Raw genomic sequence first — 87,803 nt, 5'->3', positions numbered from 1 at the left:
GACAAATTGGCTTTTCTCAAGACACTCCCACTGAGATCAACCCCACTGAAGTCTCTTTCTCCAGCAGCATAGCGCTCCAACAATTCCTCAGCAGTCATTACTACAACTCCCAAAACACAACCATTCCCACCTGGCTCCAATTCCTCCAGGACTCCACTCCATTTAACCTCAACATCGAAATCACCGATCTCCCCACCGGCCAACTCGCCGAAGCCACCCTCACCCAATTCACCAACGGCCTCCCCTCCGCTGGCACCCTCACCATCGACGACGACGCCAACGGTCGCGGCTGGTTTATCGACACCACCCCCTGGGAAAACTCAGAATTCGCAATTCAGAATTCAGAATACTCCGCCATCGCCACCCCCGACTCCGCAGCCTACGGTCGCTACGACCTCCTCACCACCATCCTCCATGAACTCGGCCACCTCCAGGGCATCATCTCCGGTAACCACAACTTCGATCAATTTGTTCAACCCATAGGCAATACTAGCTATTTCATTGCCCCAGGCATTACCGCTCAACTCACCCCCGACGGCAGCCACCTCGATTCATCCGCCCATCCCGATGACCTGATGAATCCCACCCTCCGCCCCGGTGTGCGGAAACTGCCTTCCGCCCTCAATCTAGCCATCCTGGATGCCATTTGGAATAGCTCCAACTCCAACCTCCAACTGCCAACCTCCGATCTCACCTCTCCTCTCACCGCCGGAGCCTTGTTCGGCGTCCTTAACGGTGACTTCGAAACCGACACCGACTGGCTCCGCCGTGGCGATAGCCAAATCCTCAACGGCCAAGCCGTCCTCAGCGAAGACTCCCCCTTCCTCAGCAACTTCACCCAAACCTTTATCGTCCCCGAAGGAGCCCAAACCCTCCAGTTCACCCTCGTTAATACCCAACTGGGCACCAGCGACCTCGCGCCTCCCGACGCCTTCGAAGTGGCATTACTAGACGCCAACACCCTTAACCCCGTGGGTGGCATCGCCGCTGGCCTCACCCAAACCGATGCCCTCCTGAATCTGCAAGCCAACGGTCAAGCCTACTTTGGCTCCCAAGTCCAGCTTCAAGGCACCCCCCAATCCGGTGATACCCTCGACCTCAATGCACCCCGCACCGTCCAAATTGACCTCAGTGGCGTCGAGGCAGGTACCGCCGTCACCCTCTTCCTCGATCTCCTCGGCTTTGGTGAACAAGACAGCACCATCACCATCGATGATGTCCGTCTCTTAACCGCCCAAATGACACCCCCCACTGCCAGCGATGATACCGCTGAAACCTTAGTGAACACGGCCACCACCCTCGACGTTCTCGCCAACGACAGCGACCCCGACGGTACCCTCGACCCCAACACCCTGCAAGTGACCACCGGGCCAAACCATGGCACCCTCACCGTCAATGCCGACGGCACCCTCAACTACACCCCCGAATCTGACTTCCTCGGTGCAGATGGATTTACCTATGTGGTTCAAGACAATGACGGCCTCTACTCCAATAGTGCCAAAGTCAATGTCGTCGTCTTTAACCCCGCCCCCGTCATCGACGACCTCAGCCTCGATGCCATCGTCCAAGAAGGCACACCTGCCCGTTTCAGCGCCACCGCCACTACCGCCAGCGGCGATCTGACCTACACCTGGGATTTAGGGGATGGGAGCGACCCCATAGAGGGCCAAACCATCAACCCCAGCTACGCTAACAACGGTGAATACACCGTCACCCTCACCGTTACCAACGACAATGGCGTCTCAGCAACCGAAACGGCGACCGTCACCGTCGATAACGTTGCCCCCACCATCAACCTCGCACCCGATTTCACCGCCGATGAAGGCCAACCCATTAGCTTCGCGGCCAGCTTTACCGATCCAGGCCTCCTCGACACCCACACCATCACCTGGGACTTCGGCGATGGCACCACCGTCTCCGATACGTTGACCCCAGAACATATCTACACTGATAACGGTGAATACACCGTGGCTCTCACCATTACCGATAACGACGGTGGGACGACCACCGAGACCCGCACTGTCACGGTCAACAACGTGGCCCCCGCCATCACTCATCTCACCGGCGACACCTTAATTAACGAAGGCGACTCTGCCACCTTTAGCGTCACCGTTACCGACTCCGACAGCGATACCCTCACCACCACCTGGGACTTTGGTGATGGCAGTGCGACAGTGACGGGTACCACCGTCAACCATACCTATGCCGATAACGGCACCTATACCGTCACCGTCACGGCCTCCGATGAAGATGGCGGTTCCACCAGCCAGACCCTAGACATTCAAGTCAATAACGTGGCCCCCAACGTCGATGCTGGAGTGGATCAAACCATTGATGAAGGCACGGCCCTCAACTTCAACGGCATCATCACTGACCCTGGCCTCCTCGACACCCAAACCGTTGAATGGGCGTTTGGCGATGGGGCCACCAGTGGCAGTCTCACCCCCACCCATATCTTCAATGACGACGGTATCTATACCGTCAGCTTGACCGCCACGGACAATGACGGAGCCACCACCACCGATACCCTTACCGTCACCGTCCGTAATATTGCCCCCACCATTACCCATCTCACGGGTGATACCTCTATTAATGAAGGTGACACTGCCACCTTCACCGCCTTCGCCACGGACCCTGGTGACGATACCCTCACCTACACTTGGGACTTCGGCGACGGCAGCCCAGTCCGAACGGGAGACTCCGTAGATCATACTTTCACCAACAACGGCGAATATACCGTCACCCTCACGGTCTCCGACGAAGACGGCGGCTCCTCCTCTGAGACCCTCACCGTCACCGTTGCCAATATCGCCCCAACTGTAACCCTTGGCCCCGATCAAACCATCAACGAAGGGGAAACTCTTGCCCTAAGCGGTGCCTATACCGATCCTGGTAGCCTTGACACCCACACCGTCGAATGGACCCTCGGTGACGGCACTACGATCACCGATACCCTGACTCCCACCCATATCTATCAAGCAGATGGGATCTATAGCGTCACGCTCACCGTCACCGATAGTGATGGTGCTGCAGCCAGTGCATCCATAATGGTCACGGTTCGCAATGTCGCTCCCACCATTACAGACCTCACCGGTCCCCTCAACCTGAGTGAGGGAGAGACGGCCACCTTTACCGCCACTGCCACTGATCCGGGCCACGATCCACTCACCTACACTTGGGACTTTAGCGATGGTAGTCCCAGCCAGACTGGATCCACCGTCGAGCATACCTTTACCGATGACGGCCTCTACACCATTTCTCTTACCGTCACCGATGGAGAAGGCGGTTCTACCACTGAAACTGTCACCGTGAAAGTTGCGAACGTGGCTCCCACGATTACCAATCTCACTGGAGAGACCACCCGCAACGAAGGTGATCTCACTCCCTTTACCGCGACGGCCACCGATCCAGGTGCAGATACCCTCACCTATGTTTGGACCTTTGGCGATGGCAGCCCTGCCCTCCAAAGCGATACCGTCAGCCACACCTATGCGGATAATGGCATCTACACCGCCACCCTTACCGTCAGTGACGAAGATGGGGGGTCCACCAGCCAGACGCTGACGATTGAAGTCAAGAATGTCGCCCCCGTTGTCACGATTGGCGACATCCCCACGGTTGATGAAGGTCAACCCGTTGCCTTCACCGCCAGCTTTACCGATCCTGGCCTCCTCGATACCCACACGATTCTCTGGGACTTCGGCGATGGCACCACCAGCGACAGCCTCACTCCGACACATATCTATGCAGACAGCGGTCTGTATACGGCGACCCTCACCATTACCGACCAGGATGGAGCAGCAACCTCTGCAACCGTTACTGTTACGATCAACAACCTAGCGCCGACCATTACCAGTCTGGTCGGAGATATCAACCTCAACGAAGGCGACACAGGTACGTTCACGGCAACGGCCACCGATCCAGGGAACGATACTCTGACGTACCATTGGGATTTCGGTGATGGTAGTTCTCCTGTCCAAGGCCCGGAAGTTCATCATACTTTTGCTGACAATGGTCTATATACAGTTACCCTCGCCGTCACCGATGAAGAGGGAGCCTCGACGACCCAGACACTGATGGTGACCGTCAGCAATGTTGCACCGACCATTACTCAACTTAATATCGATGGGCGCTTGATCTCGGGGGGGAACAACACCTTCAGTGCCGTTGCCACCGACCCTGGCGATGACGCCCTCACCTATTCTTGGGATTTCGGCGACGGCAGTGCCCCAGTCACTGGCCCCACCGTTAGCCATATCTATGAAACCACAGGCTTATACACTGTTACCCTCACCGTCACTGATGAAGATGGAGGCATTACCCAACAAACCCAAGAGGTCACAATTGCGCCCTCTGGAATCTTTGAAGTGGGAGAGAGTGGCTATGTCAGCTTCGATTTCCTCTATGACGGGAGTTACCAACACCATGGAGAACTAGCTATCTTCAGCTTGGAGGGGATGGAAACCTATACCCCTGGCTCCCATGCTTATATCCGAGAAGCTGCCCGCCGAGCCCTCAGTCAGTCATCCCAAGGCCATGTCATCTTCCGTGACTCCAGGGAAGGAGCCTTGTTCCGAGGTCGCATGGCCCATGAAGCCCGTGACTGGAACTGGGGGCGCTATCGTGGTCCCAACGTTGTGTGGATGGAACCCGGTACCCAATTTGCGATCATGGTGGTGCCTAATCGGTCTGTTTGGCATGCCTATAAGCATCCCTACGGTTATGGCCACCATCACCATCATCACCACGGCGATATTCGTCCCCTCTTCTCCATCGACGCAGCCAACCCCAATGCTCCCGCTCGGCAAATCGCCGATCTCACAGGAGAAGGCCATACCTTTGCCTTTGAGAGTTGGCAGTTGAGTCGCAGCAATTTTGACTACAATGACTGGGTCTTCCAGATCCAAGGGGCTACAGGCGCTGCAGCCAACTTTGATCGACTCGTGGATCCCAACCTGAACTGGCGTCACTCCCCTATTGGTCAACAAATTATTGACTACGTCAATTATGAGCCCCCCGAGATTACCATTAGCGATACCACCGTTATTGAAGGCACGGGCCGAGGCACCTATGCCGAATTCACCCTTCATCTCTCTGCTGCTAGCACCCGCCCAGTGACTGTTGCTTATACCACTGAGAATGGCAGTGCGGTGGCCGGTCGAGACTTCCAGTACACCCATGGACACGTGACCTTTGCCCCCGGCGAAACCACCCAAACTGTCAGGGTAAGGATTTTTGCAGATCGGTGGCAGGAAACGGATGAGTCTTTTTTCCTCAATCTTACCTATCCGGGCAATGCCATCTTAGGGGATGGCCAAGGCCAAGGCACCATTACCAATGATGATTTTGGCAACAGGCCCCAACGAAGACGCACTTGGCATTGTTAAGCCAGAAGATTGTGCCTCACCAAAGTGTGGGATAGGTAGCTAAGTCTCACCATTCCCAGGAATGCTCCGTCAGTTCAGCTCTTTGGGCAATGGATCACCTCATCAGCTCATTGTCGTGAGTACCCTTCCCAGCCATCGGTTTGCCAATGGTGATAGGCGGTTTTGCCTGCAGTATTGTGAGTCGTCAGAATCTCGATATGGCCGATCGATCGGCTGCGTCACTCCCGAGGGTGAGTCCGCACGTGGCCTATCGTATCCTGTAACGATACTGCTTTGCTGAGAATACTAGGGGCAAAAGCCCAGATCTCTAAGAGGCTTTAGCCATCATTTGGTTAAAGCGTGCGATCGCATCCTGTGGCGGCACTTCTTTGATTTGAGTCGCTAGGGTCCAAGCATATCCAAAAGGGTCCATGACCGTTGCTGTCCGATCACCCCAAAACATATCTTCTGGCTCACTTACACAAGTCATTCCGGCTCCCATAGCTTGCCGATAGCTCGCATCTACATCAGGCAAGTAGAGGTAAAAGGCTACCGGTGACTTTGGATCAGGCGCCTGTCGCGGCGATCCTTCAAATTCGTCACTCATAAAGAACTGGGAATCACCAATGGTTGCGGAAACGTGCATCACCGTGCCGCCTGGGATTTCGAGTAACATATCCACAGTTAACCCAAGGGCACGTTTATACAGCTCAATCGCTGCTTTGGTATCTCGATACGTTGCATTAGGTGTCACTGTGCGAAAACCAGCAGGTTTGTAATCCATGGGACATCACTCCAGAAACGAGATATTTTATAGTACAAATATACTATCACTTCTCTAGCGAAATGCATGTCGTCTAGACAACAATCCCAAACCCATTCCAGGGCCAACGCTTTAGCGTGACCCAGTATCCTGTTGAGGCCAGATGGTGAAGATTGAGTCCTGGAGGATAGCAAGGTTTCGTCAGCCCATAGACGATCTGGGTGACCGTACCCTAACAACCACATCACCTCAGCGAAAACGGTCCCAGTCCTTTACATCCCTTTAGGACTGGGTTGGACCAATCCGTCATCGCTGCAAGAACCCGTTTTGAATGCGCTGGGATAGTGAGGAACATCTACCGTTGTGGGAATGATAGCAGTGATCACGATCGCTGTTTGGGACTCGATTGCGACACCCTAATCGGATCGGCTTCTTCCTAAAATTAAGATCATCATTCTTCGAATTCCTATCATGTCCTCACTCAAAATGCTGGTCCTTACCAGTACCCTTGCGCTTTCCTACCTGATGCCCGCTGTCGCCGGAACTACCCCTTCCCCAGATATCGTCAAACGCGAACCTGCTAAAGCCCTCGAGGGTACTGTACAACCCTCCATTGCTGTCTTCTCCCAATCCGGCAATCCAATCCTAGATCAATCTGCAGATTTGAATCTGCAAGTCTCTGGTCAGCCACGTTTGTCAACCACGGCGAATCCAGATATTTGGGAATCTGAGCTGCTCGATGAACAACGACGCGCAGATCCTGGTTTTTTCACCATTACGGCTGACTAATCTGGGTGGACCGATTAGTCCTGTCTCTTGAAAAGTCAGTTAACAACGGGTCAACACAGTTGTGCATTCCGATTGGGCGAACAGCCGATTTATCGACTCCCCCTGAAACTCTTCCTCATCGTATAGGGTGAGCACTTCAGGCTGGCAACGCGTGATTTTGACGACAATCTCTAGCGCCTGTTCACGGAGCAGATCTTCGACATATCCTTGCTGATGAGCCTCGGCGTCTTCAATACTCGAGAAGGGGCCAAAATAGTATTGGCAAGCTGGAATCGTAGTTTGTATTTTTACCCACCATGGAATGGTGTCTTGGCACAATAATCGAGACATCTTAAACCTCATTGATGTTTCGTTTTTAACGACGAACGATGAAAGATTAAAATTCATCAAAACTAAGGGATGTTTCAACCCACTGAAAGACGGCATTCAGTTGTTCCATCGTAATTAACCCGTACTGCCAGAGAACAACGGGCAGCGGCCCCTGCTGTTGTTGGCAAGATTTGAGCGCAATATTGATCGACTCAGCGGGTACCCCTAAATCTTGTGTCAAAAACTCAATTAATTTCTGGTAGTGTTTTATCGTCATTTCATCGCCAGCTTTAATAAGAGCAGACTACTGCCCAAACATGGGGAAACTGTGAGGATTATTGTATTGGTAGAGGAAACCCCTTAGTCGAGGAGCATGACTGTGTCTGCAGCAGGCTGTTCGTTATTCTCTGCTAGACGCTTGGGCTGTAAATATAGGTTGTCAATGAGGACGCCGCCTGCAGCAATCCAAGGAGGGGCAATTAAAGCACCGATAATACCCAGGACTTGAGTCCCCCCCAACACGGCCAGGAGTTGGTACAGCGGGGGAACATTGACCGATGGACTGACTAATAGGGGATCCAAAACATAGGTTTCTAAATTTTGGATGATGATAAAGAGCAGGAAAACCCACACCACCGTCCAGCCCCCTTGAGCAACGGCGACTAATAAGGCGGGAATGGCTCCCAGAACAGGTCCAAAGAAGGGAATAAGGTTGGTTAGACCTGCGATCGCACCCAGTCCCAACGCCACTTCGGTAATGCCAATCAGCTTTAACCCAATACTGACCGTTGTGCCTAAAATCAGAGACACCAATAATCGCCCCTGAATATAGGCCCCCATGCGTCTACTGACGGGATGGACTTGTTCTTTCAGGCGGTGTTCCCACGGTTGAGGGAAAAGGGACGCTAATCCCTGCAGCAACCGCTCTGAATCAGACAGCATATAGGCCGAGAGCACTAGGGCCAAGAGGACATTAAACACCCCACCCAAGAAACCTTTGGTTATATCGACCGATTGCAAGATCAGCTTTTGGCCAGACCGAAATGTCCAGGCCGTTACAGCCTGTAAATCTAGGATTTGATTGACCATTCCCAGATCGTCTGACTCCGTAATCCCCAGTTGGATCACGGTTTGTTCCAACACCCGCGTCAAGGCATCAAGATAACCGGGCAAAGCCGTTAAAATCCGCTGAATCTGATCCGTAATCGTCGGTCCAATCACCACTGTCGCTGTCACCGCAGCACCGATCAGACTGAAATAAACGGCAAGCACCGCCAGCCAGCGAGGCAGATGCAGCGATTCGACATTCTGAATAATCGGTGCCAGCGTTGCGGCAAGGACAATGGAAATCATCACCACCACAACCAAGTTTTGCAATTGCCACAGCAGCAAGAGACCCAGGCCGAGGATGCCGACTTTGACTAAACTGGGCAGAGAAATTGTAATAGAGGGCGCAGATGACTTCATTTTGGCGGAGCAATCACACAGTTGAAGTTACAACTGCCAGCCTAATACATCTGCAATTTGGGTGGGGAGCTGCAACGGGTCAAAGGGTTTAGCAATCGTGGCCTGCACCCCCAAGGTTTGGTAACGCTGTTGATCGACCGTTTGAACTTTGGCCGTCAGCAGCAGAACCGGAATGGCCTGCGTGCAGGGATTCGCTTGGAGTTTCTGGAAGGTGGTAGCACCGTCCATATCCGGCATCATCATATCTAAAAGAATGACATCGGGTTGTTCTTTCGCTGCCTTGAGTAACCCTTCTGCCCCCGAACTGGCGGTGACAACCCGCCAGTTTTTGATCGTTTCTAAGGCAATCTGAACCACTTCTTGAATATAGAGTTCGTTATCAATAACGAGGATACATTTTGCGGTCATGTAGCCATTTCACCTTTCTATGCGGTTTCATTCTGCTGAACGGGTAATGTGAAAGAAAAAGTACTGCCTTTTCCCAATTGGCTTTCCACCCAGATTTGACCGCCATGTTGATGAACAATACTTTGACAAATCGCCAGGCCTAGTCCAGTGCCTTCATGATTACGGGCATCCGAAGAATCCGCTTGTTGAAAGCGTTCAAAAATGGTGTCAATTTTATCGGGCGGTATCCCCCGGCCTTGGTCACGGACCTGAATACAGACTTGAGGTGAGTCTGAAGAAGGAAAGGGAGTGCTCACTGCAGTAGGGGAGACGAGGGAACAGCTCGGCGGTGTTTGGGGGATAAGTTGGGCTGTGAGCTCGACCCGCCCTCCCGGGTAAGAGAACTTGATGGCATTGCTAAGCAAATTGGTGAGGGTTTGGACAATGCGATCGCCATCCACATCCGTTAGCCATGAGAGGGGGATAACGGTCAGATGAACCTGCATTTGAGTCGCCATCCCCTGCATCGCATTCGTAGATTGAGTCATTAAATCAGCCATATTACAAGGGTGTTTGGTCATGGTGACCTGCCCTGACTCAATTCGTTCCACATCGAGAATATCGTTGATCAACCGCACTAAACGATCGGTACTATCGACCGCGATTTCCAGTAGACGATGACTTTTATCCGGGTGCGCCGCTAACAGGCCACTGGTCAACATCCGTAAAGAGCCGTGTATGGACGTCAGTGGTGTCCGCAGTTCATGACTGACAACAGAAATAAATTCGTCCTTCATCCGCTCAATGACTTGGCGATCGCTAATGTCTTTGAAAGTGATCACCGCACCGGTAATCACTTCATTTTCACGGATCGGCGTACTCACATATTCCACCGGAATCAGCGTACCATCCCGTCGCTGGAACTCATCCGTGATAAAGCGGTGAGTCGCCCCCGAGGTTAAAGAGTCCACAAAGGGATAGGGGGCATCTGGATCTGAGCTGAGGGGTTGGGGATGGGGGCTCAAAATGGTCTCCACCGACTGGCCAATCAGATCTGGGATGGCATAGTCCAGCATCTCGACTGCCGCCAGATTGACAAAGGTAATGTGATGGTTGAGATCGAGGCCACAGAGTCCTTCCCCCATGGAGTTGAGAATCAGTTCGTTTTGACGGGTCAGCTTGGCAAGGGAAGCTTGGGCTTCAATGCGCTCCGTAATATCTCGAAGAATGGCCGTAAAAACCTGTTCGTTCCCCAGTTGCAGTTTAGAGATCGAGGCTTCAGCCATAAAGTAAGTCCCATCTGAACGACGAGCAGTAATGGGTCGCCGTCGCTCTCCCATTTGTCGGGTCGGGGTCTTGGACTGGCCAAATGATTCAATTTGGGTGTGATGAGCCTCCACCAATTCGTCCGGCAAAAGCATATCCAGTGGGTGGCCCAGGATCTCTTGCCGACTGTAGCCAAACATCTTTTCCGCCCCTTGATTGAACAAGGTGATCGTTTGGGAGGCATCCACGGAAATAATTGCATCCTCAGCAATTTCCAAAATGCCAGAAATACGCTGTTGCGATCGCTGTAAGGCAGCTTCTGCCTGCTGGCGGATTTGGAGTTCAGACCGTAACTGTTGATTCACCTCTCGCAGCGTGGCTGTTCGCTCTGCCACTCGCTGCTCGAGGTTCAATTTCGCTTCTTGCAGAACGACTTCGACTTGCTCCCGTTCCGCCAGTTCAGCTTGCAGTTGACAATACAGTTCGGACTGTTGAATCGCGATGGCCAATTGAGTCGCTAGCCGACTGAGCAATTGAATTTCCAGGGACTGCCAAGGACGAGGACTCCGGCAGTGGTGGGCCATCAGCAACCCCCACACTCGATTATCCAGCCGGATGGGAACCACTAAATTGGCTTGGATCTGGAATTGACGCAATAAATCCCGATGACAGGGGGTGAGATGGGCCGTATCGATATTATCGATGGCAGTGGCATGAATCTGCCCTGGGGAGCCGCCATAGATGTCGGGAAAGCAAGGATCATGAATTTTGGTCCCGAGAATTGAGGCCCACTGGTCTGTATCTACAGATTCAACCAGCACCATGCCCGTCCAATTTTTGTCTAGCCGAAAAATAAGCACCCGATCGGTCTGCAATAACTGACGAACCTCGGCAACGGTCGTATTGAGAATGGTGTGGAGATCGAGGGATTGGCGAATCCGAGCGGCGATCGTGCTCAAGAGCTGCTCATGCTCTATTTGCTGTTGCAAAGACAAGGCCGATTGTTGCTGTTCGGTAATGTCAATTCCGGTGCCAATTACAACGGGAGTCGATTCTCCTGGAGGAGCGTCTCCCTGGTCAATGACCGCATAAGACCAAACCACCAACCGCTGTTCCCCTGTTTTGGTTACCCAGTAGTTTGGGGATGGGCTGGCCGTCTTCTGAGTCAGTAATTGCCGAAAAACCGCCTGAAAGTCCTCTTTCTCAACTGGGAGCAGTAAATCTTGCCAAAGATAACGTCCCTCCACCTCTGCGAAGGCATAACCAGACAATTGTTCACAAGCTGGATTAAACCCAACGACCCGGCCCCGAGCATCGAGAACGACAACGAGAGCGGACAACGCATCCATAAGGAAGGGCATGGCGCTGGGCAGTGGGGGAGAGGCAAACTGGGGCTGGGGGGTCATGGGTCTGCCTCAGGTTGCGAGCTGATCTCCAGCGGGGTTGCCTGTTGAATGGCCCGTTTATAAAGGGCAGATAGTGTAGTGCCGGCCCCAGGATATTGAGCATGGCCTAACGCTAACTGCATCGGGACCCGATCGCCCGCTTTTGGAGGGTGCTGGAGACAGGTTTCACAAAGCTGCTGAATATGATGGACCGCTTCAGGCGATGGCACACCGTACAACCCAATCAAAAACTCATTACTGCTCCAGCGAGCGACCACATCCTCATCACTACAGCCCAGGCATAATTCATGGCCGATATACCGAAGCATGGCATCCCCAGTTGCCAAATCGTAATCATCGTTAATTTGACGCAAGTTCGTGAGTTTAACCAACACCAGACTTAAAGGCTGATCTAAATCCTGAGACCGTTGCATCTGTTGTTCAAGCATCAGGACAGCAGGCTGGCGCTGATAGGCTTTGGTGAGGGCATCCATTTGCCATAACTGCTGAGACAACTGCATACGCTCCAACCGATTTACCAACCGAACAACCAGCTCAGGCCCCACAACGGGTTTACTGACAAAGTCATCGGCACCCAGGCCAAAAATTTGGTTCACAGTCTCGGCCTCAGTATGGGCTGTGAGAAAAATAATTGGTAGATTATGCCAATAGGCATCGTTACGGACCACTTGACAGAGCTCCATCCCGCTCACATGGGGCATCTCAATATCTAAAATCAGGAGATCTGGGGCAGATGAAAGCAGGGTTTGCCAAAATAACCGAGCATCCGCTAGCGTCACGACTTGAAACCCCCAAGGTTCCAGCAAGGGCGGCAATAAATGCAGAATATTGGGGTCATCATCCACAATCAACACTTTGGCGGTGATCGCTTGGGATTGTTGAAAGATACGATCGACCTCACGGAACACTTGGATGGGCGTAATCGGTTTTTCTAAGTAGGCTTTACCGCCCAGTCGGGCCACTTCTAGCCGCGAATGCAACCCATCTGGGGCGCCATAGAATAATACGGGGATGGCGGGGATTTGTTGGGTCAGATCCGTCAGGAAATCCAGCATTTGAGTTTTGTCTGGGGCAACGCTGGGATCCATCAAGATCACCTGAGGCAACTGTTGGGTCAGTCGCGTTTGGGCCGTTTCTAGATCCGTCACTGTTTCTAGGTGCCAATCCCAATGCAGGGCCTGTTCCGTCAAGTCAGCCATCCATACCCCATCTGGATCAATTACCATTAACGTTGGTAACGGCGGCAGCGCTGAGTGGGGATCGCTACTCGTAAAGTGACCATATTGCTCCACCGTCTGCCGGAGCGCCTCCACTTGTTGGTGAAATTGGTCAACCTGCTCCAGGGCCAAAGGTTGAGCCATGGCCAAAATATGTTCAATCCGGCGGGCAGATTCCGTCCCATCATGCATGCCAAACATGCCCAGTGCTCCCGCTAGGGTGTGGGCTTCTTGTTGAGCATGGGACTGTCGATCGAGGTCTAATTTTCCTTGATGCGATCGCAAAGTGGCACTCGCATCCTCCAGCACATGCACCTGGTCACTAATACGGGACTGATACCGCTGCCAAATACTGGCGATCGCCGCTTGCGTCTCCGGGGGGGTGCACGGTTCATCGGGTTCTAACTCTGCCAGGGGCTTAAGCCGATAACCAATGCCATATACCGTTTCGATCAAATCTGGGGGAGCCTGGGCATCTCTCAACTTATGGCGCAGACCCTTGATATGGGTCCTGACCGCCTCTTCCCCAGGCATATCGGCATAGGCCCAGAGATGCTCCAACAGCATGCCACAGCTAAATACACGGTGAGGATTGCGCATTAACAGTTCTAACAGAGCATATTCTTTGGGCGTCAGGGAGAGCGGCTGCTGCTGATAGTTGACCTGGGTCGAACTGGGGTCCAGATGAATCCCTGCCCATTCCAGAATCGGGGTCGAGTGGAGTTGACCGCGGCGCAGCAATGCTCGAATTCGAGCCTCTAATTCTTCTGGATCAAAGGGTTTAACCACATAGTCATCGGCACCAGCATCCAACCCCACGGCTTTGTCATGACTATTACTCTTACCCGTGAGGAGCAAAATGGGCATAGTATGGCCCTGATTGCGCAGTTGGCGACAGAGGGTAATGCCATCGAGCTGCGGCAACATCACATCCAACATCAACAAATCATACTCAAAGGCCTCCACCATATTGGCAGCACTTTCTCCCTCCGTCGCCGTTTCCACGGCATAACCACAACGGGTTAAGAGGGTGGTTAAGGCACTGGCTGTGAGCTGATCATCCTCAACAATGAGAATTTTCATGACCGGGCTCCTGACATCAGGTCCGATGGACACTCTCAGGGGATTGCTACTCCAATTATCGGTAAAAATTTGCGATCGCACCATAGAGATTTTTAACGTCCGGTCGTCAATACCAGTCTTGGCAGTCAGCTGATCTCAAGGCTGGTTAAGGATTCAGCGCTTCAGTCAAACCATTTTAAAGACGATACCTTGCAATGTTGAGGAACTTGTGAGTCCAAATGCTCACGTCCGATGACCTCTAAGACAAGATGATGGGGGTATTGCGGGGAAAAGAGCGGATCAACCATCGGCAGATACCGCAGTTATGGGCCTTAGACGGCGGATCGATAAGGGGTGTAAGTAAAGTATTTGGGATAATCATCCAGGCGAATATGCAGCCAGTAAACCCCTAACCCGGAGGTACTCACCCATAAGGGGGACGTCCTGGATGAGAGATGGTTGATGGTGTTGTCAAGCGACGCTCCCAACACTTGCCAGAGGGCATCAATTTGCTCAGTGGGAGCCTGGCGCACAAAATTGGCGAAATGAGTATAGGCTGGCCAGGCCCCCAAGGCAGAGGGCACAATCAGCATGGCATCCCCGCCCAAATTTGGAAAGACGACAATGGGGGAATGGTTTTTCTGAAGATAGGTTGCAAAAGGCTGAGGATTCGGCACAACCTTTGACAACAAGGGGGCGTCGACTAACGCAAACTCCCAAGGGTGATGCAAACTATTGAGGGTCAAAGGAGGAGTTTCCCAAAAGAAGGCGCTGTAAGCACTGTCCTTCAGGATCTGAGTGATAAACCTTCGGAAGTCTGCCTCCTGTTGCCAACGCTCAATCACTTGATGCCATGTGAGGGGGGCATTCTCTGAGCAGATGAACACTTTTTGCGTTTTACCGTGATTGAGAGACTGGCCATAGGCTATCCAGCGTTTTTGGGGAGATTGGGCAATGGGGATGGGGGCAGTAGACATTAGCAAAGCCAGCCAGAGCAATAACCATCAATCAATTTCAGTACGCCACCCTTGATGCAGGCAGATGTTCAGGCTATCACCCCGCTTATGGGGATGGCATAGAAAGGACTGAAAGCGAACTGTGTCGGTGATGACTCACCATTCTTGCAGGGCGATCGCAACCCCGTCTCGTACCCCTTGCTCTACATTGAGGTCTGTAGTTAAAGCCTGGAGCTTCGCATAGGCCTCTTCAGCGGCGATTTGTTTGAGGGCTGCGATCGCATGCAGTCTCACCCCCATATCCGGTATCCCCAACAGCTGAATTAGCTCCGGTATCGCTTGCGGATCACCGGATTGCCCTAGAGCATTGGCAATGTTTTTTTGCAAAGCTGGATCAGCCATGGGCTGATGATGGAGACAATAAATTAATGCCTGGGTTGATCGGTCTGCTGGTCGGCTAAGCGCTAGGGCTTTAACAATGGCGTTTGCAAGGGTTTGATCCTGATCATCCACCATCTGCAGTGAAGATATTGCCTGGGGCCATAGCTTTTGTAACACCTGCACAGATTGGTGATTACTCATCTGTCCCAGGGCCTGCACGATGGTCAGTTTTAAGGGCATGGGAATAGGGCCAGTGCTGGCAGCGCGTAATGCCTCAGCCGCTGCATTCGTTCCTAAACGTCCCAGGGCCAAAGCTGCCGTTTGGCAGACTGGCAGATCCAAATCTTTGAGGAAGGGCTCAATCAGCGCGACCAGATCATAGTGATGCTCTTGGAAAAGATGGGCACGATAACTGATCCCTGCGATCGCAGCTTGGCGCACCTTCGCACTTAAATCAGCCAACCCTTGGAGGAGGACCGGAATAATCGTCGGATCGTGAAATCGGCTGAGGGTCTCGATCACCTTCCAGCGAACCGATGCATCTTCATCCGCCACAACCTGGATCAAGAGGGGCACAATCACGGGGTCTTGCATTTGGGCTAACGCCGAGACTACCAGCGCTCGGGAGGGAGAGGAATCGAGTAATGCGGCCAATGCATCCACAGACTGCGGCCCAATTTGGGCCAACATTTGAGCGGCGATTTCAGCCACATCATCCTCTGCTGCATCTTGCATCAGTTGTGCCAAGGCCATCACCGCATCTGCATGATTGAACTCACCTAAGGCCCGAGCCACAAACCATTGCAGTTCTGGATCATCCACATTTTGATTGAGCAGATCGATCAAAGATGCGATCGCGGGTTCGCCAAAGTTCGGAATTTGCTTAGCCGTTTCCCAGCGAGATTGAAAATCGCCTGCTTTCAGCTCAGATAAAACGGATACCAGTTCACTCACAACGATTAGCAGTTAGATGCCACTGCTATTCTCACCAAACTATTCCTAAATTCTGCAGGCTTTTATGCAGCTTCAGCATAAGCAAATTGCAGAAACTACATTTAGCCTATCACTTTGTAACGGCTGATACGAACGGTCCCATTTGGAGTCGCTAAGTTAGTATCCCAATCCCGGAAATTGACTTCGGTCAACTCTCTGGGGGTCAGACGCAAGCTCAAGAGGATGAAACGTGACTAACACCGCCCCAGCTGCGCCCAAAATGAATAAATTTGAGCGCTATAAAGCGGAAAAAGATGGTTTGGCTATTTTACCCGAGCTTTCCCACTTCGCTCAAATTGGGTGGGAAGCCATGGACGAAACCGATCTCACCCAGCGCCTCAAATGGGTCGGTTTATTCTTCCGGCCCGTTACACCCGGAAAATTTATGCTGCGGATGCGCACCCCTAACGGCATTCTAAGCAGTGGACAAATGCGAGTGCTCGCTGACGTGATCCAGCGGTATGGCGAAGATGGCTATGCCGATATCACCACGCGCCAAAATATTCAGTTGCGCGGTATTCACATCGAAGATATTCCCGATATTTTTAATCGGTTTCAGCAAGCCGGATTGACCAGTGTGCAATCTGGCATGGACAACGTCCGCAATATCACCGGATCGCCCGTAGCGGGTTTGGATGCCGATGAGCTGATTGATACCCGAGGGCTGGTGCGCAAAGTCCAGGACATGATCACCAATAACAGTCAGGGCAACCCGGCGTTTACCAATCTGCCGCGGAAATTTAATATCGCGATCGCAGGCGGTCGCGATAACTCCGTCCATGCCGAAATTAACGATATTGCCTTTGTCCCCGCTTATAAAGAGGGCAAGCTTGGTTTTAATGTTCTGATTGGCGGTTTCTTTTCAGCCAAACGCTGTGCCCCCGCCATTTCTATGAATGTGTGGGTTGACCACACCCAAGTCGTCGATATTAGTGAAGCCATTCTGATTGTCTACCGCGACAACGGTTCTCGGGCCAATCGCCACCAGGCACGGATGATGTGGCTGATCGAGGAATGGGGCGTCGAACGCTTTCGAGCAGCCGTCGAAGCACAGATGGGCGTTACCTTACAAACGGCTGCGGGGAAAGACGAATTTGACTGGGATAAGCGGGACCACCTCGGTGTCTCGGCTCAAAAACAGCCGGGTCTGAATTTTGTGGGGCTACACGTTCCTGTGGGTCGTCTGTATGCCAATGACATGTTCGAACTCGCGCGCATGGCAGAAGTATATGGCAGCGGTGAAGTTCGACTCACAGTCGAGCAAAATGTCATTATCCCTAATATTCCTGATTCTCGTTTGGACGCCTTCCTAGAAGAACCACTCCTAGATGTGTTTTCCATCAATCCTGATCCCTTGGCGCGGGCCTTGGTTTCATGTACAGGCAACCAGTTCTGTAAATTTGCCCTGATTGAAACCAAAAACCGAGCGGTGGCTCTGATCGATGAGTTGGAAGATGAACTGGAGATGCCCAAACCCGTTCGCTTTCACTGGACCGGATGTCCAAATTCCTGCGGTCAACCCCAAGTCGCCGATATTGGCTTGATGGGGACCAAAACCCGTAAAGAAGGTAAGACCGTCGAAGCTGTGGACTTATTTATGGGTGGCAAAGTCGGGAAAGATGCCGTTTTAGGCGAGAAGGTCCAAAAGGCCATCCCCTGTGATGAACTCAAAGATGTCTTAAAAGAGATTCTGATTCAGCAGTTTGACGCTCAACCTCGATCCACGCCGCGTCCATCCTGTGGAACGGCCAGACTGGCGCGCCAACGTAGTCTACAAGGCACAACAATGAGCCAGAACGGTTTTGCCTCCCCTGCCCCAGCTATGCCCGCAGCACCGCCGACGCCAACTCCCGTCGTTCCCACCCCGGCAGCCCAACCTGCCGTAGTTCAATTTGCCGCCTCCGGCAAGGAAGTGAACTGTGACGATAGCCAGTCTTTGCTGGAAATTGCGGAGGCTGCAGGCGTTGAGATTGAAAGCAGTTGCCAATCGGGGACCTGTGGCACCTGTGTAGCCAAGCTGATTGAGGGTGAATTCCGATATGAAGCCGATCCAGATGGCTTAGAGGCGGAAGATGCCGCGTCCGGGCATATCTTGACCTGCATTGCCCATCCGGTGGGCAAAGTGGTGCTGGATGCCTAGTTAGTTTTTATTTGGCTCATCAAACTTTGGCTTATCGCGTTGTTTTTGGCTGATTCAGTTTTTTTATTCCTGTTTTGGAGAAGAATGCATGTTAACGGAAATGTGGTCGTTTAAGGGCCGCTACAAAATTCTACACATGACTTGGTTTGCATTTTTCTTGACCTTTGTGGTCTGGTTTAACTTTCCACCATTTGCCACCACCATTGGTCAAGAATTCGGACTTTCCAAGCCACAATTGGGGACCATTGGTCTCTGTAACGTTGCCCTCACGGTCCCTGCTCGCATCCTGATTGGTATGGCTTTGGATCGCTACGGACCACGAAAGACCTACTCGCTGCTCTTGATGTATGCAGCGATTCCCTGTCTGATTTTTGCCACTGCTGGTGGCTTTACCCAACTGGTCATTGGCCGTTTGCTCATGGGTCTTGTTGGGGCAGGGTTTGTCATTGGTATTCGGATGACTGCTGAGTGGTTTCCCCCAAAAGAGGTGGGAACAGCAGAAGGAATCTACGGGGGATGGGGTAACTTCGGTTCTGCCTTTTCCGCCTTCACGATGGTTCTATTTGCTTCAGCCTTGAGTTTTCTGCCTGGATATTTTGACTTTGGCGAAGCCCAAAACTTTACCGTCTTAGGATTAACGTTTTCTAGCTCTGTGCTCAACTGGAGAGCGGCCATTGCTGGTTCGGGTATTATTGCAGCGATTTATGGCTTCATATATTACGCCAATGTCAGTGATACCCCCCCTGGGAAAGTGTATCAACGGCCAAAAAGCGCTCGGGGTTTAGAAGTCACCTCCATTCGGGATTTCTACTTCCTCATGGTGATGAATATTCCACTAACTGCAATCTTGATGGTTCTAGCTTGGCGCTTAAATAAGGTTGATTTCCTAACGCCAACTGCCATGTATATTACTTGGCTCGGTCTCTTGGGCCTATACGCTTTCCAGTCTTACAATTGCTGGAGTGCCAACAAAGACCTCCTTGCTGGCCGGAAGCGGTATGCTCCAGAAGATCGCTACAAGTTCAAGCAAGTTGCCATTTTGGAATTAACCTACATCGTCAATTTTGGCTCTGAGTTAGCAGTGGTAACCATCCTTCCCTCCTTTTTTGAAGGAACCTTTGGACTCGATAAGGCCATGGCAGGCATTATTGCCTCTAGCTACGCTTTCATGAATTTAATGTCTCGTCCAGGAGGCGGTCTTATTTCTGACAAAATGGGGAGTCGAAAATGGACAATGGTGGTTCTCACGGCAGGGATGGGAATTGGCTACTTACTCATGAGTCAAGTCACTAGTAATTGGTGGTTGCCTGGCGCAGTCTTACTGACCATGGCCTGCTCATTTTTTGTTCAGGCTGGGGAAGGATCCACATTCGCCATTGTGCCTCTCGTAAAACGCAGGGTAACAGGGCAAATTGCAGGAAATGTGGGTGCTTACGGTAATGTCGGTGCCGTTGCTTACCTAACCACTCGTCTTCTATTTGTGGATGGAGCAGGTGAAAATCCCAATATGGCTGCTGTAAACTCTAGCTTTTTCCAAGTCCTTGGCGTTACCGGTTTGATAGTGGCCTTTCTGTGCATCTTCTTTTTAGAAGAGCCTAAGGGCTCCTTTGCAGAGCACCATGAAGGAGAAGAAGCCTCAAACACCCATCCCATAGGTGCTAAGTATCCTTCAGCCCTATAGGAAGAGAACCATTATATTCGGCTTTCCAAACTAGGTTTATCCTTCATAGAAGCTAGGGATTCATTTATTGTATGAATCCCTAGTTTTTTTGTGAATAGTCATTATCTTTGATTGAGCTATCCCATCGTCAAGGGTTAGCCATGCAAAGCAAATCTTGAAGATACATTTTGTCGCAAATAAAGGATTTTATGCTTACTTCAAGATTTCTAAAATTCGCAACAGTTCAATGCAATTATTCGATATAATTCATGCTAATTTTCTATCTCTCGATCCTAATTGTGCGAAGAGATACAAATCTGCTTAGAGGCATTCACTAAACTAAGCGGGCATTGAACTTAAGTTGCTTTTTAAGTTCAGCCTTTTTGTCGGTGTGAGGTTACCAAAACAATATGTCAAAACAATTATCCTGGTACCGGCTGCTGTGCAGTACCAGTATTTTAGGGATAGCAATGGTCAGTTGCATCCCTGCTCAAGCAGCACCTGAAACATCAAGCGTTGATCTTTCATCTGAACAGCTTGATATCGTACCTAGTGGCGAAGGGGTTCCAACCCCTGGTTTATCAGCAACGCAGGCTGACTTGGAACTAGCCCAGGCGGTGGAAACACCCATGTTGGCAACGCCTCCCACATCCATGTCCCAGATAGCGGGAACTCAAGGGGATGCTGATTTCCCCGCAGATCCCAGTTTGCATACGCCTGATGCCTCTCTGGGTCAGGTGACTTCTGTCTCTCAACTGTCCGATGTTCAGCCTGATGACTGGGCCTTTCAAGCGATTCAGTCATTAGTTGAGCGCTATGGATGTGTTGCGGGTTATCCCGACGGCACCTTCCGTCCCAGCCGTGCCATGTCACGTCGTGAAGCTGCAGCTTTAGTCAATGCTTGCTTAGATAACCTGAGCAACCGTTTTGCCACTAAAGAGGACTTGGATGCCCTGAAAGCCCTCCAGGATGAATTTGCGGCCGAGCTTGCCACGCTCCGAGGCCGAGTTGATGGCTTGGAAGCTAGAGTCGCAACGGTAGAAGCCCAACAGTTTTCCACCACCACGAAATTAAACGGGGAAGCTATTTTTGCGTTTAGCGGTGTTGCGGGTGATAACCCCACTAACGGTGCTGATATTAGTGGACGAGTCTCCCTAAACCAGAGAACCCGCCTCAATTTCATTACCAGCTTTACCGGTAAGGATCGGTTATACACACGATTACAATCCTCCAATCGCCCTGTCAACTTTGATGACCCTGGCATCCCTGGGATTATTGATAATACAGGGACCCTACAAACTCGAGTCGCGTTTGATACGGGTAATTTTAACAACGAAGTTCGATTAGATCGCTTGGACTACAGATTCCCAATTGGCGACAAGTTAGACGTCACAATCTTCGCCAACGCAGCTTTTCACCATTACTATGCCACTACCATCAACCCTTACTTTGAAGGATTCGGTGGCGGTAAAGGTGCGCTTTCCTTCTTTGGTGAGCGCAACCCCATTTACCGAATTGGTACAGTGGGCATCCCTGGAGTTGCCGGTGTCGGTACCTCCTATATGTTCAATGAAGAGAATGACTTGCGTCTTGATCTCGGTTACCTAGCCGGTCGTGCTAATCAAGCAACAGCAACGATTTTGGCAAATGGCGAGGACGAAGGCGGATTAATTGGAGGCACCTACAGTGCCCTAGCCCAACTCAGCATTAAACCCACTGAAAATTCGCAGATAGGCCTGACCTATATGCGGAACGAAGCCCCTGACGGCTTAATGCGATTTGGCACCGGAACAGCGTTTTCTAATAACCCGTTTGATGGAAGTGCCCTCAGTGGTAATTCCTTCGGCTTTGAAGGAACCGTCAAATTAGCGGATTGGCTAGCAGTTGGTGGCTGGTTTGGCTATACAATTGCCGATGAAGACAATACCAATAACAAAGCCAATATCATCAATGGCGCCATTAATTTTGCCTTCCCTGATCTTGGAATTGAAGGGGCGACAGGTGGATTAATCTTTGGTGTTCCTCCCACGGTGATTGATAACGATATTGCCCTTCGCGAGGACCCCGATCAAACCTTCCATTTGGAAGCTTTATATTCCTTCCCTGTTAATGATTTCATCACCATTACTCCAGGTGTGATTTACCTTATCAATCCTGAAGGCAACTCGGCGAATAGCGACATCTTAGTAGGGGTGATTCGAACAACCTTCAAGTTCTAATTATTTCTCCTAAAGCCACTAAAGATAGAAGTTCATCCACTAGGGAACAAATCATGATTGTTCCCTAGTTTTTTCTATACCAATCTTATTTAGTGCATCCCTACACCTATCGTCACAACACACGACTTAGAAGGTTATTTTGAAAACCTTTCCATACAAAGGTTTCAGGACAGAAGTGTTTTTACAGTTTCAACGAAGATGCTAGGCTTCAGCCCTATCATTAAGTGCTAACCTTCCAAGTCGTGACAACATCAACGTTGGGCGATTTTTTGGCCTTCTATTCAAAATGTTTTGAACCGAAGTATACCGAAGTATATCAATCAGGGAATGATGAAAGTGCATAAAAACGATGATTAGATTGCATTACCGCAATTAATTTCGTAGCCAATCTTACAATTTTTGATTCAGTTTTTGCTGATTATAAAATTGGCTATTTATTTCGATTTTCCTGCTAATCTACTTGGTAATTCAGTACGTTTATGACCAACCCAGTCAAAACCCTGTGCCCCTATTGTGGTGTGGGCTGTGGATTAGAAGTTTTACCCCCGGCTTTACCCGGTAAACCTGTCAATCGAGATAGTGCTGGAACACCCATATGGCGCGTTCGAGGTGATCAGGCCCACCCGTCTAGCAAAGGACAGGTTTGTGTCAAAGGTGCAACGGTTACTGGAGCCTTAGACAAAGATCGCTTGCGCTTTCCCATGATACGAAATGCGCTGGACCAACCCTTTCGCCAGGTCACGTGGGAAGAGGCTTTACAGCGGGTGGTGAAAGAACTCAAAACGGTTCATGCCCACCAAGGGCCGGAAGCAATTTGCATGTACGGGTCAGGGCAGTTTCAAACCGAAGATTATTACCTTGCTCAAAAATTACTCAAAGGCTGTCTAGGAACTAATAATTTTGATGCCAATTCTCGCCTGTGTATGTCCTCAGCGGTGGCAGGGTATATCCAAAGTTTTGGGTCAGATGGTCCGCCTGCCTGTTATGACGACTTAGAGCTGACGGATTGTGCCTTTTTGATCGGCACAAATACGGCAGAGTGTCATCCGATTGTCTTTAATCGATTGCTCAAGCATCATAAGAAAAACCGCCACGTCAAAATGATTGTGGTTGACCCCAGGCGCACTAAGACAGCGGAGAAGGCCGATCTCCATCTGGCGATTAAACCTGGAACAGATATTCATCTGTTGAATGGCATTGCCCACTTGCTGATGCGGTGGGGCAAATTTGACTCTTTATTTATCGATGAGTGTACGTCGGGTTTCGCCAGTTTTGCCAGTGTTATCAGCCAATATCCACCGGAATTAGTCGCCAGGGCTTGTGGCATTCGAGTCGATGAACTGGAAAAAGCGGCTCGATACTGGAGCGACTCGCAGCGGGTCCTGTCACTATGGTCGATGGGCGTAAATCAGTCTTCAGAAGGAACTGCAAAGTGCCGCACCATCATTAATTTACACTTGATGACTGGCACGATTGGTAAACCTGGGTCAGGACCATTTTCCCTCACTGGACAACCGAATGCCATGGGAGGGCGAGAAGCGGGCGGGTTATCCCACATCTTGCCAGGGTACCGGGTGGTGAAGAATCCCCAACATCGTCAGGAGGTAGAAAAAGCTTGGCAACGACCCGCAGGCAGTATCTCTCCCCAGCCCGGTTTAGCGGCTTGGGATATGATTCTAGGCTTAGAAAATCAAAGTGTGGGGTTCTTCTGGGTGGCTGCCACCAACCCAGCAGTCAGTATGCCGGATATTAAGCGGACCAAAGCCGCTTTACTCAAATCTCGGTTTACAGTCTATCAGGACGCTTACTATCCCACAGAAATGGCCGATTATGCCCATGTGCTTCTACCTGCAGCGCAGTGGGGTGAGAAAACAGGCATTATGACCAATTCCGAACGCGTGGTCACCTACTGCCCAGCGTTTCGAGATCCAGTAGGAGAAGCTCGAGCGGACTGGGAAATTTTCGCTGAAGTCGGGCAGCGCTTGGGATTTGAAAAAGAATTTGCCTTTGCCAATTCGGCAGACGTGTATGCCGAGTTTGTGGAGCTGACCCGCGATCGCATCTGCGATATGAGTGGGCTCAGCCATCAGCGTCTGCAAAACGGCCCCATTCAATGGCCCTTCCCTGACTGTGCGGTGGGTGATACTGGAGATGCCACCGCCACTGGCAAACGTCTTTATACGGATCATCGGTTTCCAACGGAAGATGGTCGGGCTAAGTTCTCGGCGTTCCATGCGAAAGGGTTGGCAGAACCCCCTGACCCCAACTATCCCTTTGTGCTGACAACCGGGCGACTTTACGGTCATTGGCATACCCAAAGCCGTACCGGACGGATTGAGAAGGTTGCCAATATGTACCCCAATCCCTTTATCGAGATTCATCCCCGGGATGCGGCCCGAATCGGTATTCAGGAGGGTGAGGTATTGGAAGTGCGATCTCGCCGGGGGTTTGCCCGCATTCCCGCCAAAATTACGAAGGCGATTGCTCCAGGCACTGTCTTTATGCCTATGCATTGGGGAGCCTTATGGGCTAAACATGCTGAGGTCAATGCGTTAACCCATCCAGAAGTCTGCCCCATCTCCCTAGAGCCGGAGCTGAAAGCCTGTGCCGTCCAGCTTGCCCCAGCTACAGCCTTACCGACAGATACTGACGAAGACGCTTGCTCACAATCAACGTCATCCCTAGTGACGTCTGCACGGGCATAACGGAAATCGCGCCCGCCAACCTTCTCCATCCTGACACCCCATCATCCGCGCAGCGAGCACATACTCCATCACGGAGTCCAAACCTTGACTGGCTAGAGGCGTACCCGCCTCTTCTCGTGATGCCAGTGGAAAAAGCATGTGTTCTTGCGGAAGCAGGTTGTTATGATCAGGACTACAGCTTGGTTGCTAGGCGGATCGTTCCCTACAGTCAAGCGTCCAAAGGTTAACGATACCAATTGAAGGATATGGGTTGAGGATGAAGATTCAGGCAATTGATACATTGGCTGCCGACTGGTCAGGAGAGTACCTCGGAATCGGTCTATTCGAAGAGGCTGCTGCCATCGACGCATATTTGCAACAACTGGACCCCAATCTACGGGACGTCCTCCAAGACCTGATCCGTGAAACAGAATTTCAAGGAAAATCTGGAGAACAACCTTGGACCCGAATAGCCGGGCAAGGCACTATCCGCAAAGTTATGCTCATGGGTCTAGGGGCCCAAGAAGCCTTCACCTTAGAGAGTCTTCGCCAAGCTGCTGCCGCTTTTGCCAAAGCAACCCGAAAGCAAAAAGCGGCGGCGGCAGGTCTGCAGCTACCCCTGTGGAATGATGATGTATCAGCCTCGACCCAGGCCATGGCGGAAGGGGTTGAACTGGCACTGCATCAAGATAACCGCTTCAAATCAGATCCAGAAGCCCAAAAGTCTGGTGAGTATCCTCAGGCTATTCATCTGCTGGGCATGGCCAATCAAGATGACGCAATTGAAACCGCGCAACAAATTTGTGCAGGCGTTATTCTCACCCGTGAATTAGTAGCGGCCCCAGCGAATGTAGCGACACCCAGTATGTTGGCAGAAACTGCGGCCGATATTGCAGCGGATCATGGCCTGACGCTAGAAGTGTTAGAGCGAGAAGACTGCGAAGCTCAAGGTATGGGGGCTTTTCTCGGGGTCGCGCTGGCCTCCGACTTACCTCCCAAATTTATTCACCTGACCTATAAGCCGAGTGGTACCCCTCGTCGCAAGCTAGCCATCGTTGGCAAAGGCGTCACGTTCGACTCGGGTGGTCTCAATCTCAAAGTCAGTGGCAGCGGCATTGAAACGATGAAAATGGATATGGCGGGTTCCGGGGCAACGTTAGGCGCTGCCAAAGCGATTGGTCAACTCAAACCGGATGTCGAAGTCCATTTTATTGTGGCAGCAGCCGAGAATATGATTAGTGGTCATGCCCTCCATCCGGGTGATATCCTCACCGCTTCCAATGGCAAAACGATCGAAATCAATAACACCGATGCTGAAGGACGACTGACCCTCGCAGATGCCTTAGTATTTGCTGAAAAACAAGGGGTCGATGCCATCGTTGACTTGGCAACCTTAACGGGTGCCTGTATTGTCGCCTTGGGCAACGACATTGCCGGCATGTGGACCCCAGAAGACAGCTTGGCAGAAGAACTGACCCAAGCATCACAGCAGGCAGGAGAGAAGTTTTGGCGAATGCCCCTAGAGGACAAGTACTTTGAAGGTCTAAAATCGCCCATCGCCGATATGAAAAATACGGGCCCTCGTCCTGGAGGTTCCATTACAGCCGCGTTATTCCTCCAGCAATATATTGATCAAACACCTTGGGCTCATTTGGATGTGGCAGGTCCAGTTTGGACCGAAAAAGAAAATGGCTATCTCAATGTAGGAGCGACAGGTTTTGCTGTCCGAACACTGGTGAATTGGGTGATGAAATAGCACAACGTTAGTCCTTGTCTGCCCATATTCAGTCCTTCACGCCCAGAGAGGCCCCATCCTGCTGGCGTTCGTATTAGCCGATGCCGCACTCCTTTCCCCGCATCCTTTACAGTAATGATGTCCACTTTCCCCTATCAGTATGTCAACCCTTCCTCCCGACGCACTCCTTCAGCAATTGCAGTGGCGCTATGCGACCAAGCAATTTGACCCCTCTCAAACCATCCCAGAAGCGATCTGGGATGCCTTAGAGAAAAGCTTAATGCTCACCCCCTCTTCTTTTGGGCTCCAGCCATGGAAATTTTTTGTTGTTTATAATCCTGATCTCCGGCAACAACTCCTGGAATATTCATTTGGGCAAACACAAGTGGTCGATGCCTCTCATTTAGTCGTTTTGGCCATCAAAACAGCCGTGGGGGCCGATGAAGTCGATCACTATATGCAAAGAACCGCTGAAGTCCGCCAAGTCGAGATAGAGTCCCTAACCGGATTTGCGAATGTCATCAAAAACTTTTTAGCCCATCCACATAACCCTGAGTTCGATCGGGATGATTGGGCAGCCCGGCAAGTCTATATTGCCCTGGGCCAATTGATGACGAGTGCAGCAGTGCTGGGGGTTGATACCTGTCCTATGGAGGGAATTATCCCTGCAAAGTACGATGAGGTTTTAGGCTTAACCGATACCGGGTATCAAACAGTACTGGCCTGCCCTGTGGGTTACCGTCATGCTGACGACAAATATGCTCATCTGCCTAAGGTGAGGTTCAAGCAAGAAGATATCGTTGCTCACATTCCCTAAGGCAGCGTGCAGGTCGAAGGGCAAGGTCCGATAGGGGTCGAGCGAGACGTCTGATCCCTTGAGTCTATTCAATGGGACGATCGGTCTAGACTAAGATGAGAAAAACATCTATGGGTGTCTCGCTATGGCTTTAGAACCTTGTCGAGTTTGTGGCGCACTGAATAGTACCGAAGCAGAAATTTGCCTCAGTTGTGAATTTCCCACCAAAGGACGGCGACGTCCGGCCATTTTCCAATGGGCTGCGATTGGCCTATTTGTGATGTTTACGATTCCTCTGATTGTGACCGTTATCAATCAGTTCAAATCTAAGCCCCAAGCCCCAACACCACAATCTGTCTCCTTGCACCTCTCTCAATAACCTTTGATGATCTCTTACCTGAAATTATCCCGTCGTCGTCTATTGCAAATCTTAGGTGGCTTAACCGTTGCCCTGCTGTGGCCACACCAAGTCCATGGGCAAACGAGACGACACATACGAGATATTGCCAAGGCCGTCACAGTATTGGTATCCCCCCAAAGTAGTTCGGGGTCAGGCGTACTGATTAAGCGAGAAGGCAGTAGCTATTACGTGCTAACCGCTAAGCATGTTATAGAATCGACGCGTGCAGGAGAAGAAGCGGATATTATCACGGCTGATGGTCAGTCTCATCCCATCAATACCCAGGCTATCTTGTACCTATCAGGGGTAGATTTGGCTTTAATTCGGTTTGAGAGCGATCGCAACTATCCAGTTGCCATGCTGGGAAGCTCTGAAGCCGTTGCAGAAACAGATACCGTTTACATCTCAGGATTTCCCTTACCAGGCCAAGCCATCACTTCACCCACCTTTACCATTACCAAAGGTGCCATTACTGGCAAAGGGCAATACCAACGGGGCTACGGTTTAATTTACGACAACGTTACCCAATCGGGGATGAGTGGTGGCCCGATTCTGAGTGAAACGGGACAAGTGATTGGCATTCACGGTTTAGCAGAGGGTGAACGCGTGCAAGGGGTTGCGGTCAAGGCTGGCTTAAACCTGGGCGTGCCGATCAACACTATTTTGGACCTCACGCCACTCGCCCTCAAACCCACAACACCCAAGGTTGATTCATTTCCCAAACCTGTTGCCTCTGCGGGTGAAGCCGAACAAGCCTTTCGCGCCTTTTTAGATCAGCATTATGCCGCGTTGGCCCCCTTAGTGGAAACTCGGGATGCCGCTCGGCTCTTTAACTATATGCCGATCGATAAAGAACGCTTTCGCTACAGACAGCATACCGGGGTGGTCCAAAACTATAACGACCGGGTTGCCGGGGCCTCAGCATTCTTTTCCAAAAAACCGGCCCGAGAGAAATGGAAGCTCTCTTACGAAATTACCGATTTGCAGATGCCAACGGCAGATCAAGCCATTGTGTCTCACATTGAAACGGTGAAGTGGTCCTACTGGCCAGGCCTAGCACGAGGGGTATTCCGCCGTCGCGAAACAACCGCTTGGGAAAGAGTTAACGGCCAGTGGAAAATTGTCTCGGTGGAAGAAGGGGAAAGGCTATAGCGCTGACATCATTTGACATCAGCGCTAACCATCTATGCGTTGACTTGAACAGTCACGACTTTATGCTTTTCTTCTTCTGCTTTCGGTAGAGTTACCGTCAACACCCCTTGCTGGTAATCAGCCGTAACATCTTGGTTATTAACACGACCGGGTAGCGGGACGACCCGCTGAAATTTCCCATAGTGAAATTCACTCCGTTTTACCCCTGCCTTTTCACTACGGGTTTCAGACCGTCGTTCGCCACTGATGGATACTGAATTGGTCGTCACTTCAATGTTGACCTCATCAGGGTTTAGGCCGGGTAGTTCTAGATGCAAAATATAGTGATCCGTAGTATCTTCTAGTTCCACCGCAGGCACAAATCCTAAATCAATCCCCGCTCTTCGAGGGGTTGAGAGACTGTCAAATAAGCGATTCATATCCCGCTGCATATCTTCTAGCTCGCGGAAGGGTTGCCAATGCATAAGGGCCATAACGATATCCTCCGTTGTTCATACAAAATGAAATGGGGAAAGGCTTAAGCAAGACGTTCATTGCAATGAACCTCTGCGGCTCTTACTTTTGAGGATACGGTAGAATTTCCAGATCGCAGGTAGGGAGATGATCCCATCCTCAGTAGGGATAACCCGCCCTCACGCTACTTTGTTACGGAGGTTAGGAAGGTCTTAGCCGAGCGGGCGAGAATAAATAAAGTAGCGTGACAGCCGCCTGATCTCTCGTGACCGACTCCAGACACTCAAGCAGGGTAGGTTCACCTCAAGCTTGGTGAGGATAAAGACTCAGCCATCTTTCAAATTTTCCTATCATCTTCCGCAGGGATTTCATTTCAATCAGTTTATGCGCTTTGGCCACCGTGACCACTCGCCTTTGCCGCTCATGATCTTCGAGCCATTGGCAATGCAGTTGGGTCACAGCCAGGGGAAACACCTGAACCATACAAGTACTCCCCCATTTCTGGTGTTCGTAGGTGCCTAAGGATTCAGTCGCAATCACACCTTCTATCCCAGCTTCTTCCCAAGCTTCTTTGGCAGCAGAATCCCAGGCGGTCAAATCCGATTCAATTTCTCCCTTGGGAATAATCCAGCGACGACGCTTGCGGGAGGTGATTAGGACAACTTTCAAGCCATCTGGTTGAATCAGGTATGGCAGCGCCGCAGAATGCTGATAGACCCCATTGTTGAAAGCTGTCATCGCCAATCACACATTAATTCTGGGAAATAAATTATCGTGCTGCTATAGAGGGTAGCGAGAACCCTCAACTTTGCCAAGCTTTTTACCAATCTTTAAGGCCATTCATTTTTTTGGCCTGTAATAACTCTACGGCAACCTGACCGTCAACGGGTTCAGAGAACAGATGACCTTGCGCCTCTTGGCATCCTAAATCGAGCAAGAAGCGCCGCTGGACTGCCGTTTCAACGCCTTCAGCAGTAACTTTCATCCCCAAGTCATGAGCCAGTTCAATGATGGACCGCACCAAATCAAGATGATCAACATCCATTTGTTTAATAAAAGAGCGATCAATCTTGAGGGTATCCACGGGCAATTGCTGTAAATATTGCAGCGAGGCATATCCCGTGCCAAAGTCATCAATGCTTAATCCCACCCCAGTCTGTTTGAGCTGATAGAGCGTATCCACAGCTGATTGAGCTTTACTAAACAACATACTTTCAGTAATCTCAATCATTAAGTGTTGAGGGGCAATCCCCGTTTCCCGCAACACCTGCTGCACTTGAAAGACAACATCCGCCTGATCAAACTGTTTTGCAGAAAAATTGACACTGACCGACAACGGTTCCTCCGTAAATTTTCGCCACTGCTGAATCCGAAAACAGGCCTCCTTTAACATCCAGCGATCAATGGCGTAGATTAAACCTGTTTCTTCCGCAATCGGAATAAACTCTAATGGAGAGACTAGGCCTAATTTAGGATGCATCCATCGGACTAACGCTTCAAAACCAATAATTCTTTGATCGGCTAAACAGACAATTGGCTGAAAAAATACGTTCAGCTCTTGCTCTTGAAGCGCCCGCTTTAAATCATTTTCAAGCTGCAATAATCGCACTGCCCGGGCATGCATCGTTGGATCAAAGACAACATAATTCGCTCGCCCAATACCTTTGGCATAACTAACAGCAGTATTTGCATCACGCAGTAAATCCTCTGCTCGGTCATAGTCCAAGAAGGTTTGGGCAATCCCCACACTGGCCGTTAGAAATAATTCTTGACCACTGAGACGAAAGGGCGTTTTCAATTCCGCCGATATCCGATTTGCAGCTAGCAAGGCTGCACTGTTGGTGTCTATATCATCCAACAGGACAATAAATTCATCTCCTCCCAAACGGGCAAAGATATCAAAATCCCTCACACACTTTTTGAGACGCCATGCGATCGAGATCAGGAGTTGATCGCCGGCTAACCGGCCAAAACTATCATTGATGCTTTGGAAGCGATCAATATTAATGATCAAGATGGCAAAATGGTAAGCTTCTTTCCGTCGATACCGCTCAAAGGTATGGGCCAGTTGGATCAGAAAGTAAGTTTGGTTTGGCAGGCCCGTCAATGCATCATAGAACGTTGTTTTGAGAATACTTTCACTGGCTTGCTTGCGTTCTTCGATGAAATCCAGCGTACTGTCTCGCGCTTTCTGGATAAAGGACAATAGCTCAATATAGTCTCCCTCAGACGCTTTGACTAAAAGGACCTTTTTGCAGCCCAGAGATAATGCAGAGGCTTCAAGATGAATTTCTTGACGACGATGATCGGTTTCGCACCACATCCCAGATTTGTATATGCCTGATTGATTCTGTTGCCAGAACTCAGCCGCATCAACCAAGAAATTAGCTAAAAATGGCAAATGCTCTTCTATCCAAGGCCGATCAACCGACTGAGAAACCTGAGGATACAGTGTGGCAAACCAGGTGGGCAGAGCCCCCACAATTTTGAAGGCATTGATGTCTGTCCGCTCTAAGATCAGAATTTCTAAAGCTGCAAGTATATGCGCAGGGAGGGATTCCGTCATTACAGTTGGCGATAGGCATATAGGGGGGAACCTGCCATCACTGAAGACTCTGTGACAGCCGCAGGTACAAAAGACCGCTGCCTTTGATCTAGCCCATCAAAGGTCGGTTTGTCGATGATCAACGCCCCAGCTTCTGAATTTTTATTCAAATGCATCGCAACCTCCATCGGCGGTCCCATAACAGACAGGGTTTTCCCAAATCCTACTTGCAGCAAACCGATGGTTGCTCTTCCAGTGGTAATCACTAGTGCACATTCCGCCTGAGTTCCCTTTAGAGCATGATCGCCTTGGCAAATCTCCAAAATCCGGCTACTGGCGGCAACGGCTTGCTCCGGCGCGCTCCGCATGGATGGCAAGGCTCCAAATACCGCAACAATGGAATTGCCAATACTCTGATGGATCAGTCCTCCTTCATCCAAAATAAGGGGAGAAATCGTCGACAGATAAGCATCCAGCGCTTTTAGCGGATTCGCTGTGGTCTGGTGAGTGCCGCTAATGTTGCAACATTTAATCACTAAAATCGTTAGGGACTTTTGTTCGCCAGCCGGTTGAATATCTAGAATGGACTCGGCAACGCTTTCGGGGTGAATCAAATGATCGAGAGACTGAGCCTGCTTGCGTCGGAGCAAACTTAAGTCATTGACTTTTTGCTGAATAAGCACGTTTTTGGCATTTTCAGTGGTTGCATCAAAGAAGATAGCCCAATCTTCTTCTTGTGCGGTGAAGAGATGCACCTCGGCCACAATATCTGCTTCAATTTGCAAAAAAGGAATATGCATGGCTGCTTCTTGCAGGGGAAGCAAGCCCGCTAAAAAATAAATTTGTTCATCAACGGATTGATCGAGGCTGAGATGATGCATCCCGTAGCGATCGCAGGCTCCACCAAAGGCCAGGAGATGACCCGCTTTATCCATGTGTAAATAGGCAGGAAAGCGATCTCGAACAACGGTTGAACAAAGGAATGTAACAATCGGTTCTGGAAGGTTTAACATTTGTCAGTAAATCATCATTTGCGCCAGTTTTGTAAAGCACTCTTCTACTCCCAATCCAGTCCTTGCACTCCCCATCAAGTACGTCCATTCTCGCTGAGATAGTTCGTCGAGTTCTTCCTCGCCAATTTCCCAGTCTTGATTGAGGTCGTACTTATTGATGATGGTAATAAATGGCACGTCGCCAATCGTTTCTTTAGCCTTAGCTTGTAATTGAAAGACCGTACCTAAGGTATCTCTGCGGGTCCCATCGACCACCAATATATAGCCTGCAGAACCCCGCAAGTAAGACATTTTGATTTTCTGAAATTCATCTTCTCCATGGATATCCCATAGAATTAAGTTTAATTCTTGACCTAAGACACTTACAGTTTTTTTATCAATTTTGACACCAACCGTTGTCTGATATTTATCAGAATAAATGCCTTGAACGTATCGAGCGACCAGGCTAGTTTTGCCAGTTGCAAATGCACCGACCATACAAATTTTTTTTTGGAGCATAAGCAATTAATCAGCGTCTGATGGATGAACAAAAATAATTTTGAAGGTGACCTTGCGATTGGATTGGGAGACCTGAGTTGCATCTGAAGTTGCACCCTCAGAAGATTCAATACTCACGGGGTGAAAGAGACTTTTCTTAATGCCCTGCTTTGATAACAACGAGATGATTGCTTTTGCCCGGGCCTCTCGGACATAAAGATTAGTCTGCTCAGACCCGCTGGTATCCGTATGTCCTTCCACTAAAACAGCAACAGTTTGATGAATGGTTTCTGCTGTTTGAGTCAGCTTTTTGATTTCTTTCACCAGGATTCTAAGTTTGGCATCTTGTTTGGGCACCAACTGAGCATTTTGCGTAAAGAAGAGGGTTTGATCTTCAATTTTGGCTTTAATGTCAGCGAGTACTCCTGCTTCCAGAGGAACCACGTGCTGGGTATTGAATTGGGTGATATTGGGCAGTCGCAAGGCCAACTGATTGGCTTGGGTAATCCAAGCTTGAGAGGCCGTTCCTTTGACATGAACCGCGCCATTGGCATCCATGTCTAAGGTGACCGTTTTAGGGGGCTGGAGAAGCGATGTCACTCTAGATTGAACAAATGCAGGATCGAAGGATAAATAGGGTTCCCACCGGAAATCAATTTTATTTGGATCGAGGTCCGTCTTGGCGATCAGTTGGGTGGGCTCAGCAGCTAAGGGATCCTTTAGCCCCGATATCACATATTGGCCGTCCTGTTTTTGGGTTTGTAAGACAACAATGCCGGGGGCTTGGTTGAGTTGGTCGACAAAGTTCTGAACTTGATGCCGTTCGTGGGTAGACCAAATCCCCCATGCCCCGAGTCCTAAAATGATCATTCCAACGACGCCACCGATCCACTTTAAGGGCAAAGAGCGCTTCTGTTTCGTTTGGTACTGGGACAGTAAACAGTCTTCTAGGTAGGGCTGGCTGGGTTCAAAGGCACTGCTATCCCCCTGAAACCCATGCAGTTGCCGTTCTTGAACGAGATGAATTCGCTCTAGAGCATTTTCCATGGTTTGCCGCAGGCGGCCCGGTGGGTTACCTCGAATAACGCAGGCAATAATAGCTTGGGGGCCTTCATTCACCCAAATGGTTAACTCCCCCACTTGGAGACTCCCTAGGGTGTCATCGCTAACGCTGAAAGAGTCGCGCACAAAGTCTTGAATGGCCGTAAACATGGCTGATACCAAGTCTGCATCTTGGGCAGCAGCCGTCGCGGCCGCGAGATGCCGAAGAACTAAACCAGAGGTTTTGTGTATCAGAAAGACTTGTTCAACCTGATAGACTAAGGTTCGTAATAATAGAACTTCCGCAAAAGACTTGCCAGTTCGCCAGGCTTCAAATCGCCAGTTCAGACTTTGGGGAGAAAGGCTGTGCTCTAAGCTCTGGTTCAAGGAATCGATCAAGTTCTGAATGGCAGCTGCGATCGCTTTTCGAATCGCAGGTCCCATAATGGGGAACAGTGCTTCTGACAAGATATTTTGGTCCGTATTGACAGAGGATTTGATGGCCTGCTCAACTGTTGGCACCATCGCCCTGGGGAAAGCTGAATCATCAGTCTGGGCACTGAGATGAATCGCGTCTGGCAACACGCGACTCACATCCTCTGAGCGGAGTTTTGAATTTTCAAAGCGTTCTTTCAGGTCAGGTCCAATCAGCAGACTCCGCAGCTCAGTCAGGTCACTGGCGATATTCTCCTCTTCTGGGTGAGGGACAGGGGATTCCTGGTGGGGTTTAGCAGGTGAGTCACTCATTGCACATAAAAGGCGATGATAGAGTCAATTGATGTCTAATTATAGATAGCGACGATAGCAATACTGAAATTATTTGGGGCATTATCGATGTCAGAGGGCTTAAAAATCGATTCTGCAATCTTACGCCCCAGTACAGTCAATCAAAAAATAAGTGCTTGAACAGCCAAAATTCACGGCAATAGCTATCGGCTGGCACGGATATTGAGTGCTAATTCACTAAAGAGATCGGCTAAATGAGCACGATCCGTATCATCGACGGTGTTCAGCTCTTGCACTTCTCGCTCTAAGAGGGCCCTCAGTTCATCATGCTTTTGGGTCAAGTTATCGCCCATCTGCTCAATCTGCGCTTCCACTGCCGATATTCCTTTGTCATACTCTTGATGAAAATCAGATAAAGCAGCGGTTTGGGCATCATGATTAGTTTGCAAGGTCTTGGTTAACGCTTTTAGCTCCTTTTGAATGGAAGTTTCCAAGGCTTGTAAGCGTTGGTCGATTTGATGGCGGATATCGGCACATTCTTGATTTAACCGATTTTCTAATTGGGTGAGCTGTTGCTCGTGCTTTTGAACCTGTTGACCGAATAGAAGATCCCTAATTTTATTCAGGGTATTGAGATCGACATCTTGATTGGTTGGAGAAGCAAGTGTCGCTTCTCCCGGCTGATTAACTTCAGGCTGGTCGTTTGGAGCAGATGGAGGAGCTATTTTTTTTTCAGAGGAGGTCATGGCTATATGCTTTTAAGTGACGCCTATCAGCAGCTATATCTACGGCCTGAGTCGCATTACTGCACGTTAAATTGCTAAGTTGCCCCTAAATTGCTTCAATCCTAACATCGCTTTACAAAGTCTTACGAGACAGAATAGAGCTGAGCACTAGTCTGTCAAGCAACCCACGCTGGATCAATTTAATCGGTGAGTAAAGCGGTAAGAACCAAATGATAGCGGTAGAGGGCGACGGGCTGATTTAAGGCTTGAAAATAGTTGGGATCCTGGGGGGACAGGTAGATAGCTGTAACTTGATCCGCATCGATTTGAGCCGGACTGTTGTTGATGTAGCGATAGGAGGTCGTATTTTCGACTTGGTTTAGATAAATTTGAGCGTTACTACGAAACTCTTGCTGAAACAGCTCACTGGCAATCCATGTGTCATTTTTAGCATCGAATTCGGTGGTGCGATCGCTAATGGTAGACACGAGCTGTCGCCCCTGATCCAGAACGGTCGTTTGACGATTGGGAAAGCGAGGATCAACCGTCACCTTCTGCACCGCCCCTTCTCCCAGGTAAGCCGCCGCCAAACTCCGGCCATTGTAAGCGAGGTCTGCAATCACCGATGGCTTACGGGATAACAGCTCCCAAGGAGAAACATTCGACAACACCTTGGATTTCAGGGGAGGGCGCTCTTCTACAAACCGCACCTTAAAGTGCACCGGCTGATCGAGCAGACGCTCATTATCGGCATAACCAGGGGTAACCAACTGAGGCGCAAGCGGGGCTGCTAAATCCACTAGGGTACTGGTCACCTGCCAATCCCCTAAAAACCAATCTGGATAAACTAAGTTGCCATTGGCAGGCTTCAGAACAGGTTTCCCTTGCCATTCTGGAAAAGCTGCTAGCCGCTCCGTGAGGGGACTCGCAAGCCCTGGTAGAGACCAGCAGCAGAGAATCAGCGCTAGGACGATTCCCCACCACCTACCGTGCCGCCTGTCTCTACCCATTCCGTTCTCCTACCGCGCAGAACCGACTTGGTCTTTCGCCAAGAACTTCTCCAGTTCGGTTAAGGCCTCGGCATCGACTTTGGTTTGCATGGGGCAGAACTTCGGTCCACACATGGAGCAGAACTCTGCCGTCTTGTAGATATCGGCGGGTAGGGTTTCGTCATGGTACTCTCGGGCTCGCTCCGGATCGAGGGAGAGTTCAAACTGGCGATTCCAGTCAAAGTTGTATCGGGCTTGAGACAGCTCATCGTCCCGATCGCGGGCCCCCGGACGATGGCGGGCAATATCCGCAGCATGGGCGGCAATCTTGTAGGCAATTAAGCCGTTCCGAACATCTTCAGCATCCGGTAAACCCAGATGCTCTTTGGGCGTCACGTAACAGAGCATAGCGGTGCCATACCAACCTGCCATAGCCGCTCCGATGGCGGATGTGATGTGGTCATACCCCGGCGCAATATCGGTGACTAATGGTCCGAGCACATAGAAGGGCGCTTCCGAACATTCTTCCATTTGCTTGCGGACGTTGAATTCAATTTGGTCCATCGGTACATGGCCTGGCCCTTCAACCATGACTTGGACATCATGTTCCCAAGCCCGACGGGTGAGCTGTCCTAAGGTTTTCAGCTCTGCAAGTTGAGCATCATCCGAGGCATCATGGGTACAGCCCGGTCGCAGAGAATCCCCCAAACTAAAGGACACATCATACCTTTTGAAAATTTCGATGATGTCGTTGAAGTGGGTATAGAGGGGATTTTGCTGGTGATGATGGAGCATCCAACGGGCCAGAATGCCACCGCCACGAGAGACGATACCGGTGATGCGATCGCGCACCAGAGGCAAATGCTCAATCAAAATTCCAGCATGGATGGTTTGGTAATCGACGCCCTGCTGAGCATGCTTTTCAATCACATGCAAAAAGTCATCGGCGGTGAGGTTTTCGATCGTGCCGTGGACGCTTTCTAGAGCTTGATAGACTGGCACCGTGCCGATGGGAACGGGAGACGCATTGATAATCGCCGTTCGGATTTCGTCTAGATTGCCACCGCCCGTTGACAAATCCATCACCGTATCCGCGCCATATTTCACGGCTAAATGCAGCTTGTCCAGTTCTTCATTGATATCAGACGAGTTCGGCGAAGCCCCAATATTGGCATTCACTTTACATTTGGAGGCAATGCCAATCGCCATGGGTTCCAAGTTGACATGATTAATATTGGCCGGAATAATCATCCGCCCCCGAGCGACCTCTTCCCGAATCAAGTCTGCTGGAAGATTCTCTCGCTTGGCCACATAGTCCATTTCTTCTGTGGTCTGACCCTGACGCGCATAGTGCATTTGACTGACATTGCTCTGTCCGCGACGGTTAGCAACCCATTGATGACGCATATTGAGTTCCTCGGATTGACAGCTTCCCTCCGCCGGTGCTAACCGGTCTCAGGTTCTAAGGGTTTGATCTCAGCCGTTAGACGGCACCCCTAGCTGAATTAGATCCTAGCATTGACCTGCAAGCTCGCTTCCAGCAATTTTGTTTAAGTTTTACAAGAATTTATGGAGTTTTGTCGATTCTGGGGGTGAGTCTATCCTCTATCTAGAGGAACGAAATCAACCGTTGCCTCCCTCACTCGTAGCAACACCATAGGTACTGACGCGATCCCCTTCCTCCACTATCCGGCTGCTGTTCTGCCGTCAGGCATTTCAGCATTCTGAACATCCAATTGTCAAAAAGAGTGGCAACTCTTTTGCAAAAAGCAGTAGGCTGGCAAACGTAGGTTAGTGCTGTGATTGCAGCGATTGACCGAATCGTTATTTATCTACCAGTGACGAGTATCAATGACGATTGCCCATCGACCCGCTTGAGCCCATATCAGCAATTCCAACCAACCGTGATGAGACGACCGCATCCCCCTTTCCGTCGATATAGCCGCTTATTCAGCGTCGCTTTGGCCGTAGCGGTACTGCAAGCAGGACCGATGCTAGCCGCTGAGCGCATCTTCCTATCGTTTCTATTCTTAGAGCGTTCCATTCCTGTCAGGGATTTAGAAAGCTTTGCAAAAGAAGGTCGCAAGACCAGAGCGTTGGCCCCTTTTTTAGACTACTTTAACCCTGAACAACAAACCCAACTGCGAGGCAGCTTACAAGAGCGCCTGCCTCTCAACGCTGTCGCTGTGGCCCAGTTTCTCTACACGCCCGTTGGTGAAGCGTTACTCAAACGAGTCCAGCAAGTGGTGCGCACCAAGTCGGGCGAAGGCAGCTTCTTTGCCCTTCGCTCCGCCTTAATTTTGGCAGCGAAAGATCCAGAAGGGTTAACGGCTCTCAGCGTATTGCGCAATTTCCCCAATGCTGGCGTCCAAGTAGATGTCAGTACTGCCTTAGAGTTATTGAATCAGGTGCAAACAGCCGTCAGAACCACCAATGCCACCGTCGAAGCCGTTATTCAGCAGTCTAAGGCGACACCTCAAGCCAATAGCCTAGCGGGCTGGTCTTTATCTCAGTCGGGGCTGTATTCCTGGGAACGCATCACCCTAAAGGATTTGAAAGATGACACCGAAAAGCGATTGACCTATACGGGACGAGCCCGCGACTTTGCGGCCGATCTATATTTCCCAACCACGCCATCAGCGACCCCCTATCCCGTTACCGTTATTTCCCATGGGTTTAATTCCGATCGCACCACCTATGCGTACTTAGCCCAACATTTAGCGTCTCATGGCTACGTGGTCGTTATGCCTGAGCATTCCGGCAGTAACGGCAAGCAAATTGTTGACCTTTTACAAGGGCGAGCCCAAGATATCACTGATCCCACAGAGTTTATTGATCGCCCCTTGGATGTCAGCTATCTGCTCGATCAACTCGCTCAGAACTCTATTCCTGATCCCCGGTTTAAAGGCAGCTTAGATTTAGAAAAAGTCGGTATTTTAGGCCATTCCTATGGGGGATATACCGCTCTGGCCTTGGCGGGAGCGACCCCCCATTATGATCAATTACAGCAAGCCTGCCAAACCGGCTTAGAGACCTCCCTCAACATCTCCCTTGCTCTACAGTGTCAAGCCTTACAAACGGCAGATAAAACCGTAGATTTGCAGGATGCAAGAATCCAATCCGTGGTAGCCATTAGCCCAATCGGAAGCAGCTTATTTGGGGAATCGGGTTATCAAACAGTCCAGGTCCCCGTGATGATAGTGGCCGGGAGTGCAGATACGATTGCGCCAGTACTCCCTGAACAAATCCAGCCTTTTCAGTGGTTAACGACCCCTGAAAAACGGTTAGTTCTGATTAACAATGGCTCCCATTACTCCACAGGCAATACCTCTACAAGTTCACCCGATGTGTTATCGGCATTAGGTACTGGCACGGGGGGGCCAAGTCCACTGGCCCGCTACTATACCAAAGCCCTGACTACGGCGTTCTTGGGTCGATACATACAAGGTCAGGAGCAGTTGGCCAATTTTCTCACCCCTAGCTATGCTGCCAATCTCAGTCGTGAGCCTTTAACCCTGCATCTAACGCCCAATTTGGTTTTACCTGCAGCCCAAGCACAACAGGACTCTTGATGCTGGGTTTTCTCAATTTGCATAAACCCACCGGCATGACCTCCCATGATTGTGTCGGCAAAGTTCGACGGCTATGTGGTCTCAAAAGAGTCGGTCATGGCGGCACCCTCGATCCATTAGCCACAGGCGTCTTACCCGTTGCTTTGGGACCTGCCACTCGTCTCCTCCCCTATCTACCGGAACCGAAAGCCTATCAAGCGACGATCCGGTTTGGTCTGACTACCACAACGGATGACTTAGCAGGAGAAGTACTGGCTGAACAAGAGGCTGACCATCTCACCCTGAAATCGATTGAGGCAGCACTGCCACAGTTTTTAGGCTCAATTGCACAACGCCCCCCCGCCTTCAGTGCCATCCAAGTTCAAGGTCAGCGCTTGTACAATTTAGCGCGCCAAGGCAAAGCCGTGACGGCACCTCTCCGGCAGGTGGAGGTGTTCGATATGCAGGTACTGGACTGGCGGGGGGGTGAAAAACCGGAATTGGCGGTTGCGATCGCATGTGGTCCCGGCACCTATATTCGCTCCATAGCCCGGGATTTAGGCGAGATCTTGGGCACTGGCGCTACCTTAGCCCAACTCACACGAACCCTGAGTTGTGGCTTTGCCCTCGCCGATAGTCTGACCTTCGAGGTGTTAGCGGATCAGGTTCAAGCCGGAACATTTACACCCATTGAGCCATCTTTTTCTCTACAACAACCGATTCTTCATTTGCCTCCGGTAGAAGCCCAGCGGTTTTGCTGGGGGCAAAAGCTTCCTCAGGATCTGCCAGAAGGGATGATGCAGGTGCATACCTGCGATCGCTTTCTGGGCTTGGGCGAAATCCGTGCAGGGGTCCTTCAACCCAAACTGGTGTTGCCGCCCGCGTCAAAATAGTCCAGACCAGTCGATCATAGGAAAAGTATCGGTGCTATACTCTGAGCCACATTGACTCGTTTCACCCTCTCCATTGCCAACTATGCGCAGGTTTAACGCTCCTCTTTTACAAGGTCTCATGCTATTTCTAGGTGCTTTGGCATGTGTGCTCACGCTTCATGTCCATGCGGTAAATAGCCAAACGGTTCACTCTAAGCTAGCTAACTTTCGCCCTGTAGAAGTGTGGCGACCCGCCCATGAGACCAATTTTGGCAAGCGGTATGCCAAAGATATTTATGGTCGCCCAGTCAGTAACGCTCCCATTGTCGTGTTACATGAAACGGTCATTTCTGCGGCTTCTACGATTCGAGTCTTTCAGACCCCTCACTACAACGAGGACGAGCAAGCCAGCTATCACGCTTTAATCACCCGTAATGGCACCATTGTGCATCTTGTCTCCGCCAAGAATCGAGCCTTTGGCGCGGGCAATTCTGTATTTAGAGGTCCTAATGGCCCTGAAGCAGTGAAAACGCACCGGATCTATCCGGCCTCGGTGAATAATTTTGCTTATCATATTTCTTTAGAAACGCCCGCAGATGGCAATCACAATGGCAATTACCACAGTGGTTATTCCCAGGCTCAATACCAATCGCTAGCTTGGCTGGTTGCTCGCAGTCGCATTCCCCATTCTCGAGTTACAACCCATAAAGGGGTAGATCGTTCCGGGAGCCGGAAGGATCCGCGTAGTTTTAATCAGCGTAGTTTTAATAGTCTCTTACAACGTTTTAGTCAGCTAGATGAATCGAAGTTGACCAGTTTAAGGCCACCCATGATTGGCGAACTGGACTTTCCCCCATTACCTCAATAAACGGGCTCAATCCATCGGCAGATATTTAGGCTTTAACGGCTTCTCAATTCATCCGATATAGTGAAGTGTAGGTCCACTTCATGGGGGAACGACGCAAGCGTGGTGATGCTGCAGGTACAGCAAATTGAAATTCCCCCTGGGCACCGAACCCTCTTGCGAGAGTTGGACTGGCAGGCTTTCGAAGAGGTTTTGAGGGATCTGGGTGAGAAACGCAACACACGCATTGCTAATGCAACTGGGACTTTAGAAATACGGATGCCGTCACCAGAGTATGAACGAGTCAAGGTATTGTTGGCGCACCTCTTGGTTGTCTTACTGGATGCATTGGGTTGGGACTGGGAATCTTTGGGCTCCACAACGTTTAAGCATCCAGCGTCGAATGTTGGCATTGAACCTGACGATTGTTTTTATATTCAAAATTGTGCAGCCATCCTGGGTAAGCACAGGCTCGATCTCAGTATCGATCCGCCGCCCGATTTAGCGATTGAAGTGGATCTAACCTCCAAAACTAGATTGAGTGCTTACACTACCCTGAGAGTGCCAGAAATTTGGCGTTACCAAAACAATGAACTAACGATTTCTGTGCTTGAGGGTGATACTTATACTCATTCATCAAATAGTCGAATATTTCCAAATATTCCTATTATCTCACTTTTTTCTGAGTATTTAGCTAATACCTCACAACCGATGAGTGCTATTCGGAAAGCCTTTCGCCTACAGATTGATACGCTAAACCTTAGCGAACAACCCTAGTTCGGGTGCAGCCCATCTTTAATAAGCCCCTTTTACGAGGAGCTGCGCGAAATTTGCATTGATTATCCTAACGATTTCATCATGGAATCCAGAACCAGCTCTTGTGCCAAAGACATTTGCCCATAGCTGAATCCGTAGGGAATATTGGCAGAAAGTCGGGCTTGAAACTGAGCTAATGCATAGGGACTGCCATAAATTGCCAAGGCCTGTAACTGCTCAGATTTCAGCAAAAACTCAAACCAAGCTTCAGCCTTATGACTTAACTGGGCACTCCCTCTAAACGGATTGCCTCGAATAAACAATTGCAAAAACGTCGGCTGACCGACTTGATCCAGCGGCATCTCAGGCGTATGACCATCCACAATTTGCACCTGATAACCCAACTTACGAGGTAAATCAATCGCTGGAGCCTTGCGACTGAGAAACTCACAATCCACCAAATCATCCACAATAATCAGCGTGCGGGCATTGTCTGGAACCGCAGTAATCTGTCCATGCACCACATTCGACCCCTTCAGAATTTTGGCAGTCGCGTCTATTGCCTCTGGCGTTCCTAACCGATCCAAGTCGATCTGCAAAGGCGTATGAGTTTCCCACGCATGTTGATAACTCGTATCCTCCACTTCATAGCGGGTAATTTTGTGCTTTGCCCGCCAAATCCGCTCCACCGATGCTTCGATTTGTTCTAACGGAATTCGTCCTCGTTCCACTGCTTCACACACTGCAGAAATCGCTCCTGGCGGATCTGCAGGCATCATCAAAATATCGGATCCAGCCGCTACCGCTAGCACTGCCGCTTCATTGGCACCATACTGATTGGCAATTGCCCCCATCACCAACGCATCTGTAACAATCAGCCCATCAAACCCCAACTTTTGTCGAAGCTCGCCGGTCAGAATTTTGGGAGAAAGGGTGGCAGGATATTCCGGATCTAACGCCGGTATCAACAAGTGAGCACTCATCACCCCATCTACCTTGGCTGCGATCGCAGCTTGGAATGGCGGGTATTCGATACGACGAATGCGATCTATGGCGTGGGTAATGACAGGCAAATCCAAGTGAGAATCTGTCGCCGTATCGCCATGCCCAGGGAAATGTTTAGCCGTCGTTAGTACCGGATAGGGCCGAGCGCCCTGAATAAAGGCCGTTGCTAACTGACTCACCCGCTCAGGCGTTTCCCCAAACGCCCGCACATTAATCACCGGATTCTGGGGATTGTTATTGACATCCACCACCGGAGCCAACACCCAGTTCAAACCAATAGCTAAGGCTTCTTGCGCCGTCCAAGCACCCATGGCTTGAGCAGACTGCTGAGCTTGCTCAATGGTGGTTCCAGCTTCGACCATGCCTGCTAGGGCCAAAGGCGGGGGAAACCAGGTTGCCCCAGCAAAGCGTTGTCCGACGCCTTCCTCAATATCTGCTGCCATAAATAGGGGAATGGCCGCCCACTCTTGCAGTTGCTGACAGCGACAGGCAATCTCTCCCGCGCTACCGCCTAGCAAAATCACCCCACCAATCCCCAGATCCGTCAGCCAATGGTGGAGCACTTCAGCTTTCGGTTCCCAGCTGGGATACAGAATTTGATGATCGAATAAGTAGCCGGAGGCCCGGACCACTAACATTTGAGCAACTTGCTCTGGCAAAGACAGGGAATCTGGCTCTGGTAATAGATGAGTCAAGAGTGAATCCAACTAGAAATCAGCTTCGAAGGAGCCCACTGGGGGCTGTTCTATTGAGTCATTGGGCTTGCTCTGTCGCTCATAACTGAGCTGATCAAGCAATGACAATACCTTATTGCCTTCTTCAAAAGAGCGATCTTCGCAAAAAATGACTTCTGGCGTGCGGCGCAGATGAATGCGATGCCCGAGCTGCTTACGAACATAGCCCGTGGCTGATTCTAGACCCGCCATGGTTTCGGCTCTAGCCTCGTCTGTGCCGTAAATGCTGACAAAAATCTTGGCATGCTGAAGATCGCCCGATAATTCCACCGCCGTCACACTAATCATGCCGGACCCAACTCGATCATCCTTGATGCCATGCAGTAGCATTTGACTGACTTCGCGTTTAATCAGTTCGGCAACGCGAGAAACCCGTCGTCCTGTAGCCATCAGATTCTACTCCTCCATCTCCCATGAGATGAAACCGCTAACAGATAATGTTGTCTCCCCAACGCCTAGTTTAATGGAGTCAGCCCCATCATGGCACTAAGGGTAAAGCTGAGAAACGCAAAGCCTCCAACGATGACGCCCAGGGCAGCAATACCCGTGACCGGATGCTTGGCAAACCCTTGCAAAGGCTTGAGTAAAGTCCAAAATACCCCAACGACAATCGCCAAGAAGAATTTGGGATACGACGAGAGTTTCTTAAAAAAGTCACCCATAGTGATTGAGTCGATATATATTATTGATTTCTCTTATTCACAGGATTGATCTTAACCCAAAGCCTTGACCTTCCACATTATGGGTTTTCCCGTTAATGACTAGCCTATTGCCAACTCTAGTGCGAACTTATGCCTGTCCGTTTCTTATGGCCGTTACTCGAAAAAGTGAACAGTTAACGTTAGCAGTTCACTTATGCTTGATAATTGACAGAATACACTGAGTAGAAATAGTTCTTCAGCATGGTAACTTTGAACTACTTTTAGCCGATGGTAAAGCTCGTTTGACTCACTAATGTCGCGATTGACTCACAATAAACTCGTCAAACCCTTCCTTAAATGGGCAGGAGGCAAACGCCAGCTAATTCCGGAGCTGAAAAACCATATGCCAGATGCCTACAATAACTATTATGAGCCCTTTATCGGTGGTGGTGCTCTACTCTTCGATCTTCAACCGAAAAAGGCCATCATTAGTGACAGTAATCAAGAGCTCATTAGCTGCTATTGCGTCATTAGGGATTCGCTGGACGAACTAATTGAGGATCTCCGCCAGCATCGTAATGAAGAAGAGTATTTCTACAAAGTGCGGGAATGGGATAGAAAAGACAGCTTTAAGTCTAAAACTCCCGTCCAAAAAGCTTCTCGCATTATATTCCTGAACAAAACCTGCTATAACGGCTTATTTAGGGTCAATTCGCAAGGGCAATTCAATGCACCCTTTGGACGCTATAAAAACCCTAATATTCTTGATGAAGCTGTTCTTAAAGCTGTTAGTTCGTATCTTAATGCTGCAAAGGTTGAGATCCTCAATCAGGACTTTGCCAAAACGGTAGCTAGGGCACGAAAGAACGATTTCATCTATTTTGACCCACCCTATGATCCAGTATCTGATACGGCGTCATTTACTGGATATGACATCAATGGATTCAACAAGGATGAGCAAAAAAGACTCAGGGATACCTTTGCCAGACTTTCTGATAAAGGCTGTAAAGTGATGCTGAGTAATGCCTACACTGACTTTATTCGTGACTTGTATCAGGATTACACTTGTATCCGCGTCAAAGCCACCAGAGCTATTAATTCCAAAGCCTCACGGCGCGGCAAAATAGACGAAATTCTGGTCAAGAACTACGAGGGTAATGGCTAATCTCACAAAGAATGATATTGCCTGGAACACTCTTTTTGAGAGATATGATCTACTTACAAAGATCAGGAATGATGGCTATTTTGAGATAACCGCCGCACAAATCAATGAGGAACGTGAAAGCCGACTCATGGCTAAGTTTGACCATAGTGTTAATCTCCCAGCTATCTTCAAGGAACATAATCTCTCTATCCTGCCTCTTTCCCGTTCCAAGTACATTGTTGGGCAGTTTAGAACCCACTTCACCATTGCCTCGAATTTTGAAAAACAACATGTTGTTTTTGAAATACCGCACAATATCGAGAGCATTAGTTTTCCTAACCTGCATTCAGAAAGCCTGGCCTTGAACTATGCCTATATTGCTGGTCTCATTACAGACTTTCTTGAAGAAGAAGCCTATCAAACCTTGTCTGGCAGGATGTCCACTGGTTGTTTTGATTTCACCATTAACAACAGAAGTATCACTGTTGAAAACTCTCAATGTGAGATTGATGCAGGCTTTGAAAGTGATAATTATCTCCTGCTTATTGAGGCCAAAAATTATGCCGTCGATGATTTTCTCATTCGACAGCTCTATTACCCTTTCCGCTTATGGTCTTCAATGGTTGATCAACAGGTCATTCCTGCAATCATGACCTTCTCCAACGATACCTTTACTTTCTACAAGTTTAAGTTCAATGAAATTAGCCAGTACAGCTCTCTGGAGCTGACACAGGTTGTGGAATACAGTGTGCAGCCAGAGCCCATTAGCTCTGATGACATCATGCCTTTTTTAAGTGGACTGCCTCCTGCTGAGAATAGTGAAAGTATTCCCTTTCCACAAGCTGACAAGTTTGAACGTGTCATCGACCTATTAAGTCTTCTTGCAGAGAGGGAATTGACGAAAGACGATATTACTGAGAACTATCAGTTTGATATACGGCAAACCCAGTATTACACTGACGCCGGGCGGTACCTTGGTCTAATTAATAAAACCCATAAAAGTGATGGCATTATTTTTCATCTTACGAATGATGCCAGAAAGATATTCAACAGCTCCTATAAAAACAAATATCTCAGCATTATTGCCACTATCCTCAACAAGCCCGTCTTCTATAAGGTTTTTCAGGAAAGTCTGAGGATTGGAGCTGTCCCCTCAAAAGATGCCATAGTCACTATTATGCAACAGGCAAACCTGGATATCACCGGTACAACCATTCCCAGACGTGCCAGAACTGTTAACTCATGGGTCAACTGGATCTGGGAGCAAATCGAAACTTAGGGCGTTATTTGCCAGCATCGTTAAGATGAGTTGTTCTAACGGCAAAATGCAGAGACAGTAGAGGGAGCATACCCAGATAATCATCATTCCCGCTTCAGACAGCCTCTGTTCTTGAAAGCATCGAAGTTGGAGAACAACTATGAAACGCAACAATCAGGGTGTTGTCTTAGGAAGTTTCACTGTTCTGGGGTTAAGAACAGTTTTCAGTTCAAGCTTTTGGAGAAGAAAAGCCTACGACTAAAAAGGTTACTCCCCAGTCGTAAGGGTTCTGTTGGAGAAAAGCAGCTGGATAAAGAAGAAAGAGCTGATTAATGGGGAGTACCAGGCGTTCAATATTGACTCGGTTCAAGCGGCTCGAGCTATTAATTCCAATCCCCAAAAGCGCGGCAAGATTACTGAGTTATTAGTCACATCCTGGTAATCATCGTGGGTTGAGTGAACCACTCAGAATTCTCATTAATCCCTTATCGTCTGTTCAGCCAATTACAGGGACTCACCCAGATCGCCATCATTCCAGCTTCAGATACACCTCGTACATTGAAGACATTGAAGTTGGAGCACAAACATGACACGCAACAATCAAGTCGCAATCTTAGCTAGTCTAACTGTTCTTAGCCTGGGCATGATTTCCCCCGCTACTGCTGAGACGGTTACGGTTACCCGTGGTCCCAACGGTGCTGCCCACCAAGTCAAAGTAGACCGTATTCCTGATGATGCCCAAGTCCGGTCTAGCACTCCTGCCAAAGGGTTCCCAGCGATTGTCACCCGGGGGTCTCATGGTGCTGCTCAGCTTGCTCAGCCTAGAGAAATTCGACAAAGCACTGCTCGATCGACCGGCACATTGCAAGTTATTCAGCGGGGGCCTAACGGCGCTGCCCATATTCGCTAACGCCTTCCAGAAATCCTTAAAACTTTAACCTCACACTCCAGAGCTGCTAGTCAGGTTACCTCACCCTGCTAACAGCTCTTTTTTTTGGAGTGATCTGGTTGGCTGAATTAGGCATTTACTGCTGTTGACTGGAAACCAGAATCGGCTAGGCTCTTGTGTAGGCTAAACCTTGCATGCGATCTAAGAAGCATCTCAACCACAGCCCTACTCGAATTGCAATTCAGTAGGAGTCTACTGGTTTTTGGGGTTGGCTTTCTGTCAAGGATTTGAGGGGTAGGCCATTAAATTTGCCACTCTGACTGACGCGTAAATGAGCAATTGCAAAAGTCACTATAAACAAGAACCACAGCCCTACCCCGAATACAACATACTTATGCAAGGGACGGACAGACGTTTTAGGTTGTTTGACTTTAATTTGAGTTTGCATGATTGTTCCCCCAGAATCAGGACGTTAAATCTATTACTGATAACTTTGGAATGTTCAGAACTTTCATCAGGAAAAAGGACTTCTCTTGATTAATGTGGCATCAGAGGCAGATACGGAAAAATTGGATGCCAGTTCATGACTGTAGCGGCCACCAAGAATGTGAGGATCCAAAAAAACATTGTTCCTGCTTGAATCTGACGATTTTTCCAAAACTGATGAAGGAGCAGCCAACTAACGAGCCAACTCACTAACATGATGGTTTCTTTGCCAGAGTAACTGCCGATTTCACCATATAGTGGGTCAGGGTTTTTGCTGCCAGGAATCCAGCTTCCCATATCCCAGACTAGGTCATTCCAAGCTTTGAAAATTACGGTTAAGTGTTGGTTGACCATTAACAGAAAGCAGCTGAAGGCAGCACTGATTAATGCAGCCGCTGCTGGCCCAGAGACGGTTGGTGGGTCTTGTGCCCCAGTGGCTAAGCCTTGAGGAAAATTTTTAAGCTGATTCCAAATTTTGCTGTAGATCGGTACTTTCGGTGAGTGATGGGACTGTTGCATAAATGGGCTCACTTCTTAAAGGTCAATTTACAATGTGTGCATTCTGGCTACATTTAGCCCACTGACAAGGCCGCCTAGGGCAAAGAACATCATGGCCATCAACGCAATACTGGTGGCCGCCAAAACAGGGCGGTTGTGTTTTTCTACAATTGAGTCTCCGTACTGCCAGAGCACCCAGGTACAGGCCACCCCTAGCGGTAAGGTAAATAGCACAGTAAATTCGTGATATTCCATGAAAAGGTAATGTACCAAGGGTGTATTTTCTCTCAGCCAAGCGCGAGCTCCACCAGATGGGGCTCGGTATCGCATGTAGGCCCAGTTGCCTGATGCGATCGCAAGAAACGCTAAGCAAGAAGACCAAAACGTTAACGTTCGCATTTGAGGCAAAATTTTAGGAACACCTCTTAATAATGGAAAGGCCATATGCCCTGCATAGGCAATGACAACAACAGCTAAAAGAGCTGCAGTGCCATGAACAACACCCATGGTGCGTTGCCAAGGACTAGGACTTAACAAATTAACCAGGGGTAAAAATAGGAATAATCCAGCAGACAGGATACCAATCGCATAAACACAGACGGTCGCCAGGTCTGTCTGTCTTGGGAAAGAGGGCGTTTTTACTTCCGTAGAGGATTGCATCATCACATTAAGGAGTCTTTCAACGAGTTTTTGTACATTTCAGCGCCCTTCCTGAGGAGGTAAGACGCTGAAGAAACTGAGTCAGCGGCTGTTAACCGATGGGCTATAAGCTACCTAAATCAGTTCAAAGTTGTTTGCTGACAGAGATGGAGCACCATTGAGAATGGCAAATGTAGCCCCGGCACCTAGACCATCCAAACTACCGTTTTCGTTATAGAACAAGCTCCCAGACTGAGAACTGTAAACGATGATGGCAGTACTGGAGGCTGCATCGCTATCACTGCCAACCACCTCAAACTCAGTATCAACACTGAAACCTGTGCCTGCTGAGCTGTTTAGCGCAGTGAATGTGCTAAGACTCAAAACAAGGGTGTCTTGGGTAGAGAAATCAAGGATGGTGTCAGTTCCTAAGTCTTCTATGGCAAAGGATTCACCTGAATCAAAGACAAAAGAATCAGGTCCATGACCGCCAACCAGCACATCATTACCTGCTTGGCCCGTGAGGATATCATGGCCGCGCCCCCCATTCAGATAGTCGTCTCCAATACCACCCGCAATCTCATCGTTACCCCGTTGACCATAGATGGTATCGGCACCATCCTCACTGCCTTCACCACCATTGATCGTGTCATTTCCAGCACCACCGAAGACTAAGTCGCCTTGATGACCCGCATCAATAATGTCATGGCCAGTACCGCCATAGATTTGATTGGCGCCTTCACCCGCATCAATGACGTCGTTGCCAGCCCCAGCATCAATGATGTCAGCAAAGCCAACTTCACCCCCTTCAGAGCCTTCGCCCCCTTCGGAGCCCTCACCGCCTTCGTCGCCTTCGCCACTTTCACCAGCGGAGCTGCTTTCGCCAGGGATGCCGCCCACAATGGTGTCATTTCCAGCACCACCGTAGATGTAATCGGTCCCGTTGCCTCCAACGATGGAATCATCACCAGAGCCGCCTTTCAAGGTGTCATCACCCTCTCCACCGGAGATAGTGTCATTGCCAGCACCACCGTCGATGTAGTCGTTGCCATCAGCAGAGCCTTCTCCACCTTCGGAACCTTCGGAACCTTCTCCACCTTCAGAGCCTTCTCCGCCTTCAGAGCCTTCTCCACCCTCGGAACCTTCTCCCCCTTCAGAGCCTTCTCCGCCTTCAGAGCCTTCTCCACCCTCGGAACCTTCTCCGTCTTCGGAGCTTTCTCCACCCTCGGAACCTTCTCCACCTTCAGAGCCTTCTCCGCCTTCAGAGCCTTCTCCACCTTCGGAGCCATCACCAGCTTCACCACCCGTCAGAACGTCATTACCATGGCCGCCACGAATAACATCATCATCTTGGCCACCAAAAACGGTGTCGTTGCCTCGACCGCCCGAAATGGTGTCAGCACCGTCTTCACTGCCTTCACCACCATCAATGTAGTCATCACCTAGACCTCCGTAAACGAGATCACCTTGGTGACCGGCATCAATAATGTCATTACCAGTGCCGCCATAAACTTTATTGGCACCTTCACCCGCATCAATGACGTCGTTACCTGCTCCAGCATTGATGATGTCATCGAAACCAGCTTCTCCCCCTTCAGAGCCTTCTCCCCCTTCGGCACCCTCACCGCCTTCAGAGCCTTCGCCACTTTCACCAGCGGAGCTGCTTTCGCCAGGGATGCCGCCCACGATGAGGTCATCTCCAGCACCACCGTAGATGTGATCGACTCCATTGCCTCCAATGATGAAATCATCACCAGAACCGCCTTTCAGTTTGTCATCTCCATCGCCACCCAAAATGGTGTCATCTCCATCGCCACCGGAGATAGTGTCATTACCGCCTTCAGAGCCTTCGCCGCCCTCGGAGCCTTCGCCGCCCTCGGAGCCTTCGCCGCCCTCGGAACCTTCTCCGCCTTCAGAGCCTTCGCCACCTTCAGGTGCATTATCCCCAATCAGGATGTCATTACCTTTGCGGCCAACTATCAAATCATTTCTACCCAAACCAACGATGATGTCATCATTTGACAAACCTGGAAGTCTATCGTCATCAGCAGTACCTACAATCGCGTTCTCAAGATCTAGTCCAGCAACCAGTTCTTCAAAGCGTTCAGCAGCGATTTCAGCAGGGGTTGGGGCAGACATAAGTTGTAACACTCCAAATTTTGTACTCAATGGCTAATGGATTGTGCTTAATTGCCAATGACACTGCATAAGCTATTTAGCCTTATCGAGAATATCACTCAGATGTGAATAAACAGAAAACTTTTAAAGAAAGTCATTCTCAATAAAAGAACAGTCAGAAATATATCGGAATACCTATAACTCCTTTCAGGTAAGGGTTTATTGGAATTAAAGGTTCCCACTTAACTAAAATTTAGCCAAAAATATAAATAATAATAATCTCATCAAGAAAAAAATATTACTGATTCCTATTGGAATAAGAAAAGTATGGTCATCACCATAGACAAGTTATGCCGCGACCACTTCTAAAACCCAATCAGGTAGAAGACTTCGAGGATTATAATCAGGGCCAACTCAACTATTGAGACTCATTTTTATTTGCTTCAGATTTCTGTATATAATTTTCAACAACTCAACAAGAGTTCAGATCAACTGCCTGTAAACTCTGAAGTGAATGTTGTGGCGTTAAGGCGATCGCTCAATCATAGAGTTGAGACAGTCAGTGTTTTTTGAGTGCGTGAATGCTTCTATCAATTCCCAACCTGCTTTCTTCAGAAGAGGTAGACACAATTACCAAGGCCCTAAAACCGGAAGACTTTATAGACGGGAAGAAAACGGCTGGTTGGGCGGCTAAGCGAGTTAAGCAAAACACGCAGCTCAGCACTCAAGCTAGTTACGCACAAGACATCAAAGCGCAGATCAAGGCAGCGCTTAAAGGTAACTTGACTTTTCAGTCTGCCGTTAAGCCCAAGGCCATTCACTCTATCCTCATTAGCCGTTACGAGGCTGGTATGTCCTACGGTGCGCATGTGGATAACGCCTTGATGAGTGGTAATTCTCTCCGTTCCGATGTTTCCTTAACCCTGTTCTTAAACTCACCTTCAGATTACGAAGGGGGTGAACTCGTGATCGAAGAAATTAGTCAGAATCGATTAATCAAATTAGATGCTGGTTCAGTCATTACCTATCCTTCATCTACACTGCACCGGATTAAGCCCGTCACCCAAGGGGTTCGGCTGGTAGCCGTTGCCTGGGTTCATAGTCTAGTGCGTGATCCTGCAAAACGAGAGATCCTGTTCGAACTGGATCAAGCGCGACGGTCTATTTTTAATAAAGATGGAAAGACCCGAGAATTCAACTGGATTACGAAAAGCTACACCAACTTATTAAGGCAATGGGCTGACGTATAAACGATTGCACAGGTTGAGCCTATTGGAGGTAAGCGCTGTCAACAAATGTGTTGCCCAGACCAGGGACCTTCAATCGAGGCTGATCTGTGATCCCCAAGCGTCCTGGGGAAGGAAGGTGCGATCGCACGCAATCGCCGCCACCGGTTCCGTCAACTTAAATGTCCCCAACTCTATCCACTGCTTTAATTCCAATGCCACCTGTCGAGAGAGAGCCATACTGGCTAAGGGCGCAGAGCGAACCTTGGTCTGTTCCACTTGAATTTTCCCCGACTTAAGCTGAGCATAGCTGACTAAGCCAAAGGTGGGGCGAACCCGACGGGGAATCGAAAAATCAATAATGGGAGCCACTAAGTCCTCGTCTGTGACCGCGCAACGGCGAACCACTTCTTCATCAATCACAGGTAAAGGAATGCCGACCCCTAACATCAAAGATGGGCCATACTGCTTGAAATAGCAGCCCCGTACCCATCTAGACTCCATTTGTTTGGCATCTCCAACTAAGGCTAGGGTCGCTGCTGGGCCAATGGGTGTATCGTTGGGCAATCGCTTTTGGAGTGGAAAATGCTGGGTACCTTCCCAGGTGACATAACCCACCCCCCCGCCCAGGAAAATCCGAGTGCCGACACCGATTAGCCGGAGGTTGGGGTCATTGAGCAGGGGCGATAAGGCCCCCGGATTGGAGTAGATGGCATTCCCCAGTCGCGGTTGTAAAGGCCCTAAATAGGTATAAAGAAGATGATCGCCGCCATTGACGCCCACAATAAAGTTTTGGTAGAGATTGCGAGGATTAAACAGATAAAACTGATTGATGGTCTCTTTGGTGATCATGGTGTCTAACGTGGCCCGGGGATAGCAATCGGTCATTTGTCCCAGTGCCCGTAGATGAACCGCTTTGCCTGCGATCAAATCCTCAATCACATGACCACCCCCTTGGAATTGCACCTCTTCTCCTTCGGTTAGTTCGGTCGGCTGCTTGCGATCGGGGGCTTGGGATGCGCCTAGGTAAAGGTCAACGGCCCCAAATCCTGAGTAGGCGGCCACACCGTCTAGCCAACATTGACGAATTTTGATCGGTGGATCCGTATGCCCCAGGTTGAGAATGGCCCCTGAGGATTCCATCGGTTCAAAGGTGCCCGTGGTAATCACATCAACCGTTTTCGCAGCTTGGGCAATACCCATATCAGCTACTTTGGCTTTTAGCTCCTCCACCGTCCAAACCACGGCTTTGCCCGCTTCGATTTTGTCGTTAATCTCGGCAATCGTGCGCATAGGAGTGAGGGGAAGTCGCGGACGGTTACAGCCTATCACTGCGGCTAAAGACTTGAGGCTCACGCTAGGCTGGAGACAGGCTGCGTTTCAAGAGGTTTCAACGATGGCTCAGATACAGAAAAGGCGATCGCAAAACGTTACGGGTGATGTGTACGTAGATAGCACCTGCATTGACTGTGATACCTGTCGATGGATGGCCCCGGAAATTTTTCATCGGGATGGCAATCAGTCTGCAGTGTTTGCTCAGCCCACAGAAGACAAGGAACGGCTACATGCCCTCCAGGCGTTACTCGCTTGCCCGACGGCTTCGATTGGTACCGTAGACAAGCCCACGGATATTCGACAGGTCCAACAGAGCCTACCCATTCTAATTGCTGAGAATGTCTATCACTGTGGCTACCATTCTGAAAAATCCTTTGGAGCCACCAGCTATTTCATTCAACGAGATGAGGGCAATGTTCTGGTGGATTCACCCCGATTCACCCCACCCTTGGTCAAACAGCTAGAAGCAATGGGGGGTGTCAAGTATATGTATCTCACCCATCGAGATGATGTGGCGGATCATGCCCAGTTCCAATCGCATTTTGACTGTACACGGATCTTGCACCAGGATGATATTTCTACAGGAACCCAAGACGTGGAATTACAGATTGAAGGGACTGAGCCCTATCCTTTGGCCTCAGATCTGCTCATTATTCCCGTACCAGGCCATAGCAAAGGCCATACAGTGCTTCTGCACAAGAATTTCTTGTTTACGGGGGACCATTTGGCTTGGTCTGCAGGGGCAAATCGTTTGGTTGGGTTCCGGCGCTACTGCTGGCATTCTTGGGAAGAGCAAATTCAATCGATGCAAAAACTTTTAGATTATGACTTTGAATGGATTTTACCTGGCCATGGGCGACGGTATCATGCACATTTTGAGACAATACGGAAAAAGCTTATGGATAGTCTCTTAAGGATGAAACATAGAGAGTAAGTCAAGAAATAACTTATAAAAATTCAATTAATTGCTCAACATATTGCCTTAGTAAATTGGCAAAAGGCTATGAGTAAGCTTACAAAAAACAGAACAAATATTAACAATCAAGAGAAGTGTTAGCCAAACAAAAATTTTTAATATTTTTATTACCAAGGATTACCTATAATTGTATAACTAGCCCAATGAGCCGGATGCCGAAAATCTGGATTCTTGATCATAGACACCTGTGCTCGCCGAAGTGCCTCAGATTTAGTTGGAGCTACTTTGAGTTGATTGTAGAATTCTCCTATTAATGTAGCAGTAGATTGATCGTCAAGATCCCACAAGCTTGAAAGTACTGAATTTACCCCTGATTGAATAGCAAATCCAGCAAATCCAAACTTATACTTTGCATTCCCAACAGTTGTTGAACCTCCACTAAGAACAAGTAAATTAACTCTTGAATCGAACCACCCTAGCTTACTAAAATCATCAACAGTCAACTCCTTATCCCAGCTATTGATTGTTGAAAGCTCTGGTTTAACACGACTAAATTCTGTTCGCGTAACGAAATGAACAATTTGATGGCCTTGCTGCTTAAGATTACTAAAAGTAAACTCACGATCTAGTAATACATCAACTTTTCCTGGCCAACTTTGACTAATGCTTTCAAGCTCATTCTTTACATATTTAAGTGGAGGATAAGGAGGTTTTTCTTTAGAAATACCTGCTGCCAATACCGTGGAATTCTTCAGGTTTACATGACGATTGCTAACGAGAGATAGCCCAGGCATAATACCAATACTGTATTTCTCGATCAAGTATTTTTCACCATCATATAATGCAGATAGAGCCATAGGACGCAATTCAGAATCCATAACAAATACTAGATTGTTAATGTTTTGCTTTCTAAGCTCTTCTTCTACTGGTGATATTAACCAGCTATATAGCTTATATCCTATTTCTCTAGTCTCTATAAAAGTATATGGTTTTTCTATTTCCACCTTGTAAGCATCCAAAGTTTTTAACACATTTTCTTCCGTTGCATCTTGAGGTGTTTCGATTGGCCATTGCCCTTTGGATGTAATTAGATAAATTCCTAACCTTCTCTGGTCTATTTCAGAATTATTAGCACTTATATATGAATTAAAATTTATATATATAATTGCTGGATTTTGGCCAGTAGTTCTATAAATTCTTTCAGGCGTATCACCTACATTATCAACCAGTGCCTTTTGAGTTAATCTCAAATGGTTCTTAGTAAGAAAATATTTCTTTTCAGTATTATGCAATTCGGTATTTTTTTCTTAACTTCTTTTTTGATTTTATTGTATTGAATAAGGGCTATTTTTTTTGAGGAATTAGCTATTTTAGCAAGCTTTAGAGCTTGAGCAGTTTTTTCTTTTTCGGTCAATTGTTTCTGTTTAAGCGAGGTGATTGATTGTTTAGAATCCCAAATAGCTTTATTTAAATTGGCTTTAACAAAATCAGCTTCTTGTTTGGCCATTCTTTTATCATTCCTTGACTTTTCTAAAGCTGTTCTTGACTTATTCAACTTATTCATAGCGTTGGCAACTTGGGAGTTCAAGAATGCCAGTTGATTCGCTGATCGGTCAAGTTTTCTCTTAACCTCCTTAGTCACCTCATCTGCTTTATATTTAGCTTCTACACTACTTTTCGCTAGCTGAATTGCTCCAAGTGCTGCAGATAAAGCTATTCCTAGAATAAGCATTCCAATCTGCAGACGTCGCTTGGCTATTTTATTAGCCTTCTCCAATATTTGCTTGGACTTGAATTCGAATACAAGAGCTTGCTCAATTTTTTGTTTTTCTTCCAATTGGCTCGCTGCTAAAAATTCATAATCCAAGTCGCGTAAACTTTTTCCTGCAGCCCATAATTGGGCTTCTTTCAACCCCTTTCCTTGTAATAAGAACGAATGATTCATCTGCTCAGATTTCTCCCAGGCTCTTATGCTCTCTGCATAGGGGCGTAATTTCTCCAAAGTATTCTCTATCCATTCAGGATTAAAGACTTCTGCATAAATTTTGCTGCAAACTTTTAAGTAGCCATGATTGCGAATAATCAAATTAGAAAGAAGCAACTGTTGTTGAGCATAGTCATCAGTAAAACTAATAATCATTCCTTCTTTTAGGATATCCTGATAATATCCCAAAAGTCGTCCTGAACTTTCTTCATCACGAAGAATACGATCTCGAATAGTTCGTAAATGTTCCGGCTCGTCCTGGATTTCCCAATTCTCAATAATTTGAGTTCTGACCAACTTTTCAATTGTTTGGGCTTCATTCCCCAATGTAATGAAGTCAGCCTCTGCAACCAATCGACAGAGCTTTTGGGTTAAAAATGGCTGTCCACCAGTCCAAGCTAAAATATTTTGTAAAACTGCATAAGGGCTGTCAACTTTTCTAGCCAAACCAGTGGTTAATGCTGTAGCTTCTTCTATCTGGAAACCTTTTAACTCAATCGCTTTTCCAATATTAAAAGGAGTTCGGTTTCTATCTTGAATTAAATCTGAAGGGGTAGCAACGCCTAACAATGCAAACGTCAGCCGTTCAAAAGATAGGTTTTCAGCTCTCAGTTCATAAAAACTACGAATTAATGCGAAAAAATCATCTTTGAAGTCGAGACGCAAAATGCTATCTATTTCATCAATAAAGATTACCAACTTTTCCGGAATGTGGGTCAGCAAAATCGACTCAAAAAACTCTCCAAACCTTTGCAACGGTGATAAATCGACTTGAGATTCCCACCACTGGCGAGTATTAATCTTTATTCCAAAACTCCTTACTAGACGTCGGGCTACCCCCAGGTACCACATATCTGCTGTGACATCATGATTTCCAATCGAAGTAATATCCACAACCCCACACTTAATTCCTTCGGATTGCAGTCTTTGCATCGTTCGCACTCGCAAACTAGATTTGCCCATCTGTCGAGAATTGAGAACATAGCAAAACTCACCGTTATTCAAAGCCTTATAAAATGCTTGGTCTGCTGCACGGATTACATAGCTTGAGTCACCTTGTTTGAGACTGCCTCCTACGGTGTAGGTAAAGTTGGAGCCGAATTGATTTTTTTGCATCTTTAGATCTCTCCTCTTGCCCCAGTTAAGCCTTTCCTAAATTCAAATGATCACGAAAATACTGGCGATATACATCGCACCGAGGTAATGCCTCATTGCCCTGCCAAGAAATCAGTCCCATACTTTCTAGCTTAAATGCTGCTTCCGACTCCAAATTTACAGGCGTATTTCTCATCACAACCTGTCGCAGTGCTCCAGCCAAATTAGGGTACTGTTGAAGATTTAATAGATGACGCCGTAAATGATCACTATAAACACCTGCCTCAGTTGCAGAGGTTTTCTTAAACTCTGCAACGGTAAATTCGTTTCGCCGCAGATGATAGAGCGCTTTCCGAACCAAAAAAGGATGCCCCCCCACCAAAGTCAACAACATATTTACGGTGCTTTCTAACTGATCTATCCCATAGCAGCGGGCTAAAGTCTGTACCTGCCCAGCCGTAAAGTCCGTGAGTTCAACGTTTTTACCCACATTAAACGGTGACTGATTAATATTTAGGGGCACATAGGCTTCCGTTGAATGCACCACCACTAATCGCAACTTACTCCATAGTTCACTGCCCATATCCCCATACCGGGCCGATTCATACCAGGACCGTAGCAGACCAAAAAAGTCATCCGCCACCTGCCGATGAGGAAAGACCAAATCAACCTCATCTAATCCCAATACCAACGGCTGATCTAGCTCTTCTAATAGGCATTCTTCAAAATAGGCATTGCACTTATCCTTACTGCCAAACCCACTCCAAAACTCATCAATCTGGTCAAACTTCTTCAGCTTTCGCCCAACCTGCTCACAAAACCACCGCAAAAATTGGTCCAAATTTGAAAACAACTGATTATCCGCCCGCTGAAAGCTCAGAGGAATCGCGGCATAGCCTTGTGCTTGAGCATGGTGCAAAATTCTCGCCATCAATGATGTCTTACCCATCTGCCGAGGGGCTTTAATCCGAATTAAAGCCCCCGGTTGTTCAATCTCAGCAAAACAATCCGCCTCAATCGGTGGTCGTTCCACATACAAACTCGACTTTAAACTCACCACCCCACCCGGTTCCCGCATTAAATCGGGTTCCGCCACAGGCAAGGGCGGCTGATCCGGTGTTTCCTCAAGAATGGGCGCTGACTCAGGAGAAACGATTGGAGCAGGGACCTCGCCATTCGCGAGCAGTTTTAGCACCTCCGCCAAAATCGGCTGCGTATCATCGGGGGTTCGCCATTCCCGCTGCTGAATCCGATTCAAATATCCCCGCAGCTCATAATTCAACGGTGAATCCATCGGAAAATTGACTCGGATCGGCAAAATAATCGGCCTTGGTTCCGACCGTTGATCTCGCAGATCCCTTGCCCTGCGAACTTCCTCCGTCACCATCTCGCTGGTCGCCGACTGAGCCGATAGCAGCAGGATAAAGTAATCACACCGCTCCAGCTCTTGATCGATCCGTTGGGGCCAGTTATCCCCCAAGTTCAAACTGGCTGCCGCCATAAACGTTCGGTGCCCAGCCTGTTGCAGTCCTGCATTCAATGCCTCCGCCAAAGCTTGATCCGGCGCTTCACTGCGATAGCTAATAAAGACATGGGCCTGGGCCGTTGTTTTCACCCTCTGCTGCAACACAGGGACTAAGTGATCTGGCAATCCCTCCAAATCAATGGCATTACAGCCAAACTCATAGGCATCTCGGTAGGAGCGTCCCGCCCCCAAACAACTATAAAAACCACCTGCAAACTTCACCGCAGCTTGATCACCAATGGCCTGCTTCATGCCAATCACGGTATCAATATGCTGGTAAATCACCTCTGCCTGCACACTGGAATAACAAGCATTCAGTAAAACACATTCAACCTTATCCTGGAAAAACTTAAACAGCTTGGCCAGCGACCTCGAACTCACTAATTTGGCTCGCCCTTGCCCATCTTCCAGCGCCAAGCCTTCTTTTCCCGCACCATGCCCCAAGAAATGCACAATTTGGGGATTCTCGTCTAATAATGCTTGCTGTAAATCCTCAATTCTGACGGCCCAGCAAGAGACAATCTCAAAGTCATCCCGCAGCTTGGAGCGTTTAAGTTTTTCTTGAATGGTACGGACCTCTTCATCCAAGCGCAGGGACTGAGTATCCTTAGGATTTGCTGCCAAAATCAGGATTTTCTTCACCGAAGTATCTGCTATCACCGATTCCGTTACATCACTAGGGTTCTATCAGTCTTTATCCCAGAATATATGCAAAGCTTGACTGAATGAAACCAAAGGCTCAGAGTAGTTTCAGCACGCCCCCAATGTCCGTATTCAATCCTTGGGGTTTAGCTGCAACGGGAATTAGCCCTCCTCGTTAGCACCACGCCATCATCGCTGTTCAGTTTTTTTCAATTCAGCGATCAGCCACCGAAAAGGCGCACCCGTACCTTGGGGATGCAACGTCACACTTGCTCCAAAAGAAATCAGTGGAATGGCAGAGGTGAAGCCGTGGGAGTTAATCTGACGGCTGCGCAAATCCTGGACAAAGGGTTTAAGCTGTTGTTTCAGTTGTCCCCGACTCAGCTCCGTTTGCAGTAAATCAAATTTGGTTAAAATCACAGCCAAAGGGTAATGAGGACGATTGGCTTGAGATTGAGGGAGGAATTGCGCCAACTGTTGCATAACTGATTCAATCCTCTGCTGATAGGGAGGGTCATTGACAAAGGCTGGGGCATCAATCAGTAGACAGCAGGCATGGGAACTAAACAGTAACAACTGCAAGTCGGCATTATTGGGCTGACAAAACTCCCCTGGAATGTCCCACCAATGCAAATGGCAACGGGTCTTAACGCCGCAGAGGGTGCGAACTTTAACACTAAAGTTAAAATCCGTGACCTTTAACGTTGGCGGCGGATACTGATGGGTTTGGGTGATGTAGTTTAGCAGTTGGTCCATCTTCTGATGAGACTCTGCATCTTGGCAATCCAACCATTCTTGGTGGAGTCGAGCTTTTTTGCGGTTGAAGTGTAAAGAGGTATAACTCCCTGCCAGAAATACAGTTTTCCCAGCGCCCCGAAAGCCAATACTCAAGATGTTATGGGTTAGAGGGGGTTGTCTCGAAAAAAACTGAGCGACACGCTGCATTGTGGGAGCTAAACCAGTTGCGAAAATAAAGTGTTCCAGTCAATAGTGCTAGGTCGAACCCCCTCACTCATTATTTCAAAAACCTTGCCCACCGTGTGGGGATTCTGCAGACAAGCCACACAAGCCGCCGCCAAATCAATCCGACTCGTTTCTCCCGATAGCTTATCTCCCGTACCAACAACAATGCCCAAGCGACTTTCCGTTTTCGCTTTCAAAAGTGTATTGAGGTCATAGGACGTATAGGGGCCATCAATCAGGCGGCCAGGACGCACAATCGTATAGGGCAATCCTGAATGGCGAAGGGCTATTTCACCCACCAGCTTGGCATCTAAGACCCCAAAGGTATTGAGAATACTAAACGGCAACTTATTTTTGCGCTCAATGCCACAAGCCGACACCAGCAAAAACCGCTTTAAATCCTGAGGTGCAGCATCAACCAAATTCTGCCCACCCACCGCATCCACCTTTTCAGGGCTGTTATCCGCTTGCGCGCGACAATAGCTCGGCCTAGCATATCGCTTAAACCATTCCCACCGAGTTGAGGCGGCTCGAAACTCCCATCGGGCGGTAGGGAAAGCCGTGCTGCCCGTGCAGGAAATAATATGGGTCACACCGGGCATCACCGCTGGGAGGGTTTCTGCCGCTCGGGTATCTCCCACCACAATCTCCACTTGATCGGCAAACATCTGCCGCGCTTTATCGGCACTGCGGGCTAACACTCGCACCTTGATGTTTTGGGCCAGCAGTTCTCCTACCGTCAACTGCCCCACACCACCTGTCGCCCCAGCGACTAAGACCAGATCAGCATCAGGATTTAATTCACCAGACTGGGACATAGGTTAGCGCACAATCAAGACTTCTCCTTCAGCATACCTTTGAGCCGCTCTCCCAGAGCTGATTTAGGCGACCAAGTCGGGAAACACTTGCTGGACTGCAGGGTGAACCAAGCGCTGTTGAACAACATTCAATCCCTTTTGCAACGCTGTATCTTGCTCGAGGGCTTTTAAACCATCGTTCGCCAGTTTAGCTACAAACGGGAACGTACTGTGATTTAAGGCTTGGGTCGCTGTCCACGGCACTGCACCAGGCATATTAGGAACGCCATAATGGAGAACCCCTTCCGCTTCGTAGACTGGATCGGTATGGGAGGTAGTATGTAGGGTTTCGATACAGCCGCCTTGATCGACCGCGACATCCACAATCACCGAACCTGGCACCATCTTCTGGACGAGTTGACGGGAGACTAAAATGGGAGCCCGCTTACCAGGGACCAATACCGCTCCAACTAAGAGATCTGCAGTCGGTAGAACTTGTTCTAAATACCGAGGATTGCTGTAGAGCAGCTCGACCCGAGAACCAAACAGAGTCTCTAAGTACGAGAGCCGTTCCACATTGATATCTAAAATTGTAACTTGAGCCCCCATACCCACAGCAATGCGCGCCGCTTCTGTTCCCACCACGCCACCGCCAAGGATAACGACTTTGCCCGGTTTAACACCCGGAATACCCCCTAGCAAAACCCCTCGTCCACCTTGCTGTCGTTCTAGAAACCGCGCGCCAAACTGAATCGAGAGGCGACCGGCGATCACACTCATGGGGGTCAGTAAGGGTAACGAAATCCGATCGGGTAACGTAACTTCTACGGTTTCGTAGGCGATCGCACTCACGTTTGCGGTCATTAATTGCTCGGTCAATGCACGATCTGCTGCTAGATGGAGGTAGGTAAATAGAATTTGCCCGGATTGCAACAAACCATATTCTGCGGGCAAGGGCTCTTTCACTTTGACGACTAGCTGACGGTTCCAGGCCTCCTCGGCAGAGGACACAATCTTGGCCCCAGCCTGCAGATAATCCTGATCCGGAAAACCTGCGCCGACTCCCGCATTGGTTTCGACAAAAACTGGATGACCTTGTTGGCTTAAGGCTTGCACACTAGCGGGACTGAGGCCAACTCGAAACTCTTGATCCTTAATTTCCTTCGGCACACCGACTTCCATACCCCACCTCGTTAACCGCCTATCTCAAGGTTAGACGATGCAACTGGGAAAAACAGTTGTTTAAACACCGAGAATCTCGAACAATCCCAATAATCAATATGACTACAAACTAAACCTGCATCGTTGAGGATGAGTTCGCTACGGCCCGTAATGGCCATCTGCGGTTTCCAGGGGAATGGCGCTTGCCAATATAAAGTCCATCGGGTGTGAATCTCGTTGTCTTGCTGCTCAATTCCATGCACTTCCATGCGGGTATTGATAAACCACTTCTGGATAAAGCCAATCATTTCCTGATACTTGGCAACCCCGCAAAACTGATTGAGGGGATCTTTGAAGTACACATCTTCCGCGTATAAATCAAAAGACTGATTCTCCGGGAAACGGTCGTAATCTTCCTGCAGTCGCTCCAAAATGGTCATGGTTGTTACTGAATGCCTCTATTCGAACCGTAACTTATATTCGATAGGCTTGGGCAAACCGGGGAATACCCGCTAAATCTAGATGAATTTGGATTTGTTTATATTGCCCCTGGCTAGTTAGGAGTGCTTTAACGGCCTCCGCTTGCCCGCACATCATTTCTAGAAGCAATACACCACCGGGTTGGAGGTATTGGGGTGCGATCGCAACCATCTCTCGAATCACATCCAACCCATCCACACCCCCATCCAGGGCCAAATGCGGTTCATGCTCAAACACTTCCGGCTGCAGCGTCGGTAAAATCTTCGTTGGGATATAGGGAGGATTACTGACTATCCCAGAGAATTGGCCTTCCAACCCCGCTAAAGGTTGAAACCACTGTCCTAAATGAAAGTGGATTCGATCTTGTAGTCCATAGGTCTGACTATTGTGTTGGGCAACCGCTAGAGCTGCTTGACTACAGTCAACGGCATGAACCATTGCTGGTGGAAAAGCCGTCGCTAGTCCTAATGAAATGGCCCCACTCCCGGTGCCCAGATCGGCCCATAACTTCACTTGTTCTAAACGAGCCGAATGTTGAGCGGCATTCACTGCTAAATCAATCAGCAATTCCGTTTCGGGGCGAGGGATTAAGACATCCTTCGACACCCGCAGATGAAACTGACGCCAATGGGCCGTTTCGGTCAGATGTTGAACCGGAATATTCTCAGCCAGTCGTTGCTGCCAAAGCTGCTGTAACACCTCTAAGGGCACCTGCATCTGAACCCATTGCGTTTCTGCAGGGGCTAATTTCAAATCTAGGGGATTTAAATCAGAAACTTCTAACAGCAACCAATCCAGTTCCTGCTTTAAACCAACACGCGATCGCAACTGGTCTTGAGACAGATCTGCGATCGCGGATTGATACCATTGCCAAAGTCTCTGACCCGAGACCTTGAAAGGGTTACTTTTTGGGCGCTGCTGGGGCTGCACTGGGCTGAGCACCATTTTTCTTCTGCTGCTGAACCGCATACTCTAAGGCATCTCGAGCTGGGATCAGCATAATTTGTTTCGCAGTGGCATCTTCAGACTTAAACAAAGAACCCACCAGTCGATCCAAAGACGTCACCTGAATCTTAGCCGTATTACTGAGGGGATTCTTTTGCTTTTTGAGTTGATCGATCATCACTTGCAAATCTTGTTTGCGGAAGTAAAAGGGAATGATCTTCTCTTTGCCCTGCTCAATCGTCAACAATCCTTTCTCTTTACCCCCAATTGCAAAAAACATGGGGACACCTTGAAACTGTTTGACGTCTTGGCCTTCCTGCTTGAGGATAGCCTTGGCAAAATCGACTTGCTCTTTATTGGGGACAAACTGGAAAACGAGCTGATCTTGTTTATCCTTGTTCTTCTTGGTGATTTCATAAGCATCACGGAGGGAAATCAAGGTCACCCTAGCCGCCTTCCCAATTTCTGGCTTATTTGCCTTTAAATTGTTGACCAAGTTCTGAGCATCAGTTTGGCTCATAAAGAAGGTAGCAACTTGGATTTTTTTGCTCTTGTCCTTGGGATTGGGCACAGCCGCTAAAACGGGCGATCCTTTCTCATCGGTGACGGCAAAAGTGGGAACCGTTTCTAAGCGCTTAACAGCTTCCGCTTCAGGAATTGCGATCGCAGCTTGTTGTCGCACCAGCGAGGGGCCTACTAAGCCGCCTCCCGCTAAGCTAAATATCAAACCCCAGCGAATTAATCCTTTCATAGCCCCTCTTAAACGAATTGCTCAGTAAAAATAGACATCAATGAGTTTAAGCAAACCCGATGTTTTCACCTCAAGCGTTTGCAGATATGCCTTGAGTATGGACGCAGTAAAGTTAAACCTTAACATCGATCACCCGTCTGTCAAGTTATGGATTGGGTGATGATAATCAATTGATTTCCACACTTCAAACAAAGACGGCTGGAACCATCAGTTGGTTCCAGCCACAAACATTGCATAGTACAGAAGAGCCGGGGTATTAATTCAACACTAGGGACTTTAATGGCTCACCACTTTTACCCAAGAAGTTGTGCCACAACTGGGCCAATTGTTGGGCATCCTCTTCCCGTCCGTCTGCCACTTGATACATTCGACGAGGGCGCCCCCGTCCTGATTCGTTTTGCCAATATCCACTCAACATGGCCTCATCAATCAGGAAGTTCAAAGCGGCATATAACACCGTGTCAGAAATGCGATAGGGAGGATGGTTGGCCCGAATATACTTGAGGAGAGCGGTGCCATAGGAATCCCCTTCTTCGAGCAACACCGACAAAATATAGCAAACCGCCACTTCCTTGGTGATATAGATGGGAGGAGGATTTTTAAAGTACTGGTAGATATCTTGGACGTTCATGGTCATACCCCTTGGTCTAAATAAGATGGATTACGAATTCGCCCGTTTATCGATTGATGTTGGGGATAGGCGAGTAGCTAGAATTCATCAAATCACTTCCTTACATCTTCACCCTAGCAAATATTTCCAAGGAAAAAAATTAGAATTTTCTTAGAAAAAACTAGAACGTATAAAAAAACTTTTGTAATGAAAAGAACAACAACTCTAATTATTTATTTTTATAAATAAAATTTTCTCCAGAGACCTTACGAGTACTGGCCTTAACAGGCTTTAGTCCCCAATCTGTAAAGAATCTTGCAGACTATGGCTTCTATTTGTTAATTTTGTTGACTTTAAAAAAGCAATCACCCAACAGGTTTGAATACAAGCTCACTGACTGACTCAAAGGTGCAATCTAGTTATTCAAGATTGCACCTTTGAGTAATATTGACTGAGGGTAAAACTGGGTTTATAGCATATAAAAACCTGAGTTTTGGCAAGCAAGACAACCCATAAGCTGGATTAACGTCTTATGGGCCACAAGAATTCTTAAAAACTCAGCTTTAATCACTGTTTTGCCCTATTTCACCCCAGGGGCAGAGTTCACCTTAAGTAAGTGGCAGCCTGGGCGAACGGATGCTGTAACAATTGCAGCACCATTGGGGCCACAGGACACTAATTTAGCGCCATCATTATCGACACCACCAATGCTAGCGTCGGGTGAACCCGTTTCAGGAGAAGTGCTTTCAGGAGTAATCGTTTCTTCTGAAGGGGTGGCTTCAGTCGGCACTTCAGGTGCCATAGACCCATCGGGGGCAGGGCTGGCTGGAATCGAATCAGGGCTAGGTGATATCGAATCAGGACCAGACTGTGCCCATGCAATGGATGAGAAGCATAAGGATAATCCAAGACTGGCAGCGGTGATCGCTTTAATATTCATATTTTGCTGAGCCTCCAGGGGATAACCCACTATAAAACTGTGTATTAGAATACAAATCCTCAGTGAAAATGTGGTGAATGCGAGTAAAATCAAAACTCAAGATGGCGTTCAGCTTTTTGCTATTTAGCGAGATACCCGGTCTGGATAAAGCTTTGTAGCAGGAAAAGGAGAAACAGAAAGAGGTCGAATAAGCTGGTTATTAAACGCCTGGCGGTAGAGTTTGCCTACAAATGAATGTGTTGATGAGGTAATCAGGAAGGTTGGCTATGAAGCAGCAACGTTTACTATCAGGGTGGGTTGTTGGCCTTTGCTTGGTTCTGACGGGTTGCCAACTATCCTCACCTTCCGCCAATGGAGAGGACTTAAAAATAGGGACACTCTTGCCCATTACAGGGGATTTATCGCAATATGGCACCCCCATGCAAGAGACAGCTGACTTGCTGGTGAAGACGGTGAATGCCTGTGAAGGGGTATTAGGCAAACCCGTGACGTTGGTAAGTGCAGATACCCAGACCGATCCTGCCCAAGGGACTCAGGCGATGACCAAATTAGTCGAGGCGGATAAAGTCGTCGGCGTGGTGGGGGCAGCTTCAAGCGCCTCGTCCAGTGCGGCCCTGCCAATTGCGGTTCGCAACCAAGTGGTCCAAATTTCCCCGGCTAGCACCAGTCCTGTGTTTACAGAAAGATCTCAAACAGGGGAATTTAAGGGATTTTGGGCTCGAACTGCGCCTCCAGATACCTTTCAAAGCCAAGCCCTCGCACAACTGGCAAAGCAAAAAGGGTTTAAGACCGTTGCAATTCTGGCCATCAATAACGACTATGGCAACGGCTTAGTGTCTGCCTTTATTCCTGCGTTCAAAGCCTTGGGTGGATCAATCACGAATGAGGCCAGTCCGACATTTTATGATCCCAACACCTCCACCTTTGATTCAGAGGTGAATCAGGTCTTTAAGGGGCAGCCCGATGCGGTTCTATTGGTGGCCTATCCCGAAACAGGCAGCTTAATTCTTAAGTCAGCCCAAGAGTTGGGGTTGCTAGACGGGAAAACAGCACTGATGACAACGGATGGGATGAAAGAGGCCAATATTGCCGAGCTAGTAGGCAAAGACGCGCAGGGTAACTATATTGTAGATGGCATGTTGGGAACTGCTCCTAGCGCTGGTGGTCCTGCCCTAGAAGCCTTCCAGAAACGATATCAAGCTGCTTTTAAACGAGAGCCCAGCGTTTTTGACCCCAATACTTGGGATGCTGCCGCTTTAATCGTTTTAGCTGCCGAGGCGGCAAAAGAGACGACGGGACCTGGCATTCGGGACCAGCTCCAAGCCGTCGCCAATGCTCCCGGGGAAGAAGTGACGGATGTTTGTGAAGCCTTAGCCCTGTTGCGCGACGGCAAAACCATCAACTATCAAGGTGCCAGTGGCACGGTCGATCTAAACCCTCAAGGGGATGTCACCGGGAGTTATGATATTTGGACCATTGATCAGCAAGGCCAACTGACCGTTAGCGACACTATCGCAATTACGGGGTCAGATGCTGCTCAAACCACTGAGTAGATTGCGAACTCAACCCTCTTCAACCGTAGATTCACCCGCAGGCTCTAGTTTGTCCTTGAGTTCGGTTTTGATCCGATTGAGAATTGTGGTCTGATCCAAAGAAGAGAGAATTTCGTTGACGACGGTTTTCGGACCATTGGGTCCCCAGGAAGCCCCATTGAACAAGTACCGTTTGGTGACTTCGCCAATACCATAGGAAGACACGCCTGCCACAGCCGCTTGGGAGACCGCAACGGAAACATAGGGTAACAATGACGCCCCTCCTGTCGCAGGTGCGGCCAAGCTGAGTAGACCTTTGAGAGAACTGAGCCCCAGAGTGGTTAGCAGCTCAGTCGCCCCAACACCGCCCATCGTCAGGGCAATTTTTCGCAGTAAATCCACGGCTCCTTTCTGGGTCATGGAAATGCCGTAGAGTTTCGACAGGGTCAAAATCATGGCAATATCGATGGCGGCACTACTCAGCACATCCACGACAGTGACAGGATTAAGGGCAATAGCGACCGCTTTTGCCATCACCCCACGCCAAATAATCTGATTGGCACTGCGATCGCGGATCCGCATCTTCCGCTCAATCAACTGCTCGTTAATATCATCGGCATAAAGCATGGTGTTGAGGGCCACCAGAGATTTACCTTCCCGCTCCAGCACTTCCAGTATTTTCAGCTTTAAATCTTGAACTTGGGGCGGTCCTGGCACTAGCTCTGCCCCTAATCGACCATCGGGGTATTGAATGGCTTGAGCGACCAGGGGAGCTGCCGAGGCCATCACAATCTCATCAGCAGACAGTAACTCCCGGACCCGCTCATCCCGAATTTTTTCGTAAATGGCGTTGCGATCGGCTTCGGGATATTGATCCACTTTATTGAACACCAGCAGGATAGGCTTACTAGCTTGCCGCAGCTCCGATAACGCCTCAAACTCCACCTTGGTCATATCCCCGGCAATTACAAACAAAATCAAATCGGCCTGCTGAGCGATTTGGCGAGCGAGACGCTCTCGCACTTCGCCATCGACTTCGTCAATTCCAGGGGTGTCAATCAGCTCAATCCGAGATTGCCCTACTCCTTGCAAGGAAACGCGAATGGCATCTTCGCCGGATTCTTGATCCACAAACCAGCTCGCCTGCTGACTCTGTTGCGTCACCCCATGCACGGGTCCGGTCGCGAACACGGACTGTCCTAACAAGGCATTGAGAAGGGAGGATTTGCCCCGACTGACCATGCCAAACACGGCGATATGAACCACCTGCTTTTCCAGCTTGTCGAGCATGGATTGCAAGGAATTGATTTCAGTTTCCAGTCCAGCCCGCTCGCGGGGAGAGAGATCGAGTTTCTCCACTAAGGTTTCGAGGGCAGAGTGGGCTTGCTGGTAACCCAGTTCTGCCTGCATCTGCTCAAAATCCTGAATCGTTTGGTCCAGTTCAGCTTCTAAAGTCTCTGGATCTGAATGCTCAAAGGCGTAGGGGTTAGGAAAACCGGAGTTCATAAAGAATGAATGGAGAATACCGCTCCTCGCGTGATCTCTAGGGTAGCGCTATCAGGTCGATCTTCAGGACTCCTGAACGCTTCACTTCAGTTTTCACAAATTTCTGTAAGGGTCTGACATCCCCCTTTAGACAGCAGGGTAAGCTCACCCATCAACGGCTCAAGCATTTAGGCCGATGATCTTTGACGTTGCTGCCCCCCTAAAAAGTCACTAATCTCACGGACCAGCCACTCTTTTTCCGGTAAGCTTAACATCGTGCCAAATTGATGAATATGATCGCCCTCAATCAAAGTACAGGCTGCTACCGGACGGTCATTACTTTTATAGGCCGTCGTTAATTTAATGCCATCTAGTGCCTGGGTGCTGCCTTTTTTGCGATAGCGGAGGCCAAAACGTTCAATTTGCCACTGCAGCTGAAACTGCTGGGGATCTATCTGCAAGTGAATACGCCCAGCCAGTCCAAACCAAACGGCCATCATAAGGGCAGATCCCGTCGTCAGGAAGGGCAGAACGGCGAAGATGGCAATCCAAGGTGGGATTTGGCCATTGAACATACTGGTGGCAATACTGGCTGCGATCGCCAATGCAATGCCTTCACAAAACAAGGCAAACAAGCCAATCCCCAGCGTTTTGCCCCGTAACCCACTGGGGGGAATGTCAACCATCAGTTGGGATGGCGTTCTCTGGAGTTGAATCTTACTGCCTTTAGGCTGATGCCGCAGCACTTCCTTTTTTCTTTGAGATAACGATTTGGGGCGGGTGGGAGAGGGCTGGGTTAATGTCGCCAATGCCTCCTGGGCCGAGGTCAAGCGATCTTCCACGGCAGGTTCGAGCATATGGTCTAACCAATCGGCAAAATCTGGCTGGAGTTGCACGGCTTTGCGGAAATTGATCTTCAGGCGCTGATGGGGTAGATCGGCAGGAGAACAGTGCGTCAGGAGAAATAGGAGGGTTGCCCCCAAAGAATAGAGATCCGTCGCCGGGACCGCTTTCCCTTGAAAATGCTCAGGAGCCATATAGCCATAAGTGCCCACCACCGTGCTACCTACCATCGTATTGCGATAGACATTTTGCACCGCTCCAAAATCCACCAGGTAAATCTGGCCATCCTCATTACGGATAATATTGTGCGGTTTAATATCCCGATGAATAATCGGTGGGGTTAACTCATGTAAATATTTCAGAATGCCTAGAATTTGCACAGCCAACTGACGCACTTCAGCTTGGCTAGCTTGCCATCCATCCTGCACAAGGTCAGCAAGTGATGTGCCTGGGGCTAGTGCTTGAACAATATAAAACCACCGATTCCCTGCTGTGTCGGTTTGGAAGTAGTCGATGTACTGAGGAATGGCTGGATGATCGAGTTGCGCTAGAACTTTAGCTTCCCGCTCAAATAGTTCTAACTGTTTCCAGTCATAAATTCCTCTGAGAGACAGCGCTTTTAAAGCAAATTGCTGATGAGTATGGACATCTTCCACAGCATAGGTGACGCCCGATCCACCTTGACCTAGAACGGATTGCACATGATACCGTTCCGCAATCAGGTCACCCGTTTGATGAAAGGGCTGCTCCAGCATGAATCTCTTTGTCGGAAATGTCATGCTTCCATTCTGTCTTGACTCAAGCAATCAGTTGGTGATCTCGAACAACTGGCCGTTTCGGTGCCACCTGCTCAGTGTTGCTGCGAGATCAGGAAATCTCCTATTTCCTCCACTAACCAAGCTTTTTCGCTGGGACTAAGCATGGTGCCGAATTTGTGGGTGTTAACGCCTTCCAACAGGGTGCAGCCTTTGACAGGCCGATCATTACTAGTATAAGCCGTGGTCAGCTTAATTCCTTCGATGTCCTCCGTTCGGCCACTGCGACGATATCGAATTCCCAAAGACTTCACTTGCCAGACCAATTCAAATGCCTGAGGATTAATTTCAAGATAAGTGCGGCCCGCCATCCCGAAAATGGTTGCTCCCGCCATGCCTAGACCCACAATCCAAAACGGAATGGAAAATAAGGGAAATAGGAAAGGTGCACCCGCCGCCAAAGCACCTGCAGTCCAGACAAAAATAAATCCATTCCAAAACAAGGCAAAACATCCAATCCCTAGGGTTTCTCCTCGTAAACCAATGGGGGGAATATCAACGGTTAGATGGGTCCTCGTTCGTTGCAGCTTAACCTTACTGCCCATCGGTTGTCGGCGCAGGGTTTTGACTTTAGGTGGGGTAATGGATGTGGGTTGCGCCCGTTGTGGAGGTGCTTGAAGCGCATCAATCGCTGCTTGGGCTGAGACCAACCGATCTTCTACAGCAGGTTCTAAGAGTTGATCAAGCCAGTCTGCAAAATGAGGTTTGAGTTGAACGGCTTCACGAAAATCGATCTTTAGTCGCTTTTGAGGCAAATCGGCAGGCGAACAATGGGTGAGCAGAAATAACAGCGTTGCCCCTAGAGAGTATAAGTCGGTAGCAGGAACGGCTTTCCCTCGGAAATGTTCGGGAGCCATATAACCATAAGTCCCCACGACGGTACTGCCCACCATCGTATTGCGATAGACATTTTGCACCGCCCCGAAGTCTACCAGGTAAATCTGCCCCTCCTCACTGCGGATAATATTTTGCGGCTTAATATCCCGATGAATAATCGGTGGGGTTAGCTCATGTAGGTATTTCAGAATGTCCAGAATCTGTAAGGCTAACTGACGCACCTCAGCTTGGCTAGCCCGCCATCCTTCTTTCACCAAGTCTGCCAGGGATTGACCGGGTGCTAATTCCTGAACAATATAGAACCACCGATCTTCGTCCGTATCGGTTTGGAAGTAGTCAATATAGTTGGGGATGGCTGGATGATCCAGTTGAGATAAGACTTTGGCTTCTCGTTCAAACAGTTCTAGCTGTTTCCAATCCCCCATGCCCTTTAGGGAGAGTTCTTTAAGAGCAAATTCCTGATGGGTATAGATATCTTCTGCGGCATAGGTTATGCCAGCGCCTCCCTTACCCAGCACAGAAAGAAGGCGATATCGTTCGGCGATTAAATCTCCGGCCTGGCGATGGGATTGCTCAAACATAACGTTGTTAACTGACATAACATCAGGTTGCCCGCATAGGTACTAGCTCTTGCAGAGATGGGGCTTCAATATGATGAATTGAATCAGCAATAGACGCTGATTCTTATACCTATAAATTCCGCTTCTTGCACCTAATAAATTTAGAAGTTGGGGTTTGATTGTTTAGATCAATTGATACAAGAGTCACATCTCAACAGAGGTGAGCAACGTGACTTTCGTAACCTTGGCTTCAGCGATGAGTTATCCATCTCATATCAAATATAGATAAGTTTGAGCAGTGCTAACGCCCTGCCATCAGCACCTGCTCAGCCGTTAGTCTTAAGTCTGGGAAGGTGGGTGAAACAATGGTCTGATTGTTACGAAATTGCCGAATTTCATACTCCTCATCCACAAGGGTACAGATGGAGAGCGTGGGCTGTTTGGGCTTACCTATATGGCGAACACCCCCTAATCCGGCATGGTCAGCAATCCAATATTCGGCAATACCTAAAGTTGCGTAGTCTTCAACCTTGCGAGCATAATCATTCTGCCAATTACTACTCACGACTTCTGCCACAAATTTAATTGAGTTGCCTAGGGTGAGGATGGATTGCTCAGACCAAAACGGCTCGTTGATTAGTTCTTCTCGATCTACAACTGCAATATCAGGTCGAAATGCCGTCATTTCAGTATTAGGAGGACGCAATAGTCCCCGTTGGAGGACGAACCAAGGTAAACCGATGACGTCAATCTGGACACAAAGCTTAGCAGTGATAAACGCTGAGATTTCCTCATGCAGCCCAGTGGGTTCCAAATCAAAGACTTCTCCATCAATCAGCTCATAGCGGTTATCACCGCCATACTGAGCAAGAAACTCATCAAAACTAAGTGGCTTCTGTTGAATTGATTGATCAACTGCAATCGTCATAGGTCAAGTTAGCCCAATCAATGACTCAAGCCTACCAAATCGACTCTGTGGCGAGTGGAGCTAACCTAGCCTTATCATCGTCAGCCTGATCATCAACATCAAATGGTTAACACTGCGAAGATCTATCCACTTAGAAGAATGTTTGCACTCTGTGATTCGATTACCGCACAATAGAGACTGTGACATAACGTCATGCTGAGGGAATCGCTGCGATGTAGATTTCAATCAGCTTATTTTTTTGATCTGTAGTTGATCATCTCAGTTCGTACACTAGGCTAGACCTTGATTCGAACTGCCTCGCTCTTATTCAAATAGCACCAAATTTATGCGTATCTCTCTCAATTGGCTTAAGAACCTAGTCGATATCGATCTGTCACCCGAAGATTTGGCAGAACAACTTACTCTGGCTGGTTTTGAAGTTGAGGACATTGAAGATTTACGCACTTGGGCGGACGGCGTTGTGGTGGGGAAAGTGCTCACCTGTGAGTCCCATCCCAATGCCGATAAACTACGCGTTTGTACCGTTGATATTGGTGAAGCAGAACCGTCCCAAATTGTCTGTGGTGCCCCCAACGTCAAAGCCGGACTGTATGTACCTGTCGCGACCTTAGGCACCTACTTACCCACACCAGACTTAAAAATCAAAAAAGCTAAACTCCGAGGCGTGCCCTCTGCTGGGATGATTTGCTCCCTTACCGAGCTGGGCTTAGAAAGCGAGATTGATGGCATCCATAGCTTTGAAACAGATGGGGTAGCAGTTGGAAATGATGTCCGTCCCCTCCTAGGGTTAGATGACGTCATCTTAGATCTGACCTCTACTGCTAACCGTGCCGATGCTCTGAGTATGGTGGGGGTCGCCCGTGAAGTCACAGCGCTGACGGGGGCCAAGCTAAAACTGCCAACTACCCCCAAACTGGATATTCCCTCTGGCAAAGATGTCAAGGTGGAGTTAGCTGATGCCGAAGCCTGCCCTGCCTATATCGCCACGGTGCTGGAAGACGTCACTATCGCCCCTTCTCCAGACTGGCTGCAGCAGCGACTAATCGCCGCTGGCACTCGCCCCATTAATAATGTGGTGGATATTACCAATTACATTCTGCTGGAGTGGGGACAGCCCCTTCATGCCTTTGACGCAAATTCCCTGAATGCTTTAGCAAAGAAGAAACCTCTGACTTTAGGCGTACGTCTCGCCAAATCTGGGGAAACCCTCACGACCCTAGATAGCCAAAAGCGCAAGCTGCAGGAACAAACCCTGGTGATTACCGCTAATGATCAGCCGGTAGCGTTAGGGGGCGTAATGGGAGGTGAAGACACAGAAGTCAAAGACACCAGTACTCGCTTAGTCCTGGAAGCTGCGCTATTCAACTCTCTAACCATTCGGCGCTCGGCTCGTAGCCAAAGCCTCCGCAGTGAAGCCTCGGCCCGCTACGAGCGTGGGGTAAATGAATCTCAACTAGAAACCGCCTGCCTGCATGCCTTGCAGCTGTTGGTGGATTTAACAGGAGCCAAGGTAGTTGCCCAGCAGCGAGCCGACCATCGTAAGTCTTTGGATCGGTCCATTGAGCTGCGTTTGGATCGAGTCAATCATGTCTTGGGTAAAGTCAAAGGCAAGAAAGGGGAACCCACAGACTTAACCGCCAAAGATATTCTGCCAATCCTCAAATCTCTCAGTTTCGACGCAACCCCCACAGATCGACCGGAGACCTGGACCGTCAAGGTCCCTCCCCATCGCCATAGTGATATTGAGCGGGAGATTGACTTGGTAGAGGAAATTGCTCGACTGTATGGCTATGACAATTTCTGTGAAACCTTACCTGCGAAAACTGAGTTAGGAACCCTATCCAGTCAGGATGCCCTGGCTCGTAAACTCAGAGAAGCCTTTCGAGCAGTAGGGCTAACGGAGTTGATCCATTATTCCTGGGTCAAACCTGGGGGGGATGACCAAGTGGTCGTAGTGAATCCCTTGTTAGTAGAGTTCTCCGCTCTACGCACGGAAATGCTGACTAGCCTGCTGAATGCCTGTCAGCGGAATTGGGAGCAGGGCAATGGAGCACTCAATGGCTTTGAAGTCGGTCAAGTGTTCTGGAAAGAGGGCGAAAAACTAAAAGAAGCTCGGGCCATTGCGGGTATCCTGGGGGGCGACCCCGCCCAAGGCAAATGGATGCGCACCGCCAATCAAGGCTATGCCATGACTTGGTTTGAAGCTAAGGGATTATTGGAGCGAGTGCTAAGCCAGTTAGGCTTATCAGTGACCTTTCAATCTGATTGTCCTGATCAGCGGCTCCATCCGGGGCGCACGGCAGCTCTAGTTTCTCAGGGAGCGAAGCTTGGCTATTTCGGCCAGATTCATCCTCAGGTACAGCAGGAGCGAGACTTGCCGACAGTCTATGTCTTTGAGCTGAATCTAGATTTACTGCTAGAGCAGCTCGCCCGCCTGCAGACAAAGGCGACGCTGTTTTCTACCTACTCCACTTATCCTGCCGCCGATCGCGATTTGGCATTCTTTATCCCTACAGAGGTCACCGTTGCCGAGATTGAAAAAGTCATTCGCAAGGCAGCAGGCGGTCGTAAGCAGTCTTTGCTCACGGATATTGAACTGTTTGATGAATACCAGGGAGAGCATGTACCGGAAGGGCAGCGAAGTTTGGCATTTCGCTTGTTGTATCAGGCGTGCGATCGCACCCTCACCGACGAGGAAGTGAACCCCATTCACCAAAAGGTTCGTGACGCCCTGGAAAAACAGTTCAATGTCAGCCTCCGAAGCTAGGTCGGCTGGCTTTCCAAGGTATCGGGTAGCTTCACAATGATTTGATTGCGGCCATTGACCTTAGCCTCATACAACGCCGTATCCGCCACCTGAACTAAGTGAGTAGGATGATAAATCGGTTGAGGAATGGTGCTAGCCACGCCAATACTAAGGGTGACATGGTCAGCTATCTCAGACTGGCAATGCTCAATTTCCAGATCGAGCATCGCCCGTTGGACTTTCTCAGCCACAATACAGGCCTGTCGATGATCCGTATTTGGCATAATTACCGCAAATTCTTCGCCACCATAACGGGTTGCTAAATCCCCTGTACGCCTAACATTTGCATTGATGGCATGGGCAATCTTCTGGAGGCATCGATCCCCTGCCTGATGACCATAGGAATCATTAAAGCGTTTGAAATAATCGACATCACACATCATCAAGGCCAGCGGTCTTTGTTGGCGCTCCATCCGCCGCCATTCCTGCTCCAGCACCTGATCAAAACACCGTCGATTGGCTAACTCCGTCAGGCTATCTAGATGAGCCAGGCGGGCTAACGCAGATGTTTTTTCTGCCACTCTGGCCTGCAAAATTTGGTTGGTATTTTGGAGATAACTAATCACCAGAATTAGACTCATCACCGCCAAGCAGCCGATGATAATTAAGGTGCTCCAGATACTCTTCAAGCCGGCTTGGGCTTGGGCAACAAAAGCATCGATAGGCTGAGTAATCTCGATCACCCCCCGTATATCGCCCTCTTGCCAATCCGTTTTCGGGCTGCCAGGCCAAGTGTTGTGACATTTAACACAGCTCGATCCCATTTGAATCGCTTCTGCATAGCGAAATAAGAGTTGGCCTTGCTCCTTTGTTTTTTGATAGTAGAAATCAGAGGGATGTTGCTGCAAATAATTGAGTGCTTCCTGCTCAAACAAATTTTGCGGACCACCCGACCCCTGGCGATTCGGAAACGGATAATTACTAAACAAGCGAAAAGATAAACCTTTCTCAGATTTACTGACCCGTTCTCCCAATTCAATCGTATAGGTGGCGGGCACCGGAATACCGCCACTAATATGGTGATACTCAGGGCTAACGGTGACATTATCGACATTATCCAAACGACCAACGACCGCTTGACTATATAAAAACCAAGCTTCCTTAACGGTATGAACAGAGATACGAGCATGTTGTAGGGCTTGAGCATCCACTAAATCCGCCGACAACTCGAAGGTCCCAGATAGTGCGACACCCGTACCCACGCATAACAGCAGCACAAGGATCAGTGCTATCCGTCGATACAACCAGAATGTTAGCTTTCGAAATCGCTGCAAATTAGACAAGCCCCGAATAAATAGCCCGCTGAGATAGCAAAGTAGATCCTCGACTTAGCGATAACACTAAATTCTCCTTATGCACAACGATCGCGAAGAGGGGGGAAAGGGAATGTATAACTAGTTCTAAACAATAAAATGGTGTTTCAATGACCAGTTTCACATCAAATAATTCGAAATCAAGATAATTCCACGAAATTTGAAGCAGCCAGTGGTTCGATAGACCAACAATTACCTATTGATATTGATACCCATCAATTATAAAGATTGGTTTACCCAGATGACTCGTTATTCAGAGAAATTTAGAGGTCAGGTGGGGTCTCCTTCAGACAACAAACGCCCAGAGGTCGGGTACCTGAAGGCAATAAAGTCCTGGCACACAGGCAGGTTTAATATCGTCACGCTAGGCTATTAGCAATATCAGCACTGGATGATTTGGAGAACAGATGGCAGCAAAACCTTGCATTTTTTCTAACCTTCTTCCGCTGGGTGAGCGGTGTCGTTCCCAATCCCGGTTGGTCGTGCTACTAGCAGGGTTATGGTTGTTTAGCAGTGTTCTATGGAGTTTAGGGGCCAGCCGTGCTGAAGCGCTTGCAGGGGTTGCCCATACTGATCCTGCTATTTACCAAGAAAAATCAGGGTTTAGTCTGGATGGGATTGGTAAAGTTTACATGGGGCGTGAGATTGCCCAGGTTATGGGGCATCAAGGTGCGGGATGGCTGGAACGATCCGGGCGAGCGAGTAGCGAACAACCCCGTCGCTTAGTTGAAGCTTTGAACTTAAACCCGACCGATGTGGTGGCGGATATCGGAGCTGGGACAGGGTATATGAGTTTTCGCATGACACCTCTGCTGACAGACGGCAAGGTTCTAGCCGTGGATATCCAGCCCGAAATGATAGAAATCCTTAACTATTTCAAGGAAGAACGACAGGTCGACAATTTAGAGCCCATTCTGGGAACCGAAACAAACCCCAACTTGCCGGAGAACAGTGTGGATGTGGTGCTGATGGTAGATGCCTATCATGAGTTTGCCTTCCCTCATGAAATGATGACTTCCATTGTTAAAGCGTTAAAGCCAGGTGGCAGAGTCGTTTTAGCGGAGTATCGGGCCGAAAATCCTTTGGTGATGATTAAGCCGTTACATAAGATGACGCAAAAACAGGTCCGCAAAGAGATGCAGAGCGTGGGCTTAGTGTGGCAAGAGACAAAAAAACTTTTACCACAGCAACATTTGATGTTCTTTGAAGCCGATTCTGTTCCGATCAGTTAGGCAACTCATTTTTGCGTCAGCCCACCTCCTCTGATGAAGTGACCCCACCCATGACATCTGAGAATGGACATGCCAAGATGGGACAAAGATTCGGGCAGGAGAGTTTTCAAGCGATGCGCGTGCAAGTTCAGTGGATATTGGTTTGTATCGGAATTGCGCTAGGGGCGCAATCCGCATTGGCTGAATCTGCTATCCCGAATGGACCTATATCGGTTTTACAACCGGAAGACACTGCGGGCGATCCAACAAACCTCTCCCAGCAGATTGCCCAGTTGCGATCACAAGGTTCTGCCGGACTGCAGCGTTTTTTGCAAGACCATGCCCAGGAGTTAAAGGCAACCACTGGTCTACCTACACCGACTTTGCGGAAACAATTGGATGCGTTATGCAAACAGCGCGATTGTCATGCATCCCAGCTATACTGGCATACGGATTTCGCCAAAGCGCAGGCGGCAGCTAAAGCCAGCAATAAACCCATATTGTCTTTGCGGTTATTGGGGAATTTAGATGACGAACTGAGCTGTGCGAATAGTCGGTTTTTCCGAGTGGCGCTGTATCCCAACGCTCAGGTCTCCCAATATTTACGCGATCGGTTTGTCTTGCATTGGCAGTCGGTGCGACCTGCCCCGGTGATGACCATCGATTTTGGCGATGGTCGCCAGATTAAACGCACCGTGACCGGCAACAGTATTCACTACGTTTTGAATGCAGACGGCCAGCCGATAGAAGCTTTGCCTGGGCTCTATGGTCCCCAAGCCTTTCTGCAACATTTACAGCGAGCTGATGAACTCTGGCAACAAACAGCCAACCTCAACGAGAGCGATCGCCAACAAGCGCTGCAAACTTATCATCAGAGGCGGTTGGAAGCTATTCAATCTGCTTGGGTTCAGAATTTACAAACAGCAGGGATCGAGGATGTTCCTGCCTTGCAGACTCTGCCAACCAGCAATGCGCCCACCGCAATAGATGCTGCTCCCATCGCTGTGGGTAAAGCCATGGTTGAAATCCCTCTTGTGTCTTCTGCCATGAGTCTGTCTATGTTGGCAAACCAGAACCGAACTCAGCTTGATCAAGCAACGGAACCACAGACTTGGGGAAAATTAGCTGGATTCCATGCCGATCTGGCTCGTTTGGATGAGAATAGTAAATCCTTAATGCGCAGTAAGCATACGGCCTACCGTGCCCCCGAGCAATTGGCAAAAACGGTGCAAAACTTTGAGCAGGCAATGGCAATTGATACGGTTCGCAACGAGTATTTGTTGCACTCGCGTCTCCATCAGTGGTTTGTGGAGGCTAATCGGACGGGAACGATTGACCAGTTAAATGAAAAAGTGTATGCCGAATTGTTTCTGACGCCGAGTTCTGATCCCTGGTTGGGATTGGTATCGCCGGATATTTACAGCGCGATTGAGGGGGATGGGATCCAACTGCAGTAGAGGGTTGGGTATAAACGGAGGCCACACCATGGTTAGTCCTTTCTGGCAATAGTTTATGAGGGTCAAAACGAGTTGTCTCATGCTGTGAGGATGGCATCCTGCCCAAGCATTGAAACTCAGACAGACCAGAGCAATGGTGAACAAAATATAGGTGGGAGCCATAATCACACCGATCATCAGCCATGACAGATCGTGCAAGGCCAAAAGAACTGCAGCTAAACTGGCGAATCCAATATTAAGGTGAATCAGTCGTGGAGAATGATTTCGGCTGACCTGCACAACGGTCAAGGCAGTGGCGAGAATATTAATGGGGACTAGGAATGCACAGATGCCGACACAGTTGCATCGGGAAAAGTCGAGAAGGGCGTTAAGATTCAGCATGTTCCCCGTTCTATCATGTTTAAGGGATCGGTGCTGCCGATTGAAAAAGCTAAGCAATAATACTTAATGCTGATTTGACCTTGATATTCACGGATTTCAGTGGAGTAAAAAACGGATGAGTTCATCGCCAACGTTAGGTCTTATCCATCCTCTAGTCCCTGCGGGAGAGGAGATTGAACCTGCGATCGCATTCTACGAACAGAAGCTTGGCTTTAAAGTCATCCACCGCGAAGGCGATCCCCTCAGGCTTGCCATCGTCCAACGAGATGCGGCGGTTATCTACCTCTGTAAAAACAGCTATCAGAATTTGGGAAGTCCCACCAGTTTGAGAATTCAGGTCAACGATATTGACCAACTGTTTGCTGAGTATGAAGCGAAAGATGAAAGTATTGTGCAAGAAAAACTGGAGCAAAAACCCTGGGGACCGAAAGAATTTGTTGTCTATGATCCAGTGGGGGGTTGTCTAACGTTTTTTGCGATACCCGGGTAAGTCTTACTGATGCTGTTCTAAAAATTGATGTACGGTGAGGAAAAAGACTTCAGGATTCTCCCAAGGAACGCGATGCCCAGCATTGGCAATTTTGAGGTGGGTGAGATTATCGCAATCATCCGCTAAAGTCTGACCGATTTGGCAGTACTTGGTATCTTCTTCTCCCGAAATATACAGAATCGGGAATTTTAGCTTTTGTAGATGCGGCAATAGATCGGATTGATGACCTTTGGAAAACTTCTGGAATACTTCGGCAATTTGGGTACGAGAAAAATCTGCTTCTAGCACTGGATAAGTAGGCTTGCGGCCACAAAAGACAGGGAGTGCGTTCCATTCCTGCAATAGATCATCCCAAGGTTCATGCAGAAATTTATGGCTCCATTTCTGATCTTTGGCGAGACAGAGTTTGCGATCGCATTCCGATTCCAACCCTGGATCGGCGCTGACAATAATGGCTCCTTGCCATAATTCTGATCGGTGCAGAAGGGCATGAAACGCTAACCGCCCTCCCAAGGAATACCCCAGCAGAAAACGGGATTTGATATTTTGAGCTTGGACTCGTTGACAAAACAGTGTGGCCCAATCCTGCAAAGATACTCCTGGACTTGCCCATAGATCTTCTAGGACAATGGATAGGCTGTGCTCTGGACAGGCTATTTGACTAAGTTGAGTTTGCAGGGGATGCCAAACTTTAGGCGTTTGGAGATTGCCATGAATCATCCATAACCCAACTTCAGCAGACAACATTGATTCTGATGACATGATGATGCTCAGTATATGATTTCACATAGCCAAGAGAAGCGGTCATGCCATGGGGATAACTGTGGATATGGCTGGCTCTGTTAAAGCTGTTCGTTATCAATGTCTACATTGCACCTGTTTGGAATTCGTCATCATGGACCTGGCTCAGCCCGGAGTTTGCGCCAGAGCTTAGAACATCTGAAACCTGATCTGATTTTGGTGGAGGGACCACCGGATACGGCTGGAGTCATCGGGCAGATGGTGAATCCAGACATGCAGCCCCCCGTTGCTATTTTGATCTATGCGCCAGACCAACCTCAGCAAGCGGTTTATTATCCCTTTGCCGTCTTTTCTCCTGAATGGCAGGCGTTGGACTATGGCCTTCACCAGCAAATCCCAGTGCAGTGGATGGATTTGCCCCAGACCCATCAGTTGGCCCTGCGTCAGCAGCCAAGTGAATCGCCAGAAGCAGACAGCGGGGATGATTTGTCTTCAGATGCGCTGCCAGAGATCCGGCATGACCCGCTGTTTTGGTTAGCCCAAGCGGCTGGTTATAGCGATAGCGAGCGTTGGTGGGAGCGGATGGTGGAACAGCGGTCCGAAACGACCGATCTCATTGTCGAAGCAATGACGGCGTTGCGATCGGCGGTCGAACAGGACCATCCACCCGATTTAAAGCATCCTCGGAACTACCGAGAAGCACTGCGGGAAGCCTATATGCGGCAAACGATCCGAAAGGCGAAAAAAGCGGGGCATAAGAAAATTGCCATTGTCTGTGGCGCTTGGCATACCCCTGCTTTGGCGGAACCCTTCCCCCCAGCTAAGCAGGATACGGCTTTGCTCAAAGGCTTACCTAAGCTGAAGGTCACCGCAACCTGGATTCCCTGGACTTACGAACGACTGGCAGATCGTAGTGGCTATGGCGCGGGAATTGCCTCACCAGGCTGGTATCACCATTTATGGACCGCATCGAATCAACCCACCGTCCGCTGGCTCACCCATGTGGCCCGATTGCTGCGCCAGGCCGATATAGATGCATCATCCGCTAGCGTCATTGAATCAGTACGACTGGCCAATTCCCTAGCAGCGTTGCGGGACTGCCCAACCCCCGGATTGCCCGAACTGAATGAAGCGGCCCAGACCGTCCTCTGCTTTGGGGAGGAACTGCCGTTGCAGTTAATTCACGAGCAATTGATTATTAGCGATCGCATGGGTCAAGTCCCGGACGATACGCCGATGGTGCCCTTGCAGGTGGATTTACAGCGTTGGCAAAAGAAGCTGCGCCTTAAACCCCAGGTGACATCCAAAGAGCTGGCGCTGGATTTGCGGAAGCCGAATGATTTGTTGCGATCTCATCTCTTACATCGTCTCAATTTATTAGGGATTCCCTGGGGCCGCTCTACCTATAGTCGGGGGAAAGGAACCTTTAAAGAAGCCTGGACCTTGGAATGGCAGCCTGAGTTTGAAATTGCCCTGATTGAAGCAGGCCAGTGGGGTAATACGATTGAAGCGGCCACGACCGCCTATACCTATGATCTGGCCGAAAACGCCGCTCATCTGCCTGAGCTAACGGAGCTGTTAGACAAAGTGCTGCTGGCCGATCTTGCCGAAGCCATTACCAAACTGATGACGCGCTTACAGGCAGAAGCGGCAGTGGCTAGCGATGTGGTGCATCTGATGTCGGCCCTACCGCCCTTAGCTCAAATCCTCCGGTATCGGGATGTACGCCAAACAGATACGAAGGTGGTAGCCCATGTGGTGGATGGCTTAGTCACTCGCATCTGTATTGGCTTACCGGGGGCTTGTGCTTCCTTGGATGATGAAGCAGCGGCCATGATGGACAAGCAAATTATGGCAACCCACAGTGCCATTAATTTGCTCCAAAATCAGGACCATCAACAGATGTGGTGGATGGTGTTGAAGCAGCTGGTGAATCGCGAGAGTTTACATGGATTGCTGGGCGGTCGCTGCTGTCGGTTACTGCTAGATGGAGGGCAATTTGAACCGTCAAGAGCGGCCCAACAGTTGGGCTTGGCTTTATCCCTAGCCACAGAACCCACCCAAGCTGCTGCCTGGATTGAAGGTTTCCTCAAAGGCAGTGGCCTGTTGTTGCTCCACGATCAAGATATTTGGCAGGTCCTGGATCAGTGGGTGTGCGAACTGGCACCGGATACCTTTGTGACGCTATTACCGTTGTTGCGGCGAACTTTCTCAACTTTTCCCGCAGCCGAGCGACGGCAGATGGGAGAACGAGTGACGCAAGGGACGGTAGGCACTGGACTACAGAGCTGGGAATCGGAAGTATTGGATTGCGATCGCGCCGAAAAGGTTTTACCCCTCGTTGCCCAACTCCTTGGAATGTCTGCACCCAAATCATAGGCTTTGTAATGCGGTGAGCTATTGGTTTCGACGGGCTTGTTGTGTCTGTTCTCGTTTATCTACGATATCTTGCCTGTTGGGATCATCTGTTAAAACACTGTTATAGGCTGAGATGGCAGCCTCATAGTATTTGAACTTAAACAACAGATCTCCATATTGACTCCAAGATTGGTCATCGTCTGAATCAAACTGAATCAGGTGTGGATAAGCCTGAATGAACGTTGCATGACAACCTTCCACCAAAGAAAGTCTCAACACTTCGAGATTGAGATCTCTGGAAATCCATGGGTTTGTGTGCGACTCTAATCGCAAATCATCGATGTAATCTTGCAGTGTAGGATTGACCTGCCGGAAAGACGGAACATCATCAAAATCGCCATATATATTCACAATCCCGGAACTAAAAAGATCAAGGTAGACCACAAACCATCGTTTGTTCTCTGGGTGAGTTTGACTACGCCGCTCTCTGAATTCACGAATCAGCGGTTCCAATGCCCCAGCATGTTCGATGCCCCTTTTACTGCACCCACGATGTATTTCAAAACAAGATCCTGCAATTTGTATTTCAAAATCGCTGAGTGAAGATTCTGTAGGGAGGTATGGTGACATAATATCGGCGATCTGGTGTGTAAGATCTTCTTCCCACGGCGCGACTTTTTCACGCTGTTGGACATGTTTTTGATCCAACCAATCCCAGATATCGGGGTGATTGTTACTTGGATCAAAGAGGAGTTCTTCACGAGTTCTAGGTGTGATTTGCACAACCTCTTGTAGCCATATATCGACTTCATCAATCCAGCCATTATTCGGATCAGTCTCAAGGTCAGATCGACAACAATAATCCCAAAAAGTATCCTGTATCAGTCTTTCTAAAAATTCTTCTAATGAGTTGGCAAGAACTAAGCCTCCGCTTTCATGAATGATTACGATAGGTGCATTTTCAGGATGACAATCTTCATAAAACCAATATCCAACCCTATCTCCTATGCTGCTAAGCATAAAAATACCGAAATGGTTAGCTAGATCGCTGCCGTTCTTGATGTAATAGTCATCAAAGAATACTCCTTTTAAGAGTGGCTCTTCATCACAGTGGTAGTAGCGATATTTTTGTTTGAGAAACGTCAACAACTCCACCAGTCGCTCAGGTAAGGCGATTGCGCGGGGAAAATGTTGCCGAATACTTGGTAAATCAATAAATCTATCGTTTTGCATCACTAAAGTGCCATCAGTTGAACTGAAGAAATGGCCGTTACCAAAGCTGCTGTTAATGCATCTGATAAGCTGATTATTCCCTGCAATCCAGTCTTCTGCCCAAAAGTACGCGATGTGATGGGACCTCTGGATTCTATGACTCCCTGAAGCACCACCACCCATAGAAAATTGCTCTCGAACGTTGCTATGAGAATTCTGTATCCCTGCAATCCCCTGGAACCCAAAGAACCCGATCAGCCTTTTACGGATGAATTTGTGGAGTTCAAAAATTGGGAATCCCTGTGTCTCTGTTTGCCTATGATGATTTGAGTCTGGGAGACTTTAAACCGCGCCCCCGAATTGAGTCTGGCGAAACGGTTTTATATCGTGGCTGGATGTTTAATGTCACCGCCTATCAGGAATTTACCGATTTCATCTGCAAGAGAGGGGGGATTCCAGTGACTTCAGCCGCAGACTATGCCCTATGCCACCATCTCAAACAGTGGTACTCAGCCTGTACTGATCTCACCCCAGAAACGGTATTTCTGGAAAAAGGCTCCAACTATTTAGAACAAATCTCTACTTTGAACTGGGACGCTTACTTTATCAAAGACTTTGTGAAATCAAATACTGATGCTCAAGGGTCCATTGCTCACACCCCAGAACAAGCAGTCAACATTATCAACCGAATCGAACAGTATCGGGGTGAACTGGAAGGAGGGGTTGCTGTTCGCAGGGTAGAGCAATTTCAGCCCCAATCAGAACAGAGATATTTCGTAGTCAATGGAGCTGCTTATTCCCCAACTTCAGGTGTATCCCTCTTTTATCACTTTAGACAGAGAGAAAGTCAGGATGCTTGAGCAATTTCCTCACCAGTGGACAGCAAAATGTCTCCATCCTAGATGTGAGTTG

70 protein-coding genes, 1 pseudogene and 1 riboswitch are annotated in these 87,803 nt (G+C 49.0%); of the genes and pseudogenes, 27 read left to right on the top strand and 44 right to left on the bottom strand.

Annotation, left to right across the window (positions count from 1 at the left end):
- On the top strand, window positions 1-5,387 hold a 5,387-nt coding region (locus tag Q0991_RS16505), incomplete at its 5' end, for a PKD domain-containing protein (RefSeq protein WP_299490262.1).
- 307 nt (window positions 5,388-5,694) lie between these two features.
- On the opposite strand, the gene Q0991_RS16500 is transcribed toward Q0991_RS16505, so the two are convergent.
- Window positions 5,695-6,150, bottom strand: a complete 456-nt coding sequence (locus Q0991_RS16500; RefSeq protein WP_299490260.1) for a VOC family protein — start codon at window positions 6,148-6,150, stop codon at window positions 5,695-5,697.
- Between the two features lie 450 nt (window positions 6,151-6,600).
- Here Q0991_RS16500 and Q0991_RS16495 point away from each other — a divergent pair, with 450 nt between their 5' ends.
- On the top strand, window positions 6,601-6,918 hold the full coding sequence (locus Q0991_RS16495) for a hypothetical protein (RefSeq protein WP_299490258.1): 318 nt from the start codon (window positions 6,601-6,603) through the stop codon (window positions 6,916-6,918).
- A gap of 39 nt (window positions 6,919-6,957) precedes the next feature.
- Here Q0991_RS16495 and Q0991_RS16490 read toward each other — a convergent pair whose 3' ends face one another.
- From Q0991_RS16490 to Q0991_RS16455, 8 genes are all read right to left on the bottom strand, one after another.
- Window positions 6,958-7,248 (bottom strand): DUF1816 domain-containing protein, encoded by a 291-nt coding sequence (locus Q0991_RS16490; RefSeq protein ID WP_299490256.1) that lies wholly within the window; start codon window positions 7,246-7,248, stop codon window positions 6,958-6,960.
- Window positions 7,249-7,294: 46 nt separating this feature from the next.
- Entirely contained in the window at window positions 7,295-7,504 is a 210-nt protein-coding gene (locus Q0991_RS16485) for a DUF2949 domain-containing protein (RefSeq protein WP_299490254.1), read from the bottom strand.
- Between the two features lie 83 nt (window positions 7,505-7,587).
- Complete coding sequence (locus tag Q0991_RS16480; protein ID WP_299490252.1) at window positions 7,588-8,694, bottom strand: AI-2E family transporter; 1,107 nt, start codon at window positions 8,692-8,694, stop codon at window positions 7,588-7,590.
- Between the two features lie 27 nt (window positions 8,695-8,721).
- Window positions 8,722-9,102 carry a response regulator gene (locus Q0991_RS16475; protein ID WP_299490250.1) on the bottom strand — a complete coding sequence of 127 codons (381 nt, stop codon included), beginning with the start codon at window positions 9,100-9,102 and terminating at the stop codon, window positions 8,722-8,724.
- 17 nt (window positions 9,103-9,119) lie between these two features.
- The gene (locus Q0991_RS16470; RefSeq protein ID WP_299490248.1) at window positions 9,120-11,753 is read right to left on the bottom strand and encodes a PAS domain S-box protein; all 2,634 of its coding nucleotides are present in this window, start codon (window positions 11,751-11,753) and stop codon (window positions 9,120-9,122) included.
- On the bottom strand, window positions 11,750-14,053 hold the full coding sequence (locus Q0991_RS16465; protein ID WP_299490246.1) for a response regulator: 2,304 nt from the start codon (window positions 14,051-14,053) through the stop codon (window positions 11,750-11,752). The genes Q0991_RS16470 and Q0991_RS16465 overlap by 4 nt, the downstream gene beginning before the upstream one ends.
- 311 nt (window positions 14,054-14,364) lie before the next feature.
- Window positions 14,365-15,009 carry a hypothetical protein gene (locus Q0991_RS16460; protein WP_299490245.1) on the bottom strand — a complete coding sequence of 215 codons (645 nt, stop codon included), beginning with the start codon at window positions 15,007-15,009 and terminating at the stop codon, window positions 14,365-14,367.
- Window positions 15,010-15,144: 135 nt separating this feature from the next.
- Window positions 15,145-16,323: a HEAT repeat domain-containing protein gene (locus tag Q0991_RS16455; protein WP_299490243.1), complete on the bottom strand. Its 1,179-nt coding sequence runs from the start codon at window positions 16,321-16,323 to the stop codon at window positions 15,145-15,147.
- A 259-nt stretch (window positions 16,324-16,582) separates the two neighbouring features.
- On the opposite strand from Q0991_RS16455, the gene Q0991_RS16450 reads away from it, so the two are divergent.
- The 8 genes from Q0991_RS16450 (at window position 16,583) to Q0991_RS16410 (ending at window position 29,148) form a co-directional block, all read left to right on the top strand.
- Entirely contained in the window at window positions 16,583-18,502 is a 1,920-nt protein-coding gene (locus Q0991_RS16450; RefSeq protein WP_366524979.1) for a ferredoxin--nitrite reductase, read from the top strand.
- Between the two features lie 88 nt (window positions 18,503-18,590).
- Complete coding sequence (locus tag Q0991_RS16440; RefSeq protein ID WP_299490241.1) at window positions 18,591-20,183, top strand: MFS transporter; 1,593 nt, start codon at window positions 18,591-18,593, stop codon at window positions 20,181-20,183.
- 389 nt (window positions 20,184-20,572) lie between these two features.
- Entirely contained in the window at window positions 20,573-22,381 is a 1,809-nt protein-coding gene (locus tag Q0991_RS16435; protein WP_299490239.1) for an iron uptake porin, read from the top strand.
- A gap of 479 nt (window positions 22,382-22,860) precedes the next feature.
- A complete protein-coding gene (locus tag Q0991_RS16430) occupies window positions 22,861-25,086 on the top strand; it encodes a nitrate reductase (protein ID WP_299490237.1) in 2,226 nt (741 codons plus the stop codon).
- 256 nt (window positions 25,087-25,342) lie between these two features.
- The gene (locus tag Q0991_RS16425) at window positions 25,343-26,821 is read left to right on the top strand and encodes a leucyl aminopeptidase (RefSeq protein WP_299490235.1); all 1,479 of its coding nucleotides are present in this window, start codon (window positions 25,343-25,345) and stop codon (window positions 26,819-26,821) included.
- Between the two features lie 133 nt (window positions 26,822-26,954).
- The gene (locus Q0991_RS16420) at window positions 26,955-27,617 is read left to right on the top strand and encodes an NAD(P)H-dependent oxidoreductase (RefSeq protein WP_366524978.1); all 663 of its coding nucleotides are present in this window, start codon (window positions 26,955-26,957) and stop codon (window positions 27,615-27,617) included.
- A gap of 124 nt (window positions 27,618-27,741) precedes the next feature.
- Window positions 27,742-27,975 carry a hypothetical protein gene (locus tag Q0991_RS16415; protein WP_299490231.1) on the top strand — a complete coding sequence of 78 codons (234 nt, stop codon included), beginning with the start codon at window positions 27,742-27,744 and terminating at the stop codon, window positions 27,973-27,975.
- A gap of 6 nt (window positions 27,976-27,981) precedes the next feature.
- On the top strand, window positions 27,982-29,148 hold the full coding sequence (locus Q0991_RS16410) for a trypsin-like peptidase domain-containing protein (protein ID WP_299490229.1): 1,167 nt from the start codon (window positions 27,982-27,984) through the stop codon (window positions 29,146-29,148).
- A gap of 32 nt (window positions 29,149-29,180) precedes the next feature.
- Here the strand turns inward: Q0991_RS16410 and Q0991_RS16405 are convergent, their stop codons facing one another.
- The 9 genes from Q0991_RS16405 to thiC all read right to left on the bottom strand — a co-directional run bounded on the left by Q0991_RS16405 (window position 29,181) and on the right by thiC (window position 38,524).
- Window positions 29,181-29,621, bottom strand: coding sequence for an Hsp20/alpha crystallin family protein (locus Q0991_RS16405; protein WP_299490227.1), 441 nt, complete (start codon window positions 29,619-29,621; stop codon window positions 29,181-29,183).
- Between the two features lie 283 nt (window positions 29,622-29,904).
- Window positions 29,905-30,339 carry an NUDIX hydrolase gene (locus tag Q0991_RS16400; protein ID WP_299490225.1) on the bottom strand — a complete coding sequence of 145 codons (435 nt, stop codon included), beginning with the start codon at window positions 30,337-30,339 and terminating at the stop codon, window positions 29,905-29,907.
- 82 nt (window positions 30,340-30,421) lie between these two features.
- Window positions 30,422-32,167 (bottom strand): bifunctional diguanylate cyclase/phosphodiesterase, encoded by a 1,746-nt coding sequence (locus Q0991_RS16395; RefSeq protein WP_299490223.1) that lies wholly within the window; start codon window positions 32,165-32,167, stop codon window positions 30,422-30,424.
- Entirely contained in the window at window positions 32,167-33,159 is a 993-nt protein-coding gene (locus tag Q0991_RS16390) for a hypothetical protein (protein ID WP_299490221.1), read from the bottom strand. The genes Q0991_RS16395 and Q0991_RS16390 overlap by 1 nt, the downstream gene beginning before the upstream one ends.
- A gap of 3 nt (window positions 33,160-33,162) precedes the next feature.
- Entirely contained in the window at window positions 33,163-33,657 is a 495-nt protein-coding gene (locus tag Q0991_RS16385; protein ID WP_299490219.1) for a Rab family GTPase, read from the bottom strand.
- Between the two features lie 6 nt (window positions 33,658-33,663).
- Window positions 33,664-35,424: an OmpA family protein gene (locus Q0991_RS16380; protein WP_299490217.1), complete on the bottom strand. Its 1,761-nt coding sequence runs from the start codon at window positions 35,422-35,424 to the stop codon at window positions 33,664-33,666.
- A 182-nt stretch (window positions 35,425-35,606) separates the two neighbouring features.
- A complete protein-coding gene (locus Q0991_RS16375) occupies window positions 35,607-36,149 on the bottom strand; it encodes a hypothetical protein (RefSeq protein ID WP_299490215.1) in 543 nt (180 codons plus the stop codon).
- Window positions 36,150-36,328: 179 nt separating this feature from the next.
- Window positions 36,329-37,138 carry a DUF6816 family protein gene (locus Q0991_RS16370; protein WP_299490213.1) on the bottom strand — a complete coding sequence of 270 codons (810 nt, stop codon included), beginning with the start codon at window positions 37,136-37,138 and terminating at the stop codon, window positions 36,329-36,331.
- A 9-nt stretch (window positions 37,139-37,147) separates the two neighbouring features.
- Window positions 37,148-38,524: a phosphomethylpyrimidine synthase gene (thiC, locus tag Q0991_RS16365; RefSeq protein WP_299490208.1), complete on the bottom strand. Its 1,377-nt coding sequence runs from the start codon at window positions 38,522-38,524 to the stop codon at window positions 37,148-37,150.
- Between the two features lie 7 nt (window positions 38,525-38,531).
- A riboswitch (TPP riboswitch) is annotated at window positions 38,532-38,625 on the bottom strand.
- A 291-nt stretch (window positions 38,626-38,916) separates the two neighbouring features.
- Here thiC and Q0991_RS16360 point away from each other — a divergent pair.
- From Q0991_RS16360 to Q0991_RS16345, 4 genes are all read left to right on the top strand, one after another.
- A complete protein-coding gene (locus tag Q0991_RS16360; RefSeq protein ID WP_299490206.1) occupies window positions 38,917-40,689 on the top strand; it encodes an alpha/beta hydrolase in 1,773 nt (590 codons plus the stop codon).
- Window positions 40,689-41,561, top strand: a complete 873-nt coding sequence (gene truB / locus Q0991_RS16355; RefSeq protein ID WP_299490204.1) for a tRNA pseudouridine(55) synthase TruB — start codon at window positions 40,689-40,691, stop codon at window positions 41,559-41,561. Before Q0991_RS16360 ends, truB begins: the two co-directional genes overlap by 1 nt.
- Before the next feature lie 136 nt (window positions 41,562-41,697).
- Window positions 41,698-42,408 (top strand): peptidoglycan recognition family protein, encoded by a 711-nt coding sequence (locus Q0991_RS16350; RefSeq protein WP_366524977.1) that lies wholly within the window; start codon window positions 41,698-41,700, stop codon window positions 42,406-42,408.
- Window positions 42,409-42,513: 105 nt separating this feature from the next.
- On the top strand, window positions 42,514-43,161 hold the full coding sequence (locus tag Q0991_RS16345; RefSeq protein ID WP_299490199.1) for a Uma2 family endonuclease: 648 nt from the start codon (window positions 42,514-42,516) through the stop codon (window positions 43,159-43,161).
- Between the two features lie 62 nt (window positions 43,162-43,223).
- Here Q0991_RS16345 and Q0991_RS16340 read toward each other — a convergent pair whose 3' ends face one another.
- From Q0991_RS16340 to Q0991_RS16330, 3 genes are all read right to left on the bottom strand, one after another.
- Window positions 43,224-44,840: a glycoside hydrolase family 3 N-terminal domain-containing protein gene (locus tag Q0991_RS16340; RefSeq protein ID WP_299490197.1), complete on the bottom strand. Its 1,617-nt coding sequence runs from the start codon at window positions 44,838-44,840 to the stop codon at window positions 43,224-43,226.
- Between the two features lie 12 nt (window positions 44,841-44,852).
- Window positions 44,853-45,269 carry a 30S ribosome-binding factor RbfA gene (rbfA, locus tag Q0991_RS16335; protein ID WP_299490194.1) on the bottom strand — a complete coding sequence of 139 codons (417 nt, stop codon included), beginning with the start codon at window positions 45,267-45,269 and terminating at the stop codon, window positions 44,853-44,855.
- A gap of 65 nt (window positions 45,270-45,334) precedes the next feature.
- Window positions 45,335-45,541 (bottom strand): DUF751 family protein, encoded by a 207-nt coding sequence (locus Q0991_RS16330; protein WP_299490192.1) that lies wholly within the window; start codon window positions 45,539-45,541, stop codon window positions 45,335-45,337.
- Window positions 45,542-45,833: 292 nt separating this feature from the next.
- On the opposite strand from Q0991_RS16330, the gene Q0991_RS16325 reads away from it, so the two are divergent.
- The 4 genes and pseudogenes from Q0991_RS16325 to Q0991_RS16315 all read left to right on the top strand — a co-directional run bounded on the left by Q0991_RS16325 (window position 45,834) and on the right by Q0991_RS16315 (window position 48,832).
- Window positions 45,834-46,685, top strand: coding sequence for a DNA adenine methylase (locus Q0991_RS16325; protein WP_299490191.1), 852 nt, complete (start codon window positions 45,834-45,836; stop codon window positions 46,683-46,685).
- Window positions 46,678-47,943, top strand: a complete 1,266-nt coding sequence (locus Q0991_RS16320) for a hypothetical protein (RefSeq protein ID WP_299490189.1) — start codon at window positions 46,678-46,680, stop codon at window positions 47,941-47,943. The genes Q0991_RS16325 and Q0991_RS16320 overlap by 8 nt, the downstream gene beginning before the upstream one ends.
- A 319-nt stretch (window positions 47,944-48,262) precedes the next feature.
- A pseudogene (locus Q0991_RS25220) lies at window positions 48,263-48,364 on the top strand (DNA adenine methylase); the annotation flags it as partial.
- A 144-nt stretch (window positions 48,365-48,508) separates the two neighbouring features.
- The gene (locus Q0991_RS16315) at window positions 48,509-48,832 is read left to right on the top strand and encodes a hypothetical protein (RefSeq protein WP_299490188.1); all 324 of its coding nucleotides are present in this window, start codon (window positions 48,509-48,511) and stop codon (window positions 48,830-48,832) included.
- 220 nt (window positions 48,833-49,052) lie between these two features.
- Here Q0991_RS16315 and Q0991_RS16310 read toward each other — a convergent pair whose 3' ends face one another.
- The 4 genes from Q0991_RS16310 to Q0991_RS16295 form a co-directional block, all read right to left on the bottom strand.
- The gene (locus Q0991_RS16310; RefSeq protein WP_299490187.1) at window positions 49,053-49,259 is read right to left on the bottom strand and encodes a hypothetical protein; all 207 of its coding nucleotides are present in this window, start codon (window positions 49,257-49,259) and stop codon (window positions 49,053-49,055) included.
- A gap of 89 nt (window positions 49,260-49,348) precedes the next feature.
- On the bottom strand, window positions 49,349-49,816 hold the full coding sequence (locus tag Q0991_RS16305; RefSeq protein ID WP_299490186.1) for a hypothetical protein: 468 nt from the start codon (window positions 49,814-49,816) through the stop codon (window positions 49,349-49,351).
- Window positions 49,817-49,843: 27 nt separating this feature from the next.
- Window positions 49,844-50,458, bottom strand: a complete 615-nt coding sequence (locus Q0991_RS16300; RefSeq protein ID WP_299490184.1) for a hypothetical protein — start codon at window positions 50,456-50,458, stop codon at window positions 49,844-49,846.
- A gap of 111 nt (window positions 50,459-50,569) precedes the next feature.
- Window positions 50,570-52,573, bottom strand: coding sequence for a calcium-binding protein (locus Q0991_RS16295; RefSeq protein ID WP_299490182.1), 2,004 nt, complete (start codon window positions 52,571-52,573; stop codon window positions 50,570-50,572).
- A 560-nt stretch (window positions 52,574-53,133) separates the two neighbouring features.
- Here Q0991_RS16295 and Q0991_RS16290 point away from each other — a divergent pair.
- Entirely contained in the window at window positions 53,134-53,802 is a 669-nt protein-coding gene (locus Q0991_RS16290; protein ID WP_299490180.1) for a Fe2+-dependent dioxygenase, read from the top strand.
- Window positions 53,803-53,871: 69 nt separating this feature from the next.
- Here Q0991_RS16290 and Q0991_RS16285 read toward each other — a convergent pair whose 3' ends face one another.
- A complete protein-coding gene (locus Q0991_RS16285; RefSeq protein WP_299490178.1) occupies window positions 53,872-55,071 on the bottom strand; it encodes a homocysteine biosynthesis protein in 1,200 nt (399 codons plus the stop codon).
- Between the two features lie 103 nt (window positions 55,072-55,174).
- Here Q0991_RS16285 and Q0991_RS16280 point away from each other — a divergent pair, with 103 nt between their 5' ends.
- Window positions 55,175-56,047, top strand: coding sequence for an MBL fold metallo-hydrolase (locus Q0991_RS16280; RefSeq protein ID WP_299490175.1), 873 nt, complete (start codon window positions 55,175-55,177; stop codon window positions 56,045-56,047).
- Between the two features lie 149 nt (window positions 56,048-56,196).
- Here Q0991_RS16280 and Q0991_RS16275 read toward each other — a convergent pair whose 3' ends face one another.
- The 11 genes from Q0991_RS16275 to Q0991_RS16225 form a co-directional block, all read right to left on the bottom strand.
- On the bottom strand, window positions 56,197-57,279 hold the full coding sequence (locus tag Q0991_RS16275; protein WP_299490173.1) for a CHAT domain-containing protein: 1,083 nt from the start codon (window positions 57,277-57,279) through the stop codon (window positions 56,197-56,199).
- On the bottom strand, window positions 57,276-59,129 hold the full coding sequence (locus Q0991_RS16270; protein ID WP_299490170.1) for an AAA-like domain-containing protein: 1,854 nt from the start codon (window positions 59,127-59,129) through the stop codon (window positions 57,276-57,278). The genes Q0991_RS16275 and Q0991_RS16270 overlap by 4 nt, the downstream gene beginning before the upstream one ends.
- 25 nt (window positions 59,130-59,154) lie before the next feature.
- The gene (locus Q0991_RS16265; protein ID WP_299490167.1) at window positions 59,155-61,275 is read right to left on the bottom strand and encodes an AAA-like domain-containing protein; all 2,121 of its coding nucleotides are present in this window, start codon (window positions 61,273-61,275) and stop codon (window positions 59,155-59,157) included.
- A 189-nt stretch (window positions 61,276-61,464) separates the two neighbouring features.
- Window positions 61,465-62,220, bottom strand: coding sequence for a hypothetical protein (locus Q0991_RS16260; RefSeq protein WP_299490165.1), 756 nt, complete (start codon window positions 62,218-62,220; stop codon window positions 61,465-61,467).
- Window positions 62,221-62,228: 8 nt separating this feature from the next.
- On the bottom strand, window positions 62,229-63,056 hold the full coding sequence (locus tag Q0991_RS16255; protein WP_299490163.1) for an SDR family oxidoreductase: 828 nt from the start codon (window positions 63,054-63,056) through the stop codon (window positions 62,229-62,231).
- Window positions 63,057-63,119: 63 nt separating this feature from the next.
- Window positions 63,120-64,217, bottom strand: a complete 1,098-nt coding sequence (gene ald / locus Q0991_RS16250; protein WP_299490161.1) for an alanine dehydrogenase — start codon at window positions 64,215-64,217, stop codon at window positions 63,120-63,122.
- Between the two features lie 11 nt (window positions 64,218-64,228).
- Window positions 64,229-64,636 (bottom strand): DUF2358 domain-containing protein, encoded by a 408-nt coding sequence (locus Q0991_RS16245; protein ID WP_299490160.1) that lies wholly within the window; start codon window positions 64,634-64,636, stop codon window positions 64,229-64,231.
- 34 nt (window positions 64,637-64,670) lie between these two features.
- Complete coding sequence (prmC, locus tag Q0991_RS16240; RefSeq protein ID WP_299490158.1) at window positions 64,671-65,621, bottom strand: peptide chain release factor N(5)-glutamine methyltransferase; 951 nt, start codon at window positions 65,619-65,621, stop codon at window positions 64,671-64,673.
- The gene (locus tag Q0991_RS16235; RefSeq protein WP_299490155.1) at window positions 65,578-66,372 is read right to left on the bottom strand and encodes a Tic22 family protein; all 795 of its coding nucleotides are present in this window, start codon (window positions 66,370-66,372) and stop codon (window positions 65,578-65,580) included. The genes prmC and Q0991_RS16235 overlap by 44 nt, the downstream gene beginning before the upstream one ends.
- A gap of 256 nt (window positions 66,373-66,628) precedes the next feature.
- Entirely contained in the window at window positions 66,629-67,003 is a 375-nt protein-coding gene (locus Q0991_RS16230; protein WP_299490153.1) for a helix-turn-helix transcriptional regulator, read from the bottom strand.
- Between the two features lie 559 nt (window positions 67,004-67,562).
- Entirely contained in the window at window positions 67,563-67,922 is a 360-nt protein-coding gene (locus tag Q0991_RS16225) for a hypothetical protein (RefSeq protein WP_299490151.1), read from the bottom strand.
- 266 nt (window positions 67,923-68,188) lie between these two features.
- Between Q0991_RS16225 and Q0991_RS16220 the strand changes: the two genes are divergently transcribed.
- Window positions 68,189-69,475, top strand: a complete 1,287-nt coding sequence (locus tag Q0991_RS16220) for an ABC transporter substrate-binding protein (RefSeq protein ID WP_299490149.1) — start codon at window positions 68,189-68,191, stop codon at window positions 69,473-69,475.
- 9 nt (window positions 69,476-69,484) lie between these two features.
- On the opposite strand, the gene Q0991_RS16215 is transcribed toward Q0991_RS16220, so the two are convergent.
- From Q0991_RS16215 to Q0991_RS16200, 4 genes are all read right to left on the bottom strand, one after another.
- Window positions 69,485-70,960, bottom strand: a complete 1,476-nt coding sequence (locus Q0991_RS16215) for a DUF697 domain-containing protein (protein ID WP_299490147.1) — start codon at window positions 70,958-70,960, stop codon at window positions 69,485-69,487.
- Window positions 70,961-71,127: 167 nt separating this feature from the next.
- Window positions 71,128-72,537 carry a serine/threonine-protein kinase gene (locus Q0991_RS16210; protein WP_299490145.1) on the bottom strand — a complete coding sequence of 470 codons (1,410 nt, stop codon included), beginning with the start codon at window positions 72,535-72,537 and terminating at the stop codon, window positions 71,128-71,130.
- 95 nt (window positions 72,538-72,632) lie between these two features.
- Window positions 72,633-74,015 (bottom strand): serine/threonine-protein kinase, encoded by a 1,383-nt coding sequence (locus tag Q0991_RS16205; protein ID WP_299490264.1) that lies wholly within the window; start codon window positions 74,013-74,015, stop codon window positions 72,633-72,635.
- Window positions 74,016-74,295: 280 nt separating this feature from the next.
- Complete coding sequence (locus tag Q0991_RS16200) at window positions 74,296-74,922, bottom strand: Uma2 family endonuclease (protein ID WP_299490143.1); 627 nt, start codon at window positions 74,920-74,922, stop codon at window positions 74,296-74,298.
- Window positions 74,923-75,247: 325 nt separating this feature from the next.
- On the opposite strand from Q0991_RS16200, the gene pheT reads away from it, so the two are divergent.
- Window positions 75,248-77,689 (top strand): phenylalanine--tRNA ligase subunit beta, encoded by a 2,442-nt coding sequence (gene pheT / locus Q0991_RS16195; RefSeq protein WP_299490141.1) that lies wholly within the window; start codon window positions 75,248-75,250, stop codon window positions 77,687-77,689.
- Here the strand turns inward: pheT and Q0991_RS16190 are convergent.
- Window positions 77,686-79,002, bottom strand: a complete 1,317-nt coding sequence (locus Q0991_RS16190) for a diguanylate cyclase (RefSeq protein ID WP_299490139.1) — start codon at window positions 79,000-79,002, stop codon at window positions 77,686-77,688. The two genes, pheT and Q0991_RS16190, sit on opposite strands and share 4 nt — an antisense overlap.
- 446 nt (window positions 79,003-79,448) lie before the next feature.
- On the opposite strand from Q0991_RS16190, the gene Q0991_RS16185 reads away from it, so the two are divergent.
- The 3 genes from Q0991_RS16185 (at window position 79,449) to Q0991_RS16175 (ending at window position 82,580) form a co-directional block, all read left to right on the top strand.
- Window positions 79,449-80,273: a class I SAM-dependent methyltransferase gene (locus tag Q0991_RS16185; RefSeq protein ID WP_299490137.1), complete on the top strand. Its 825-nt coding sequence runs from the start codon at window positions 79,449-79,451 to the stop codon at window positions 80,271-80,273.
- 50 nt (window positions 80,274-80,323) lie between these two features.
- Window positions 80,324-81,709 carry a hypothetical protein gene (locus Q0991_RS16180; protein ID WP_299490135.1) on the top strand — a complete coding sequence of 462 codons (1,386 nt, stop codon included), beginning with the start codon at window positions 80,324-80,326 and terminating at the stop codon, window positions 81,707-81,709.
- Window positions 81,710-82,205: 496 nt separating this feature from the next.
- Window positions 82,206-82,580: a VOC family protein gene (locus Q0991_RS16175; RefSeq protein ID WP_299490133.1), complete on the top strand. Its 375-nt coding sequence runs from the start codon at window positions 82,206-82,208 to the stop codon at window positions 82,578-82,580.
- Between the two features lie 3 nt (window positions 82,581-82,583).
- Here the strand turns inward: Q0991_RS16175 and Q0991_RS16170 are convergent, their stop codons facing one another.
- Window positions 82,584-83,342 (bottom strand): alpha/beta fold hydrolase, encoded by a 759-nt coding sequence (locus Q0991_RS16170; protein ID WP_299490131.1) that lies wholly within the window; start codon window positions 83,340-83,342, stop codon window positions 82,584-82,586.
- Between the two features lie 99 nt (window positions 83,343-83,441).
- On the opposite strand from Q0991_RS16170, the gene Q0991_RS16165 reads away from it, so the two are divergent.
- On the top strand, window positions 83,442-85,700 hold the full coding sequence (locus tag Q0991_RS16165) for a DUF5682 family protein (RefSeq protein ID WP_299490129.1): 2,259 nt from the start codon (window positions 83,442-83,444) through the stop codon (window positions 85,698-85,700).
- 18 nt (window positions 85,701-85,718) lie between these two features.
- Here Q0991_RS16165 and Q0991_RS16160 read toward each other — a convergent pair whose 3' ends face one another.
- Entirely contained in the window at window positions 85,719-87,074 is a 1,356-nt protein-coding gene (locus Q0991_RS16160) for a hypothetical protein (protein ID WP_299490127.1), read from the bottom strand.
- Window positions 87,075-87,181: 107 nt separating this feature from the next.
- Between Q0991_RS16160 and Q0991_RS16155 the strand changes: the two genes are divergently transcribed.
- A complete protein-coding gene (locus Q0991_RS16155; protein ID WP_299490125.1) occupies window positions 87,182-87,751 on the top strand; it encodes a hypothetical protein in 570 nt (189 codons plus the stop codon).
- Window positions 87,752-87,803: the final 52 nt, after the last annotated feature.

Source organism: Acaryochloris sp. IP29b_bin.137 (assembly GCF_028285745.1).
Taxonomy (GTDB): domain Bacteria; phylum Cyanobacteriota; class Cyanobacteriia; order Thermosynechococcales; family Thermosynechococcaceae; genus Acaryochloris.
Note: the sequence above shows the minus strand (reverse complement) of the source record. Positions and strands in the feature narration are given on the sequence as shown.

Coding starts and splice junctions, on each gene's coding strand:
- Q0991_RS16170 (WP_299490131.1), bottom strand. CDS start 83,342: ATGTCATCAGAATCAATGTTGTCTGCTGAAGTTGGGTTATGGATGATT.
- Q0991_RS16430 (WP_299490237.1), top strand. CDS start 22,861: ATGACCAACCCAGTCAAAACCCTGTGCCCCTATTGTGGTGTGGGCTGT.
- Q0991_RS16415 (WP_299490231.1), top strand. CDS start 27,742: ATGGCTTTAGAACCTTGTCGAGTTTGTGGCGCACTGAATAGTACCGAA.
- Q0991_RS16300 (WP_299490184.1), bottom strand. CDS start 50,458: ATGATGCAATCCTCTACGGAAGTAAAAACGCCCTCTTTCCCAAGACAG.
- Q0991_RS16230 (WP_299490153.1), bottom strand. CDS start 67,003: ATGAACGTCCAAGATATCTACCAGTACTTTAAAAATCCTCCTCCCATC.
- Q0991_RS16465 (WP_299490246.1), bottom strand. CDS start 14,053: ATGAAAATTCTCATTGTTGAGGATGATCAGCTCACAGCCAGTGCCTTA.
- Q0991_RS16305 (WP_299490186.1), bottom strand. CDS start 49,816: ATGCAACAGTCCCATCACTCACCGAAAGTACCGATCTACAGCAAAATT.
- Q0991_RS16315 (WP_299490188.1), top strand. CDS start 48,509: ATGACACGCAACAATCAAGTCGCAATCTTAGCTAGTCTAACTGTTCTT.
- Q0991_RS16245 (WP_299490160.1), bottom strand. CDS start 64,636: ATGACCATTTTGGAGCGACTGCAGGAAGATTACGACCGTTTCCCGGAG.
- Q0991_RS16260 (WP_299490165.1), bottom strand. CDS start 62,220: ATGCAGCGTGTCGCTCAGTTTTTTTCGAGACAACCCCCTCTAACCCAT.
- Q0991_RS16175 (WP_299490133.1), top strand. CDS start 82,206: ATGAGTTCATCGCCAACGTTAGGTCTTATCCATCCTCTAGTCCCTGCG.
- Q0991_RS16255 (WP_299490163.1), bottom strand. CDS start 63,056: ATGTCCCAGTCTGGTGAATTAAATCCTGATGCTGATCTGGTCTTAGTC.
- Q0991_RS16210 (WP_299490145.1), bottom strand. CDS start 72,537: ATGCTGGAGCAGCCCTTTCATCAAACGGGTGACCTGATTGCGGAACGG.
- Q0991_RS16370 (WP_299490213.1), bottom strand. CDS start 37,138: ATGGGTAGAGACAGGCGGCACGGTAGGTGGTGGGGAATCGTCCTAGCG.
- Q0991_RS16485 (WP_299490254.1), bottom strand. CDS start 7,504: ATGACGATAAAACACTACCAGAAATTAATTGAGTTTTTGACACAAGAT.
- pheT (WP_299490141.1), top strand. CDS start 75,248: ATGCGTATCTCTCTCAATTGGCTTAAGAACCTAGTCGATATCGATCTG.
- Q0991_RS16215 (WP_299490147.1), bottom strand. CDS start 70,960: ATGAACTCCGGTTTTCCTAACCCCTACGCCTTTGAGCATTCAGATCCA.
- Q0991_RS16295 (WP_299490182.1), bottom strand. CDS start 52,573: ATGTCTGCCCCAACCCCTGCTGAAATCGCTGCTGAACGCTTTGAAGAA.
- Q0991_RS16320 (WP_299490189.1), top strand. CDS start 46,678: ATGGCTAATCTCACAAAGAATGATATTGCCTGGAACACTCTTTTTGAG.
- Q0991_RS16405 (WP_299490227.1), bottom strand. CDS start 29,621: ATGGCCCTTATGCATTGGCAACCCTTCCGCGAGCTAGAAGATATGCAG.
- Q0991_RS16425 (WP_299490235.1), top strand. CDS start 25,343: ATGAAGATTCAGGCAATTGATACATTGGCTGCCGACTGGTCAGGAGAG.
- Q0991_RS16395 (WP_299490223.1), bottom strand. CDS start 32,167: ATGACGGAATCCCTCCCTGCGCATATACTTGCAGCTTTAGAAATTCTG.
- thiC (WP_299490208.1), bottom strand. CDS start 38,524: ATGCGTCATCAATGGGTTGCTAACCGTCGCGGACAGAGCAATGTCAGT.
- ald (WP_299490161.1), bottom strand. CDS start 64,217: ATGGAAGTCGGTGTGCCGAAGGAAATTAAGGATCAAGAGTTTCGAGTT.
- Q0991_RS16180 (WP_299490135.1), top strand. CDS start 80,324: ATGACATCTGAGAATGGACATGCCAAGATGGGACAAAGATTCGGGCAG.
- Q0991_RS16205 (WP_299490264.1), bottom strand. CDS start 74,015: ATGTTTGAGCAATCCCATCGCCAGGCCGGAGATTTAATCGCCGAACGA.
- Q0991_RS16480 (WP_299490252.1), bottom strand. CDS start 8,694: ATGAAGTCATCTGCGCCCTCTATTACAATTTCTCTGCCCAGTTTAGTC.
- Q0991_RS16330 (WP_299490192.1), bottom strand. CDS start 45,541: ATGGGTGACTTTTTTAAGAAACTCTCGTCGTATCCCAAATTCTTCTTG.
- Q0991_RS16290 (WP_299490180.1), top strand. CDS start 53,134: ATGCTTCTATCAATTCCCAACCTGCTTTCTTCAGAAGAGGTAGACACA.
- prmC (WP_299490158.1), bottom strand. CDS start 65,621: ATGGTGCTCAGCCCAGTGCAGCCCCAGCAGCGCCCAAAAAGTAACCCT.
- Q0991_RS16225 (WP_299490151.1), bottom strand. CDS start 67,922: ATGAATATTAAAGCGATCACCGCTGCCAGTCTTGGATTATCCTTATGC.
- Q0991_RS16375 (WP_299490215.1), bottom strand. CDS start 36,149: ATGACCTCCTCTGAAAAAAAAATAGCTCCTCCATCTGCTCCAAACGAC.
- Q0991_RS16185 (WP_299490137.1), top strand. CDS start 79,449: ATGGCAGCAAAACCTTGCATTTTTTCTAACCTTCTTCCGCTGGGTGAG.
- Q0991_RS16490 (WP_299490256.1), bottom strand. CDS start 7,248: ATGTCTCGATTATTGTGCCAAGACACCATTCCATGGTGGGTAAAAATA.
- Q0991_RS16500 (WP_299490260.1), bottom strand. CDS start 6,150: ATGGATTACAAACCTGCTGGTTTTCGCACAGTGACACCTAATGCAACG.
- Q0991_RS16235 (WP_299490155.1), bottom strand. CDS start 66,372: ATGAAAGGATTAATTCGCTGGGGTTTGATATTTAGCTTAGCGGGAGGC.
- Q0991_RS16310 (WP_299490187.1), bottom strand. CDS start 49,259: ATGCAAACTCAAATTAAAGTCAAACAACCTAAAACGTCTGTCCGTCCC.
- Q0991_RS16440 (WP_299490241.1), top strand. CDS start 18,591: ATGTTAACGGAAATGTGGTCGTTTAAGGGCCGCTACAAAATTCTACAC.
- Q0991_RS16390 (WP_299490221.1), bottom strand. CDS start 33,159: ATGTTAAACCTTCCAGAACCGATTGTTACATTCCTTTGTTCAACCGTT.
- Q0991_RS16380 (WP_299490217.1), bottom strand. CDS start 35,424: ATGAGTGACTCACCTGCTAAACCCCACCAGGAATCCCCTGTCCCTCAC.
- Q0991_RS16200 (WP_299490143.1), bottom strand. CDS start 74,922: ATGACGATTGCAGTTGATCAATCAATTCAACAGAAGCCACTTAGTTTT.
- Q0991_RS16495 (WP_299490258.1), top strand. CDS start 6,601: ATGTCCTCACTCAAAATGCTGGTCCTTACCAGTACCCTTGCGCTTTCC.
- Q0991_RS16270 (WP_299490170.1), bottom strand. CDS start 59,129: ATGCAAAAAAATCAATTCGGCTCCAACTTTACCTACACCGTAGGAGGC.
- Q0991_RS16165 (WP_299490129.1), top strand. CDS start 83,442: ATGTCTACATTGCACCTGTTTGGAATTCGTCATCATGGACCTGGCTCA.
- Q0991_RS16385 (WP_299490219.1), bottom strand. CDS start 33,657: ATGCTCCAAAAAAAAATTTGTATGGTCGGTGCATTTGCAACTGGCAAA.
- Q0991_RS16400 (WP_299490225.1), bottom strand. CDS start 30,339: ATGACAGCTTTCAACAATGGGGTCTATCAGCATTCTGCGGCGCTGCCA.
- Q0991_RS16285 (WP_299490178.1), bottom strand. CDS start 55,071: ATGCGCACGATTGCCGAGATTAACGACAAAATCGAAGCGGGCAAAGCC.
- Q0991_RS16450 (WP_366524979.1), top strand. CDS start 16,583: ATGAATAAATTTGAGCGCTATAAAGCGGAAAAAGATGGTTTGGCTATT.
- Q0991_RS16435 (WP_299490239.1), top strand. CDS start 20,573: ATGTCAAAACAATTATCCTGGTACCGGCTGCTGTGCAGTACCAGTATT.
- Q0991_RS16160 (WP_299490127.1), bottom strand. CDS start 87,074: ATGGGTGGTGGTGCTTCAGGGAGTCATAGAATCCAGAGGTCCCATCAC.
- Q0991_RS16345 (WP_299490199.1), top strand. CDS start 42,514: ATGCTGCAGGTACAGCAAATTGAAATTCCCCCTGGGCACCGAACCCTC.
- Q0991_RS16475 (WP_299490250.1), bottom strand. CDS start 9,102: ATGACCGCAAAATGTATCCTCGTTATTGATAACGAACTCTATATTCAA.
- rbfA (WP_299490194.1), bottom strand. CDS start 45,269: ATGGCTACAGGACGACGGGTTTCTCGCGTTGCCGAACTGATTAAACGC.
- Q0991_RS16410 (WP_299490229.1), top strand. CDS start 27,982: ATGATCTCTTACCTGAAATTATCCCGTCGTCGTCTATTGCAAATCTTA.
- Q0991_RS16280 (WP_299490175.1), top strand. CDS start 55,175: ATGGCTCAGATACAGAAAAGGCGATCGCAAAACGTTACGGGTGATGTG.
- Q0991_RS16220 (WP_299490149.1), top strand. CDS start 68,189: ATGAAGCAGCAACGTTTACTATCAGGGTGGGTTGTTGGCCTTTGCTTG.
- Q0991_RS16460 (WP_299490245.1), bottom strand. CDS start 15,009: ATGTCTACTGCCCCCATCCCCATTGCCCAATCTCCCCAAAAACGCTGG.
- Q0991_RS16325 (WP_299490191.1), top strand. CDS start 45,834: ATGTCGCGATTGACTCACAATAAACTCGTCAAACCCTTCCTTAAATGG.
- Q0991_RS16470 (WP_299490248.1), bottom strand. CDS start 11,753: ATGACCCCCCAGCCCCAGTTTGCCTCTCCCCCACTGCCCAGCGCCATG.
- truB (WP_299490204.1), top strand. CDS start 40,689: ATGCTGGGTTTTCTCAATTTGCATAAACCCACCGGCATGACCTCCCAT.